The organism is Fructilactobacillus sp. X3R2C1, from assembly GCF_059901235.1.
On the sequence record NZ_JBWXVA010000002.1, the window covers coordinates 230,446 to 345,788 of the forward strand.

Consider the following 115,343-nt stretch of genomic DNA (forward strand, 5'->3'; position numbering starts at 1 on the left):
TTTGAATCCCAAAAAGTTCCTAGCATGAACATCGTAGCAACTGGTGGCATCACTAATCCCATGGAAATCGTCAAATCATTGTATTTGGGTGCCGATGCTGTTGGCATTGCGAGTCAGATTTTGGTGAAACTAATTGATGACGGTGAAGACGAGACCGTGAAAATGATTAACGATTGGATTATTGGCATTAAGTCCATTTTCACCGCACTAGGCGCACACAACATTAGTGAACTGCGTCAATGTGAATCAGTAACCAGTCCAGAATTACAAAGCTACTTAAATCAACGCAAATAAAAAGACCTTCGTTTAAAAAACGAAGGTCTTTTTATTTTTTCATGCTTTAAACCTTAATCCCTTAGGGAAAAAGTTTTTTAACGTCCCATTCACGACTTTACCAAATCCAACACTCATTCCGCGACATTGAATTAAGTACCACCCTTTCTTTAAGTTGGGATCCACGGCAACGGTGTCACCGTGGACATAACTCTGCCACTGATGATCAGTAATTTTAACGATGTTTTTTACGTCATTAGGATTAATTGCCAATGCCAATGCATACGAAGGATCAATCCGATTCTTTTTAATCGTTCCAAGTGGCGTTCCGGGTCGCATTACTTTTAAACCATCTAAATCGGGAATTGCCGGATTAAATGAATAAAGGGTACTCCCAAATTCTAGAAGATCCTCTGTTAAAAAATCGCGCTTAAAGTTAACGTTACAGAACTCTTTCCACTCTTTTTTTATACTACTTGAGACATTACTTCTTTGATGTTTAGTCTTTTTGGATTTTCCAACATCTGTACTCTGCAACTTGGCAATAAAATGACCATCACCCTTAAATAAGTTAGGAAACAGACGAGCCGTTTTAGTTAACTCTTCGTTTCCATCCGCCCATTCCGGTTTTCCGTCGATCATCCCATCATACTTCTTAATCGGGAGAGCCTTAAAATCATAATTAGCTAAGATCCAAGCAATTATCTGTTCGTCTTCTTCTGGTGAAAAAGTACAAGTTGAATAAATCAATTGTCCACCTGGTTTTAACATCTTAACGGCTTCTCTTACAATGTCTTTTTGCCGCACAGCACACTCTTTCGGATAATCAATTGACCAGTATTTTGTTGCGTTATGATTTTTTCTAAACATTCCCTCACCCGAACATGGTGCGTCAATCAAGATCTTATCAAAATACCTTGGAAAATGCTTTGACAGGTTATGTGGATCTTCATTCAAGATTAAAGGATCCCACACCCCAAACCGTTCAATATTTTCAACTAGAACCTTAGCTCGACTCCGGTCAATTTCATTTGACACAAGCAAGCCTTTGTTTTTCATCATGCCAGCCAAATGGGTCGACTTTCCTCCTGGGGCAGCACACAAATCTAATACCTGATCTCCCACACTAGGATCAACCACCTCTGCTACGTACATGGCAGATGGTTCCTGACTGTAAACGTAACCACTCTGATGCTCGACGGTTTTCCCGCTCACTTTCCCATAATAACCATTTTGGGTATAGGAAATCGGGCTTGTCATATCCAAACGAACATCAGCTTTAGTTTTGAGCGGATTAGTTCGAAAGGCATTGTAAGAATCTTCATCAAAAGAATCAATAAAACTTTGATAATCATCTTTTAACAGATCATGATATTTACTTTTAAAATCTTCAGGTAATTTCATACTGATAAGTCCTTATTATTCAAATTGCTTGGCAGCTCTCACGGCCATCTTCCATCCCTTGTATAGTTTTTTTCTTTTATCGCCACTCATATGTGATTCAAAAAAAGTACCAACACGCTTACTTCTTTTAATTTCATCAATATCCTTCCAAAATCCAACCGCCAAACCAGCCAGATAAGCTGCTCCCTGTGCCGTGGTCTCTGAAATTAATGACCGTTCAATTTGATCATTTAAAATATCGGCTTGAAACTGCATTAAGTAATCATTTTTAGCAGCTCCACCATCTACTACTAGTGATTTAACCGGAATCTTAGTCTCTTCTACCATCGTATCAAGAACATCCTTTGTTTGAAATCCTAACGATTCAATGGTCGCACGAACTAATTGATTACGCGTCGTTGATGATGTCAAGCCAAAAATCGATCCACGAATTTCCTGATCCCAATATGGTGCCCCTAGTCCAGTAAACGCTGGCACTACGTAAACTCCGTCACTCGTTTTGGCATCATAAGCCATTTGCTCAGAGGCCTTAGCCGATGAAATTAAACCCATCTCATCCTTTAACCATTGAATTGCCGATCCAGCCACAAAAATGCTACCTTCTAAAGCATATTTAACTTCTCCATTCAATCCGTAGGCAATTGTGGTTAACAATCCATTACTAGAAAACCTTGGCGTCTTTCCTGTATTCATCATAATAAAGGCACCCGTTCCATAAGTATTCTTCGTCATTCCGGGTTGTAATGCTAATTGTCCAAATAATGATGCTTGTTGGTCACCGGCAATGCCGGCAATTGGAATCTGTACCCCTAAAAATGAATATCCCTTCGTATATCCAAAGAAGTGTGACGATGGTTTCACTTTAGGTAACATTTTCTTAGGAATATCGAAGAGCTCTAACAGATCATCATCCCATTTCAAATCGTTGATGTTATATAACATTGTCCTACTAGCATTAGTATAATCAGTGGCATGAACGGTTCCGCCGGTCAGATTCCATAGCAACCATGAATCAATGGTTCCAAATAATAAATCTCCATTCTCCGCCCGTCTCTGGGATCCCTTTACATGATCTAAAATCCATCTAATTTTCGTACCAGCAAAATAAGAATCAACAATCAGTCCCGTCTTTTGGTGAATTAAATCAGCGTAACCATCAGTTATTAACCGATCAGCAATTTCACTGGTCTGTTTTGATTGCCACACCACAGCATTATAGATGGGCTTTCCACTTCGTCTATCCCAAATTACAGTCGTTTCACGTTGATTAGTAATGCCGATACTTCGCACTTTATAGGGAGGAACTTCAGAGTTAATCAATACCTCAGAAATCACAGATTCAACGGCATTCCAAATTTCAACTGGATTTTGTTCCACCCACCCTGGATGAGGAAAAGATTGTTTAAACTCACGTTGTACTTTTCCCACAATCTGGCCATCATGATCAAATAACATTGCTCGAGCAGAGGTCGTTCCTTCATCAATTGCCATTATGTATTGCTTGCTACTCATATTTTCCCTCGTTTTTTCAAATAAATGTTATGTGTTAATTATACCCTAAGTAATTTAGCATACCAAACGTGAAGTTATACCATAACAAAGGCAATATGGTAGAATACTTACATGTGATTTAATAGGAGGCAATCTAAATGACAAGTTTTAATGAATATTCCGCATGTACCAGCATTTTAGTTGGAAAAGATGCCACGGTTGATGGCAGCACTTTAATTGGTCGCAATGAAGATGCTAAAGCATCATGGCCAAAACGATTTGTTGTCCATGAACATAAGGAGTATCAGGATGATCAGGAATTCAAATCAACTGATAACGGCTTCAAAATGCCGCTACCAAAAACACGGGGAAAATACACTGCTACTCCCGAATGGACCGACCAAGATGGTTTATTTGAAGAGGATGGTATTAACGAATATGGGGTTGCTATGAGTGCAACTGAAAGTACGTACGCTAACGCACGTGTTCTAGGTTATGATCCCCTTGTAAAAGATGGAATCGGCGAAGAAGCCATGGTAACCGTAGTCTTGCCTTATGTCCATTCCGCAAAGGAAGCCGTCAAACGTCTTGGTAACATTGTTGAAAAATATGGAGCCAGTGAAAACAACGGAGTCCTTATGTCTGATAAAAAAGAAGTTTGGTACTTAGAGATTGGTTCCGGACACCAATGGATCGCTGAAAGAATCCCAGACGATGAGTACGCCGTCGTTGCTAATCAAATGGCCATTGAAGAAGTTAACTTTAAAGATAATGATCACTTCATGTGGTCACCAGGGATTAGGGACTTTGTATCAAAAAACAATTTAAATCCGGATCGTTCTGGTTTTAACTTTAGACACATTTTTGGAACCCATGACTTATCAGACACCTACTACAACACCCCTCGAGTTTGGTACGGACAAAAAATGTTTAACCCAGAAATCAAGCAGGATCCTACTTCCCAAAACATCCCCTTTACAAGGAAAAGTGAAGAATTAATATCGGCGCTCGATGCCCAAAAGTTGCTCAGTTCACACTATCAGGGAACTCAGTTCGATCCAATTGGTGCAGGCGAAGAAGCTGATCGAACTCGATTTCGTCCCATTAGTTTAGCCAAAACCCAAGAATCACACGTGCTCCAAATCAAACCTAATCTACCAATTGAAATTGGTGGAATTCACTGGCTTGCTATGGGTGTAGCGGCTCAGAGTACTTACGTCCCATTTCTTGAGGGAATTTCTGATACTCCCAAAGCATATAAGTACCACGTCAAGATGGATTTTGATCCTAAATCGGCTTACTGGATCTTCAAGCTAGTTGGGATCTTAGTTGACCCCCACTACCTTGAATTTGGTGACAAACTTAAAAACGTGCAACAAAGTTTAATCGAACAATACGAACAAATTTTACAGCAGGTAGAACAAGAGTCCCACGGCTTGGATTCAACGGAACTAACTCAGCTTGCTAATGAAGCCAGTTCTAAGGCAGGTAAACTCGCTTTGCGTAGCTTTAAGAACCTTGGTCAATACTTGATTACAAACTCAACGGACTTCTCTCCTCTCAACTATCACCAAGATTTAAATCTATAAAAAAAGAGAGTATACTTTATTAGTATTTCCATTAAATTTAATCAAGGAGAGTGACTTTATGTCTAAAGGGAAAAAGCAAAGTAAATTAGGCTTAATGTCTTTAGTTTTAATGATACTCACTGCGATATTTGGCTTTGGTAATACGACCGTCGCCTATGATCAAATGGGCTACGCCAGTATTATCTGGTACATATTTGGAGCACTAGTATTTTTCTTGCCGGTTTCATTAATGTTTGCCGAATATGGTTCCACTTTCAGTAGTGCTAAAGGTGGAATTTATTCCTGGCTTAAAGAGTCAATTGGTGAACGCTTAGCCTTCATCGGAACCTTTATCTGGTTATCATCATGGATCATTTGGATGATCTCGACTTCTTCTAAGGTTTGGATTCCATTTTCTAACATTATTTTTGGAACGGATAAAACCCAAACATGGCATTTGTTCGGAATTTTTACCCCAATGCAAACAATTGGAATCCTCGGGATTGCCTGGATTTTAATTATTACTTTGTGTGCGACTCATGGTTTTGATTCAATTGCTAAGATTGCTAACATCGGGGGAGTATTATCAATTGCTCTACCACTGATCTTTGCTATCTTATCAGTAATTGTCTGGGTCTTAAATAAGGGCCAACTTGCTGAACCAGTCAATGGCGCTAAAAGTTTCATTCAATCCCCTAATCCATTATTCGTCACTCCAATCGCCATCATGTCATTTGTTGTTTATGCGATTTTTGCGTATGGAGGAATGGAGTCAATTGGTGGAGTCGTTGATAAGGTCAAAAATCCTACGAAGACTTTTCCCCGTGGGGTCATCATTGCGGCAATCATCATGGCAGTCATCTATTCTGGATCCATTTTTTTGGTTGGTATTACAGCTAACTGGCATGAAGTTGTCGGAAAGGGTTCGGTCAACCTGGGTAACATCACTTACGTTTTAATGAATAACCTTGGTTATGTTTTCGCTAAAACCCTTGGCTTTTCAGCTGGATCAGCAATGGAATTTGGTCGCTTCATGGCCCGAGTAGCCGGTTTAGGGATGTTTATTCCATACTTAGGTTCTTTCTTTGTTCTGATATATTCCCCAATCAAATCATTTATTGAGGGATCCAATCCAGATTTATGGCCTAAAAAAGTGGTTAAATTAAATAAACATGGTATGCCAGGGTTTGCAATGTGGATTCAAGCATTCGTCGTTGTTGCCGTTATCTTTGTCATTTCTTTCAGTGGCAATAATGCTCAACAATTTTACTTAATTTTAACTGATATGGCTAATATTTCGACCACTTTCCCCTACTTATTCTTAGTTGGAGCTTTTCCATTCTTCAAGAAACTAAAGAATGTTCCTCGTCCCTTTGTCTTTTACAAGAACCGAATTGTCACTAACATCATGGTAACCATTATCTTGGTTGTACTAGTGTTAGGAATTGGTTTTACTGCTATTCAACCAATCTTGACTCATGATTACACCACCGCCTTCTGGACCATTGTGGGACCACTAGCTTTTGCATTGGTTGGTTGGTTAATGTATGAATACAACAGTCGAAGAGGTACTAAAACTGCTAAAGAAGTTGATGACCAATAAAAAAAGAGTTCGCAATGCGAACTCTTTTTTTTACATAAAATTAATGCTTACGACTTGCTTCTTTAATACGAGCAGCCTTACCAGAACGATCACGTAAGTAATACAACTTAGCACGACGAACTGAACCACGTCTAACAACATCAATCTTAGCAATTCGTGGTGAATGTAATGGGAAGATTCTCTCAACCCCAACCCCACTGGCAATTCTTCTTACTGTGTAAGTAGCTTGAATGCCTGAACCGTGACGTTTAATTACAACACCAGTAAACTTCTGAATACGTTCGTTACTACCTTCAACAACCTTTACGGAAACCGTAACGGTATCACCGACACGAAATTCAGGAATATCTGAACGAAGTTGATCACTATTGATCTTATCAATCAATTTATTTTGACGCATAATCATTTCTCCTAACTAGCATTCTTATCTTCTCGACAGCGGAATACCGTTTTATTTAGCCATAAAAGACCACTTAAAATTATAACATACAAACCAAAAAACTCAATACTTACCGATCTTCTTCCTCAATTTTAACGTCCGCCAATAATTCCTTTTGCCTTTTTGACAGTTTATTGTAATTAATCAGATCTGGTCGTCTTAAATATGTCTTTCTTAAAGATTCCTTCTGTCGCCAATCATCAATTTTTTGATGATCACCACTAGTTAAAATCGGTGGAACTTCTAATCCCCTAAAGTCTGCTGGTCGCGTGTATTGAGGATATTCAAGCAATCCACTTGAAAAAGAATCTCCTGGGGCTGACTCTTGATTACCAAGGACACCCTTAATGAGTCGAACGGTCGCATCAATCATTACTAGCGCAGGCAATTCACCACCCGTAAGGACAAAATCACCAATTGAATACTCGTCAGTTACTACGGATTTAATTCGTTCGTCAAAGCCCTCATAGTGACCACATAAAAAGGTCAAATGGTCCTCTTTGGCAAGATTTGCAGCATCGTTTTCATCAAATTTTTTCCCTGCCGGATCAGTTAAAATGACTCTACCAGATGAATAACCCTGTTTTTCTGAAACTTCTTGAGAATGCGCAAAAGCATCAAGCATTGGTTGAGGCTTAAGTAACATTCCAGCTCCCCCACCAAAGGGGGTATCATCCACGTTATGATGTTTATTAGTCGAAAAATCACGAAAATTAGTAATATCAATATTTATGATTTCTTTTTCAATGGCCTTACCGATAATGGATTCACTCAAAGGGCCCTTTAAAATATTAGGGAAAAGGCTCAATATATCGATCTTCATCGTTACTGCATTCCCTCCATTAACTCAACGACTACTTTATGATTAGGAATATCCACTTTTTTTACGACCGAATCAATCTTTGGAAGTAACAAATCATCTTTATTTTTACGCTCCACTACCCAGACATCATTGGCAGGCATATCCATAATATCACTTATTACACCAATTTTATTATCATCTTTATCGATAACATCCATGCCGATAATTTGTTGATAGAAATATTCGCCTGGTTGTAAGTCAGTATTTTTTCTTTGCTCCGACGTAATTTTTAGGATGGCAGGTTTAAGGTATTCAACATCATTTATGGAATTGCGACCAGAAAAATGCAACAGAATAAATCCCTTATGGCTTCTAACCCCGTCAATCTTCAATTCTTCCATTTTTCCGTCTTTGGGGAATACATAAACAAGATTACCAACTTTAAAGCGTTGATCAATAAAATCAGTAGTAGGTTTTATTCGTACTTCACCTTTAATTCCCTGAGTATTTACTAATTTCCCAATTTCTAAGTAATCCATAGTTCACCTATTTCTATAAAAAAACTCTTAAATAAAAACGAGTTTTATCTAAGAGCTAATCTTTGCCATCATCAATAACGAGTTTAATTCGCTTTCCATCATTAACGTGAACACTATAAATTATGGTTCGAATCGTCTGAGCAACTCGACCCTTTTTTCCAATAATACGTCCAACGTCATTAGGATTGGTAGACAATATATATTCGCTAAATTGATCAGTATCCTGATGATTAATACTAATATCATCAGGATATTTAACTAATGGCTTAACGATTGTTTTAATTAAATTATCAAAATTAACCATAATCAATCACTTATTTCTTAGCTGCTAATTTGGCATCATGTAATTGTTTCATAATACCTGCATCTGACAAAATATTACGAACAGTATCAGAAGGTTTAGCACCTTTTTCCAACCAGTCCATGATTGATTCTTCTTTTAAAGTTACTTGATCAGGTTCAGTTAATGGATTGTAAGTACCAACATTTTCGATAAAACGACCGTCACGAGGACTACGTGAGTCAGCAACCACGATACGGTAAAATGGACGCTTCTTTGAACCCATTCTTCTTAATCTAATTTTTAATGACATAAACACACCTCCTAATAGTTTTCTTAACAATTACTAATATTACCAATAAATATTAGTGATGTAAAGGTTTTTTTCTTTACAGTCTGAAATTAATGTCTTTTTTTATTTTTTCGTCGCTTCTTTTTATTCTTTTTGATCTTGCGACTCATCCGCTTCATGGCGAGGTTCGACAATTTACCAGTCATTCCGCCGCCCATCCCAGCAGAATCCATCATATTTGACAACCCTGACATATTTCCATTAGACACTTTGTTCATCATTTTCTTCATTTGATCAAATTGTTTAATGAGTCGGTTGACTTGTTGAATCGGTTGAGCCGATCCCCGAGCAATTCGACGCCTTCTAGAGGGATTTAAAACATCGGGGTTGGAACGTTCCTCATCAGTCATTGAATAGATAATCGCTTTAATGTGGTCTAAATCTTTGGGATTAACGTTTAAATTCTTCAATGCCGGATTATTAGCCATTCCTGGAATCATTTTAACCAAATCTTGAATTGGACCCATCTTTTGAATTTGTTCTAATTGATCAACAAAATCATCAAAATCAAAAGAATTTTCCTTGATTTTTTCGGTTAATTCCTTAGCTTGATTTTCATCATACTCTTTCTGAGTCTTTTCGATGAACGAGAGCATGTCGCCCATTCCCAAAATTCGAGAAGCCATTCGATCTGGGTGAAATACGTCCAAATCATCTAATTTTTCACCTTGACCAACAAACATAATTGGTTTGTCAGTCACAGCCCTGATTGACAAAGCAGCTCCACCACGAGTATCTCCGTCTAACTTTGTTAGAATAACCCCGGTAATATCTAAAGCATCGTTAAATCCGACCGCCGTATCAACTGCATTTTGACCTGTCATAGCATCAACAACTAAAAGAATATCATTTGGATTGGCCACCTTTTTAATATTCTTTAATTCATCCATCAAGTTTTCGTCAATTTGAAGCCGACCGGCCGTATCAATTAACACATAATCGTTATTATTCTTGCTAGCTTCCTTTAAACCATCTTGAACAATTTGTACTGGGTCAACATCCGTTCCCTCTTGAAATACTGGAACATCAACTTGTTCGCCCACCTTTTCTAACTGTTCAATTGCTGCGGGACGATAAACATCGGCAGCGATCATTAATGGACGCGCATTATCTTCAGATTTAAGCCTTTTAGCTAATTTACCTGCTGAAGTAGTTTTACCTGCTCCTTGAAGTCCTACCATCATAATGACTGTAGGAATCTTGTCTGATTTAACTAGCGGAGTGGCAGATTCACCCATCATGTTAGTCAGTTCATCGTTAACGATCTTAACAATTTGTTGGGCCGGATTTAATCCTTCAAGAACATCAGCGCCCTTAGCTTTTTCTTGAACCTTCTTTACAAACTGACGAACCACCTTAAAGTTAACGTCCGCTTCTAGTAATGCCAATCTAATTTCCCGCATTGTTTCACGCAAATCAGATTCGCTGACCTTGCCTTTTCCTCTTAAGTTTTTAAAAGCTTTTTGTAATCGATCGGTTAAACCTTCGAAAGCCATCTTTTCACCCCTAATTTTCTTCCGTAATTTCTAAGTGATTCACCAACGCATTTAAGTGTTCATCATTTGGATAGTGCTTTTTAATGTAATCTCTAATCTCATCGGTTTGCCGATTGCGTAATACAAACAATTGATATAGGTGCATTTTACTTTCATAGTCTTCAAGAATTTGCTCAGTTCTTTTAATGTTATCATAAACCGCTTGGCGACTAATATTGAAATTTTCTGAAATCTCACCTAACGAAAAATCATCTGCATAGTATTCTTGAATGTACTCTGCCTGTTTCTTAGTGAGTAATTCACCATAAAAATCATACAAAGCATTAATCCGATTATTCTTTTTAATGTCCATCTAAAGTCACCACTAATTGTCTTGAATTAATCCCTTAAATAAACCGTCAATAAAGCTCTTAGAATCAAATTTACGCAAATCATTAACCGCTTCTCCCAGTCCAACGAACTTTACCGGAATATTAAGCTTATTTTTGATTGCAATTACAATTCCACCCTTGGCAGTTCCATCAAGCTTTGTTAAAACAATTCCCGTAATGTTAGTGATTTCATTGAACATCTTGGCTTGATTCAAAGCATTTTGACCAGTAGTTGCATCAATCACTAGCAATACTTCTTGAGGTGCGTCTGGAATTTCACGCTTAATGACCTTATCAATTTTAGCAAGTTCATTCATTAAATTAACTTTATTTTGCAATCTTCCGGCTGTATCAACAAATAAAACATCATAATTTTCTTTTTTGGCTTTATCTACTGCTTCAAAAACAACCGAAGCTGGATCACTACCAGCGGACTTTTTAACAATATCAACACCATCACGTTTAGCCCATTCATCTAATTGTTCAATGGCGCCCGCTCTAAATGTATCAGCAGCCGCTAAAAGCACCTTTTTATTTTGCTTTTTAAAATTATTGGCCATCTTACCAATAGTCGTCGTTTTTCCAACTCCATTGACACCAACAAATAAAATCACAGTTGGGCCAGTTTGAGATAATTTGATTGAACTATCTTTATCACTTGGTGCATCATACAAATCGATCATCTTTTGGACGATTAGATTTTGAACTTCTTTTGGTTTCTTGGCATTTTTTAATTTAACCTCTTCTTTTAGTTCATCAGTTAGTTGGATTGCAGTTTCAAATCCAACATCGGATTCAACCAGCGTATCTTCTAAATCATCAAAGAAATCATCATCAACTGAGCGAAAATTAGCAAATAGCGCATTTAATTTTTGTCCAAACGAAGACCGTGATTTTGCCAGACCATGTTCGTATGCTTTTTCAGTTGATTCAGGCTGCTTAGTTACATCATCAGTAGACTCTTTTACATCTTCATTTTTATTAGAAGAATGATCTGTATCAACCACAGACTGGCCTTTTTCATCTGACTTGTTATCGTCAGTGCTTCGAACACCATCTTTTGATGTTTGCGTTTGTTCTTCCGGTTCTTCAGAAACATCAGCTCCATCGTTCTCACTCTCGCTTGATCCATCATTTTTCTGACTAACTTCATTTTCTTCAGTTTGTTGAAAGTGGTCACCTTGATCAGAGGTGTCGTCACCAGTAACCTTTGCTTTCTCATCTTCTCTTTTAGACTGCTTGGTTTTGCTCTCTTTGTCGTCAGATTCTTTCTTCTTACCTTTAAAAATATCAAATAAACCCATAATTATTCTCCTAGTTTTTTAGATTCATCTAAGTTGACCGAAACAACCTTAGATACACCCGAATCTTGCATTGTAACTCCATAAAGATGATCCGCATAGATCATCGTTTCCTTTCTGTGGGTGATTACAATAAATTGTGTATTATTCTTTAAACTCTGCATATACCGCGCAAAACGATCCACATTGGCAGGGTCAAGAGCAGATTCAGCTTCATCCAATATTACAAACGGAACTGGTTTTACCTCAAGAACTGAAAAAAGCAGTGCCAAAGCCGTTAGAGCTTTCTCACCACCAGAAAGTAAATTGAGATTACGGTATTTCTTTCCGGGTGGTTTTACCAAGATATCGATCCCGGTTGTAAGTAAATGATGCGGGTCATCCATTTTTAGTTTGGCTTCCCCACCACCAAAAATATTGCGAAAAATATGACTAAACGCAGTTGCAATTTTATCATAAGTTTCGCTAAATTTAACTTTTACCGTTTGATCCATTTCATTCATTATCCCAATCAGTTGACTCTTAGATTCAATTAAATCATCAAGTTGATGATTCATAAATTCGTAACGATCCTTTACTTCTGCATAGGCATCAATCGAATTAACATTAATCGGACCCAACTCGTCAATTTCAGATTGGAGTGATTTAATCAATGAATCGATTTCGGGTAATTCAAGTTCCACCTTCTTCATTGAGCTAGTTCCTTTAATCATGTTATCGCGTTGATAACGCTCAGAATCAAGGTTATCTATAGCTGTTTTTAAATTTGATTCTAGCTTTTGAACTATTCCTGTTTGAGAAATTAAACGATCCTGAAGATCGGAAACTTGCTGATCATATTTTTGATCATCTTGGTTAAATTTATCAATTTTTGAATTAAGATCGTTAACATCCCGCTTAGTACTTTGGATTTGTTGTTCTAGTTCGGGAATATTAGTTTTTACTGCCACCACTTCTTGATTAATTGATTGCTTAAGTCCGTTTATACTATTGGCTAAGCTTTTTAATTGAGTTTCAAAATTCAACCTTTGTTTTAAAAGACTTTCCCTACTGGACTTGAGTTGGCTATTTTGTTCCTTTAAGCGAATCAACTTTTCTTTGATTTCAGATGATTTGATATTATTTTCGTTAACATTCCGAGTAATCTTTTCAATCTGACTTTTGATTGAGGTATTCTTAGACTGATTTTGCTTAATTTGCATTTTTAAATCATTAATCTTATGAGAAAGATCAATCTCATTTACACCATCATCACTAGTTGTGTTTTTTAATTGTAATCGAATTGCATCAGCATTTCTTTGAGACTCCTTTAAACTACTTTGATTCATACTAATGCTTTTTTGTTTAGCTTGAATCTCTCCTTTTAATTCATTTAATTTTTGACGAAGTTCATCGTGCTTATTCTGCTTTATTGTGTGCTGATCTTGGAATTTTTTGATAGTCTCCTCACCAGCATTCATCTTCTGGCTCATTTCTTCAACTTGCTGATTTAAGTGGACCAATTTTTCTTTTTGACTTAGTAAGCCAGAGGACTGGTTGCGATTCGATCCACCGGTGATTGCACCTCCAGCATTAACGACATCCCCATCTAAAGTTACCACTTTAGCCTTATGACCAATTGTCTTACTGATCTTTGTAGCACTTTTTAAATCAACCGCAATCATCGTACCACCCAGCAGGTGATTCTTAATCCGTGTCATATTCGATGGCATTTTGACCAGGTCCGAAGCAATTCCAACAAAGCCAGAAATCGACTTTACTGCATTTAACACATTAGAGGATAAATAACGTTCATTAACAGCATTCATAGGCAAGAACGTAACTCTTCCCAGTTTCTTCTCGCTTAAATAGTGAATTGCATCTCTAGCATCTTTAACATTCCCGGTGATAACCTGCTGAATCTGACTTCCCAGTGCTGTTTCAATGGCTAGAACATAACGATCAGGAACTTCAATAAAATCACTTACTGTTCCCTTAATACCAGTTAAATTTGCTTTGCGTTTTAATAAGTTTCGCGTCCCGCGATAAAGCGAATTATGATTTCCCAAGATTGACTTAATACTATCTCGTTCCGTTTTAGTCTCCTGAAAAACACGCAATGCAGCATACCAGCTTGCCTTTAATTCTTTTTCTTTGTCCCTTGAATCTGACAACTTCTTATCAACTTGCTTTAATTCATTCACCATTTGTTTCTGGTTGTTTTGAAGTTTCGATAATTCGATCTCTTCTGAAGTGATTTCTTGCTTTAAAAGGTTGCTTTGATCTTCAATCGCATTAATCCGCTGATATTTTTCTTTTACCTCACTATCACTACGCTTGGATAATTTTTGCATTAATTTTAAATTATTCTTGGCACTGGCTAATGACTGCATCAAATCTATGTAATCATTTCTTATATTTTCAAGTTCTGTTTGCTTTTCCAATAAATTTTGTTGAATAGGAGCCGTTTCAAGCTGCTTCATCTTATGAGAATAGTTGGAAATGAGAGCCTGCTTTTTACTAATTTGGCTTTGATTATCAGTAATATTGTTTTTAACGTTTCCCAGTTGCTCTTTTAAATCACTTACTTTACTTTCTAAGTCGTTAATCTTTTGTTGATTAAATTCACGTCGTTGCTCAGACAACTGCTGATCACTATGAGCTGATTCGAGTGATTTAGTGTCGCTTAAAAGTTGATTTTGAAGCTGTTCACGCTTCTGGGTTAAACTTTTAATCTTGCTCGTTAACCCTTGTTTGCGTTCTTTAACTTCCTTAACTTGTATTTTTAAATTAGTAAAAGTAGTATTTTGCTTTTTGAGCTCCTTTTCCAGATTCATTTTCACGTTTTCATGATTTTTAATCTTAATCACTAATTTAGAATACTTCAATTGATCAAGATACTTTTTCTTATTTAAATAGAGCGAAGCAGCATCACTTTGATCCTTTAGAGGCCCAATTTGTTTGTCCAACTCGTTAATAATATCTGAGATTCGATCCAAATTTCCTTGAGTATCAGCTAACTTTTGTTCAGTTTCCACCTTTTGTTTTTTATATCGATAAACTCCAGCAGCTGTCTCAATAATTGATCGCCTTTTTTCAGCATCATCATTGAGAATTTCATCAACATTCCCCTGAGAAATAATGGAAAGGGAACCTTCACCTAATCCAGTATCCATAAAAAGATTACTAATATCCTTCAAACGACAATCTTTATCATTGATTGAATAAGAACTATCACCATTTCGATAAACTTTACGTGTGATTTTAATTTCGGTATAATCAGAATCCAAAAAATGATCAGAATTATCAAAATAAATGCTAACTTCTGCACGACTAAGAGCTCTGCGCCCCTTGGACCCAGAGAAAATGACGTCTAACATTTTTTTACCACGTAAAGTTTTGGCCGACTGCTCACCTAAAACCCAACGAATTGCCTCGATGACATTACTTTTTCCGCTACCATTTGGACCAACAATTCCAGTAAGCCCATCCTGAAAGTCAATTGTGGTTTTATCTGCAAAAGATTTAAATCCTGCAATCTCAATTGATTTTAACTTCACCTTAATGCCTCATTTACTTAATACTTGTGCTTACTCCCAGTTCATTGAGTGCTTTCTTTGCCGCTTTCTGTTCTGCATCTTTCTTGGAATGTCCTAACCCGACTCCCATTTCTTTGCCGTTAATTTTTACCGCAACTTTAAATTTACGGTCATTATCAGGACCATCTTCACTAACTAGTTCATAGTCTAAATCAACTGGGCCATTTTCTTGAACAACTTCCTGTAATTCAGTTTTATGATCAAAGAATTCGTCAAACCAACCCTCATCAAGCTTAGGGAAAATCACAATCTGACAAAAATTCCTCACCGTTTCTATTCCTTGATCGAGATACACCGCTCCAATAAATGATTCAAAAATATCACATAAAAGTGAGTCACGTTGTCTGGCATTCGCCTTTTCTTCACCTTTGCCGAGTCGAATATACTTGTCAAAATGACATTCACGGGCAAAACGACTAAAACTATGCTCATTAACCATAGCAGCTCTTAATCTAGTCAGTCGACCTTGTGGTAATTCAGGAAAACGTCTAAAGATGTAGTCTGAAACCACTAATTGATAGACAGCATCCCCTAAAAACTCCAGACGTTCATAAAATTTTAATCCTTGACCGGGATGCTCGTTCACGTATGATGCTTGGGTCATTGCTTCATCTAAAAGTGCTTCATCGTTAAACTTAATATTAAACTTGTCTTTTAACAAGTCATCAAACTGCTTTTGCAATTCTATTTCCTCCAAAGGTAACATTTTTTCTTTTAATTATATCATTAATGCCTAAATTACGATAATTGCATAATAAAAAATGACCCGTCATAACAACGAATCATCTATTTCTTTGCAATGTGTTTTTTCGTTTTTGGATCAATATCTCGCATAATTACATTCACTAGATCGCCGACATCACTGATATTCTCAGTATTTTCACTGGTGAAAACATCGCCAAATTCATCCTCTAATTCAACGATAAATCCCGCCATATCAATAAAATCAGCGCCTAAATCATTAGTAAAGTTTAAGTCATTCGTTACCTTATCAACCGGAACCTTAAAACGACTTGAGGTGATTTCTGCTACTTTTTTAAATACTGTTTCTCTATCCATCAGTGATCCCTCCTACTGTTCACCATTTTTAATACTATCCATTTCATCAGTATGATTAGAAAAATATTCTTTCACTGAATCAACAAAATTAGAATTAATAATTTGCTGAATTTGAAGTATCGTATTTCTAATTGTCTTAGCCTTACTGCTACCGTGGCTCTTCACCACTGGGGCCTTCAATCCAAGTAGGACGGCACCCCCGTACTTAGTGTAATCCATCTTGTGGGCAATCTTTCTTAAAGTATCCTTGAGTAATAAAGCACCCACTTTGGACTTCACTCCACCATTTATAATGCCGTCTTTTAACATATTAATCATTGACAATGCAGTTCCTTCAATACTCTTTAAAACCGCATTACCGGTAAAGCCATCGGTTACCGCTACATCGGTAACTCCATCCAGCAACCCTCGTGATTCGATATTACCAATAAAATTAATGTCATCATTTTTTCTTAAAGCATGATACATTTTTTGATGGATCTTATTTCCTTTGTCAGACTCGGTGCCATTATTAATCAACCCAACCCGTGGATTTTTAATCTTTAAGACTCTTTCAGCATAATACTTACCTAGTAGTGCATACTGATAAACGTTAACAACCTTAGCATCAGCATTTGCTCCACAATCAATTAACGTGAAACCAGTATTGTTATCAATTACTGGTAAAGTAGTAACCAGTCCCGGACGATCAATTCCTTTGATTCTACCGATTATCAATAAACCAGCAACTAGAATGGCACCAGTATTTCCACAGGAATAAAATGCATCAGCTGTCCCATCTTTAACAGCTCGAGCAGCCATGACCAGACTTGATCCCTTTTTTTCTTTTACTGCTTTAACGGGTTCATCTTCCATTTTAATAACTTCATCTGATTGAATCACTTTGATATTTTCTTTGTTATTTAACAACGAATTGATTTTATCAGAATCACCAAAGAGTTGAAACTCCACGTGATCCATTTCATCACGAGCAAGCTCAATCCCTCTGACAATTTCATCAGGTGCATTATCGCCACCCATTGCATCAACAGCAATTTTTATCATTATAGGCAAAGCTCCTTAATCAAACTTAACATCTTGATTTAAAGATTTAAGTCTTTTTACTAACTTTCGATTTTGCGGTTCCTGTTCCCAGTTAACATCATCAACAATTTCTTTTGCAATGGTCTGCGCTGTGCTCAAAATATTAATGTCAGCAACTGGATCTCCAACTTTAAAGGTTGGCATTCCAGACTGATTTTTACCGAGAATGTCCCCAGGACCTCTTAATTCTAAATCTTTTTGTGAAATAAAGAAACCATCAGTTGATGAACACATCACATCCATTCGTTTTCTACCAGTTTCATTTTTAGGATCAGCAATTAAAATACAATAAGCTTGCTGGTCCCCTCGCCCCACACGACCCCGAAGTTGATGTAGTTGAGCCAACCCAAAATGGTCAGCATCATAAATCACAATGGTACTTGCGTTGGAAACGTCAACTCCGACTTCAATTACTGTAGTAGAAACTAGAACTTGTACCTTATTAGTCTTAAAAGCATCCATTACTTTATTTTTGTCTTCATCACTCATTTGACCATGGAGTAAGCCAACCGTGTATTTATCACCAAGTTCTTGCTGAAAGTTTTGGTATGTATCAGTCACGTTTCTCATATCCACTGCTTCAGATTCACCGATAAGGGGGACTACCACGTAAACTTGTTCTCCATGATTTAAGCGCTTTTTGACAAAATTAAGCATTGCATCAATCTGTTGATTCTTAATCCAAGCCGTTTTAATTGGTTTTCTACCACCTGGCAACTCATCAATTACCGAGACATCCATTTCACCATACGCTGTGATCGATAGAGTTCGTGGAATAGGCGTAGCGGTCATCGATAACACGTTCGTTGATTTACCCTTTTCTCGCATGGCCTTTCTTTGGTTAACTCCAAACCGATGCTGCTCATCAATGACAGCTAATCCTAAATTATGGTATTTAACCTCTTTTTGAAACAATGCATGAGTACCCACCACCAAGTTAATCTCGCCACTTTCAATACGGGGTAAAAGTTCATTTCGAGCCGCTCTAGAAGTATCACCAGTCAGTAGTCCAATGTTAACACTAGTATCCTTAAAAAGCTCAGCAAGTCCGTCAGCATGTTGTTCGGCTAAAATTTCAGTGGGAGCCATTATTACGGCTTGTTTCCCAGAAAGAACCGCAGCATAAATTGCGATAGCCGCTACAACCGTTTTTCCGCTCCCAACATCTCCCTGTAAAAGCCGATTCATCTGATATGGACGCTTTAGATCAGATAAAATTTCTGAAATAACCTTTTTTTGTGCCAGGGTCAATTCGTACGGAAGAGAACTCACAAACGTCTGTAATTTAGCACGATTAATGGTTATCGCAGAATTAGGGGCCTGATTTTTCTGATGTTTTAAAGTTTGCATTCGCATTTGAAACAAGAAAAATTCATCAAACTTTGCGGTTCTACGTGCGAGTGCTGCTTCTCTTTGATTTTTTGGAAAGTGCATGTTAGAAATGACATTTTTTAAATTTTCTAATTTATACTTTTTTAAAACCCAATTGGGGATGAAGTCTTCAATTTGACCTTGGTACTGATCATAGGCTTCGGTTACCAATTGGCGAATGGTATTCTGGGTAATCTTATGGTTAGCGGGATAAATTGAACCAAATTTTTCGCCATCACCAGCTTTCAAAATTTTAATTCCGGCCATCGATTTTTTATTTGCATCAAACTTTCCGTAAATCAAAATTTCATCCCCGGCTTCAACCTGTTTCTTTAGCCACGGCTGATTAAAAAAGGACACCGGAATCACATCATTACCAACTAGTAACTTAATAGTTAAACGACTTCTACGTCTTCCAAAAAAATTAACCGTTGGATTGATAGCAACCTTACCCTTCAGAGTGACCACCTGCTGATCAGAAATTTCAGAAAGATCTTTAGTTCGAAAATCTTCATAACGAAATGGAAAGTATGTCAGTAAATCATAAATGGTCACAATCCCCAAATCATTTAGAGCTTCAACTTTTTTGGGACCGACTCCTCTAAGCGTTTCCACATGGTCATCTAACCCACTCATCAAATTCACCTCCTAAAAAGACTGTTAATCCACAAGGACTAGCAGTCTTATTAAATATCTATCTATATAATATTACCTATTCAACGGAAATAATCAACGGATAAACTGGTTGATCCCCCTCATGAGTCTCAACTTCTAATTCATCGTCCACTGATAAGGCAGCATTCGAAACTTTATCAGCATCATCCTGATCAGCGTCTTTTCCAAAAATAATCGTAACGTTTTCGCTATCATCATCTAACATTTTTTTCAGCATCTTAATAGCTGCATCATCTAAAGAAGAACCAAGGACCTGAATGTCTCCATCAATAATTCCCATGTAACTACCCTTTTTAATGTCCATTCCATTAATCTTTGTATCACGAACAGCAGTCGTCACTTGGCCACTTTTAACGGTATCTAAAGAGTCGTCCATCTGGGTCTGGTTTTCTTTAAAAGTATTATCAGGATCAAATGAGAACATCGCGGTTAATCCTTGTGGGATTGTCTTGGTGTGGACAACTTCCATCGGAATGTCTGTGATTCCCTGGGCTTGCTCTGCCGATAGGAAAATATTCTTATTGTTAGGGAGAACGATCGCTTTTTTAGCATTACTGTTATTGACAGCGTCAACAATATCTTGCGTACTAGGGTTCATCGTTTGTCCGCCACTAATGATGTTAGTTACTCCTAAGCTCTTAAAGAGCTTCTCTAAACCTGCTCCCGCAACCACCGCAATAATTGCTAAGTCACGCGGCTTTTTATGCTCTTTTTCTTCCTTTAAATCATCGGTCTTTTGAGCTTTTTCATCGCTTTCCATGATTGATTCTTGTTGCAGTCGCATGTTATCAACTTTAACGGTTGCTAAGTCACCAAATTGTTGTCCCCACGATAAGACCTTGCCAGGATGCTCCGTGTGAACGTGAACGCGAACCACTTCATCATCATTAATAACCAAAAGCGAGTCCCCTAATTTCGCCAGATAGTTATAAAAAGTATCGTAGTCGAATTTCTGGGTAACCTGCTTTCCCTTCCCAATTCGCACCATAATTTGGGTACAATACCCATAAACAATGTCTGCTGGGTTTAATTTACCTTGAGCACTCTTATGATGCTCAACATCAATCATTTCGTTCATTTCTTCAGAATTAGGTTGATGTTCGCCTTTATCTTCAATCTTTCGACCATTTAAAACATCATCAAAAGCTTGAAAAACAAATACCAATCCCTGTCCACCAGAATCCACCACTCCCACTTGCTTTAATACTGGGAGAAGATCTGGAGTTTTTTTAAGAGCTTTCTCAGAAGCATCAAGAATTGAGTCCATTACCTTTATAACATCATCAGTATCTGAAGCAGTATTTTCACCAGCTTTAGCAGCTAGTCTAACTACCGTCAAGATGGTCCCTTCAGTGGGCTTCATGACCGAACTATAAGCAGTCTTAGCTCCAGCGATAATAGCATCTGCAAATTCTTGAGCATCAAGATCCTTTTTACCTTCAACGTTTTTTGCAAAACCACGGAAAATCTGAGACATAATGACACCAGAGTTACCTCGAGCTCCCATTAATAGCCCCTTAGCAAGTGCAGAAGCTTTACCGCCAATCGTATCATCATTTGATTTATCGACGTAACTTTCCCCACTTGATAATGACAAACTCATGTTCGTTCCAGTGTCTCCATCTGGAACTGGGAAAACATTTAACGAATTAATAAAATCCGTATTATTATTAAGAACGACCGCGGCGGCTTGAACCATTTGGTCGAACTCTTTAGTAGTAATCTTAGTTAATGACACTATTATCAAATCCTCCTTATACTCAAACCACTAGTCGTTAATAACCTTAACACCCTGAACAATTACGTTTACTGAATCCGCATTAATCCCTAACATCGATTCCAAATTATATTTAACTTTTGACTGAACATTACGAGAAACTTCAGAGATCTTGGTTCCATAACTCACAATGACGTTGACGTCAACTTGAACTTTCTTGTTAACTTCTCTGACAACTACTCCTTTTGAGTAACTATCCTTTCGAAGAATTTCATTCATATTATCTTTAAATTGGTTTTTGCTAGCCATGCCAACAACTCCATAATTATCAGTTGCGGCACCGCCGACTACTGTAGCAATTACATCATTATCAATATCAATTGATCCATATTGAGTGTTTAACTTTACAGCCATCGTTTGCATCCCCCTTGTCCTTTCGAGCTCATAACGATATCTAATGTTACCACACCCCATTATAAAACAAAAATATGAATCATGGTGTCAAGGACATTTACTTGAAAGAAACTTTGCATTTATGACGGTATTATGGTAAGTTATTTAGGTGAACTATTGAATATAAAAGAATTCCAAAGTAAGGAGGGATATTATGGCTAAGGATCAAATTAATGGTAAGAGAACTCATTTCGGCAATCGTCGTTCTCACGCTTTAAACTCATCAAGAAGAAGTTGGAAGCCAAACCTACAAAAGGTACGCATCTTAGTTGATGGTAAGCCCAAACGTGTTTGGGTTAGTGCCAGAACTTTAAAATCTGGTAAGATTACCAGAGTATAATCATTATTATTTTAATTAATTAAAAAGCAGTACAACCATTCAATGGTTGTACTGTTTTTTAGTCTCGGCTTTGAATCACCATCAATACTCCTTCATCAAAAACAAACGAAGCACTATCTCCAATAAATTCATTACTTGAATAAGAAGTTGGATACCCCACCCAATGATGATTTAATTGATATCTTTCATCATTGAGCGTTAAATGCATTGGTAACAGCGGACAAAAGTCTAAATATTTCATTCCAGTGATTTTCTTAATATGATACGACCCACTTAGAAAGTATCGGATTACATTTTGACTATCAATGAGTCTCAGCCTTGAAAGATAGGGTTTAATATTTGGCTTTAAGACCATCAAAAAATTGGTCAGCAAGTGATCAAGACGCCCGCCTGAAAAGCCATAAATATCGATCTCATTCTTAGGAAAATACTTGCCAGCGGTCCTGATACCCAATTCAGTATCAGTCTCATCCTTTACCGGATCAACCCGAATAACGTGCTTGGCTTTTTGTAATATTATTTTAAATTCCGAATCTGAAACCGAATCGAAGTCACCAACAGCGTATTCAGGAATAATGCCCAATTTGATTAGTCGTAAACTTCCTCGATCAACCCCAATGAAGGGACCCTTTATTTTTTTAGTCTTTAAGTTAGATGGCCATAACTCAATTGGTCCCCCAACAACGACATTTACCTTATTCATAACTAAAAATTAGTAGCGTTCTTAAGAGCCTGAATACGAGCAGCAGGATCTTTTGCATCAAAAACATATGAACCAGCTACAGCGACGTTTGCGCCAGCTTTATAGGCGTCAACCACCGTCTTATTGTTAACACCACCATCAATTTCAATGTCATAGGAATATGAATCATTTTCTTCACGTAATTTATTTAATTCTCTAACCTTACTAATCGTTTCAGGAATAAACTTTTGACCACCAAATCCGGGATTAACAGTCATCACAAGAACTTGATCAACCATGTACAAGACTGGCTTAATCATCTCCACTGGGGTTCCCGGATTAATTACCACTTCAGCTTTAACGTTTTTATCTTTAATCATTTGAAGAGCACGATGAATATGGGGAGTTGATTCAACATGAACCCCAATAATATCTGCGTTAGCATCAGCAAAAGTATCAATATATCTTTCAGGATTCTCAATCATTAAATGACAGTCAAGTGTTAATCCAGTAATGGGGCGAATCTCTTTGACCCAGCCTGGACCATAGGCAATCGCTGGAACAAACATCCCATCCATAACATCGATATGTAGTAATTCCGCACCACCCTTATCGACCTTTTCAATGTCTTTTTGTAGGTTTACGTAATCCGCACTTAAAATTGAAGGAGCAACTTTAATCATGTTTAATTTCCTCTTTTCTTATTATAAATTGGCTTTTGTGCTTTTAATAAATGATATTCTTGCAGATAATCATCATACCTGCTCGATAGAATTGTACCACTTTCAACCCCAGCTTTCACGGCACAATCAGGTTCATTAACATGCAGACATTCACGAAACTTACAGTTGAGTGAAGCACGTACAAATTCCGGAAAATAATTTTTTAATTCATTTGACTTAATTTCCAAAGTATCAAAAGAAGAGAAGCCTGGTGTGTCAGCAATCAAGCCGCCATTTACCGTTAGTAAAGACACCTTCCTAGTGGTATGCTTCCCTCGACTTAAAGACTTAGATACGACTCCAGTTTTAAGCTTTAACTTAGGGTCAATTTCGTTAAGCAGCGTTGATTTTCCTGACCCAGTCTGACCCATTACGATTGATTGTTTGTGAGGAAGTAACTTCGAAACATCGCTCACTGCATTTACATCATCTTTTTTATCAGGCAACACAACTTCATAACCAATTTTCCTATAATCAGCCGCAACCGTTTTAAAAAAATCAACCTGCGCTTTTGACGTTAACAAGTCAGTCTTACTAAGATAAATAATTGGGATAATCTTCTGCTTTTCGAGGGCCACAAGTTGCTTATCTAATAGTGAGAAAGAAAAGGCAGGTTCAATGGCTGAATTAACTACAATTGCTTGATCAGTATTAGCAACTGGTGGTCTAACTAATTGATTAAACCGTGGTAAAACCCTTAAAATGTATCCCTCGTTCACATTAGTTTCATCAAACTCAACCAGGTCGCCAACGATGGGTTTAATATTTCTTTTTCTAAAGTTCCCTCGTGCCCTCGTCCGGTACATTTTTTCATCGGACTCAACGTCATAGAACCCACTCAAAGATTGATAAATCTTGCCTTTTCTCACATTAATCTCCTATTGAATCCTCTGAAAGCCCGCGATAAAGAAGCCATCAGAATCATAGTCGTCTGGATAAATTTTTAAAGCATCTGTATCACGATTTGGCTTTAGGTCTTTTCTTGTCTTGACCCAAACCGGTTTAAAGTTTTGGTGCTGATCTAAAAACCTGCTGACATTCTCACTATTTTCTTGATTCATGATGGTACATGTACTAAATACCAACTGTCCGCCCACTTTGAGTGTTGGTGCCACAGCATTCAAAATTTCAGTTTGAATCTTTACAAGATGTAAAACGTCATCAAGTGTCTTATCGTATCTAATCTCTGGTTTACGCCTCATCAATCCAAGTCCCGAACAGGGAGCATCAACCAGGATTTTATCAAAAGTACTTTCACCAAATAATTCAGAAACATTAAGAGCGTCAATGGCATGAACTTCAATATTATCTTTCACACCCATTCGGGCTGCATTTTGCTCAATTTTGGTTAATTTTTTGAGGTGCAGATCTAAAGCTTCAACCTTACCAGTAGTCAAATATTCAGCAATTTGCGTGGTTTTACCACCAGGAGCCGCACAAGCATCTAGTACATAGTCATCATTTCTAATGTCCATGGATTGAACTGGCAACATGGCACTTTCGTCCTGAATCGTAAACAAACCCTCTTTAAACAGAGGACTACCACTAGCACTTTTACCAGATAAGATAAGCGCATGATCAGCTACTTCACTACTCTTAACCTCATATCCCTCTTGGAAAAATTTCTTCTTTAAATCATCATCAGAAATCTTACGATGGTTCACCCGGACTGATTGCTTAGCTGGCTGATTAATACTTTTAAGTATATCAACCGTCTTATCCATACCAAGTTGCTCATTAAGTTGCTTTACAATCCACAGCGGAACACTATAAAAGATTGAGTCGTAAGTGGCAGTGTCTTTAATTTTATCAATTGGAGGCAATCCATTTCGTTGGATGTAGTGAAGGACTCCGGTAACAAGTCGTCTAATACCATCATGCCCACGCTTTTTGGCAATCTTAATTGATTCATCAAAAATCGCACGATCTGGTATTTTGTCTAAATACTGCATTTGATAAATTGCCGTATACAGTAATTCTTTGACCCAACCATCAAGTTTGTCAGATCTTTTTACTAAATGGTCAACATAATAAGCTAACGTTAACAGGTGCTGAATCACACCATAAACGATATTAGTATACAGGGAAATATCTTTGGGACTCATCGTGCTAGAATCGATCACATTGTTGATTTGAAGATTAGAATATGCACCGCCATGAACACGCTCTAGTGTTCTTACGGCTAAGTATCGTGGATTACTTGAGTTATTTTCTGTCAATAAATTGATCTCCAATTTCTAATTTCTGGTTGCCGTTCAAATATTCGGTAATTGATTTTTTTGGCTTCCCAGACGGTTGAATTTCTTCAATTCCCAAAACCGTTCCGTTCCCAGCAGCAATTTTTAAATGGTGTTTATCTTTACTAACCACCTTACCAGGATCTAAATCAGTCTGCTCATCAATAACCGTTGTTTCCCAAATCTTATTTGGTTTCCCATTCACCATTGCAAATGCGGTCGGATCGGGTCTTAACGCTCTGACTTTTGCATCAACCAAACTAGCAGGTTGAGAAAAATCTAGCTCTTCTTGTTCTCGCTTAATGTTTGGCGAAAACACAACTTGTTCTTCATCCTGTTTTTGGGGATGTGCAGTTCCATTAATAACTTCTTTTAAAGTCTTTAAGAGAAGGTCACGTCCCACTAAACTCAACTTTTTAAACATACTATCAGTATCGTCGATGTTTTCAATCTTAACAGGTTGTTGAGCTAAAACGTCACCAGCATCCATCTTTTTGACCATGTACATAATCGAAATTCCGGTTTCTTTATCTCCGTTCATAATGGCATATTGAACCGGAGCCCCACCACGATATTTCGGCAGTAAAGATCCATGAACATTGATATCCGCAATTTGCGCTGCTTCAAGCAATTTAGTCGGCAAAAATTGGCCAAATGCAGCAGTAATAATAAAATCTGGCTTCATTTGAATGATTTCTTCCATTTCGGGACTTCCACCTAATTTTTGCGGTTGTAGTACCGGTAACCCCAAATCTTGACTAGCTTTCTTAACCGGTGATTCTTCAATTTGATGTTTTCGCCCCACCGGTCGATCTGGCTGGGTTACCACTGCCAACACTTTGTAGTTCTGATCTAAAGCTTTTAGGATTGGAACACTAAATTCAGGCGTTCCCATAAATACAATTGATTTCATAATAATTCACCTACATAAAACTGACTGGTTCTGGATCAATCCCGATCCGTAAACCCTTTCTAACTTCTTTTTGTGATATTTGTAAAATATGCTTTAAGCTTTCATTGAGTTTTAAGTCACGTTTGTACTTAATAATGATTTGGAAATAATAACGTTTTTTCATTCGAGCAATCGGCCTAGGGGTTGGCCCCAAAATAATGGTAGTTTGATCAAGCGACTTTTTAAGATAATTAGCAACCTCATAAGATTCATTAGCCGCCTGCCTCTCATTTAGTGAACTAATTGAAACTTTAATGGTAAAGAAGTATGGAGAATAATCAGCTAAATGTCTTAATTGCATTTCTTTTTGATAAAATGCTTCATAATCCTGGTCTTTAGCCAATTGAATCACATAATTATCTGGATTATAGGTCTGAATAATGACTTCTCCATCCTTATCAGCTCGTCCAGCTCGTCCGGAAACTTGAGTTAATAAATCAAACGTTCGTTCACTAGAACGAAAATCAGGTAAATCCAATCCGGTATCAGCATTTAATACCCCCACCAAAGTTACATTCGGAAAATCCAGTCCCTTAGCAATCATCTGCGTTCCTAGTAAAACATCAGCATGATGTTCACCAAATTCACGAAGTAACTTCTCATGAGAACCCTTTTTCCGGGTTGTATCGACATCCATTCTGATTACTCGCGCTTTTGAAACGAGTTCATGTAATTGTCGCTCTACCTTTTCAGTTCCAGTACCAAAGTAACGAATATTTTTACTGTGACAATTGGGACAATACTTAGGAATTGGTTCCTCAAATCCGCAGTAGTGACACTTCATCGTATGAGAATCCATGTGAAGCGTCAAAGAAATATCACAGTTGGGACACTTTAAAACATAGCCACAATCTCGACACATCAGAAAAGACGAGAATCCCCGACGATTAAGCATTAACACTACTTGTTCGTGCTTTTCAATTCTTTGCTTAATCGCACTAAGTAATTGGTGCGAAAAGATTCCATCATGAGTCTCTTCCTCTCTGGTCATGTCAACAACTGAAACTTCTGGTAAACGCCTTTGATTAATACGATCGGGAAGGCGTAAAAATTTATAAACTCCCTTTCCCGCACGAGCCCTTGACTCAAGCGAAGGTGTTGCACTCCCAAGTACGACTGGGCAATGATGATAATTGCCACGCCAAATGGCAACATCCCGCGTGTGATAACGCGGATTATCATCCTGCTTGTAACTTGTATCGTGTTCCTCATCAAGAATAATAATCCCAATATCAGAAAGAGGAGCAAAAACTGCTGATCTTGCCCCTACTACTACCTTTGCCTTTCCATTATTAATTCTACGCCACTCATCATACTTTTCCCCAGTTGACAAACCACTATGAATTACAGCAACTTGATTACCAAACCGATTTTTAACTCGATTAACCATCTGGGGGGTTAAAGAAATCTCTGGAACTAACATCAACGCCGTCTCACCTAAATCCAGAGCCTTTTGGATGGATTGAAGATAAACCTCAGTCTTACCTGATCCAGTTACTCCTTCAAGTAGATAGGTTTCATTTCGATGGGCTTCAATGGAACGATCAATTTCACGAACGGCATGTGCTTGATCAACGGTTAACTTTTTTGGTTGATCAATTGTAATATCATGTTTGTACGGATCACGATACTTCTCAACCTGAACTTTTTTTATCCAATTCTTCTTTTCAAAACTGCTAATCGCTGAATTGGATATTTTAAGATCATTAACGAGGTGGGTCTGAATAATTGGTTGATCAGTATGGTGCTCTAAAACAGAAAGTAAGTTTAATTGAGAAGTGGCATTCTTACGAAGCTGTTTTTTTGCCTGACCAAAATCACTTAATTGATTTAAAATGGCCGTTTCCGTTTTCTTTTTGGCTTCATTTTGAACTTTGTAAATCACTTGGATTTTATTGTTCTTACGCAACTTAGCAAGTTTTCCCATCTCAGTACTATTAAAATGCTCCGTGTCAAACGGAACCATACTCTGGTCTTTAAACTTATCATTAAGCTCTTGATCGGCAAGATTTCCAGTTGCTTTTACATAGGTTGTATATCTTGCCTTCATCGCATTAGGAAGCATGGTCAAAAGACAACTAATTCGAAAAGAATAAGTTGTATCAGCCAACCACTTAGAAAGTTCAATCATTTCGTCGTTCAACACTGGGCTCAAATCCATGGTACTATCAATCTTTTTGAGTTGATTAAGCTGGTCCGGTTTCTCATCTGTAATATCAACGACAAAACCTTCAACTTTTCTGTTTCCATTCCCAAATGGAACAATGACCCTCATGCCTCGTTTCAGTTGATCTTCTAATCCAGTAGGAATTAAGTATGAATAGGGTACATTTGTTTGCATGGTCGGAACATCAACAATCACTTTTGCAATTTTCAAATTACCCCTTCTTTCCATTCTTGCATATTACAGATTAGCTATAAAAGGTCAACAACGACATTTAACACTTCACTAGCAACTTTTAATTTAGACTCAACTTCTGTCTTTTTGACCAAACCATCCTTTGAGATGATTGAAACCTGATTATCATCACTATTAAAACCAATTAATGAATTGGAAACATCATTTAATACCACTAGATCTAATTTCTTTTTCATCAACTTTTGCTTAGCATTTTTAAGAGGATCATTGGTCTCGGCTGCAAAACCGACCACCACCTGTTTAGGGTTCTTCTGTTGTGCCACTTTTGCAACAATATCATCGTTCTTAATTAGATGGAGATCTAAAGAATCATGGTCTTGATCCTTCTTGATTTTTTGTTTTTCCGCATGAGCAGGTTTAAAATCACTAACTGCAGCAGCCATAATCAAAACCTGATTATCTGAAAATAAGCGTTGTACCTGGTGCTCCAGTTGATCAGCAGAACTAACTTTGATAACTTTCACACCATCTGGAATCTGGCACTGACTGTTGGCACTTACAAGTGTCACTTTAGCCCCCATTTCTTTAGCAACCTCAGCAATTGCATATCCCATCTTTCCTGATGAATTATTTGATAAGTACCTAACCGGATCAATTGGTTCTCTAGTACCACCAGCAGTTACTAGTATATTAACCCCAGAAAGAGGTTGATCATCATGATCACTTAATTGACTAACCACAAACTGATAAATTTCTTCTGGTTCAGCAAGTCGACCTAGAGCTGAATATCCCTCGGCTAGTGGACCAACTTGTGGCTCAATAAATTCGATACCATCATCTTTTAATCTTTGAAGATTTCTTTGGGTAGCTGGATTTTTTAGCATGACATCATTCATTGCTGGCGCAAAATACTTGGGGCACTCCATGGCTAACATAGTCGTACTTGCAAAATCATCCGCAATCCCATTTGCTGTTTTAGAAATAAAATCAGCGGTAGCTGGGGCAACAATTGCCAAATCGGCCCATTTAGCTAGCCCAATATGATTAATCGTTGTTGAGTCATCAAAATAACTTTGATCATCATAGACATCATTCTTCGATAAAACTTGAAAAGTTAATTTCGAGACAAATCGTTTGGCAAACGGTGTCATTACAACTTTGACACTAGCACCATTCTTTTTTAAAAGTCTCAATAAATAAACTGCCTTATAAGCAGCAACGCTACCAGATACAAATAAGACAATTTGCTTCCCGTTTAACAAAATTATACCCTCCAAAGTATTTCTTATTAATTATACTACACATCCCTTATTATTCATTTAATAAAAAAAGACCCTGTGATGAGATTCATCACAAAAGTCCTTTCTTACTTACTTTTTGGAGCGATGGTTAACACGCCGGCAGCAATTTCTTCCAACGCCATTCCAACTGATTTTACTGACTTATAATGGGAAAGCAATGGTTTCGCACCCTGATCAAGTTCTTCAGCTCTTTTGCTGGCTAACATAACGAGCGAATATCTTGAATCAACGTGTTGCAATAAATCTTCAAGTGGTGGATAAATAAACATTAAACTTCATCTCCTAATTTATTAAGATAATTTGGCATAACACGGTTTACCTTTAAACGTTCACTTTTAACAATTGTTTTAATCCGGTCTACCGCATTTGAAACCTTATCATTCACAACTGCATAATCATAGTTTTGCATCATTCGGATTTCCTTAGAAGCTTTTTCAATTCGTTTGTTGATAACTTCAATATCATCAGTCCCACGGCCAACCAAACGATCCCTAAGTGAATCAATGTCAGGTGGAGTTAGGAAAATAAAAACTCCATCGGGGCAGTTGGCACGCACCTGCATGGCACCATTAACTTCAATTTCCAGAAAAACATCTCTTCCTGAATCTAATGTCTCGTTTACGTATTGTAACGGGGTGCCATAATAATTGTCAACATACTTAGCATACTCCAGCATCTTACCATTTTTAATATTCTGTTCAAATTGATCCTTTGAAACAAAGTAATAATCAACCCCGTTAACTTCTCCCTCACGGGGTTTTCTGGTAGTCATCGAGATTGAATACTTGAAATCGACATCAGGCTCATTAAAAAGGGCTTTTCTAACCGTTCCCTTCCCCACTCCACTTGGACCAGAAAGAACAATTAACATTCCTCTTTCACTCACTTAAACCGCTCCTTTTTCGTAACTTCTTTATATATATTATGCAATTTATAAATCAATTAATCAATAAGAGATAAAATGAATGCTATTTAATTTTTTGTCTTTTTTGTTGATTGGCCAAGTTTAAAAGTTCAGAAGCGTGTTCCATGGTTAACTTAGTAACTGTGGTTCCTGCTAACATTCTAGCAAGTTCCTTAACTCGTTGCTCACCTGATAAGGGTTGAACCGAAGTTTCCGTTCGATTATTAGAATCAACATGCTTCGAGATGAAATCATGATTATCAGCCATGGCGGCAACCTGTGGCAGATGGGTGATACACAAAACCTGGGATTTCTTACCAATTGCACTAATTTTATCAGCAATTGCTTGAGCCACTCTTCCCGAAACCCCCGTATCTACCTCGTCAAACACGATTGAAGTTACTCCTTGGACGCGGGAAAAAATCGTTTTAAGAGCTAACATAATTCGAGAAAGTTCACCACCTGAGGCAATTTTGGATAACGGTGCCATGTCCTCACCCGGATTCGTTCGGATGTAAAACTCAGCTTCTTCAATTCCATTTCGATTAAAAGTATCTTTAGGTAAATTGGAAAAACGAACTTCGAACTGCGTTTTATCCATGTACAAATCAGCTAATTGTTGATGAATTTCATCCGTTAACTTTTCGGCTTGCTGATGTCTAATATCACTTAACTTTTTCCCAAGTTTATTTAATTCTTTGACGGAAGCATTGAAGCGTTCTTCTAAATTATTGCCACTCTTTTCATCCGTCTCCATATCAGTTAATTCACCAGAGATTTTATCGTAATACTTTAAAATCTGTTTAATCGAATCACCGTATTTTCGTTTTAACTCAAAAATAGTATTTAAGCGTTGCTCAACTTCGTTCAATCTGTCAGGGTCAAACTCCAAATTATCCATCTGATTATTAATCTCTCCAGAAGCATCTTGCAGCGTATAATAAGCATTTTTAACATTCTCAGAAATCGACTTAAACTCATCATCTAACCGTTCTAAATCTTCAAGAGCATTCATGGCATCCCCGATCATATCAATCGGACTAATACTTTCATCACCATTAATATCATTAAAACTTCTTCCTAGACTATCGCTAATGGCTTGAAAATTATTTAAACGATCCCTTTCGGCTATCAGATCTTCTTCTTCGCCATCCGTTAAATCAGCCGTTTCAATTTCATTTACCTGGTACTTAAGCATATCAATGCGTTGAGCCCATTCTTTTTCATTTTTATTTTTATTATTTAATTCTTTCTTTAATTTAAGGTATTTTTCATATTGTTCCTGATAAAGCTTAAGCGTAGGTTTGAGGCTGTCGCCAGCAAATTCATCAAGTAACCCAATGTGCTTATCAGGTTGCATCAGCGCTTGATGTTCATTTTGTCCATAAATATCAACCAAAGTTTCGCCAACTTTTTTTAGCGTATTTGTATTCACCAATATACCATTGATGCGACATACGTTGCGGCCATTACGATATAATTCACGCTGTAAAATTACCGTATCATCATCATGTTCGATCCCAAATTTATCCAACACATGAGCAGTAAGACCATCTTTAGGAATAGCAAACATTCCCTGTAAAATTGATTTGTTCGCACCCTTTCTAATAAAGTGAGACGATCCCCTACCACCAGCAAGTAGACCAACGGCATCAATAATAATCGACTTTCCTGCACCAGTTTCTCCTGACAGAACTGTCATCCCTGAGTAAAAATTAACTTCCAATTGATCAATAATCGCAAAGTCTTTGATTGAAATTTCCTGTAACAACTTCTCACCTTCTTAATTATTTAAACTTTTATAAGCCCGATCCATGACACCATCAACTGCAACATCGTTTCCTACTTCAGGGTCATCAGATGACTTTAGATAAATCAAGAATTCGATATTCCCTTCACCACCCTTGATAGGAGAAAAATCAAGTCCTAAAACAGAAAAACCAGCCTCAGTCGCAAACTGAATGACGTTATTAATCACCTGTTTATGCACGTTTTTGTCCCTTACAATGCCATGCTTACCAACGTTTCCACGACCAGCCTCAAACTGGGGTTTTATTAATGCCACTACTTCCCCATTTTTAGCTAAAATTGATTTTAAGGGCTTTAAAATTAATTTAAGAGAAATAAAAGAAACGTCAATTGAGGCGAAACTAGGTTCTCCACAAGTAAAATCTTCTGGTTTACTGTACCGAAAATTAGTATTCTCCATTACAACAACACGAGGGTCGTTTCTAAGCTTCCAAACTAATTGGTTTGTCCCAACATCTAAGGCGTAACTCAATTTAGCTCCATTTTGTAACATTACATCCGTAAACCCCCCGGTGGAGGATCCGATGTCCAAAACGATTCTATCACGAACACTAATATTAAAACTTTTGAGTGCTTTTGCTAATTTTAATCCACCCCGACTGACAAAGGGAAGTGCATTGCCCTTTAAATGCAGCTTGGTTTCAACTGGAATCTTCACCCCAGGCTTATCCATGCGTTGTTCATTTTTTCCAAGTACTTCACCAGCCATGACGGCTCTTTTTGCCCTTTCGCGTGTGTCAAACAATCCTTGCTTGACAAGTAAGACATCAACCCGCTCTTTATCCTTTGCCATTATAACCTCACTTTTTCACCACAAAATAAGATAAAAATGAATCTAACAAATCGGGTGAAAATTCATCCGGCAACTTACTTAATGCCTCTTGACTTTTACTAACAGTCTCATCTAATTTTTGAATTGCTCCATTAATTCCCAACAAATTTACATACGTATTTTTATCAACATCATCCTGATTTTCAAGGTTAGGAGCATCTTTAATATCATCAAATATTTGAAATGCTAGCCCAAAATTCCAAGCAAACGCAGATAAACATTTCCGACTTGCTTTATCAGCATCAGCAATGATCGCCCCTGCTATAACACAATAATGAAACAGCTCACCGGTTTTGTTTCTATGTAAATGCATTAATTCATCCAGATTCAAATGTTGGTTATCTGAACTAACATCTACAGTTTGACCAGCTACCATTCCGTCTGGACCAGCAGCATGGGACAATAACTGAATCAATTGAACTCTTTTTACATCTGACAAATCAGCTCTTGAAAGCCAGTTAAACGCTAACGTCAGCAATCCATCTCCAGCTAAAGTTGCAATATCAGCGCCAAATTTTTTGTGATTGGAAAGTTGACCACGACGATAATCATCATTGTCCATGGCTGGTAGATCATCATGAATTAAAGAATAGGTATGAACTAACTCAACCGCAGAACTGGTTTTAATGGTGGACTCGTCAACTTCGTAATTCAAAGTTTTTAGGGTGGCCAACGTCAATAATGGTCGTAACCGTTTTCCACCAGCCATCAAAGAATATTTCATGGCATCTACAATTAATTTTATCGAGCTCGACTTATCAATGTTTGTTTCTAAAGTTTGATCGATTTTCGGAATATATTCAGCTTTAAATTCTGAAAGAGTTTGTTTATTGGGTGTCATCACTGTCTCCACCTTGTTGATCACGATCAAATGAGATTTCATTATCACTGTCATCCATCATTTTAGTAAGCGTTTTTTGTGCATTTGAAAGTGTCTTTTGCATTTCGTTACTTAACTCAACTCCCTCTTTAAATTCTGAAAGGGCTTTTTCTAAAGGTACGTCTCCTTGTTCAAGTTGATTAACAATTTCTTCTAATTTATCCATATTTTCTTCAAAAGTTGGTTTTTTATCTGCCATTATTTACTGTCTCCTTTAAGTCCAACATGATCAACGGTTGCACTAGCACTTCCATCACTGAACTGAATACGAATGTGTTCATCCTTTTTTAAATCCTTAGCCGACTTAACTAATTTCTCATGATCGTTTGTAACCATCCCATATCCAGAACTCATTAAACGTAGTGGACTTAGATGGTCGAGTGCACTGACGTTTGAATTTAACTGATTCCGTTTTGTTTTCAAAATCACTTGAACGGACTTTTTCATCGATTCAAGATAATAATTAACCTGTTTTTGGTTTGCATTGATGCTATGAACCGGTGAGTTTAATTTTAGTTGTTCTAAATAAGCTTGAAGTTGATTATGGTAATGATTTAGTAAATCTTTCATGTTAGTACCCAGTTTAGTATTTAAAGTATCTAATTGCTGGACATAGGATTCATAAAGACGTTCGGGCTGGTTAAAAACGTAAGAATTCATTACTTTATCGTATTGTGACCTCGAACGGGCCAAAATGTTATCCATGGCGTTATAAATCCTAGTCTGTTTAGTCTTTAAATCAAGAATTACATCACTAAGCACAGGAACTGCCAACTCAGCAGCTGCGGTCGGGGTTGCTGCCCGTTTGTCAGAAACTAAATCAGCAATCGTTGTATCAGTTTCATGTCCAACTGATGAAATCACTGGAATTTTACTATTATAAATAGCTCTTGCTACAATTTCTTCATTAAATGGCCATAAATCTTCAATAGAACCACCACCACGACCAATAATAAGAGTATCGAAGCCGCCAATTTCGTTGACTCGGTTAATTTGATGAGCGATCTCACTCGCTGCATTCTCACCCTGAACAGCTGCTGGAAACAGGACAATTTGAGCAATCGGAAATCTCCGTCTAACGGTAGTGATGATGTCCTTAATAACTGCACCACTTTGAGACGTGACTACAGCAATTCTCTTAGGATACATTGGAAGAGGTTTTTTATGAATTTCCTCAAACAAGCCCTCTTTGGCAAGTTTATTTTTTAACTGTTCGTAGGCTTCATAAAGTTGACCTACTCCATCCGGTTCCATGTGATCAATATAAAACTGATACATTCCGGTTTTTTCATACACGGAAACATGTCCAGTAACAAGGACTTTCATTCCCTCCTCTGGCATGAATTTAACCTTAGAGAAGGCCGATTTAAACATGGTAACGTTAATTTTTGAGTTGTCATCCTTTAAACTAAAATATTGATGAGTTGGTCGCAAGCGAAAGTTGGAGATTTCACCGGTAAGGTAAACTCGTCCTAGGTATGGGTCAACGTCAAATTTCTTTTTGATATACTGCGTCAAAGCTGATACAGTTAAATATTTACTTGCCACTCTTTTTGCTCCATTCACACATATCAACCGTTTGTTGCATCAAGGTTGCGATTGTCATTGGTCCCACGCCACCCGGCACCGGAGTGATATATTCGATATTGTCACTTTTTGATTTGTATTCGACGTCGCCAGCCAATTTACCATTCTCATCCATATTTTGACCAACATCAATAACAACGGCACCTGGTTTAAAATCATCATCATTTAATATGGCATACTTGCCGACCGCTGAAATAACTACATCAGCTTGCTTCGTGTACTTTGAAACATCATCAGTGTGACTATGAACGTCAATCACAGTTGCATCGGCGTTAAGCATCAAAGCTAACATTGGCTTTCCAACAATTGAACTACGGCCAACAATCACAACGTTTTTACCATCTAAGTCAATATGGTACTCCGATAGTAAAGTCATAATGCCCTTCGGAGTACATGCAACCGGGTAATTCTCCTTAAGATTAAGAAATAACTTTCCGACATTAACGGGATGAAAACCATCCACATCTTTTGTAGGATCAATTGCCTCAATCACTTTGTCTTCGTTAATATGATCAGGAAGTGGCGATTGAACTAAGATTCCATTGATTTCAGGGTTCTCATTCAAACTTCTCACAATTTGGATCAATTCATCTTGCGTGGTTGATTCAGGTAAAGCTTTCTTAACGGAATAGATGCCTAACTCTGTTGCCTTTTTTTCTTTGCTTCGAACATATCTTTGACTTGCCTGGTCATTTCCAACGATTACTACCGCTAATCCTGGAGTAATTCCAGCTTGTTTTAGTTTAAAAACTCGCTTTTTTGTTTTTAAGTTCAGGTCTTTTGCAACCTTTCTGCCATCAATTATGCTAACCACGAAAACATCTCCCGATACATTATTATTAGTACAATTCTAGCATATTATTTTTGTTCTAGCTAAATGTAAAAAAATAAGAACCCATAACGGGTTCCTATTTTTCAATCACACTATCTAAAACGCCATTAATAAAGTTTCGTGACTTATCATCACAAAACTTTTTAGCTAATTCTAAAGCTTCATTAATGGCAACCTTATTTGGCGTTGCTTCTTCATACTTAATTTCATACAGCGCAATTCTTAAGATAATCAGGTCAGCTTTACTAATTCGATCAATCGACCATTTATTCGCTAAGTGATCCGTAATGATCTTATCAAGTTCACTTTTATGCTCTCTTACCCCATTAACAATTTCCAAGTAATATTCTGGTGCCTTTACATCTTCATTTGTAAGATAATCAAAAAATTCACTTGGTTCAACAGCATCATTACTTTCCATCGCAAATAGGGTTTGAAAAGCTAACTCTCTAATTTGATGTCGACTTATTTTCACTTTTTATCCTCATTATCGAATAATTTATCAGTATCAACTTTACCAGTACTCTTTGGAGGAATCATTCCTTCAACGTGAACATTTACGGAACCGATACGAAGGTCAGTCATAAACAACAACTGTTGTTTTACTTGATTTTGAATCTCTAAAGCAACTTTAGGAACCGAAACCCCGTAATTTAGGTATACAAAAATATCAACATTCAATTTGCCATTCTCAATTGCTAATCTGATGCCCTTACCGCGCTCTTTTCTTCCAAATAATTCGTTAACACTGGAAGAAAAACTACCACGCATCCGGTTAACTCCTTCAACTTGCACGGCCGCAATTCCAGCAATGACCTCAATCACACGAGGTGCAATTTTAATCGACCCTAGGTCTGACTTCTTATTGTCGAGTGTAATGAAACTTTCGTCTGCTGCCATAATATAACCCCCAATTGGCTAAATAATCAGATCATTCTGACCATTATGCCCGAGAAATGTAAGTACCGTCATCAGTATTGATCACTAACTTATCACCCTTATTTACAAAGAATGGAACTTGAAGCGTTAAACCAGTGGTCATAGTAGCGGGTTTAGAACCACCGGAAGCAGTATCACCTTTAATCCCAGGCTCAGTATCCGCTACTTCAAGTGTGACCGTCTTAGGCACTTCAACTCCCAAAGTTTCACCGCCGTACTGAATAACTTGAACTTCCATATTTTCTTGTAAGTAGTTCATTTCTTCTTTAACTTGCTCTCTTGGAATCGTTAGTTGTTCATAATTATCCATGTCCATGAAGACAAGTCCACTACCATCATCATAGAGGTATTGCATCTTTTTGGTTTCAATGTTAGCTTTTTCAACTTTAGCACTAGCTCTGAAAGTTTTTTCCTGAACGGCTCCCGTCCTTAAATTCTTTAACTTAGTACGAACAAATGCTCCACCCTTACCGGGCTTTACGTGTTGAAAACTAACAATCTTCCAGATGTTATTGTCAGCTTGAATGGTCATACCATTTTTTACTTTTACAATTGAAATTGACATTTTCATGCCTCCCACATATTTATGTTCCTATCATATCAATATCGATCACGTAAAAGCAAGTTACGATATTGATAAAAAAAGAGACCCCTGCATTAACGCTAGGCCTCTTTGGATTTACTTAGTTGCTACTTCTGCTTCAGGGTAAACAGAAACTTGACGTTTGTCACGACCTAAACGTTCGAAACGAACAATCCCATCAACTAAAGCAAATAATGTGTCATCTCCACCACGTTTAACGTTCTTACCTGGATAGATATGAGTTCCACGTTGACGGTATAAGATTGTACCAGTTGTTACTGATGAGCCATCAGCAGCTTTAGTCCCTAAACGACGTCCAGCTGAGTCACGACCATTAGATGATGAACCACCGGTTTTATGGTGAGAGAAAAATTGTAGATTCATTTTTAACATGCGTTTACACCTCCAAATTAAAAGTGTTATTTTACTTCAACGTAATTCGAATACTGTTTTGAAATATCCATAAGTCCATTCATAAAGCTTTTAAGTAACGTTTGGACCTTAACATCATTCAAATGTTCAACCGGAATCTTAACTTGGAGATATCCTCCATTTTTTTCATCCTGTTCTACATATGGATCAATGTCACAAACGGTAATTAACCCGTTCACAGAAGAAATTGCTAACGCTGATACTGCTGCACAGACGATATCATGCCCATACTCACCAGAATCAGCGTGGCCAGTCACTTTAAATCCAGTTATTAAATTATGATTTAAATCAAATGTAGCTTTAATCATATGGCTTAAGCGTTAATCTTGTTGATAGTAACCTTAGTATAAGGTTGTCTATGACCCTTCTTTGATTGAGCACCCTTTTTAGGTTTATATCTAAAGATACGGATCTTCTTACCCTTACCTTGCTTATCAACTTTTCCTTCGACTGAAGCACCATCAACTAATGGTGAACCAACCTTAGGAGTCTTGCCACTAACAAAGACAACATCATCAAAAGTAACCTTGTCACCTTCGTTAGCATCAAGTTTTTCAACAAAGATGGCTTCACCTTCAGAAACCTTGTATTGCTTGCCACCTGTTTCAATAATTGCGTACATGTAGTGCACCTCCTTATAATTTGCTTAGACTCGCCAGTATTAAGTGCCCAATGGGCCTTAAAACTCAAACTGAGCGGTTGTAGCTGTGGAAGTCCACAATTACAACATCATAAGTATATAAAAATTAATGTTATAAGTCAAATGAAAAAGGGACACACCAGATATCAAGCATGTGCCCCTTTTTCGAGATGTCGCAGGAGCGATTCGAACGCTCGACCTACGGTTTAGAAGACCGTTGCTCTATCCAGCTGAGCTACTGCGACATAAACTCAAACAACAAGAATAATTATATTGAATATCGAACTATAAGTCAATGGTTTTTAGTACATTGCTTGATTTAATGATCATTTAAAACCAGCTTTAAATCATCTTGCAGTAGACTGTTAAATCTATCGGTGATTGTATCTGAACTAAAGCCTAAATCAACAAGGCCGAACTTTAAGAATAAAGTCCAAGCGTGCTTATATCCGATCTTGCTTTTCTCATAATAACTTTTTAGTAACATATTCAGCATTGATAAATATAAAGAATTAAGGTCATCAGTCTTTTTCATTCCTAATAACTTATTTAACATCTCGTCATCTACAGTAATCACATCCACCCAACTTTGTAGGTTAGCAATTAGCAAAAAATCCCTGAGAGTCCTAATGTAACTTTCGAGCTGGTTGTCACGATTGTTCTCGGAACTAGTGATGTCTGTTTGAAGCATCCCAGAATTTTTAGCCAATTCAGAAAAGTGAATGTCTAACGAAACGTAAGAACTTGAAACATGAGTTCCGGGTTTCCAGATTGTTTGATTTTTAGCATCTAATTGCCGATATAAGTTGACTGTATCAGAAACCATTTTGTTAATATCCATCATTATTTTGCCACTCCTTAATTTGCTGTTCAATTTGAGTAATTTCTTCAGGATGTTGAACTAAATCATACCAAGTAACGTCCATCTTGTTTCTAAACCACGTTAGTTGTCTCTTAGCGTAGTGTCTTGAGTCTTGCTTAACATCTTCTACTACTTGATCCAAACTTTCGTTACCCTTGAAATATGAGATGAATTCGCGGTACCCAATTCCCTTACTAGCAGGAATTTTACTCCCCCCATTTTCAAAAAGCCATTTATTTTCTTTAATTAACCCGTTTTCCATCATCTGGTCTACTCGTTGATTAATCCGCTGGTATAGGACATCACGACGCGTATTAAGTCCCACAATCAACTCATCATACTGCTGTCCCTGATTATTCTGCTTGGAAATTGGCTTTCCACTAACAAGGTATACTTCGAGAGCCCGTAAAATGCGTCGTGTGTTTTGCATAGGTGTCTTTGATGCCGTTACGGGATCAACCAGATTTAATTTATCCCACATTTTCATTGGACCAAATTCGTTAAGCTCATTAATCAATGTTGCTCTAATTTCAGGATCATTCTTACTTCCTAAATTTAATCCCCTTAAGAGTGAATTAAGATAAAATCCAGTGCCACCAACAATAATTGGAAGATGCCCTCGATTCGTAATTTCCTTAATTAATTTTTCAGCAGCTTCAACAAAATCAACCACCGAATATTGTTCGTCAACATCAATGATGTTTATTAAATAATGAGGAATTTCCTGTTGCTCCGTTCGAGAAATCTTGGCAGTACCAATATCTAGATGACGGTAAACCTGCATTGAGTCGCCAGAAATAATTTCTCCATTAAACTGTTTTGCAATTTTAATTGATAAGTCCGTTTTTCCAACAGCCGTTGGACCAACAATCGCTAATAATTTGTTCATAAATTCACCTAATTAATGATGTTCTATACTGGATATATTAGCGCAAATAACGCATAATAGACAAGTAGATAATAAAAAAGGAGGCAATGACTATGAGTAAATTTACACAAGGATTTACTACAGGAGTTGCAGCATGTATTGGAATCGCTGCAGGAGTTTGGCTTTCATTCAAGAAAACGGTGGTTCAACCAATGGAGGAACAAGAGTCCAAAATTAATGAAAACCGTAAAAGAGCAAACAGAAAAAGTCATTCAGCTCATTTAAGTTAATTATTAATAATAAAAAGAGAACTCGATCGAGTTCTCTTTTTAGTTAACCCTTTTTAATTTTGCCATCCCATCGCTGGTAACCCTCGTTAAGAATTGAAATATTTTTAAAACCCTTTTTGTGAAGGAATTTGGCAGCTTTCATACTCAAAGTCTTATTCTGATCGTACAAATAAACTGGTAGATCTGGTCTCAGTTCTTGATAAAAACTTCGAAAAGTTGAATATGGCATGTTTCTTGAACCAAGAATATGACCATCATTAAAAGCTTTACTTTCACGTAAGTCAATAACTTGCGATTTGCGAATCCCACTTTGAAATTCATCTTCATTTAAAAACTTACAATAGCGTTTGGCCATTAAAATAGTAAATTCATGGTATAACCACCAAATTAACAGAACCACTCCTAGAGTGATCAGGAAATAAAGAACTGAAACTATCACACTACTCAATTAAAATCTCTCCAATACTTTTATCTAAATTGTAATGCTAACGAAGCTGCACCAATTACCCCAGCATCATTACCCAACTGAGCTAATTTAACTTTAGTTGAATCTCTAATTGATGGAAAGGCATTTTCCTGGAAATATCTAGTAGTTGGTTGAAGCAAAGTGTTTCCAGCATTCGAAACTCCACCACCGATAATGATACTTGCTGGGTTCAAAGTATTCCCAATATCAGATAAGGCTAATCCAAGGTAAAAACAAATCTTATCCACAACCTGATTAGCAAAAATGTCGCCATTATCTGCTAGGTAAAAAACCATTTTTGAAGTGATTTTTTCATCAGTATTTTCGAGATCCTTTAACCGTGAATGTCCCTTAAAATCTTTAGACATATCCTTAGCTACGTGAACAATTCCAGTTGCTGAAGCGTACTGTTCTAAGCAACCCCTTTTGCCACAGGTACAAAGATAACCATTTGGTTGAACAGCAATGTGTCCAACTTCACCTGCTCCACCATTAACACCATGAAGGAGTTTACCGTTAGCAATGACTCCACCACCAACTCCAGTTCCTAACGTAACAAAGACTACGTCGTCTTCAGTACTGCCTGCACCCTTCCAGTATTCACCTAAGGAAGCCACATTGGCATCATTGTCTAATTGAAATGGTAATCCAACCCCATTCTGAATCAATTCTCGAACTGGTTGTTCATCTTTCCAGTTAAGGTTAAAAGCTTCGGAAACTGTCCCCTTTTCACGGTTTACAGTTCCTGGTGTTCCCATTCCAATTCCAACAAAATCATTAATGGTTTTGTCAGAATCCTCGATATGTTTGTTGATTGACTTAACAATATTCTCAACGATGTGAGCGCCCTTATCACTAGTATCAGTGAGTACTCTCCATTTATCAAGAACCTCACCATTTTCGTCCAAAAAAGCCATTTTAGTAGTGGTACCACCTAAGTCAATTCCAATCAAATTCTTTGCCATTCTATAGACCTCCCGTCTCATTTTTAGATTTTAAGTTTTTTTCTTCAATCCTGTGTTCACGTGTTAATACTAGTTTTGCGGATGTAAACTCTCGATCACTAACTACATGAGCATCATGAAGATGGTCGAGTTCTAAGGCCATTACTTCAATATCCCAAAGTCGTTTACCGACATATACATATATTCCAAATTTTTTTAACAGTTGTTGAACATCATATAGAGTTGTCATTTTAATCATCATCCTAAATTAACTATGTACAACGTGTCAACGAACAGAACCTAAATAGTACATTATTATTATACCAATAATTAAAGCGGTTGCATAAAATAATCTCATAATTTTATCTAAATTGATATTGTGCTTTAATCCTACAACAAAACTAATCAGGTAACCACCAATGAATCCGCCAATATGACCAAAAATATCAATACCAGGCGTAAAGATATCAAATACAAGGTTAATTACCACAAAAAGAATAAACGTCTTTGCAGTACTTCTGACAAATGAATCACCACGATACTGAAAAGCAATCATCAAAAAGGCACCGAATAATCCAAAAATAGCGGTACTGGATCCGGCTGAAATTCCATTTCCAAACGCGAAGCTCATTAAATTTCCACAAAATCCTGCAACCATAAAAATGACAAAATATCTTAAATGACCAACGATTGGTTCAATTAATTTTCCCAAATAATATAAGGTGATTCCATTAATTAAAATATGTTGAAAACCAATATGAACAAAAATGGGAGTAATTAGACGCCACCACTGACCATCTTTTACTAAGGGGTTATATTGTGCACCAAACTTTAGTAGATTAACGGTGTTCTCTGAGCCACCACTTAAAGTCATCATTAAATATACAACTACCATGATGAACAGTAATAAGTACGTTACCCAGGGATAATTATTGACTCTTTTAAGTTTTTGTTTGATCATCTTAAATCCTCTAAAAAATAATCCGATCCAATCTAACGTCAAATGGATCTGGCTTCCAATTTAACTCAGAAACGATTTGTGCTTTTTGGGCCAGTGAAACCTTATAGCCGTCAAATCGAGATAAATAACGATCATAAAATCCCGCACCATAACCAATTCTCTGATTACTATCAGGATTAAAAGCAACTCCTGGAACCACCATCAAATCAATCAAATTACTGATGATCGTCTTTCCATTAACGGGCTCCCAGATCCCAAACTTAGTCTTTTGAAACTTTAAAGTATGGCTAAGCTCAACAAACTCCATCTGATGTTTAGGAAGTGTATGAGGAACCACCACCTTTTTCCCATCATTTAAAGCCGCAAAAATGATGGGAGCTGTGGGAATCTCAATGGCGGTATTCATGGTTGTGGCAACCACCTTGGCGTTCTGCCATTCTTGAAGGTCAAAGAGCGCTTCATACAACCCATAAAAGAATTGATCCGATGGCTTAGCATTTTTCATTCTTTTTAAAACCAATTCTCTAACTTTATTTTTATTCATTTACATCACCCATTAATTTTATAATAAAAAAGATTTTGGGTAAAAACCCAAAATCTTATTTTGTTTCGCGATGTAAAGTAACTTTTCTATCACGTGGGCAATACTTTTCTAATTCTAAGCGATCGGGATTATTTCTACGACTCTTAGTTGATAAGTAATTGCGTTCGTGGCATTCAGTACATTCCAAAGTGATATGAACACGCATGTCAAATACCTCCAAACATATTCGTTTTTTATAACTAATTCAACAATCATAATATTAACATCTTTAGCACTATATATCCAGTCTCATTTAAAGAACGTTAAGTAATTTTACTTAACAGTATTTTATGGCTTATTCTGAACATCATCCCAGTATGCTTGATAAATTTGTTTAGCAAGATTCAAGTTATTACTTTCAGCGTCAACCGGAAGATTAGGAATGGCTAATGCGACCACTACCTGTGGATCCTTTGATGGTGCATAGGAGGCCAAACTCAGAGTAACAGTTGGTTTACCATTGTAAAATGTTTGGGCAGTACCCGTCTTAGCAGATACTTCGGGAGATAGACTTGACAAATCTCCACCGGTTTTATATTTATTGGTACCATGAACTACTTGATACAATCCCTGTGTAACAACGTTTCGTTCTTGTTGTGTCATTGGAATTTCATTTAACACCGTTGGCATCGTCGTATTTTGAACAGCTCCAAGTTGTCCGTTCTTGGTATTGGTTGATCTTACATTTTGAACCACATGTGGCTTCAAACGATATCCGCCATTAGCAATGGTGGACATGTATTGGGCTAATTGAATCGTAGTGTACGAATCATAGTTACCAAATGATTCATCCAAAGATTTCCCAATATTAGCAAACGTTGATGGTCCTTGAATGCCGGCAGTTTCACCCGGTAGATCAATCCCAGTCTTAACACCTAAACCAAATTGATTGAAGTAGTTTCGTTCGATGTTAAAAATGTTGGGACTCATGTTAAGTGATCCTCCTGCTTTATACCTGAAGCCCCCTTCTTTCATAGCAAGTTGCATCATGTAAGAGTTAGAGGAAACCTCTAGAGCACCCTGGGCGTTAACCGGCATGTTGGCCTCACCATTTTTGTTAAACCAAGAACTCTTCTTAGCTCCACCAATATCAATTGGCATATCTTCCATTGTACTGTTATTCGGTGTAATAACCTTATCCATTAGGGCACCTGAAACCATTGCACCCTTAACAACCGATCCCATTACAATGGCACTGTTGATGGTTCCTAATTCGTTTGGTGTAACTTTACCAGTCTTAGGATCACGGTTAACACCAGCCATTCCAATTACCGCACCGGTCTTTGGGTTCATAACAACGGCATAAGCCCCCGTTGAATCACCAACGCCCCCAGACTCTGCACCTTTAACTAAATCTTGGAGTTTATTTTGAAACTTAGAGTTAATGGACAACTGAAGATTCTGGCCCCGTTGGCCTGGATACTTCTTAACTTCTTTAACAATCTTGTTATCCCCTCCAACTTTAACCTCGGTCTGAGACTTAGAGCCACGTAAAATTGGTTCATATTGTTGTTCCAAATTACTTTGTCCAACTGAATCATTTCTTGAATACCCTTCAGCTAAAAGTTCATTAACCCGATCAGAAGGTAACCCAGTTTTACTAGATGAAACATTTCCAACAATACTTTGAATCTCGTTTCCAGATGGATAATCACGAGACCAACTTGTTCCAACCTGAACTCCAGGCATTTCAGAAGCATGTTCACCAACTTCAGCAATTTCTTTGTTACTTACACCATCCGTTTTAATGTTGGTAGTTGATAATTGATAAGCCCCACTCATTTCCGTAAAAATAGCAGCTGCGTTCTTCATTCGAGGAGTAACCTTTACAATTTTCCCATTCTGGATCATATCTAAAGCTTTATTGTAGGCTGCTTGTGGCGCTAACTTTGTTCCATTAGGAACTTCCTTAGTAGCGTTTGTAAGGTTAGTCTTATCGGCCAAGTAATATTCACCAATTTGCTTTTTAGTAAGCCCTTTAGTTGGGAGGGTGATGTAACTCCCAAGTTTATTGGCATCATTATAAATCTCCTGAGGCATTACGCTTAATCCTTTAGTATAGGTGATGGCCCGATGAGTTTTGTTACCAACTAAAACTTTCCCGGTTGAGTCATAGATCATCCCCCGCGGAACATTACCATACTTAACTGAATTATCGCTCTGATTAACATCAGATTTATAAACTGATCCTTGAAAAATCTGCATGTATGCTAGTCGAAATACTAAAACTGCAAACAATATTCCAACAATTGCGAAGATAAAATTCAGTCGAAATGGAATTTTGGAATTACCGTTTCGCCGGCTCGAATCCCGACTCCTTCTTCTAAATAACCGATCAAAAAAGTTTCTCACGATGCTAACGCTCCTTAACTAATTAATAACTCGAATTCATCACTTATGGCGCTTTTCTTAATTTATATATGATACTCTATTTATTAGAAAAACGACAAACCTAATCTTATTATAATTCATTACTTTATAAATTAATGAGGTAATTAAATGCTTAACCAAAAAATAAAAAAGAGCCTATCTAAAAACTTCGCATTAATCCTAAGCTTTTTAATACCACTAGTTATTATGGCATTATACGCAGCATATCGCAATATGGCACCCTTCGGAAATAATACGATTCTAACGGTTGATTTAGGACAACAGTACATTGATTTTTTTGCATATTTTAGAAGAGCCATCTTGCACCATCCTTCATCAATTCTTTATTCGTTTTCTAACGGACTAGGGAATGAAATGATCGGGACTTGGGCTTACTATCTAATGAGTCCATTAAACCTTATCTTACTCTTTTTTAATAATGCATCCCTCCCATCAGGGATTCTCATCCTATTACTTTTAAAGATTGGCTTATCTGGTTTGACCTTTACCATTCTAGTTCGCAAACTTCATCTTACTAATTCTTCACTCATACTGTCATCATTTGCAACTGCATATGCATTAAATGGTTGGATGATTGCAAATAACCTAAATATCATTTGGCTCGATGCCATGATTTTACTTCCTTTAATTGTGCTTGGTTTAGTTAAACTCTTAAAAAACAACCAAAAACTACTTTTCATTACATCATATACCGCTATGTTGATCATTAACTATTATATGGCATACATGATTACGATTTTTATCGTAGCACTAACTATCTACTATTTAGCCGTCCATGTTTCAAATATCAAAGATATGTTTGTTGGATTTTTGCGACTAGTCGCAAATGGATTAATTTCGGTGGGATTAGCTGCTTTCATTCTTCTGCCAACCATTTATTCACTGATTAACTCCAAGGGCCAGGGATTTTCTGATAAATTGAACTTTAAATTTGAATATCCAATGCTTGACTTAGTAACTAAATTTGCTCCTGGTGCTTTTAATTTTGACCAAATGCCCAAGGGCTTACCAAACCTTTTTATTTCAGAAACGATTTTGGTACTATTTTTGTTCTTTTTTGTTAATAAAACCTTTTCCAAAAGAACTCGAGTTTTAACTTTGGTAATGACCATCTTTTTACTGTTTTCAACGTGTTTTCAGCCACTCGACTTATTTTGGCATGCATTTCAGTTTCCAATCTGGTACCCCTACCGTTTTTCGTTTGTAATATGTTTTTGGTTCATCATGGTCGCGCTAGTTAGCTTATCTCACATTCAGGCAATTAGTTTTAAGCAAATTGGAACGTGGCTCATAATTTTATTGCTTGCACTAATGGTCGCTTATACCACCATTAGAATGCCTCAATATAACTACCTTAAATGGTTCACAATTGTGATTGAGGGACTTATGATTTTAGCCGCCATCATCGTTTTATTAACCCACTTCCGGAATGAAAAATGGTTTAATTTGGGTGTTTTTTCACTAATTGTCTTTGGGATTACCATTAATCTTATTCTCTCTTTAAATAACATCTCATACTTAAGTAACTCAGAATACCGTGGTTACGTAAATAAATTAGATCATGTCACAACTTACCTGAAACATCATTCTTTAGATGGCCCATATCGAATCAGCAAAGACTTTTCCCGAACTAAAAACGACCCCTTTAACTTTAATTTTTATGGTGCTTCATTATTTTCATCCATCATGAATCCTAAAATGTCTGATCTAGTTGGAAAAATTGGTCAGCCAAATGGCGATGGCGTAATCGAATATTCCAGTGGGACTATGGTTTCAGATGCACTGCTCTCAATGAAATACCATCTGGCTCGTCCCTACACAGCTTCAGTTGACGTTCCAGGTATTAGAGAATTCCCAGAACGATATGACCAAAACTCATACAAAAACATGGGATCATCTGAGGGATTCTCAATATACGAAGACCCGTATGCGTTACCAATGATGTTTAGAGCCAGTAACCAATCAATCCACAAAAATGCTGCCAGTCCAGATCCCATTCAATACCAAGCACAATTATGGTCAAATCTAACGGGGGACAACCAAGTCCAAAGTCACCTCTTTTCGAGCAGTAACTTCAATCACGTCAGATATAACAACGTAACCAAACACAATCAACTTACTGGCACCATCTTCAACAAAGTCAACGTCTTACAGCCGGCCTCGCTTGATCTCACGTTTAAGCCAAAAACTAATGACTCTTACTACTTAACGATGGGAACAGCGTTAAATAACGGTAACTGTGATTTATCAGTTGATGGTAACCAACTATCACTTAGTCCTGAATCTAATTCGACTAAGATCATTAACATTGCCAATAACGCAAAAAACAAAAAGATTAAAGTAAAAATCAGCTTGAAAAAGTCATCACTTTGGTTAGAAAACTTTACTTTATACCAGCTAAATAATTCTTTATTTAAGCAAACCGATCGAAAACTTCGATCGGGAACCAAAAAAATATCCAGCCCAAACGCACGAACGGTAAAGGCTGATATAAAGACAAACGGTTCTAATTCAGTAATTGCTTCAAGTATTCCGTATTCGAAGGGCTGGAGTGCCCAAATAAACGGAAAGAAACATTCAATCACGAAATGGGATCATTACTTCATTGCACTTAAAACTGGAAAGGGAATGAAGCACATTCAGCTTTCATATTGGCCACCATTCTTAAATATAGGAATAATCATTAGTGCTTTGACACTTCTCACCTTAATTTTAAGAAGTTGGTTTAAAAAAAGATATAATAAATAGGGCAATCGTCACTTGAGACGATTGCCCTATTTTAAATTAAAATTATTATTTAACTGATAATATCTTGACATGCATTACGCCAGCAGGAATATCAATATCAACGTTTTCCCCTACTTTATGGCCAAGCAAAGCCTGTGCAATTGGAGAATCATTCGAGATTTTTCCACTCATCGGGTCAGCTTCAGCAGCTCCGACAATTGTAAATGTCTCTGGCTCTTCATCAGGTAATTCCTTAAACTGAATTTCTTTTCCAACGGTCACTTCATCTTCGTCGGTTTCTTCTTTATCAACCACTTGAGCGTATTGTAACATGTGTTCTACCGTGGCAATTCTGCTTTCTAACATACTTTGTTCGTTTTTGGCAGACTCGTATTCAGAGTTTTCAGATAAATCGCCGTAACTTCTAGCGACTTTGATTCGATCAACAATCTTTGGTCTTTGATTGACCTTTAAATCTTTTAATTCAGTTTCGAGCTTTTCTTTCCCCTCTTCAGTCATCGGGTACATTTCATCTTCAGCCATTCTTACACCTCACTATTTTATTCAAAATTAAAATACCATTTAAATTAAAGTTTGGCAACTTAATTATATTGTCGTATCAATTGCATTACTAATCGGATCGTCACCAACATCATTTAAAATTGACTGAATTTTAGTAACTAGTAAGTCAATTGCTACTTGATTTTTGCCACCCTCAGGAATAATTATATCAGCATATCGTTTCGTGGGTTCAACAAATTGGAGATGCATGGGGCGAACGGTTGCTAAATATTGTTGAATTACCGAATCAAGCGTTCGACCACGTTCTTTGGTATCCCGCTCAATCCGCCTAATGACGCGAATATCAGCATCAGTATCTACATAAACTTTAATATCCATTAGGTCCCGGAGCCTTTTATCATCAAGGATTAAAATCCCCTCAACAATAATTACATCACGTGGTTCTTGAGTGACAGTTTCACCACTCCGGGTGAATTTGGAATAATCATAAACCGGTTTCTCAATTGATTCATAGTTTAACAGCTGCTTCAACTGCTTAACCATTAAATCAGTGTCAAAAGCAAGCGGATGATCGTAGTTAACCTGTCTTCTTTCGTCCATCGTCATATTGGATTGATCCTTATAGTAAGAATCTTGCTGCAAGATTGCAATTGAATGTCCCAGCAAACGATTCAAGATTGACCTACTTACCGTTGTTTTACCACTACTAGAACCTCCAGTAACTCCAATAATTACAGGTCTTTTTTTGCTTTTCACTATTTTAATCCTCCACTATCGATCCATATGAGTTTTAATGTTATTTTGCTGTTCTTTTAAGGTTTTAGCGTAATAAATCTTTTTAGTTTTCGGATCGGCCAAGAAATATAAATATCCTTTAGACATATCAGTTGGATATAGCACAGCTTGAACTGAGCTTATCGAGGGATTATCAAATGGTCCAGGACCAAACCCTTTATTAACATAAAGATTATATTTGGAATTAACCATTAAATCACGTTTTGAAAGTGTCTTTGAGTTTTTATGAAGTGCATACAAAACGGCCACATCCGATTGAAGTGGCATCTTTTTATCAATACGATTTCTTAACACACCAGCCATCTTATTACGATCATTTTGACTTACACCTTCACGTTCAATCAAAGATGCTAACGTTAAAGTTTGCTGAACCGTCAGCTTTTGCTCTTTCATTCTTTGATAATATGGACCATACATTTGATTACTTTTAGCGAGCATTAAACTGACCATCATCTTTAACGACGAATGTTTAGGGACGGGATATGTCGCTGGATAAAGGTATCCTTCAAAAAGATAACGGGTCCCCTTGGCATCTTTAGCGGACCCCAGTAATTCTGGATAATCCTTGGTCATTTCATCAAAGAAATTACGATTCTTCATCAGGGAAATAAATTCTGCCCTAGAAAAATCGGTATTTTTAGCCACAATATCCGCAATTTGGTCGATGTTAGCTCCTTCTGGAACGGTAACTTTACTATCAGTGCTTTGAATGGGTTCGAAACTTCCACCCTTTTGTAAACTCTTGGCAATCGTATCTAGGGACATTGACGGCTTTAATTGATAATATCCTGACTTAAAACTAGTGATGTTGTGTGATTTTACATAGTAATTAAATACCATCCCACTTTTAACTACCTCTGACTTCTGTAAGATTGCCCCAATCTTTTTGGTGGAAGCGCCTCTTGGAATGTTAACTTGAGTCACTTCATTATCATGAGGATCCAGTGGTTGAAGTGAAGTTTTAAAATAGTGATGTCCAAATAACGCAATTGCAATTACTAAAATTACAATAATTGCAATCACAGAATAAATAATTTTCTTCCCAAATGAACTAGTTTTAATTTTGGAAATAAAACCACCCAAATGCCTTTTTCTCTCACTCATTATGAATCCACCCTTATCTAATCTCAGCGCTTAATTCAGTGGTCAAACGTTTTTGAATTTTATCGACCGCTTTATCAACAGTCTCGTCTTTCAAAGTGGCGTTAGGATCTTCAAAAATCAATGAATAGGCAATTGATTTTTTGCCTTCAGGCACATTTTGCCCCTGATATACGTCAAACACAGTAGCATTTTGTAAGTAGGCCCCACCTCTTCTAATAATTACATTATATATGTCCTCATTAGTAATGGTACGATCCACTAACATAGCAATATCACGATGAATAGCAGGGTACTGACCAACCTTTTGGTATTGTTGTCCAGACTTAGGAGCCGCATTTAAATAATCAAGGTCAAGTTCAAAAACATAGGTTTCTTTAATCTTAAATTGTTTAGCGACTTCTGGATGAACTTCTCCCAAAAAACCGATGATGTGATCATCTAGTTTAACAAGCGCTGTCCTACCTGGATGCATTTCGAGAATTTTATCAGTCGCAACATAAGTAACGTCACCCTTTAAGGAAAGACTTTCTAAGTATTTTTCGAGAATTCCCTTAATTTGATAAAAATCAACTGACTTAGCTTTCTGGTCCCAGCTTGGAGCAACTAACGATCCAGAAATGGCACCAGCAATATGTTCCACTTCGTCTGGTCTTATCTGATCAGGAGTTTGCTTATAAAAAACACGACCTTGCTCATAAAGTGGCACATTAAGCACGTTTCGAGCCTGGTTATATGCCACATCATCCAATAATCCTGAAATTAAATTCATACGTAAAACGGCATGATCCTCTGTCATTGGCCACTGCAAATTAGTTTCATGACTACCATTTATCATAAACATCTTTGCCTTGGCTTTTGTAGTTAACGAATATGACATAGCATGCGTTAATCCAAGTCCCTCAAGTGTTTCTCTAGATTTTCGAATCATTAATTGCTTTGGTGTTAGTCCACCTTCAGTCGTTTGAGTGATTGGTAATGTTGACGGAATATTGTCATATCCATAGATTCTGGCAACATCTTCAATTAAGTCAGCATCAATTTGAATGTCCCAGCATCTAGTAGGAACCGTGACCGTCAGATCGTCTCCAGATGCCTCAACTGAGAAACCTAGACGTTTAAAGATTGAAATGATTTCCTCGTTACTAAGATTAGTCCCAAGAACGTGATTAATGTGAGAAGTTGAAATTGAAATCACTCGTGGCTTAACCTCAACATCACTCCCACTAACAACCCCTTGTTGAGATTGACCAAGAGCTAAATCTTGGGTCATTCCCGAAGCATACTCAAGTGCTTGTTCAACGTTTCCATGGTCAATTCCCCGTTCAAAGCGTTGTGAGGCATCCGTGTGTAAGAGCTGTTTTTGTGCCATCTTCCTGGTTTTAACCGGATCAAAAACTCCTGCCTCCAATAAAATATTTTTAGTGTCAGAAGTAACTTCCGAATTTTTTCCACCCATTAGTCCTGCTAAAGCAATTGGCTGATCAGCCGCAACAACAACATCCGTGTCGGTTAATTTACGGTCATTGCCATCTAGAGTCGTAATTGACTCACCATCTTTAGCATTTCTAACCTCAACTTTATTAGTTTTTAGTTTGTCAAGATCATAGGCATGCATTGGCTGTCCAACCTTAGTCATAACAAAATTAGTAATATCAACGACATTATTAATTGGTTTAATGCCCGAATTCCATAATTTAATTTGAAGCCAAAGTGGACTAGGCTTCACGTTTACGCCCTTAACAACTTTAAGCTTATAAATTGGCGCTAAATTAGTATCAGCCTTTGCTGAAACAAATTCCTCGCTGTCGTGTGTTCCAGTTGGAGCACTAGCATGTTCGATGAAGTCAACCGACTCATTAAATACCGCCCCCAAATCATAAGCAGTTCCACGAACACTTAACATGTCTCCACGATTAGGAGTGACGTCCAAATCAATTAACGATTCATTCATTCCCAAATAGTTATAAACCTCGTCACCAATTCGGGCATTATCTGGTAAGAAATAGATTCCGTCTTTCCATTCATCAGGTACCAATGACTTATCAAACCCGATCTCATCTAAGGCACAGAGCATACCGTTTGATTCAACTCCACGCATCTTGGACTTCTTAATTTTAACGTTATTGGCAATTCGCGCTCCAGATAAAGCAACAATAACCTTTTTGCCTACCTGAACGTTTGGCGCACCACAAACAATCTGAATCGGTTCTTGTTCGCCGACATCGATCTGCGTAATGTGAAGGTGATCTGCATCGGGGTGATCCTTAATGGACAAGATTTTTCCAACCACGATTTTCTTTAATCCATCACTCCGCTTAAAAACGGAGTCAACTTCAACTGACGTTTTTTCAATTTTGTTAGCTAGTTCTTTTGGAGAAAGCTTAATTTGAACGTAGTCTTTCAACCATTCATAAGATATCAGCAAATTTATTTCCTCCCTTAATCAAATTGTGACAAGAAACGTAGATCATTAAGATAAAAGTCTCGAATATCGTCTACTCCGTATTTCAGCATGGCAAATCGGTCGGGACCCACCCCAAAGGCAAATCCACCATATACACTACTGTCTACTCCAGACATTTTTAAAACGTTAGGATGAACCATTCCTGCCCCAAGGACCTCAATCCAACCAGTATTTTTACATACATCGCAACCCTTTCCATTACAATTAAAACAGGTAATGTCTGCTTCAACTGATGGCTCGGTAAACGGAAAGTAACTTGGTCTGAGACGGACTTTAAATTTATCCCCAAACAATTTGTGTGTCATTACCTCAAGAGTTCCCTTTAAATCGGCCATCGTAATGTGCTTATCAATCACAATTCCCTCTACCTGATGAAATTGGTGAGAATGAGTTGGATCATCAGTATCACGTCTATAAACTACGCCCGGGGAAACCATCTTTAAGGGGCCTTTAGAAAAATCATGTTTTTGAAGTGCTCGTGCCTGCATCGGTGAGGTATGAGTTCTCATTAAAATATCCTTGGTAATATAAAAAGTATCCTGCATGTCTCTTGCGGGATGGTTCTTCGGCAGATTCATCATTTCAAAATTATAAACTTCCTCTTCTACTTCAGGACCCGAAAGAACCTGGTAGCCCATTCCAATAAAAATATCATCAATTTCATCAATAATTTGTTGGATAACATGAGGATGCCCCTTTGGAACCGCGTCACCTGGCAGGGTGACATCAATCTTTTCATCCTTTAACTTTTGGTTTAGAGCGGCTTGATCTAATTCCAATCTTTTGGAATCAATCTTTTTTGAAAGTTCGTCTCTAACTTTATTCGCCAAGCTACCAATCTTTGGTCTTTCTTCGACTGGAAGTGATGATATTCCATGAAGGGCTTTTGTAATTGAGCCCTTTTTTCCTAAAAGTTTCACCTTTAAATCATTTAAAGCTTTACTATCACTAGTAGCCTCAATATCCTGCAACCCACTGGATTTAATTTGTTCTAAATCTTCTTTTAAAGCCATACTAACCTCCAATTCCATAAAAAAAGCTCCATCCCAAAAAAGGGACGAAGCATCGCGTTACCACCCAAATTCACACCAAAGTGCGCACTTATAATGATGAATAACGACATCGACCGAACATTTTAATATTCAATGCTAACATCAAAAAGCGAATTCAACCGTAACGTCCAATTTCAGCTAACATGAACTCTCTGTGTTCGTCGGTCTACTACTTCTTTTATCATTGTATTTAAATAAATATTATAGCAATTTTTATCACTGGTCAAGCATGATCAGGATCACACCACTTGTCAGACCATCCATGAACCGCCTTCATAATCGGACGAAGCTCTTCACCCTTAGAAGTTAACTGATAATAAACCACTCCAGAGTTCTTATCAGCTTGTCTTTTTACGATTCCCACTTTAGCCAACTCTTTTAAGCGTTCGGTTAATACACGATCACTACATTCCTCAACTTTATTGGCTAATTCGCGAAATCGAAGTGGTCCGGCTAATAAAAATGATTCAATGATTAAACCGTTCCATTTTTTCCCTAGAATTTGAAACGCCACTTGAAATTTAGGACACAAATGAATGATTTCTTTATCAGTTAAATCCATTCTCATATCCTCCTAACTTATCTTTTTAATAATCCTTTAACTTTTTTCTTCATCGGTGAGAAAAATTCATCAACTGCCGAATAATCATCAACAAGTGAAACAATCACACTTTCCATGTACTTGGGTCTTGCAAGGGTTAACCCCCACATATGTTTTAGAATAATATCTTGTTCCTTCGGAGTGATATCAGTGATCTTTTTGGCGTTTCTTAGGGCAACACGTGGATGAATATATGCATGTGAACCTAAATCAAACTTAGTGGTTCGCCAATCATAATAGAATAGATCATGCAATAATCCGCCACGGGCAGCCGCTCGATAATCTAAATTCATCTTTTTAGCAATTTTATAACTCTCATAAGACACTGCAATTGAATGCTTCAATCTAGTCGAATGGTGATGTTGGGTGTAATCACCTAATTTTTGAATTTGCGGACTTTCTAACAAATCAGAAATGATTGAAACATATTCAGGGTCATCTTTCCACGATTCTGTTTCCATACTACATTACTCCAATCCGTCTCTAGGTTAATTCTACCCAATTAGATAAGTTCCATTCAATCATAAGGACTCACTTTAAGAAACAATTTAATTTTTGATTCGAAACATGATAACAGCAGCCGCAATTGCCACATTTAAAGATTCAGCCTTCCCCTCAATGGGAATATATAAATTATCATCAGTTAATTTTAGTAAGCCAGGGCTCATTCCATTCCCCTCATTACCCATAATTAAAGCGAAATCATTTTTAGAAGGGACATCTCGATAGTTAATGGCACTGGAATTAAGCTCTGTCCCATATACCTTAATTTTTAGCTTCTTAAACATCTCAACGGCATGTTCTAGATTCATTTTAACAATCGGAAGATGAAACTGACTTCCCTGCATGGCACGTAAAACCTTCCCGTTATATTCACTAGAAGTTCCGTCACCAAAGATCACTCCAGAAAAACCTGCGGCATCCGCTGTCCTTACCATCGTTCCGATATTACCGGGATCTTGAACGTTATCAAGCAGAAGCCAAGCTCCGCTAACTTTAGCAACATCAATCTTTGGTTCTTCAATCTTACACACGGCAAAAATTCCTTGAGTTGTCGAAGTATCACTTAATTCAGTAGCAACTTCATCTGATATAACAATGATATTTTCACCAGAAAGGTCATCTCCATGAGCCAAATATTGATCTTCGGTTGCTAAGATGGTTACCAACTGATCTGCTTTAAGATAATTCATTGCCTCGGATACCAGATGCCAACTTTCAATTAAATATTCCCCACTCTTTTTTCTTCCTTTACTGGTATGTAACTTTTTAATATCTTTAATGGTTTGGTTTTGTTTAGAATTAATTCTTTCCATTTATATTCCCCTTAAAATGAATTAGAATTGATATTGTTGTTCTTATAATATCACAGTTACGGTAAACGCTTTTAAGGAGAATCATTTTGTCAAACAATCAGTCAGTCAAAATAATCGTTTCAGGACTTGTCCAAGGCGTTGGATTTCGATATAGTACTAAAAAAATCGCAGATCAATATTCGATTACTGGAAGTGTCCAAAACATGCCCAACGGAACCGTTTTAATCATCGCAAATGGGACTAAATCGGAGTTAGACGATTTTATTCATTCAATTAAAACTGCACCCAATAGTTTTGCTAAGATCCAAAACATTAAAACACAGTCAATTAAACTTCCAAAAGTTCCAAATTCATTTTCAATTAAAATCTAACTTGAAATTGCTGAAATATTCTTATTAGGTTAGTATGTAACATGTTACTTAAAAGTTAGGAGTTAACTAAATGAAAAAAATTAAGAAACTAGGTTTATTCGGTTTTATTGCCATGGTTGGCATTTTTTTAACTGGATGTGTAAGAACCGATTCAAAGGGACGTCCCTTTGGATTCGTTTATCATTATTTAGCCGTTCCCGGGCAACACGTTATGGATTGGCTAGCACAATACGTTGGTGGCTATGGATGGGCCCTGATCGCAATTACCGTAATTGTTAGAACTTTGCTTTTACCAATGATGATTAGTCAGATGAAAAAATCTACTATTCAACAGGAAAAAATGAATTTGGTTAAACCACAAATGACCAAGATTCAACAACTCCTAAAAAAAGCAACGACCAAAGAACAGCAGGTTGCCTTAAATCAGCAGATGATGCAACTCTATAAAGACAACGGAATCAGTATGACAGGTGGAATTGGATGCTTGCCATTATTGATCCAGTTGCCAGTGTTTGCTGCTCTGTATGCAGCTATTCGTTACTCACCTGAAGTTTCTCATACCGTCTTTATGGGCATTAAACTAGGCCAATCCAGCATCTTATTAGCCGTCTTGTCGTTTCTGGCTTATGCACTTCAGGGATACCTTTCAACCGTTGGGATCCCTAAAGAACAGAAAAAGCAAATGGCGATTATGATGTTAATTAGTCCGATCATGATTCTATTTGTTACTCTTTCATCCCCAGCTGGATTAGGAATTTACTTCTTTATTGGCGGATTATTTGCCTGCGTTCAGACCTTTATCATCAATTTGTCCCGTCCACGAATTAGAAAACAAATTAATGAAAAAGCCCAAAAGAATCCTCCCAAAGTTGTCATTCCAAAGGAATTAGAAGAAGAGATTGAGACAGGGGCCGAACCAAGTTCAACAACCAGCTCCAAAAATACAGTTTCTAAATCTGGAGAATCCAAAACTGAGATTGAACACGAAAACAACCGAAAACGTAATGCGGGAAAACAACAGCATCATAATCATAACGAGTAAATAAAACCGACAATTAAATTGTCGGTTTTTTATTACAAAAAAAGAACTTCAAAAACCCATGGTGTTTTTGAAGTTCTTTTTTTTAAATTAACCCTTTTTGGCAACTACTTCTTTACCGTCATAGTAACCACAGTTAGGACATACAAAATGTGACTTACGTAGTTCGCCACAGTTAGGACATGGGCTCATGCCAGGAACTGATAAACTGTCATGCGAACGACGCATGTTTCTTCTTGCTTTAGAAGTTTTTCTCTTTGGTACAGCCATTATTCACAACCTCCTCTTAATTTGATTTCCACTAGTGAATTTTTAAGTCTTGTCATCGTCTGAAGGTTTGAAATCCTTTAATTTTGCAAGACGTGGATCAACATTTTTATCTTCTTCCACCTGTCGATTAAAATCATCTTCAGAAATAACTTCCCAGTCATTTCCTTCAGGCATTGCTTTGCCTTTTTGCTCTTCTGGTGAAAGAACTTGCATCGGAATGTTGACAATTATGTTATCAGCAACTGCTTTATCAAAATCAATCATCAAGTCATCACCAACAACTAACACTACTTCTTCATTATCATATCGATTTAGCGCAGTTTCAGTTAACACATAAATCTCACTAATGTTAAAATCCATAGGTAACTTAACTGGGGTTAACGATCGTGAAGAAGGAACTGTTACACTACCCTTGACGTGAGCATCTATAATCACATCTCCCTTGTCAGGAGTAGCAGACACATCAACGTCAAAGGAAGTGGCATCAAGAATACTTTTCGGATATCGATTCATTAAATCGTCTTTTAAATCCACTGTCTCATGGGTTGTAAACGGCTCTTTCTTATATCCTAGTAGTTTTTCAAATGACCACTTCATAATTTAACCTCCAATGCAACACGACTAATTATACATACCATAAAATTCATTGTCAAGGTCCTATCCTTGATAGCACGGTCTTCTATATAACAATGGGATAAGTAAATTTATCTTGCATTCGACCATTGATCATTCCATAAAGAATTCCAGAACGGCATTCTAGTTCCAACGTATTATTAAATTCTTCTTTTCCAATTCGATCAACGATCGGATATGGGATTGCTTTTTTAACTTGATTCAGATAACTTTTCCCGGTATCGTTCATTCCCAAAACTCGGACAACTGGATTATAACTAATCATTTGTGTTTTCTTTATTTTAAATAACGTATAGACCAGCAGTCTTTGAATCCTAGTGTAGGTATACCGTTTTGTCTTAACATCTTTAATAAAAGCCTGATAGGTTGTGTCTTTGACCGCCATTTGCTTTAGACGATTCTCTAATCCCTCAGTCATCTGATAAATTTGATTTAAATCAGCTATCGAACTCTGAGTCAATTCATAACGTAAAAAGGGCCAAAAATCTGACCAGAAAACTGGTTTTTCGTTGTCTAGGACGACAGAAGAATTGGGAATAAACTTTTGGTAACGATGATCATGTGATTTAATTGAAGCGCGAATAGCTTTGCCACTCGCAATTTTTCCACTCAACTCTCCACTATTATGCTCACTACTGTACCGTTTAACCGGAACTAGCTTTAAAGGGGAACCCAACTTCTGATTGGCCTTTGCATACCAATACGCAAGTGTATCATTTGGCTTAATTAAATCAATTCCACTCTGTTCTTTAATTGTTCGTTGAAATAATTTTGGATAGGAAAAATTATAATTATGAAAATTATCAGACGGATGAACGTCAATAGATGCCAACTTCGTAAAATTCCAGTCACTGTGCTCACTACCAAACGATAAGTATGAACAGCCCAAAGCTTCTACAAGTTTCATCGACCGCTCTGCAAAAATACTGGCAGGTTGAACCGCATCCGATATTGGAAGTTCAATTACTAAATCAACTCCGTTATCTAAAGCCATCTGAGTGCGGATCCATTTATCATAGATAGCTGGCTCGCCTCTCTGAGTCCAATTACCACTCATAAATATTACCGTTACATCCGCTTCAGTTCGTCTTTTAGCTTCCTGTAATTGATAAAGATGACCATTATGGAAAGGATCATATTCGGTTATTATTCCAACAGCTTTCATTTGGATTATTCCTCACTACATACAAAGAACCAACGGGTAGTATCATCTTTAACCTTATCTTTTCCAAAGTTACTCGTCACCTTAACGTTATTAAATCCGACTTCATTCAGTGCCTGAGTGTATTTTACCAAGGGATAGGTTCGTTCTTTATGGGTTTCATTATATTCATCAAAACCGTTAATATTCCGATTGTAATCAAAAAAAGATAGATCATGTTCCACTGAATGAGGAAAATCACCAACAAAGGTATTCCACATAAAAGCATGGTCACCATCGTTGGTGTTAAACATATAGCCTGGATAAACAACATCGGTCTGATAAGGGGTGATCACATCAAATAAGAATTTACCATTCTTAACAAGATGTCCTTTAACCTGAGCAAACATTGTTTTAACTTGCTCAATATTTTCTAAATAACAAATCGAATCGTCAAAACACGTAATGGCACCATAATTGGGTACACCATCCAGGTCTAGCATATTGGCATTAATTAACGCCACGTCAAACACATGGCTTTCATTTAAATGATCATTTGCGATGGCCAGCATATCATCCGATAAATCAGCTCCAGATACGACATAACCTGCTTTTTTTAAAGTAACCAAAAGACGACCAGTCCCACAGGCTAAATCTAAAATATGCTTTTCTTTAGGGACGTTATCAGCTACAAACTCATACCACTTTCGATATAGATGATTGTCAAATAATTTATCATAAAATGACGCAAACTCAGAATAAATCATATCAGTCTTCACTGACCCAATCAGTTATATCAAGATCAGGAGCGTCAGACCAAAGCTTCTCTAAGTTGTAAAAGGACCGTTGTTCACTCTTAAAGACGTGAATAATAATATCACCGAGGTCAATTAATACCCAAGATCCTGTATTTAGCCCTTCGACCCGTAAAACTTCAACGTGCTCCTCACTCAATCGATCAATAATATCATTTGCAATTGCCTTCACCTGACGAACACTAGGAGCATCCATAATGACAAAATAACGACCGACCAACGACAATTCTTCAATGTCTAAAACCACAATATCGTGGGCGCGTTTACTATCAGCAGTTTCAACAATATTTTGTAAAATTTTATTATTATCCATATAATCCCCTACTTTTTACCAGCAACAATTACATTAAAAGCTGTAATCGCACCGGGATAAATTGCCTTTCCATTGCTTGCCAAATATGAAATGGTACTTTTAGTTTGATATTTAACACCATCCCATAAATTTTGATTGGTAATCTTACGAGCCTTTTCAACCCCATCAAAATCACGGGCCGGCTCAATGTAGTCAGCCATATAAGTAATCTGTGCAACCTTGTCCATGTCAGGCGATGCGATCGTATGATATTTAATCGCGTTTAGAATTCGATTATCATAAATCCCAAGTTCTGATTCCACAATCAGATAACCTACGTAGCCATGCCAAATAGCATTTCCATAATTAAGTAGTTCTGGATTCAAATGATGGGACTTAATAATGTCAATAAATTCCGAATCCGGCCGTTGTTTGGCATAATCATGAACCAGACCACTAAGTCCAGCTAAAGTTTCGTCCACATTAAACTCTCGTGCTAAGGTAATGGCGGTCTCTTCAACTCGCAAGCAATGTTGAAACCTTTTCTCTTTTAACGTCGCTTTTAGTTTGGCAACAATTTGATCACGATCATACTTAGAATATTTTTGATAATTAATTTTCTCTTTATCCATATAAATCATGCTCCTTAATGTACCGTAACACCGCATCTGGCAACAAATATCTGACACTTTCACCCTTTTCAAGATGTGATCTAATTAAAGACGATGAAATAGCTATCTCAGGTGAGTCAACAAAACTTACTGGGTACTTAGAAGACTCAGAATTACCCGGACGATTAACGCCAACAAATTTAACCATTTTAATAAGATCATCAATTCGATACCATTTTGGCAGATATTCGACCATATCGCCACCAATGATAAAGTAATAATCAACATCGGGATGAATTTTAGTTAATTCCTTAATCGTATCATAGCTATAACTTTTCCCCTTGCGATTTACTTCAATCATTTCAATTTTAAAATTAGCGTTATCCCTAATGGCTAAATTAATCATGTTAACCCGATCAGAAGCATCAATTGCGGACTTATGATCAACATGTGGTGGCAAATAATCGGGCATAAATAGAACTAAATCGAGGTTTAATTGGGTTAAAGCTTGTTCAGCCATAATTAAATGACCATAGTGAATGGGGTTAAAAGTTCCACCTAAAATTCCAACCTTTTTGCGCATCAATCAATCTCCTACAAATTTGCCACTTCAATCGATAATTTACGATAATTGTCCTTACTCGATTCCTTAAACAATAAAAGTGTCTTACCAATCGTTTGGACAACTTGGATGTCCGAGTTATTCTCAATAAATTGTTTAACGTCACTCACATCCACATCGGCAGACTGTTGAAGATTAATTTTAATTAATTCACGGTGATCAACAGCATTTTTAACTTCATTCATCCAAGTCTCATCTAACCCATTCTTTCCAACTGAGAAAATGGGCCGCATATGATTCGCTTTTGCTCTTAAAAATCGTTTTTGTTTTCCCTTTAAATTCATTATTAAATACTCCTAAAACATTGCTTTTCTAACTAACACTGACACACCCTTAGGAGCATATCCAGCAACCGTGGAGCCTTTCGGGACGGTAATCCATCCCAGTCCTTCAATCACTAAATCACTTCTGTCAGTAATTTTAAATTCATGTCGTTTTAACCCAACGACGTTGTCCTTACCAGTTGGTGGGGTCAATAATTCACCGGCATGCTTCTCAAAAAATTCATCAGCATTTGTTAATTTGGTTCGATGAATCATCAGATTATTGTCAGCATAAACGGTAAAGCCATGACGTTCCCCCGAGATAAAATCAAACCGGCCAATCGCACCTAAGAATAACGTCTGCCCTGGATCCAACTGATAAGTCCTGGGTTTAATCCGTTTTTGCGGTGAAACATACTTCAAGTCTTTAGAACTTAAATAGTGAGCCATCTGATCTTCATGAACGACACCAGGTGTATCGATCAATTCTTTTCCATCTTCCAACGGTATTTTGATCAAATCGAGGGTAGTACCAGGAAACTTAGAGGTCGTAATAACCTGCTTCTCACCAGTGCTTTGTTGGATAATTTGATTAATTAAGGTAGATTTGCCAACGTTAGTTACTCCAACCACATAGACATCTCGGCCCTTCTGATTTTTTGAAATGGCTTTTAACAGATCGTCGACTGATTGATTCGTCTTGGCAGATACTAATTCAATATCAATGGGTCTAATTCCATTCTTATTTGCCATTTGACGTAACCAATCTTTAACTTTGTTCTGGTTGAACGACGATGGCAACAAGTCTAATTTGTTACCAACTAAAATAATCGGATTGTTACCAACAAAGCGCTGAATCCCAGGAATCATACTTCCATCTACATCAAATACATCCACGACGTATACTACTAACGAATCAGTGTCGCTAATTTCACTCAATAACTTTACAAACTCGTCATTTGAGATGCTAATTGGTTCAATTTGATTATAATGACGAAGCTTAAAACAACGCTGACAGTATAATTTTCCAGAATCAATTCCCTTCTTGATTGCTGATTTAGGCGTGTAACCAGCCTGTTTCGGATCGGTATCTTGAATTTGTGCCCCACACCCAATGCAATATAAGGGCTCATTATTTTCATCATTATCCATTAATCAATATCATCCTTCCACTTTAAATCACTGTACTTTCGCATCAATTGTGCATATACAAACGTTTCAAAGAAACGATTAATCCGTGTGTTCCACGCATCTGAAGTAACCAATGGCTTTACCAAAATACTTCTAATTCGAGTATTGTTAGCGGCCCATATATCCGTTAAAATTTGATCTCCCACCATTACCACTTGGCTTCGTTTTAAACGATACGTTTTAAGAGCCCTTAAAATCCCAAAAGTAAGTGGTTTTAAAGCCCGGGCAATAAATGGTAACTCAAGACTAGTAAGAGCTTTCTCTAGTCTTTCCCGATTATTATTTGAAACCACAATCACCCTGATTCCATGATCTCGAACTCTTTTGAGCCAATCGCGCAGTTCTACGGTTCCCTCAGGATTATTCCACGGAATTAGGGTATTATCTAAATCGGTCAGAATTACATTAATCCCGTAACTTTCAAGTTTTTCTGGGGAAATTTGATAAATATTGTTAACCATCCAAGTCGGTTTGAATAATGATAGCATATAGACCTCTCTGTAAATAAGAATTGATGTTTCTATTTTAAATCATTTATGTATAGATTGGGAGCATCCCAATCCGATAAAAAAACTTCCACCAAACAAGAGCGGTGAAAGTTTTTTAGGCTTATTTTAATGCTGCTTTGGCTTTTTCCGCTAATGCAGAAAAGGCATCAGCATCGTTAACTGCTAAGTCAGCTAACATTTTTCTGTTCATATCGATGTTAGCAAGTTTCAAACCATGCATGAATTTACTGTAACTCAATCCATTATTTCTAGTGGCTGCGTTAATTCTTGCAATCCAAATCTTTCTGAAATTACCTTTATTGGCACGACGGTCACGAAAGGCATATTCCTGTGACTTCATTACTTGATCTTTAGCAGTTTTAAATAAACGATGCTTAGCACCGCGGTATCCCTTAGCTAATTTAAGAACACGCTTACGACGATTACGTGTGGTAGTTCCACCTTTTACTCGTGGCATATTAAAATCCCCCTATACAAACTATATTATTCGCTTATTTTTGTAGTAATTCTTTGTAAGTCTTCAAGTTTGACTTAGCCATCATACGTGTTCCACGTAAATGTCTACGTTGTTTCTTAGTTTTACCGTGAAAACGGTGACTAGTGTAGGCATGACCACTCTTTAAACCACCATTAGCAGTTTTTCTAAAACGCTTTGCGGCAGCACGATTTGATTTCAATTTTGGCATATTATATTCCTCCTCATCGATTCATAACCCAATTAAATGAGTTATTTCTTTTCATTCTTACTTGGTGCAAGCATTAAGAACATACTTCGGCCATCCATCTTTGCTCGTTGAGTTACATCGGCAACGTCAGAAGTAGCTTCCGCCATTTTATTTAAGACATCTCTTCCAATACTTTTATGGGTAATGGCACGTCCCTTAAATCTAATAGAAACTCGAACACGTTCACCCTTTGTCAAAAACTTTTTGGCATTTTTAAGTTTGGTGTTGAAGTCATTACTATCAATCGTAGGACTTAACCTAATTTCTTTAACACTAACAGTTTTTTGACGCTTTCGAGCTTCACGCTCTTTCTTTTGGCGATCAAACCGATATTTCCCGTAATCAATAATCTTGGCTACAGGTGGTTTTGCTTTGGGAGCAACAACAACTAAATCCAAATTAGCTTCTTCAGCAATTGACAAAGCTTCTTTAGTAGATTTGATTCCTAATTGATCTCCATTAGCACCGATTAATCTCAACTCGCGAGCATGGATACCCTCGTTAACCATCTTATCTCTTGCTATGGTAATTCACCTCCAGGTAATTTTAAGCAGAAAAATAGCGGATGCTACAGAGCACCCGCTACACCTAAAAACATTAGGACTTTCATTCGTAGATTGCCCAGCGATCAAAATCACTCAGGCGAGAAGCGGGAAGCTTCTGCTTTTGACTACATAATAGTACCAATTTTATTTAATTTTGTCAACTGACTTAGACTCTTCATCATCATTACGTGAGTAAGTAGCAATATCATGAAGAACTTCTGAAATAAAGTCATCAATTGACATATCTTTACTATCGTCTTCACCATACTTACGAACAGAAACCGTATTATTCTTAATCTCATCATCACCAACAACTAGTGTATATGGAATCTTCTTGGTTTGTGCGTCACGAATCAAGTATCCCATCTTTTCACCACGTTCGTCGACATTGGAACGCAAGTTTAACGCACGAAACTTTTCGTTTAATTTACGTGCGTAATCTCCGTGTTTTTCATCACTAACCGGGATGATTTGAATTTGATCGGGTGCAAGCCATGTCGGAAAAGCACCTTTATACATTTCAATTAAGTAAGCGGTAAATCGTTCCATGGTAGAAACAATTCCTCTATGAATCATAACCGGACGGTGTTCCTTACCATCTTCACCAACATAATGAAGATCAAATCGTTCCGGTAACATAAAGTCAAGTTGAATGGTAGATAACGTCTCTTCATTTCCTAGAGCCGTCTTAGTTTGAACATCAAGCTTAGGACCGTAAAATGCAGCTTCACCCTCGGCTTCAACGTAATCAAGGCCCAAGTCATCCATAGCGCCCTTTAACATCGTTTGCGCTTTGTTCCACATTTCATCATCGTCAAAGTACTTTTCGGTATTCTTGGGATCACGATAACTTAATCTGAACGTATAGTTATTAATGTCAAAATCATGATAAACTTCCATCATCAAATTCAAGATTTTTTTGAATTCTTCTTGAATTTGATCGGGTGCAACAAACGTATGACCATCATTTAAAGTCATTTCACGAACTCGTTGAAGACCACTAAGTGCACCAGACTTTTCGTATCGATGCATCATTCCTAGTTCAGCAATTCGTAGAGGAAGCTCTTTGTAAGAACGAATATGGTGATTGTAGATCTGAATATGAGATGGACAGTTCATTGGACGTAATTCCAACATTTCGTCATCATCCATCTTCATTGGTGGAAACATGTCGTCTCGATAGTGATCCCAGTGACCAGATTGCTTATACAAATCCAAATTAGCTAATACTGGGGTATAAACATGTTGGTAACCATGAGCAATCTCTTTATCAGTGATATAACGCTCAATTGTACGACGAATCGTTGCACCTTTTGGCATCCAGTAAGGAAGACCAGCCCCAACCTTTGGATCGACAAAGAATAAGTCGAGGTTATTCCCAATAACACGATGGTCACGCTCTTTAGCCTCTTTACGCTTCTTCAAATCTTCATCTAGGTCATCAGCTTTAAAGAAAGCCGTGCCATAAATTCTTTGAAGCATTGGATTGGATGACTTACCTTCCCAATAAGCACCAGCAACAGACAAGAGCTTAAAGTGTTTTAGATCTTTCAAACTTGGAGCTACTACCCCTTGAGCTAGCGTTTTAACACCATCGATACTGTAAAAAAGAATATTATCAGAATCAATGTTGGCAATTAGTTGTGCTTGATAAGGATCACCATCAACTTCTTTTAAAGCGTCATCCTTACTTAGATAAACCCTTTCGACGATAGCGTTATTTTTGATGATCTTTTTCATTTTATCAGCTAATTCATCTAGTTCATCTGAACTAACTTGACGATCTTCCTTGTCAGTATCAACAAAGAAACCATCTTCATCAGCGGCAATTTCACCAATGCGAATATCATGATACTTTTCTTTGACCGCCGTTTCCAGTAACTGAGCAGCACCCTGTCGTAGGATTTTAAGACTCTCATCAGAACCGGAAGTAATGATGTCAATCTTGCCACCATCTTTTAGTGGTTGCATCAAATCAACAACTTTTCTATCAATCTTAGCCGCAACTGCCTTTTTGGCTAGACTAACTGAAATTGACTTGGCAATATCTGCTGCAGTAACCCCTGAATCAAATTCTTTCTTGTTACCATCTGGAAACTCAAATGATAATTTAGCCATTTTACTCATTCCTTTCATAAAAAAAGTCCCTAGTAAATCAATACTAGGGACGCCATTAGCGCGGTTCCACCCAAATTCGTCCATTTATTTGGACATCTCGTTTAAAACCTATTTATTAATGTCATTTAATAAAGGTGGTAAGTAAGTTACTCCAAACAGATAGTTTCCAGAAAACCTATCCTCTCTGTGAAATTCGTAATCACTCATGTCCTTAACAATTAACAGTCTAAACAACGACCTGTTACATGTCAAGAATAATCATTATTTATTCCTGCGATTCCTACCATCAAGTTCAATGGGCTTTGCTAAAAATTTAATTCGTTCCATCAATCGCTTAGCTTTAAGTGGTTCCACATCTCCTTGAGCATTAATCTTTAAATGCTCTTGTTCCAATTGATCCATGGAAAAGTTAGAACTAAAAAAGGTGGGAAGCTCATTTTGCATTCGATACTCTAAAATAACCCCAAGAATGTCGTCTCTGATCCAAGATGACATTGAGTCTGCTCCAATATCGTCAATCATCAAAATTGGAGCAGTTTTAATTTCATCCAGCTTACCGCCAACTTGATTGTTTCCAATTGCATTTTTAATTTCAACGGCAAAACTTGGAAAATGAATCAAAACCGAACTATAACCGTCAGAGGCCAAACGATTGGCAATTGCTCCAAGTAAATAAGTTTTACCTACGCCAAAGGGACCGTATAAGTATAACCCCTTCTGAAAATGCTGAGGATTATTTTCATATGAACCAATAAAATCAAGTGCTCCTTCCAAAGCTTGAGCTCGTTCAGCTGTCTGTTCATAGTCACTTAAATTTGCCAATTTAATTTCTTTGGGCATTGAAATGGACTTAATGCGTGACGCAAATTGTTCTCGCTTCTGCTTGTTTAATAACGCTTGTGTAGGTTCGTACGAAACGTCAATCAAATGGTCACTTAAAACCAGGGTTGGTTGGTATCCCTTAGCAAAGTTAGCGTTTCCCTCTTCCAACTTTTTCTTTTCATTGACAAATTCATACAGTTTTGATGCCGACCGTTTCACAACATCATCACTTAACTCACTCTCATTGTCACTTAAAAATTGTTTAACGTCTGGATCAGAATAAACCGAATTCATTAACTGTTGGTAATTATGATTCAAATTTTTCTTTTTCATCAATTGGCTCATCTCATCACTAACATTCTTCATGATTACTCATCCCCAGACTTTTTATTTAATGAATTTAATTTCTCAGCAATTCGTTTTCGCTGAGTAGTCGAAATTTTTTCATTACCTCGACTTTTATTTTCCTTAGCCCAGTCAGGCAATGTTTCTTTGACATTTGTACGTCTTCGGTATCTTCTTTGTCGATTGTTTTTACTTTCAGTAACCTGTTCCTGACGGTGCTTAATATCGTCAATCGCTTTCGATGCACTATTAATTTTTCTTTGCGCCCAATCATTTGCAATGGTGTCAATTAAATTTTTATTAATGGTAGGTTTCCCCTCGTCAATCAAGATGTGATAAACAAGGATATTGATTACTCCATTACTCAAAGTGTTGCGATTAATAAGTTCAGATAGAATCCTTTCTTCAGCGGAAGTAGTAAAACCACCTTTTTCACTCTTTAAAGAATCAAGAAATTCTACTGGAGCGGAAGAATCAGCAATTTGGGCCAATTGCTGTTCCTTGGCCGTTAGCTTACTTTGTAACTTGTCTGCCTCATGGACATGGCTTTGATTGGATTGATTTTCTGCTGGAGCCTTTATTTGATTTCGTCTAGAAATTAATATCTTAAACTTTTTAGGGTCAAACCGATTGTTAACCAAGTTACTGGCCTTCTCAATGTATTGTGCCATCTCAAGTTCACCAATTCCATATAATCGGTTGGTGTTACTAAAGAGTGTCTCATACTTTTTAATACTTTCATTTTCGACAAAGGACTTATCCAAAATATTCATCAATAGCTTAAAGTCAAACTGATCATTTGAAAGCTTATCATCAAAGGAATCTTTTTTTACATTAGTCTTGTGTCGAACTGCCTTGATTACACTTGGTTGGTCATTTACTTTCTCATTATTAACTGAAAATACTTGCAGGAAATTACGAGTTTGATCATCTAACCCACTAAAATCAAAATGTTCTGGTAAGAGTTCATCTGAAAGTTGTAAATAGCGATCTTCACCAACCATTTCAAGTAATAACAGACTCAAAAGACTATCACTAAAGAATTGGTCAGGATTAAGTGGCAGTAAAAGTTGATACTCATACAAGTCGATTTCAAAAGAATGATCAACATACGTCTTAAGCAAACCCGATCCTTCAAGTTTCATAAGTGAATCATCTAATTCTTTGGCATCAATATCAAGATCAGACATTAATTCAAAATTAACGTGCTTTTCATCATCAATTAACCATAAACAATTGTATAAGGCATATGCATTTTTACCAATGACTGGCATGTACAACAAATCGACATAATGACGTTCAACATCACTAATGGGCTGTGATCGATAAACTTTAAAATCAGTTTTAGGATTAATTCCGTTGATCATTCTTTATTCTTATCCTCATTATTTTCGTCTTCATCATCCATTAATTCTTTGAGTTTATTATAAAAGACTGACATATCCTTAAATTGGCGGTAAACACTTGCAAACCGAATGTAAGCAATTTCGTCAACTTCTTTTAGTCCTTTCATAACACCCTCACCAATAGTTTGGCTAGCCACTTCATGGCTGCCATCATCAGCGTCATAAGCTATTTTTTCAACCTTATCAACAATATGGTTCATCTGTTCCATCGAAACTGGACGCTTTTCAGATGATCTGACAATTCCACGCAAAATCTTAGAACGATTAAATTCTTCTCGATCACCGTTCTTTTTTACAACTAACAAGGGGCTTGATTCAATCACCTCAAACGTCGTAAACCGAAATCCACACTCTTCACATTCCCGTCTTCGACGAATACTTTCACCATCTTTGACCCGACGACTTTCTAAAACCTTTGAACCGATATGATGACACCGTGGACATTGCATTTTTTCACCTTCACTAATTACATAACACTTACTAAATCATACCAATCTTTAACCGACGACTTCAATTGATCGAAAGTGCCAGAGTTATCAATACACCAATCAGACAGTCGTGCTTTTACTGGTTGTGCCCATTGAGCACCAATCATTTTACTAGCACGACTCATTGAAATATCATTTCTTCTAACTAACCGTTGCAGTTGAACAACTGGATCACACGTAATCATCAAATTAGCATCGGTTAAAATCTGAAATCCATTTTCAAAAAGGGTGGGAGCATTTAAAATCACTAAACGTTGATCGTGTAACTTGTTTAGCCGAGTATTAACTTCACGAAAAAGGTATGGGTTAACAATTTGGACTAACTTTTTCATACCATCACGATTTGAAAAAACAATCTTACCCAAAACACCTCGATCAATTTGCCCGTTACTTTTAATCACTAAACTGCCAAACTGCTCACTAATTTGATGAATTAACTCTTGATTATCCTGTTCTAACTCGTGTGTTATGGCATCTAAGTCTAATGTAGAAACCCCTAAAGTAACTAAATAATCACTTGCAGCTGATTTGCCGGTTGCAATTCCACCGGTTAATCCAATAACTTTACTCACTTAGATCACCATGAACTTTTTGACAATGAGGACAGAAACTAGTACCTCTTTGTGCAACCTTGATTTTTTCAATAGTAGTTCCACAACGCTCACACGGTTGTCCCTTTTTACCATAAACATGAAGATGATTTTGAAAGCTGCCCTCTTCACCAAAGGCATTTTTATAAGTAAACACCGTTGTTCCATGACCCTTGATAGCTAACTGAATTTCTTTAATGATGTTTTCCCTTAAAGTCTCAATTTCCTGATCACTTAAATAGTTAGTAGCCTGTTCCGGATGAATTTTAGACAACCACAAACTTTCATCAGCATAAATATTCCCAATCCCAGCAATGTTAGATTGATCTAATAAAAATGCCTTAATTTTTCGGTGAGACTTATGCAATTGCTTCTTTAAATAATCAAACGTTAAATCTTTCTCAGTTGGCTCCGGTCCAATTTTGTTCAATCCTGACAAATCATAAACCTGAGAATCCTTAACTAAATTCATCTTTCCAAATTTTCTTGTGTCATTGTAACGAAGCTTTCGACCATCGCTTAAATGAAAAACAACGTAAGTATGTTTTTGATTCTCAGTACCCTCAGGTACCACATCATATTTACCTTCCATTCGTAAGTGAGAAACTAAAGTATAATCGTCACTTAGCCGGATTAAGAGGTATTTACCCCTCCGATCAATTTGTAAAATATCCTTACCAGCTAACAAATCTTCAAATTCTTTTACTGGTAAATTCAACATTTTTGGATACAAAGCATCCACGGAAACAATCTTTTTACCCTGTACAAGATTGGTTAACCCTCTTCTTATCGTTTCAACTTCAGGTAACTCAGGCATTCCTACACCCCATTATTTTTTTATATCATACCAATTTGGTCCGTAATGACTTTCAACTTTTAGCGGTACATCTAGATCAACCGCAGAATCCATAACACTTGGAACTAATTTTTCTAAAATTGGAATCTCTTCTTTTGGTGCTTCAAAGATTAGTTCATCATGAATTTGCAGTAACATTGTGGCCTTTAAACCGTGTTTCTTAAGTTCTTTTTGCATTCTGATCATTGCAACTTTAACAATATCGGCAGCACTTCCCTGAATGGGTGAGTTCATTGCCGTTCTTTCGGCAAACGAACGTTTCTGAAATTGCTTAGAATTAATATCCGGCAGGTAGCGTCGACGTTTCATGATGGTTTCAGCATACCCATGATCTTCGGCGAACTTAACGCTATCTTGGGTGTATTTTTTGACCCCTGGATATTCCTTAAAATATTTATCAATAAATGCTTGAGCCCGTTTTCGTGATATGCCAGTATTTTTAGCAAGTCCATAAGCACTAATTCCATAGACAATCCCAAAATTGACAGCTTTTGCTTGTCTTCTCAACTCGGGAGTAACATCCTCGTTGCTTGGAAGTTCAAATATCCGTCGTGCGGTCGCTGCATGAATATCTTCCCCATTTTTAAAAGCTTCCTGCATGTTCTTATCTCCAGAAATGGCAGCTAAGACACGTAATTCAACTTGAGAATAATCCGATGAAAATAATTGCCATCCCTTATGACGAGGAACAAACGCTTCACGAATTTTGCGACCTTCTTCAGTTCGAACTGGAATATTTTGAAGGTTTGGGTCAACCGAGGACAATCTTCCAGTTTGAGTTAAGGTCTGCAGATAACGGGTATGAACTTTATGATCACGAGAATAAATGTCTTTTTTGATTCCATCAATATAAGTTGAAATCAATTTTGACAGTTGCCTGTACGCCAGGACATTATCGACAATCGGATTCAGACCCGCAATTTTTTCTAACACATCAACCGACGTAGAGTACCCTGTTTTGGTTTTTTTCACAACTGGTAATTTCAACTTATCAAACAGGATTTCACCTAACTGCTTTGGTGACCCGATGTTGAATTCTTCTCCAGCCTCCTGATAAATCGACTGCTCAATTTCTGATAAATGCTCAGTAAATTTACTCTTCAATGCTTCGAGGGTATCTACGTCCACCGTAATTCCTTCAATCTCCATTGCACTTAGCACATAAGACAATGGAACTTCTATGTTACGGTACAAATCTAATTGATTGTGTTTCTTTAAATCATCAATCATTTTATCTTTTAAATCATTAATTGCCAATGCTTTCCTGACAATGTGATCAAAAAAAGTCTCATCATTTTCTGGCAGCTGTTTTTTCTTTCCAGTTCCATAAACCTCACTATCCGGTTTAACCCCATAATATCCGTGCCGATTAGCCACTTTAGCCAAATCATTACTATTATCAAGGGTATTCAGTAAATATGAAGCTAATAACATGTCAAAATCAACGTTATTTAACTGAATATGTTCGCGATTGGCAGCCACAATTTGCGCCTTAGCATCGAAAACATTTTTTTTAATATCGTGATTTTCTAAAATGCCTTTTATTTTCGGATCATCTAAAAGATCAATATCCTTACTTACAAACCAATGATCCTTATCCCCAATAACAAAACCAACAAATGGAGCAGTATGGTAATTTTCATCCAACATTTCAATGTTAAAGACAACATCTTCTGACAAGTGATCTAACTCGGCTAAATTGTCTTTATTTAAAATCGTATATTTAACATCTGGAAGTTTCTCAGCCGACTGACTCTCTGATCCTTCCATTTCCTTTAAAAAGGATTTCATGTTCATTTTCTTATAAAAATCAACTAACTTATCATTATCGGGACCATCATACTTTAAATCTGATAATGAAATTGTGAGGGGAGCATTGCAGTCAATGGTGGCTAATTTTTTAGACAAAAATGCCTGGTCTTTATCCTTAATCAAATGCTCTTTCAATTTTTTACCAGAAACTTCATCGATATGATTATAAAGATTATCAATACTATCAAATTTTTGAATTAACTTGATAGCGGTCTTTGGACCAACTTTTTCAACACCCGGATAGTTATCCGAGTTGTCTCCCTGAAGACCCTTTACGTCAATAATCTGTCTAGGAGTAATCCCCATCGTCTCTTTTACAAAGTCTGGCGTGTATTTCTCAATTTCACTCACACCCTTCTTTGAAATCGCAACGGTAACTTTATCCGAACAAAGTTGGGTAAGATCACGGTCTCCCGTTATGATAGTAACTTGATAGCCGTCATCAGCCGCTTTCTTTGAAAGCGTCCCAATAATATCGTCAGCTTCATAGTTTTTTAATTCATAGGTTTTAATTCCCCGATCATGGAGCAAATCCATTACAAACGGGAATTGTTCACGTAATTCGTTGGGCATTTTTGCCCGTCCGGCTTTATAATCTTCGTACATTTTGGTTCTAAAGGTTGTTTTACCTGCATCAAAAGCGGCAAGAGCTGACGTTGGCTGAACATCCTTTAAAATGTCATCTAGCATTCTATTAAAACCATAGATCGCACTGGTGTGCAATCCGTCTTCATTGGTAAAACGTTCCAAGGAAGTAAATAACGCAAAGAATGCTTTATACGTTAAAGAATTTCCGTCAATTAATAATAATTTCTTGTCTGCCATAAAATTCTCCTTTAGAATTAATTACTATTATTTTAACACTTATAATCGGTTCAATTGCGAAAAAAAAACATGGTCAATCGACCATGTTTTTTTATTAATCTCGATTATTTCCAAAAATACCAAAGACCTCAAGAAGAAATGTAAATAGGTTTAGAAAATCAAGATACAATTGAAGTGCACCAGAAATTGCAAGTCCGTTTACATTAATGTTACCAGAGTACTGCATGTACATTTTCTTTAAGTTTTGTGTATCAGTAGCACTCAACGCAGTAAAAATAATGATCCCAACGGCTGAAATAAATAACTCAATCCATGGATTTCTCAAGAATAAGTTAATTACCATCGCAATAATTAAAGCAATTAATGCTGCAAACAATTGCGTGCTTAACTTGGTTAAATCTCTGTGAGTAGTGAAACCAATCGCACTCATTACCAAGAAAATACTAGCACTGGATACTAACGCTGCTCCAATGGTACCAAGATTAAAGGCAATGAAAATGTAACTAAGTGAAAGCCCTGTTAAAACCGAGAAAACCAATAATCCGATAAAGCTTAACGTCGGATTACTTTGTGCAAATCCCGAAATCACAAAGGAAATTATGAACCAAACGATTAAAATTACTAATCCTGAGGCTCCACTACTGATGTTTGGCATAAAAACACTACTTAAATACGCAGAAATAGCAGAAATTAAAACCGCAATTCCCATAATCCCATATACTTTGGTAAAAAACGCGTTGAGTCCAGCATTATCGCCAACTACCCGACGACCACTTTCTCCATCAAAATTATTCATTTTTATTCTCCTTTAATTAACCTTCTTACTTAAATGACTTAACAATTCCTCATAGGCTCTTTCGTACTTTTGAATATCTCCAGCACCCATAAATATTACCACGGCATCGTGATATTGCAACAGTGGAGACATGTTTTCTTCCTCAATTAAGCCACCATCTTTGGTAATTTTATTAACCAAATCCTCGCTCTTAACGTGTCCCGACTTTTCTCTTGGAGAACTATAAATTTTAGTAACGTATACCTTATCTGCTTTGCTTAACGTTTTAGCAAAGTCATCAAGATAGGCAATCGTTCGACTAAAAGTATGGGGTTGAAAAACAGCAATGATCTCCTTATTGGGATATTCTTGTCTAGCGGCATCTAAAGTGGCCTTAATCTCAGAGGGATGATGTGCGTAATCATCAATAATTGTCATATCGCCAACTTTAACTTGAGAAAAACGACGCTTAACCCCCTTGAAAGTTTGAAGTTCACGTCTGATTTCGTCCAAATTAACGTCTTCAAAATATGCAACGGCAATTACCGCCAAAGAATTTAAGACATTGTGTTCTCCATACAAAGGAATACTGAATTCCCCTAGGTCCTTTCCGTCATATTTAACGTGAAAAGTCGATCCAGCAGTTGTTCGCTTAATGTCCACCGCCTGAAAATCGTCATCATCACTAGTTCCATAGTAATAAATTGGAACTGAAGCTTTTAACTTCCGTAAATTCTGATCATCGCCCCAAGCAAAAATAGCCTTTTTAACCTGGTTTGCAAAGGTTTGAAAAGCGTCAAAAACGTCCTCAATTCCGGTATAGTAATCCGGATGATCAAAATCAATGTTAGTCATAATGGCATAATCTGGATAAGTTGCCAGAAAATGGCGGCGATACTCGTCGGCCTCATAGACAAAGAAACGCGCATCAGTGGTGCCTTTCCCAGATCCATCACCAATCAGATAATCAGTTGGTGCGATCCCGCCTAATACGTGAGAAAGTAGTCCAGTGGTACTGGTTTTTCCGTGAGCACCACATACTCCGATGCTCGTGTACCCCTCAATTAATTCTTCCAAGAAATCAGGATAACTATAAATTTTTAGTCCTAACTCTTCGGCTCTTTCAATCTCCGGATGCGTATCAGGGAAAGAATTTCCTTTAATAATCGTCATTCCCTTTTTAATATTATCAGGATTGAATGGTTCAATCTTAATTCCAGCATTTTCTAATCCTTGCTGAGTAAAGGTATATTTTTCAATGTCAGAACCCATGACCTTACAACCGCGATCATGGAGAATGAGTGCCATCGCACTCATCCCAGTACCCTTAATTCCTACAAAAAAATAAGTAGTGTCTTTATTTATGTTAGTCATTTAGTTGGAATTCCCCTTTTTATTGTCTGGTTTAATAATACCAATTAAAGTAATGAAAATCTAAAAATTTAAATATTCAATTTAGCAAGTTCATTTTTCGTCAAATAAACATCTCGCGGTTTAGATCCATGCTCACCTGAAATAAAATTATTTTGCTCCAAATCATCAATAATACTTGCAGCACGATTGTATCCAATGGAAAACACTCGTTGCAATTTTGAAGTTGAAATTCCATCCTCGTCTGCAATATAACTCAAAACTGATTTCCACAAGTCATCATGTTGTTGAGCTTGTTCTGCACTTCTAAGCAATGATTTGGGCTGAAACTCGTACTTTGGTGTTTCCTGACTTCGAACTTGATCACAAACTCGCTCAACTTCTTGGTTAGTAACAAAAGCACTCTGAAGTCGCACTGGTTGACTGGCACCACTACCCAGATAAAGCATATCTCCCTTACCAAGTAGTCGTTCAGCTCCGCTTTGATCAATGATTGTTCTTGAATCAATCTGGCTTGACACCATAAAGGCAATTCGTGTTGGAATATTATTCTTAATGGTCCCAGTTACAATATCAACGCTCGGTCTTTGAGTAGCAACAATCAAGTGAATCCCAGCTGCCCGAGCTTTTTGTGTAATCCTAACAATATAATCTTGGACTTCTGTTGATGCAACCATCATCAGATCAGCAAGTTCATCAATCACAACTAGGATTTGAGGCAACTTATCCGCATCACGGCCATTTTTATGTGCCGCTTGATTATACTGAGTTAAGTTTCTTACCTCAGCAGCAGCTAATCGCTCATAACGGTTGTCCATTTCCTCAGTAACCCATTTTAAAGCAGCGGAAGCCTCTTTCGGATCTGAAACAACCGGAGTTAACAAATGTGGAATCCCATTATATGGCGCTAATTCAACCGCCTTAGGATCAATTAAAATCATCCTTAAATCACGAGGCGAATTGCGATACAACAATGAAACAAGCAAACTGTTTATGAACACACTCTTTCCAGATCCCGTTGCACCAGCAATCAAAGCATGTGGCATTTTTTGAATATCGGCAGTCTTAGAAGCGCCACCAATACTCATCCCTAATGCTACTTCTAACGGTGAATGACTAGATTCAAATTCATTTGAATCTAGAATCTCTGAAAGCATCACTGGTCTAGGCTTTGGATTAGGAATCTCGATTCCAACCGTCGACTTACCAGGAATTGGAGCCTCGATTCTAATATCTTTGGCTGCTAGGGCCATCTTTAAATCATCAGTTAGGTTAGTGATTTTGCTTACTTTAACACCAAGTTCCAACTTAACTTGAAATTGAGTAACGGTCGGTCCATCGGTCCAATCGACTACGTGACCATGAACCCCAAACGCCCTTAATGTATCATCAAGTGTTTTAACTTGCTTTTCAATCCATTCACTCAAACCATCATCAGAAGTCGAAATTGGTGGATTAAGCAGGTCACGACGAGGAAATTGATAATTAGTCTGACCCTCCTGATTGCTTGAAGTGTCGGCCAAATGCCTATGATTCGTTGTGGTTTCACTTTTTGAATCAGTAAGTTCGTTAGCAGGTTGAAGAAGTGCTTTTTCCTCATCTTGACGCTTATCAGTACTATCAATTGGAGAAGACGTCTTCTCGTTATCGCTTCTTTCATCAGGTTCTTTTAACTTATCTTGTGGATCCGATTCACTTAAAGTGGGATTACTTGATACCGTACCTGATGCGTTTTGATCATCATTATCTTTTCTATCATCACTAAACAAAGCTAGATTAGCCGCTAAGCCACTCTCCTCTTTAAAGATATCTGCGAGCGAATGGCCTAATTCACGTTTACTGGCTGAAGATTCTTTATCATCTTCAGAGTTATCCACAGGCTTAGAGTTATCCACAATGTTTTCATTCTTATTTACATTTTCTTTAACAATTGGTTGAACGTCATTTTCCCATAAATCTAGATCATCAGCTGGAACGGCAGTTGGATCTTTAGGATTTAGATAAAGAACAAAATCATCATCATTCTTCTCCAATTCAACGGCTGCATCTTGATATGGTTTTCCGACTGACTGATGAACGGAATAGAAATTACTATTTTGGTTACGGGAACGCGGAGTAAATTCTTTTGTTCTTTCCACTAAGGAATTTCGGGACTCAACATAGTGCTTTTTATCATCTTTAAATTGCAACTGAAATCCGCTCTGATACTTTGGTTGATAACGAGACTGATAGGCTGATTGTTTAACATTAGAATCGTCACTACGGATAATTTCTTGATTTGATTTTTTTGTTGTTCTATGAAAATCATTGATTTTTTTATTGCTACTCTTAAAGGGAACTTTCCCATTAAAGTATTTACGATAAAATGCCGGTCCATCATAATGTTCCAATTTAATCACCCTTAAAGAATTATGTATAAAAAAACGAATAGAAACTATTCGTCAAAAAGATTTTTTGCTTTATCAAAATCAAATGGTTGCCCAACTTCATAAGAATCGGGTAAAACTAAAGCTCCTGGTTTATCGGGTGCATTAGGAATGTCTAATTCTCTTCCAGAACAAATCATTCCATCACTTTTTACCCCACGAAGCTCTCCTGGCCAAATAATTTGTCCATTTGGCATCATGGCTCCAACTTCCGCTACAACAACTTTGATTCCCGGTCTCATATTGGGAGACCCACTAACAAGTTGCAGCATTTCTCCATTCTGGACTTTTGTTTGAGTTATGTGAAGATGATCAGACTTCGGATGATCTTCCATTTTTTCAACGTAGCCAACCACAAACTTTGGTTCGGTACTAGTAGGTAAGAAAGTTTTAAACCCAGCCTCTTTCAACGCATCATTTAAAACTTCAACATCGTTACTTGAAAGATCAACTTTTCCATTCTCTGATTTTAAGTTCCCTAAAATCTCACTGGCATTGAAAAAATTATATCCAACTACGTGTCCCTTCTTATCTTTAATCTGAACAATATCATTTGATTTTGATATTTTCTGTGGTTCCGATCCTTCTCCAAGAATGACAACCAAAACATCACCCATTTGGCTTGGATTATAACTTGCGATCATCAAATTTAGCTCACCTCCGAATTTATTGTGGAAGAGATTTAATAAAATCTTCTACTTGTTCCTTGGTTTTTCGATCTTTATTAACCAAACGACCAGTCTCAATCCCATTATCAAAGGCAACGAAGCTTGGAATTCCAAAAATGTTCATTTCCTTAGCTAAATCGAGATTTTCATCCCGATCAACTGCAATAAAGTCATAGTTTGGAAAATCTTTTACAATTTCTGGCATAACAGGCTTGATAAACGCACAATCTGGACACCATGTGGCAGAGAAAAATAGGATGTACTTTCCATGCTTAATTTTTTGCTTTAATTCGTTAAGATTCATTACTGGTAATTGTTCCATCGTATCCCTCCTAAACATTAATATTATAACCCACTCATATTAAAAATGTTATATAATAAATTCAACAAATTCAATCGAAGGGATGCTTTTTATTATCATAAAACACAAACTAGCTTTTATTACTGGATCCGTAATTGCGGGAGTTTCGCTGTATTCACTTATTAAATTCAAGCAAGAACGCGACCAAGATCGGGTTAGACGTCACTTGTCCGATACATTAAGCAAAAAGTTTGATAATAGTGAGTTGTATGGTTACTGGATCGACTTTAACCAAAACGAAGATGGCCAGTTCCTTGGCGGAATCAACATTTTAGACGATGATAACCATGACATTAAATCATATGGATTTACATTCGATTTGACCACAAATAACCTCGATAACGTTCAACTTTTAAACACAAAGTCGATTAGTTAATCAACAAATTGGGCTACAATCTTATAGATTGGGCCCTTTTCTTTAAATTTCTCTTCATATTCAGTTTCTACATTATCTTTAGCAGCATCGCTAGCATGCAAGTCAAGATTAACGGATTCAAACTTCATCCCAAAATTATTCAAACTAACCAACGAATACTCAAATAATCCACGATTATCAGTTTTAAACTCCAGTTTAGCTTGGTCAGGTAACACGTCTTGATAACTCTTAAGAAAACGCGGCGAGGTAAGTCGCCGTTTTGTATGTCGTTTCTTTGGCCAGGGATCAGAAAAGTTTAGAAAAATTTTTGAAACCTCACCCTTTTTAAAAATGGTGTTCACAAGACCGCCATCAGTATGAATCAATTGAACGTTATCTAAACGACTATTTACGACTTTTTTTAGTGCCATTGCAATTACTGACTTTTGAATTTCAATCCCAATAAAATTAATATTGGGATTTTTTTCTGCCATTTCAGTAATAAATTTTCCTTTACCACAACCAATTTCGACATAAATTGGGGCGTCTCTAGAAAAACGTGTTTCCCACTTTCCCATGTATTTTTCTGGATCATCAACAATTAATTCAGGATGATCTAAAATAAATTGATTTGCCCAGGGCTTATTTCTAACTCTCATCATTTAACCTCAGTTTCTAATTTGTTTAACTTTTTTATTTAAATAGGGAATCGTTAAGACATATCCCTCAACAATCCAAATTACCACCGTTATTAAGATTACAGGAACCGACATCCGGGCGATTAACATTGCAATCAGGAGGATAAAGCATTCAAACAAAAGTAAAATTTGAACGATCTGTCGAAAATCCGTCAGCTGGATCTTCTGACTAACCGGATAAATATGGGTAAACACATTACTTTCAAAATGCTCATAAAATGGGATTAACTGAAATCCGACTAAATAAACAAAAATAATTGTCATTAACGAAACAATAATTTGATTAGGAATAATCAATACCAAAATAACGGCAATAATTATTAAGCGAAAGTAAAGAGACCCTGGTCCACTGTCTCTTAATAATGATCGAAGATACAAATTCGAATAGACGTGACCTTGATCTTTTTTTAACAACTTAAAAATTGGATCCAAGTATTTTCTGCGGTGAATCCGACCTGAAAGTTCAGGGACTTCGGTGAATAAACTATAAAAATGATAAATCCGATTCATACGAGAATCTTCATGTTCAATTGCATAATTCCAGTTTAAGATCTTATTTTTGGTTAGAATAGCGACATACATTAACAATGCAGCCACAACTAATGCTAATAGTGCAGCTATAAAAACATTAAAGTACAATGCTAATACCAGAATAATAAGGGGGATAACCCACTCAGTTACACCGGCTAATACTACATGTCGATTTAACTGAAAATAGAGTTTGATTACTTGATATGACATCCAACCGGTTTTCAAAAGCAAAATTACGATTAACAACCCGATTAACTCTGAAATTGTCCATCCAATCGAAACACTTAAAAATGGCATTAGTACAAACCACGTTACTAAATCAATCAGCAATGCCATAAACAAACTATAGAGAAATGCTCCCTTAAAGTAACCAGCAAATTGGTATTCCCTAGGGGCCATAAAAACCTTATCAGCGGACTTGATTAAAGTTGCCAGTCCACCAAGTTGAAGCACCACTAGTAAAATCAAAATCGCAATCGGGCGCTCCCACCATAAATTGCCTGATAATTGCTTTAAAAATCCAGAGTAAGCGTAGCCCAGACCACCCACAAAGAACATAATCGCAATCACAAAAAAATCGTTAAAAACATATTTAAGGTATTTAGTCATTTCGATTAAATGATTGCTTAACCTTTTTTGGAAAATCCTATTCATTTTTATCATCCCTTGCTAAAGACAGATAAATATCTGAAAGTGACTTCCCATCATTGGGATACTCTTTTCTAATCTGTTCCATCGTTCCTTCCGTTTGAATCTCACCTTTGTTAATTAACACAAAACGATCACAATACTTTTCTGCGGTATCAAGAACATGAGTCGACATTAAAATACTGGCACCCTTACTCTTCTTTTCTTCAATCAACTGCAAAAGATCATCGACCGCGAGCGGATCGAGACCTAAAAATGGTTCATCAATTACATAAAGCGACGCATTAGTAATGAACGCACAAACAATCATCACTTTCTGACGCATTCCTTTTGAAAAGTTGGCAGGAAACCAATCAAGTCGTTTATCCAACCGAAAAGTCTTAAGTAACTGATTAGCTTTCTCCCACGCTACTTGTTTATCCAAATTATAAGCCATGATAGTAGTATCAATGTGTTCTTTTAAAGTTAATTCTTTGTATAATACTGGCATTTCCGGAATATATGCAATTTGTTGTTTGTATTTTTCAATGTTTTGACCAATCTGCAAACCATTGACTTTAACGGTTCCAGTAAATGGCTTCATGAGTCCAATAATATGATTAATGGTAGTTGACTTCCCAGCACCATTTAAACCAATTAAAGAAACTAATTCGCCATCATTAACATCAAAAGTCTCATTTTTTAAGACTGGCACACTAGAGTAGCCACCAGTCAAGTCTTCTACTTGCAAACTCATATTTACCCTTCATTTCTTTTCATTATTATAATCAGTATACCATAATTGCTTGCTATCACTTATTATGCAGGTAATGTTAGTGTATAATTGGATTAACTTGAAGGGAGAGATTTATATGACTGATTACGATCCAAATTGCATTTTTTGTAAAATTGTCCAGGGTGAAATCCCTAGTTATAAAGTTTATGAAGATGACGAAATTCTTGCATTTTTAGATATTTCCCAAACAACTCCTGGCCACACTCTGGTGATTCCTAAAAAACATATTCAAGATATTTTTCATTTTGACTCCGCTACAGCGGGTAAAGTATTTGCGAAAGTGCCAGAAATTGCACGTGCGGTCAAAAATTCTAACCCAAACATCAAAGGAATGAATATCGTTAATGATAACGGGAAAATTGCCTATCAATCTGTTCTGCATGCTCACTTTCACTTAATTCCCCGTTACGGTAAAGATGATACTTTTTCAATTAACTTTTCTGATAATTCTAAAGAATATGACGAAACTAAATACCAAGAAGTTGCTGATTCAATTACCAAACAATTGGAGGATTAACTCATGAAAAAAAAGACCGCTTGCTTAATTGGTGCCGGAATAATAGTTGGTGTGTCACTTACTGGTTTATTGCTTTTAAAAAAGAAGTCTAATCCCACAGATAACGTAACCACTGCCGACCTTAAAAACATTTTTCATTCAGCTAGTTCAGTTAAACAAAATTTAAACCAATTCACAAAAGCTTTAAATGATGCAAAACCAATAATAGATGGTCTTAATCGTGACGTACATGAAGCCCAATTTCAGCTAAAGCCTAGAATTGATCTTTTATCTAACGAAATAAATAACATTTAATTTCAATTAAATTATTCGACCAAATATTAATTTGCATCAAATATATGTTATATTAAAAATAAATGGAGTACTGAATGTTTTGAGTACTTTAATATTTTGAAGAAATGGATGTGCTAATATATGAAGAAAAAATGGCTCGTTGGAGTTGCAGGATTACTTTTAAGTGTTTCACTGGTTGCCTGTGGTAGTAAAACAGTTGCTACTACTAGTGGTGGTAAAATTACAGAAAGTCAATATTACAATAGTATGAAAAAGACCCCACAGGGTAAAACAGTTCTCCAAACTATGATTTTGAACAAAGTTCTTAACAAAGAATATGGTAATAAAGTTAAATCATCTCAAGTTGATGACCAATTTAACCAATACAAGTCACAATATGGTTCTCAATTTAAAACCCTTCTCAGTCAACAAGGTTTAACTGAGAAAAGTTTAAAAGAACAAATCAAAGATAATCTTCTGTTAAAGCAAGCTGTGATTGCTAACACAAGTTTCTCTGACAAAGATTTGCAAAACCAATTCAAGAAATATCAACCTAAAGTAACCGTTAATGAGATTACCACCAAAAATCAAGGTGACGCTGAAAAAGTAATTTCTGGCTTAGAAAACGGTCAAAAATTCTTTGACTTAGCCAAGAAGTACTCAACTGATGCTAACAAGAAAGACGGCGGCAAGATGGCTCCATTCGATAATATGGATCCAAGTCTTGACAATAACTTCAAAAATGCTGCCTTTAAACTCAAAAATGGTGAATACACCAAAGAACCTGTCAAAACTAAAGCTGGATACCAAGTAATCCAAATGGTCAACCACCCTTCCAAGGGTAAATATCAGGATCACAAAGCTGAATTAAAAGACCAGTTGGCAACTGAACGCATGAGCGATAGTAATGTCTTACACGCTGTCGTTTCAAAAGTTCTTAAAGATGGAGATGTAAAGATCCAAGACAAAGACTTACAAAACATCTTAGCTGATTACACATCAACTCCAAAACCAATGAAATAATCAATCATAAAAAGAAAATGGTCAGTAACTTTTAAGTTACTGACCATTTTCTTTTTTATCAGGTTTATAAAACTTATTTCGATCCATTCCAAAAATTCGTTTACTAAATGATCCTGCTTCCGTATCATTTAAAGCCCCAGTAATCATGTTAATTGAAGCATCAAGTTCATCTAAATCATGGAGAATCTGTGCTTCCAGCAATTCAGGCGTAACCGGGGATCCATACTCCTTAATTCCATGATGTGAGAGCACCATATGTCTTAGAAGTAATAAATCTTCAGAATGCTGATCGATTTTTAGTTGGTCAGCAGCTTCAACAATTTCCCCATCAATAATACTGATATGTCCTAACAGATCACCTTCACTAGTATAAGATGTCGAAACAGGTCCTGACAGCTCAGTAGTCTTGCCTAAATCATGAAGGATGGCACCTGCATACAGAAGTGAAGAATTAACTTGTGGATAGAGCTTAGCGACTTCCTTGGCCAGCTTCAAAATCGAAATGGTGTGAAATGCTAATCCGCCTGCATAAGCATGATGATTCGATTTAGCTGCCGGAAAAGTAAAGAATTCATCCTGGTGCTTTTTAAGAAGTACCCGAACAATTCGATTCCACGTTGGATTAATAATTTCGAAAATTGTCTGACCAATATATTCTTCCATCTCGGAACGAGTCATTTGAGCATGTTGCATAAACTTAGATGGATCACTGGGTTCACCAGATTCTGTTTGTCGAAGATGATTAATCTTAATTTGTGGACTTCCCTGGTAAGCTTCCCGTTTGCCATTAATGTGAACGACCTGCCCAGCTTTAAAAGTCTTTACATCCTCATTACTGGCACCCCAAAGTTTTCCACCGATCTCTCCGGAATTATCTTCAAAAACAAACGAAATGAATTGTTTTCCGTTCTTAGCAATTCTAGTATCGGCCGACTTAACCAATACAAACGCATCGATTTCTTCGTCCATTTGATATTCTTTCAATTTTTTGCTCATTTGACTCCACCTCCACTACTTTAATTCAATTAAATGATCGCCACTTACATCGTGTCTAATTCGATCATCAGCCGTAAAATAAATCACCTGCGTGCTTTTAGCCAAAGCTTTCATTAATTCAATTGCCTTATCAGTTCTAAAGTGATCAAAGTCAGCAAAACCATCATCAATCATAATTGGCATTGGATATTCATCACTAAAAGCCAACGTTAACGCAAAAACCAACGATAAGTATAACTGCTGCATGGTTCCTTTTGAAAGTTCCTCAACCTTGAACTTAACTCCATCAGAGTTAACAACCGTAATACTTCTCTTATTATAATCAATTTTACTATAATGACCGTCCGTTAGTGTTTCAAAGAATTTAGCTGCATCCTTTCTAACTTTAGGAATTCTTCCACTACTAGCGGCATCGAGTACTTTTTCAATCCACTGATTAGTTAACTGGTAAACCAACCATTTTTGAACCAATTCGTTAACTTTAGTATCCATACTGGCCAATTCCTGGGTCAATGAATCAAGCGTCCCATCTTTTTCCATGTTATTAATTTGCACGTTAAGTTGCGCCAACCGATCAGATTGATCGGAAAAATCTGCGTCCAACTGTCCAATTTGTTTCTGAAGATCATTAATCACGTTTTTTAACTGATTAACATTATCGTATTTTTGTAATCTTTCAACAATTGTCTGATCAAGTGAGTTTTCTAACTCCACTTTACGTTTGTTTTTATCCGTAGCGATCCGCTGCTCATCGTATAATTTTTTAAAATCACTACTACTTGCAACGTTTCGTTCCTTTAGGAAATGGTCAAGACGATCACTTACTTCTTTCAACTGCTCACGATGGCGATCAACCATTGAAGTTAAACTACTCAATTCATGGCTCACCTGTTCTGCATTTCGCTTTTGATCATTTACATTTGAGATGAACTGTCTAATTTTACTTAACGCTACCATTTCATTATCGGAATCACTTAAACCAATTTTACTGGAAGCAAAATTCCAACGATCGAGGTAACTCTCAACCTTCTCATTCATTGTCTTTTGGTTTCCAATGAAATTCTGTAAACTATCACGATCTAAGTCACGTCGTTTAATGGAGTTTTGTAAAGCACTTGTCCATTGGTTAAATGGAATACTCTGGATGTGATGCTCGTTTCCCATTTGACCCAACTCTTGCTCAATCTGAGTCAATTTTCGCTTTAAATGGTCAGTATCATTCTCCTCTTTAACTGGTTGGTTCGATTTTTGCACATAACGATAAATGCCAAAACCAATACACAATAACCCAATGACCACCAAAATAGGAAGAGTTACTCCACCCATAAAAATTCCAATTCCAATAATTATTAGACCAACCGCATCAGCAATTAATGATAACGAATTATCTCCGCTCTCATTTGTGGGCATCGCATGAACCTGATAGTTTATTTGTGCTTTTACATTTTGATACTCATCTATTAAGGTCGATATTTTGTCAATCTCATCATCATTAAACGGAATACTTTCACTTCCACCAGCATCAAATTCATCATTAGCCAAACGAGTCTGATATGTTTTGATATCATGATCAAGCTGTTCAATCCGTCTGACCTGTTGGATTTGGCCGTCCAGTTCTAAATATAAATTACGAATTAAATCAGCATTATCATTGTAAAATTTCAAATCAGAATTGGATTCCTGATGCGTATTCTTAAAATCAATAATGTTTTGTTCATCATTCTTAACATCTAATTGAATATTACTAATCTTATTTTGGATGTCTTGAAATGTTTCAAAGTCATGCTCAGAAAAGCCGTGTTTAACCGCTAATTTATCGTCTTGTAATTGTCTTAATTGAGCATATTTATCCCAGTTCGCTAAATCTTGATTAACCTGATTTAATCGCTCAGAAAATTTATTTCTTTTATTGCGATTCTGAGTCTTTTTTTCTTGTTCTTTTTTAGCTTGAATGGTCAATTCATGGTACTTGGGATATTCATTACTGGCTTCATGTACTTTCGCGTTCAATCTTTCTCGATCAACTAAAAGTCGGTTTAACTCAGGCTTTTTACCAGTCGGCTTATAGATCTTACCACCATTTTCCTGATTTTCGTCCTCTAGTTCAATCCAGTTATCAATCCCTACGACCCCAACACGCTGGATTCGTTTTGACAATTCTTCACGATTTAATCTCGAAATATCATTTAAATCAACGTTGCCAAAATAAAACAGGTTATCATATGATTCCCGATTGATTGGACCTAAAATTTTATCCAAAATTCCAGCAGGTAATTCATTTTTATTTTGATCAAAAACGGTTAATAACCCACCATTTTTACCTTCATTTCTTTGAACAAGATAAGTAGTTCCATTTTGTTCAACCGTTAAACGACCACCCATTTTATAGTCATCTTTGGGAGTGAAGTCTCGCTTACTCCGACTGTCCCGAAAGCCAAATAAAACATCTTTAATGAAATTTAAGAGGGTTGTTTTTCCAGCCTCGTTTCTTCCATAAATAACCTGGAACCCACTAAAGTTCAGTGTTAAATTATGAAGTTTTCCAAAGCCGAATACTTCAACTTTTTTAATCCTCATCCTTCACGTTCCCTTTCGTTTTACTAGTAATTAAATTCATACTTTCATCAAGTAATTTAGAGATGGCTTCATCACTTAAAAAGTTGTCACGAATGTAAGAGTGCTTAAAAAGCTTCTTCGCCAAATTTTTAAGGTTTTCTTCATTATAAACTTCATGCTTAGTGTCATCCCAGAATTTCTGATCTAGATCATTAAATTTCATCCCAGAATTATCAACAACGTCAATTTCATAAACCCAAGCATTAAATCGTTCAAAATCATATTGTAACTTTTCCTTAACCCGGTCGAGCAATTCTTCTGACGAAAAATTGGCTTCTTCGCTCATATTTAATTTCACACTCAATAAATTAAGTTTGGAAAAATCACTCGACTCAATTTTCTCCATAATTTGATTAACGACCGCTTCTTCTGAGTCAGTTCCCCGTAAATTCATTGAAAGATTTGACCAAATGAGCGGACAGGTGGGTTCAAACTGAACGTTTAAACCTCCATTAGTCTCATCACTGACTAATAAGTACCCCTTTTCACCCATTTCATTTTTATGACGGCCCTGGATATTTCCCGGATATTCAATTAAAGGATGATGACCTAACTGCTGACGCTTATGAATATGCCCTAATGCCCAATAATCATATCCCAAATTTTCCATTTCGTTAATGGTAAACGGTGCATACTGTGAGTCTTTGCCACCCTTAATAGCACCGTGAACCATCCCAATTTGGTAGTCAGCGTTTGAACGTTCTGGAAATCCAGAGATAATATCATCTGAAATATTCCTAGTAGCGTAACTAAAACCTGTAATAGCAACTGTTCTTCCGTCTTTAAGAGTCAATGTGTGCGTCGTCACTTCTTTGGGAAATACGTAAACATTAGCCGGAAAATTGAAATTTTTGGCACCTTCACTTTGATAATCATGATTACCAAACGAAAGAAGTACAGGAATATCATGTTCATCCAATCGTTCTAACTGTTTAATCAAAAAACTAATGGCTTTGACACTTTGGTGACTACTGTCAAACAAATCTCCCACTAGCAAAACAAAATCAACATCATCTAAAATGGCATCATCAATAATCTTCTTTAATGAATCGAATGGAGCCTCGTGCAAAATGTCCCACAGCTTACTCGGAGTGGTAGCATCCTCTCTGATTCCTAAAAACGGACTATCCAAATGTAAATCTGCCGCATGAATAAACTTCATTATAATTTCTCCCATACAAAAAAATCGGAGCACCAATGGGCGCTCCGATTAACGATCAATTAAGCTTCATACATATCACGTAAAGGCTTAGTAATTAACATATTAGCATCATCAATGACTTTGCCCATTGCTTTTTCTTTACCCATCAATTTTTTGATGATATCAAGACTGTTCATTTTATTGGCAAGATCTTGAGCTTTTTTCATATCATCTTGCGAAATTTGTTGACCAGCCATTTGCTTTTGTCTTAATTCATTTTGATTAGTTTGAAAGTCCTTAAATGTCTTAAAAGCATCTTTGTCCTTCTTTAACTCATCGTATGTGGCTTGGAGTTCTTTAAATTCATCAGTCTTTACTAGTGCATCCTGTAAAGTTTGTGCGTCTTTCATTACATCATTTTCTGCCATAATTATTTCCCTCCTTAAATATTGTTACAGTGTATATTTTAACATACGTGAAGCTATCGGCCTAGTAAAGCTTTCGCACCGCTAATAACTTCTGAGGCACCCTTTTTAATTCCACTGGCACCTTCTTTAACGATTCCCTTAACGACTTTACCAGTATCATTAGTAATACCCTTAAATAGTTTAGAATTCTGCGTATCATTATCTTCATCACCATCACGTGCCACCGTTTGTGCGTCTTGGACACCAAATTGGGTTCCCTTGGTGTACGGAAGAATTTGTTGCATTTGTGTCTTGTACAACGGACCAACGTCGGTCCCAGTCAAATTCTCTAAATGATGCGTAGAGTTGGTACTATCAAAGCCTTCCCAAGTTGCTACCACAACGTTAGGAGTGTATCCGATGATCCATTTATCTTTGGTAGCATCGGAATCTGGAGTATTATCAGCCTCAGTACTTCCAGTTTTTCCGGCAACTTGATACCCGCTCGGTTTAGCATCAACACCAGTTCCATTATCAAAGACACCAAGCATCATACTTGTCATCTGTCGTGCCGTTGAAGGAGACATGATTTGTTTTGAACTTGGATGTTCATTATCAACGACCGTCTTCCCTGTCGAATCAACGATCTTAGTAATATAGAACGGCTGTGAAATTTTCCCTTTATTAGCAAAAGCAGTATAGGCACCAGCCATTTGTTGTGGGGAAACTCCGTTGGACAAGCCCCCAAGGGCCAATGCTAGATTCTTATCCTTATCCGTGACCGGTAAGTTGAACTTTTTAACCGAATCGTATCCCTTGTTTACTCCGATCTTATTTAATAACCAAACTGCGGGCGCGTTCATACTCTGTGCCAGAGCTTGGTACATCGGAACTTTTCCTGTATAAACATCATTGTAATTATGCGGAGTATAGTGGTTTGATCCATACGATTTCTTCTGGTTTTCAAGTTCAGAATCATAATAATACCCGTTTTCAAGAGCTGGCGTATAGACCGCAAGTGGTTTCATAGTCGAACCAGGCTGACGTTTAATATCGGTCGCACGATTATAACCACGGAAAACCGTCTTACCACGTCCACCAACAACCGCTTGAACCCCACCATTTTTTGGATTCAAAGCAACTGATGCAGCTTGGACCTTGGTCCCATCCGAAGCATCATTAGGAAACAAATTAGGATTTTTAAAATCAGTCTGAAAGCTTTGCTGCTGTTGCTGATTTAGATTCGTATAAATTTTATACCCGTGATTCATGATGTCAGATTCAGTTAATCCATATTTTGAGATAGCCTCATTAATAACAGCATCAAAATAATAGGGATATTTATACCCATTAGTAGAACGATAGGAATTTTTAGTGTTCAACGGCATGGCTTGGTATTTTTTTGCCTCTGAATTAGTGATCTTATGGTTCTTTGCCATTAAATCAAGAACCACATTTCTCCTCTGACGTGCCGCCTCCGGATGATCAATCGGATTATTACTAGGATTCGATAGCATCCCTGCTAACACAGCTGCATCCTGGACCGGTAAATCTTCCGCAGACTGCCCAAAGTATCGCTTCGAGGCATCTTCGACCCCATACACGCCGTTACCAAAGTAAGCGTTGTTCATATACATCGTCAAAATTTGGTTCTTTGAATAAACGTTCTCAATCTCAATTGAAATGAATAATTCTTTAAGTTTTCTGGTTAAAGTTTGTTGCTGGGAAAGAAAAGTGTTCTTGGCTAACTGCTGCGAAATTGTACTTCCTCCACCACTAATGTAGTCACGACCAAGTACCCTATTCTTAATTGCAAGTAAAATGGCTCTCCCGTAACCACTAACCGAATAGCCATGTTCCTTATAGAAATTACGATCTTCCGTCAAAAGAATCGCATTAGGAATATTTTTTGAAATCTTATTCATCTGAACGTAAGTACCCTTTTGTGCGTACAATTTGCCAGCTTCTTGGTGATGTGAATCATAAATCACAGTCGATTTTGATAAATTAGACTGAAGATCACGAACGTGCGAAGTCTTTGCCACAATCGTCAAATAACTACTTAAAACCAAGATAACGAATAAAACAACTACAATAATCCATCTCGTAATTTGAAATCTACGCCAGAATTTTCTGAAGTAACCCCAAATTCTTTTAAATATTGACTTACTTTTGCTGTTGTTATCCATAAAAGTCCAAATCTCCTTTTATCATTAAATGCTATTGTAACACATGGACATTAATGGATTTTAAAAGATAAAGTGGATGTCAATTGACATCCACTTTATTCTACATTTGATCGGGTGCTTTAATTCCCAACAATCTTAACGACTCTTTTAATACAATCGCAACACTTTTGACAAGGTCGAGACGGGCGTCTTGCTCATCATCGTCCGCTAAAATCTTAGAATGAGCATAATATTTGTTGAATGACTTAGCTAGTCTTAGCGAATACTTAGCAATATCGGAAGGCTCAAATTCATTTCGAGCTTGTTTTACAACTTCTGGAAAGGCCTGAAGTAACTTAATGACTTCAAAAGCACCTGCATCAGTCAATTCATTTGCTGATTCATCAAATTCTTTTTTACCAGACTTCCGCAAAATACTCTCAGCACGAGCATGGGCATACTGAACGTATGGGCCAGTCTCACCTTCAAATTTTAATTGGTCTTTAAGTACGAAATCAATGCTATTGATTCGCTCACTCTTAAGATCACCAAAGATAATTGCACCAACCCCAACTTGTGTAGCCACTTCATCTTTATTTGGTAAATCAGGATTCTTCACAGCAATTTGTTGTTTTGCCATGGTAATTGAATCATCTAAAACCTTGTTTAATAAGATAATATTCCCACGTCTAGTTGAAAGCTTTTTTCCATTAACCGTAATTAAGCCAAACGGGATATGATGAACACCGTCCGCATTCTTTATGCCCATCTTTTTTAAGACAGCTTTTAGTTGATGGAAATAATTAGTTTGTTCGGATCCTACCACGTAGAGATTCATGACCGGATGATACGTCCGTTCACGGTATAACGCCGTTGCAATGTCTCTAGTAATGTAAAGAGAAGCCCCATCGCTCTTTAAGATAAGTGCTGGATTTAGGTTAGCGTTACTTAAATCGACCACTTGAGCTCCTTGAGATTCCTGAAGCAATCCATCTTTTTTTAGGATGTCAACCACTTCATCCATTTTGTCATTGTAAAATGACTCACCATTATAGGTATCAAATTTAACGCCCAGTTTTTTATAGGTATTATTAAAAGCCTCTAACGAGACATCTCTAAACCACTTCCATAGTTTGGTAGCTTCGGGATCACCATCTTCGAGTTTTTTAAACCATTCGCGTGCTTCTTCGTCTAGTTCAGGATTTTTCTGATCTTCCTTATGAAATTTAACGTAATACTGAACTAAGTAATGAATTGGATGACGCTTTACGTCCTCTTCATTTCCCCACTTTAAGTAAGCCGTAATTAACTTACCAAATTGGGTTCCCCAATCACCTAAATGATTATCTTTAATTGTTTTATATCCATTTTTTCTTAAAATTTCGGAAATTGAATTTCCAATCACAGTGGAACGAAGGTGTCCCATTGACATTGGCTTAGCAATATTTGGAGAAGACATATCAATGGTCACGGTCTGATCCTTGCCATCGTAATTATCACCATAGTGCTCTTTATCCGTCAAAACCTCTGACATGACTTGCTTACTAACTTTTCCTTTATCCAAGAAGAAGTTAACGTAAGGACCAACGGCAACGACTTTATCAAACTGACTTCCATCAACATTATTGACGATATCCTTTGCGATCTGTTGAGGAGCTTTATGTAACTCCTTAGCTAGAATAAAAGTTGGAAATGCTAAGTCCCCGTTATCTGAAGTTTTCGGTTTCTCAATTTTTCCGTAAATATCACTCGTTGAAATTTGGTTGTTAGTTGCATCAGCAACTACGTCTGCAACTTGTTGTCTGTAATCCATAATATCCTCCTCATAAATAAAAAGCCTCTTACATTAATTAAATCAATGCAAGAGACGAGATTACCCGCGGTACCACTCTATTTGGAAATACCCACTCATTATTAAATTTGTATACCTAGAAAGGACGCCTTCCCAATCACAATTTATCTAACTCACATCAACTTAGATTTGCTTTGAAATTATAATTAGTACTACACTCTCATCGTTGGTAGCTTCCCAAAGCGGGTGACGGGAATCGAACCCGCGACGTAAGCTTGGGAAGCTTAAATTTTACCACTAAACTACACCCGCAATACGTGTATAATTATATCATGAATTATACCCCTTGTCATCAAGACTTCTACAGAGCCGTATGATAAAATTCAAGTGGAGGCTAAACATCATGTTAATCTACATAATTACTTTACTATGGATTCTTTTATTAATCTCACTAACAATCGGAATCACGCGGAAACAAGACAAAAAGATTATTAAGGGTGTCGTCTATACGCGCGCGTTTTACATTCTTTTGTTGATTAGTGAAGTGGTTTTTACCCTGAATCACTTTAACGAGCATCGTTATTTGGTCTCTTTAAGTTTTATAATGACAATCGTCGCGATTTCTTTCATTGATATTTGTTACCAGAGAAAAATCCAAGGTAATTTAAAACCCTACGTAATTTTATTGACACTGATTTCGATTTTAATCTCAATTGGGCTTTTGTTTTTCATTCAATAACTACTACTAAAAAATCATCCAATCACTTGGATGATTTATTTTTTTGCATTTTTTCAGCTAACCGAATTGATTCATCAACTAGCTCCGCTTGCGCATCAATCACAGGGTAGTCATGATTACCAGCTCGCTCTTCTGCTACCGAAATCTCAGTACAACCTAAAATCACTACATCGCTATCCAATTCATTAACCATTTGATTTAAAATATGATGGTATAATTTTGGATCGACATAATCGTGCTCCTTAACACCTTTATAAATTAAATCCATCGTCTCGTCCGCAATTTCAGCGGTCGGGTGCACAACTTTATATCCAGCTTTAGTAATTTCTTTATCATATACCTTGTCCTTTAGAGTTCCCTTAGTGGCAATTAGCCCCACTCTTTTAGCGTGTGGAAACTTCTTAGCAATTGCAGCTACCGCTAGCCTAGGCATATGCAAAATTGGAACATCCGTCATACTCTGTAACTGATCATAAAAATAATGGGCAGTATTACATGGTAACGCAAAAAATTCTGGTCCCAGTTTGCTCTGTTGTTTAATATCTTCTTCAAGTGGAACTAGTGGGCTCGGATTATTTTCTGGGTCAGTAATATAATCCGTCCTGTCCGGAACCGTCGCATGATTAACTAATATATAATTTAAATAATCTTGATCACAGTGAGCTGGGGTCCGTTGATTTAGTAAATGAACATAACTCTCAGTCGCTTGGGTCCCCATCCCACCAATAATTGTGAAAAACTTTTTCATTATCTTATTCCTTATTCATATGAAAATATTTTTTGAAGTTTTTTGCGTAATTATGGTCCATCCATTTCATAAGTAGCCAACGCATGAAGTTTTCATCTTTTTTATACCAAAAAGTCGTTCCCCACTGACCTTTTTTGATCAGCTCTTCTGCCTTCTTTTTATCTTCATTATCTTTGGCATACTTACGAAAAACACGATTGGGCACCCCTAACCATAAATAATATTTCTTAGGATCTTGATTGGCATACACTGTCTTTTGGTCCGCTAGGTCATCTTGAACGTAATCACGAACCACCCATTGAGCAAGGTTATATCCATTTAGGGTGACAAAGAAACTGCTGCGTCCCTGTCTCAAATTGATTTCAAACAACTTGTACGTATCGTCTCTAACATCATACTTCATGTCAAAATTAGCATACCCAGTAAATTCAATCGACTCTAAAAACTGTTGAATCTGATCATAAATCCGTTGATCAAAGTCAGGAATAATCGTGACGTAGTTACCAATTGCAGACGGTGCCGGATCTTCCAAAAGTGGATGGCCTAAACACATCATCTTCACGTGATGATTCTTGTCAACATAAGCATTTAAGACGCGCATGTTGCTGTCATCACCTGGGATGAAATCTTGGACGATCAAGTCGGAAGTATAACCATTATTATAAATTTTTGAAACAATGTCACGATACTCGGCATCGCTTTTAATAGTAAAAGCTTTCTTTCTTCCCTTAAAACGGATATCCAACCATTCCACACTATTGGTGGGTTTAAGTGCAATTGGATAATCAAATGGTTGATCGAAGTCGTTATCTTCAAAATTGCTTTTGGAAATAATCTTGGTGCCGGGATATGGCATTCCATACTTATCACACATTTTATAAAAATTTTCTTTACTATTAAGTTGTTTTATTAACGAATAATCAACGTATGGACAGACAAAGACATCTTCTAAATCTTTCTTATGTTTAGAAATTAACTCAGCATAACCATCCCCACATCCAATTAAAATGACCGGTTCTTTGTGGTTGGCATACTTCTTTTTTAACTTTTTCATCTCTTCAAACCATACGGGATCCTCACTAAAGCCGGGAATAAACGTCAGATCCACAATTTTGGTAAATCTTGTGGGGGCTAATCGTTCCTGGGCATAAGCCTTGACACGCTTACCATACAACTCGTAGAAAGAACGCGCCATCCCGTACACATTAAAGTCACTTCCAAGTAAGATCGGAGTGAAATCTGGAACTTTCTCATTTATCATTACCATTTAAACCCTCCAAGTAATCTTCCACGATAACCGAATCGGTTGGATAAGGTGTATCAACACCATTAATCTTTTGATAAGGATCGCGTCCTTTACCCGCTACTACAATAATATCTCCACGTTTACCAAAATTAATGGCCTTTTTAATGGCTTTTTCACGATCCATTTCGAAATGAACGTCAACCTTATCATGATCGATATGACTATCAATTTCCTTTGCAATCTTCATGGGATCTTCATAAGCGGGGTCGTCAGTAGTTAAAAACGCTACATCGGCATTTTGAGTCAACGCCTTGCCAAATCCCTCTCGACGGTCAATTCCCTTATTGCCCGGGCTTCCAACCACTACAATAACTTTTCCACTAGGGTCTTGTCGTTTTAAAAATCCTAGTAATGCATTCATACTAGCATAATTATGAGCATAATCCACATGAACGTTCCCATGGTTTTTAGACTTAAAGATTTCCATTCTTCCAGGAATTTTTGCTCCTGCCAAACCATCTAACATATCACCACGTTTAAAGCCAGCAAGTCCAGCCGATATGATCGAAGCGGTTGCATTGGATTCATTGTAATCACCTGGAATACCAATGCGATAATTTCCGTCTAAGCCTAACTTTTTAGCTTTACCAGAAATGGAACTTAATTGAATATCGTTATCAGTCAAGCTATCTGAAACTGGCTCGTACGTGAAATCAAGGTCGATTTCAAGTTGTGGAGTCGTCCCCTTTTTACCAAACAAATAAATATTTTGGGGATCAGTTGTGGTTTTGGCAGCATAATAAATATCAATCAGGTGGTCTGAATCGGCATTCAAAATGCACTTATTTGAATTAACCAAGAGTTGTTCTTTACAGTGCAAATAGTTTGCAAAAGTCGGATGCTCGTTTTCCCCAATGTGATCGGGAGAAATATTTAAAAAATTACCTACGTTATACTTTAATCCAAAAACCCGATTTTTTAAGTATGCCTGAGACGAAACTTCCATAATGAGATATTTCATCCCATTATCGACAGCGGATCTCATATTCTTAAAAATATCTAGTGATTCTGGAGTAGTTAGATGTGACTTAAATGTTTGATTTGGTTCATTACCAACCACGGTATTGATAGTTGAAAATAAGGCGGTTTTATTCCCACTCGCCTTCCTAATTGCATCCCGAGTGAAATATGAAGAGGTCGTTTTCCCCTTAGTACCCGTAAAGGCAATGATGAACAAATCGTCTTGTGGATAATTGAAAAATGCAGCAGAGATCAAAGACATTGCTTTTTGAATGTTAGTAACCAAAATCTCATTCATTCCGTTACTTTCAGATAAATGATCTTCACACACGATTCCAGTTGCTCCAGCCTTTTTTGCTAACGTAACAAATTCAGGCTTAAAGTTTCCCTTTCCAAAGAATAAGGTTTTCGGTTTTATGTCTCGTGAATCATAACTAACATAGTTAAAATCATTATCATTAGTCTGATTAACTGATTTTAATAAGTCATGTTCACGAAGAATATTTTTAATTTCTTGAATGCTTAGTGACAAAAAATTCAGCTCCATTCCGCTAATTTTTGTAATGGAAATCCAAATAAATCATTCGGACTTTAATTTTGTTTTTAATTTACTCCTAGACAATTCTACCAAAAGAAAGAGATAATGACTAACTCAAAACCAATAATGAAAACATAAATTAATATAATAAAAAACATTCTGCGTAAACTAAATTAATTCCAGTTCACACAGAATGTCTTTTTACTACTTAACATCTTTTAATTTTTGCTCACTAACATTATCCAATCGGTCACCAACTGCATTCACCATCTTCAAACATTTTTCAATATCATCCTGGCTCATATCCAAAACAGAAAAACATTGATTAACGTGTTCATATACTTTATCACGACGTTCCTTAGCGTATTCTGTAGTGTCAACGATGACAACTCGTTCATCTTTATGACTACGTGTTCTTGTCACCCATCCCTGCTTTTCAAGCCGTTTCAACAACGGAGTTAAAGTCCCACTATCTAAGTCTAAGTAAGATCCAAGCTCACGAACGGTCATTGGGGCATGTTCCCATAACACCAACATGGTAATGTATTGTGGATAAGTTAAATTAAATGGAGATAAAACGATTTGGTAGTACCGACTAAACTTTTTACTTGTATTATAGATTCCAAAACACAACTGGCTTTCAATCTTACGTGGTTCAACCATTATAATCTCTTCTTTCTAAACACTCTTGTACTATCTTATATTTTACACAATTAAATAATAAATACAAGGATACCACAAAATTGAGTGTTTATTTTACGACATTTTTATTGTATGATTGAAAGGTAGTAATTGCCCGAGTGGCGGAATTGGCAGACGCGCAGCGTTCAGGTCGCTGTTCAGTTTACTGAGTATGAGTTCGAATCTCATCTCGGGCATTCGTTACTAACAAGACGTTATCAAGCTTATTGATATCGTCTTTTTTCATTAATAGTAATTAAATTATGTAAACAAAAAGAGTGGACAATTGTCCACTCTCTCACTACTTTTTATCTAATATAATCGCCTAGATCGTAAATTAATTGGTTCTTAGCTTGGTAATAATAATTGCGTAATGGATGAAGATGGTTATTTTTAACGATCCATGGCTTATCAAAATTAGTGTAATGAATAATCACAGGGTGCTTAAGTGCATTTGCCTCAGCTGCTCGACGCTCTGGGATAGGATTTAATCCACTCTCACCCTTAACTAGATGACTTTGCAAATTATACTTAGGGTCAAGTTTTTTCCAGTGTCCATTAAAAATGGCGTTTAGAGCATCTTGGTCTTGATACTTCAGCATATCAGGTTTATCAATTGCTAACTTTCTAACCTTTTCAGAAGTATCATTATCATTCCAAGCTTTCGTATCAATCAGCAATAGACCAGCGTTAAAATATTGACCCGGCTCATCACTAATATGCATCCTTTTTAACCGATCAACGTAGCCAGAATCCTCAACGGCACCGACAATATTGCCATCAAGATCGGTATTAAAAAGATTCGAAATATCACCCACACATACCATGTCAGCATCCAAATAAAGGATTTTAGGTTCATGAACTTCTTCAGGAATCTCAATTCGATAGTAAGTGTTTTCCTTAATTGCACTATCCGGAGATTTTACATTAGCATCCTTATATGCAGCGGTGTTGGGTTGCAAAAAGTTAATTGCCTTACAGTTGTCGTAGACTTTTTCCAGGGCCTTTAACAAATCAGCACTGTTGGAACTTAAATGATCATTAACAACGTAAAACGTGAAAATTGAATTCTTATTATGGTTCAATATTGACGAATAGTTGACTGCCAGCGGTATCGCCATATTGTTATCAGTAGTAGATGCAATTGTAATCATACACATTATCCCCTTCAAAAATATTTGAAACTATTTGGCCACTTGTAAAAATAAGTATCACTAATTTTCGTAGCGATATTTATAAAAGTGGACCACTTTATGACCTATCTATTTCGAACAACAACAACGTTTACCGTCGCATTTTTACTTCCAATGGTAATGGTAGCGTTATTATTCTCAAATCGATATCCAGTTGGAGCAATTAAAGTTTGCTTTTCACCTGGGATACCAGTAACTGAAGTTGCATTCACGTACTGCTCCTTTTTATTTACAAAATTAACTTGTTCAGTTATGGAAATCGAAGGGACATTGTAGTTGGTTGCCCAAATCCAATTACCGGGATGTGATTGTCCATCTGCAAGACTTAAATTATTCTGCAATTGATTGTTATTATCAATGTTCATCCAATTGGGTGATTTAACAGTGTAATCTTTTCCGTCAAATACAAACTGGGTACCCACTACCGGTTCTGGAATAATTGGACCTGCACCAGGTGCATCAGGAGCCTTTAAGATTGTCTTATCACCTAACTTAATTTGGTGAAGATTATTATCACCCTTCATGAAAGCGGACAATCCATTATATTTACCCTTAGAAGCTGCCTGAGTATCGAAGCTAGTTAAATCTAGGCTTTGTAACTGATGGTCATCCTGAAACATATTACTCAAACTACGATTATTAGGATTAATTTTAAAACTCGTTAAACCGGCAATGTTTTTAACAGCATAGTCATAAACAAACATTGAACTCATATCAATAACTTTAGAAGTGTCAAAATGACTGACGTCGATGTCTTTAAGAAGAATATCGGCACCAAACATCAGTCTCATACGATTAACATTTGAGGTGTCAAAGTGAGTGACATCAACACTTTTTAGTGCTGTATCACCATTAAACATATAATCCATACCAGATACTTTTGATGTATCCAATTTATCGAGACCATTAATAGTTTGCAGGTTTTTTAAACCTTGATTGCCCTGGTGGAGTGGGTCATCATCTGCCGATTGAGAAAAAAGATAATCAGAATTTGATGGGGCATACATCTTATCTTGGATATTAATAACTTGCGCATCATTTAAAGCCTGACGTAAATCTCCAAGTTGTGAATATGCATAGGTTCCCAAGGTTTTATCTTTACCGCTCAACGTTAAAGTCCGATTGATCTCATTATAGTTCCAGTTGACCTGTCCCCACGTACCACTATCATATCTTAATTTAGAAATCCTAGGTCTAGCTTGTGAGGTCATTTCCTTAGTATCCGTTGCTGCTGCATATGTAGTTTCAGTGTGATTTGCTGAACTATTCATCTGCAAGCCAAAGAATAAACCAACGGTCACACCTGCGATTAATGCTCCCTTAGTTACCTTTTTCATTAGATCATCTCACTCTCTTATATTTCCTTACACTTCTAAAGTAGGCCATAAATGCCGTCATGTCAACATTTATGCTTTATCATGTGAAAAAAATACCATAATAATTACATTAATTATGTAAAAAGAGAATAATAATGTGCGTTATTATTCCCTCTTTTAGTTTCTATAAATCTATATCATTGGATTTATATAGTTATAATCTATCCATAAAAACATTGATTAAACTATCACCATGCCAATAAAAATCATTGGAGTCTATGTAAGAACCAGAAGTATTAGCTTCTGGTTCTACAATAACTAGTCGTTTAGACGAATAGTAGCGTGATAAGAACTACCATCTGTGGCCTTGCCAAAATAATCGTCTGTAATCGAGCGAAAAACCATTTTCCCGTTCGGTAAGTTCAAATATTCGGCATCATATGGAAAAACAACGGAGTAATTGTTTTTATTTCCAATACTGTAATAGTAAATAGTTCTACCACTAAGCCGAACGCTTCGATCTGTACTTGGAACTACTAGTTTAAACTCCTTCATTATGACTCACCTCCTTTCCCATCAAAAAAGGTCATACTACGAAGTAGCATGACCTAAATGGTATTTCAGAGTATTCATCATATTGAAATACGAATAAATTCGCATAGTTGTTTTAATTTCAAATCTTATAACAAGACATAGGCTATCATTAAATGATTTTTCACGTACTCAATAACACTTATCTTCCACCAACTTATCATTTATGACAGTATTAATTACGGTGTTAAAAGCTTCTCACACTTTCTAACACCACGTGAACACTATTTCCTACATTAGCGTTCACAAAATTATCTAGTTATTTTTAATCTCAACATTCAATATTTCATTATGAATCTCTTACTGCTTACTTCACAATTTAGATTATAAACTTTATTAAAAACAACGACAATAGAGTCTTAAATTTCACAAAACATAATTATAATACCTTGACATCAGTATTTACCCTAATTATTAATTCACTTTTGTCTCATAATATAATAATTATTATTATATAATATAACCAATCAGTCGCTTTATTGACAAAAATTTACTGCATAATTTTAGCGATTAAAACATAATTTGATATAATTAACCAATGGAGGAAATAATATGAAAACAAAAGCTTATGAAACTTATAATTTAGTTGAATACGATAAAAATCTTCCTTATGAAGTTGGCGATTTAGTCGAAGTTACATTTGTTAACCCAACTGGCTTAGGTGATAACCAAGACGATTGGTTAAAAGTCGTGAGACATGACGTTGGTGAATCAACCAGTATTCATGATGAATTCAGGTTTAATTCAAAATGCATCAAAGCAGTAAAGAAGTCAAACTAAAAAAAGGTCCTCACAAAAGTGAGGACCTTTTTTTAAGCATTATCATGTGCAATTTTAGCGGCAGTAGCGCCAGCAATAGCTCCAACAATATCATCAATAAAAGTATTGACAATTTGACCGTTTGTATCGAGTTCTTTTACAATTCCATTTTTATTAGTGTCAATTTCACCATAATTAGTAACCCCAATCGTCCCATAGATTGAAGCAATTCCAAGTGCCAACGTTTCATCAACGCCAAACACCCCCAAATCATGGGAGACAATGCTTTCAAGTGGCTCTTCTAACTCGCCAGCTTGTGCTAAACGATCTAGTTCAAGCCCTACCATCGCATTGTTCAATACTTCTCTTTTATGCAAAATATCATTAACAATTCCACAAACATAGTCTAAATCAGGAACATTTGAATATTTTTTCTGTAAGTCAATTGCAATCTGTGCAATATCTTTAATCGTTACTCCATGTTCATTCAGTCGCTTAAGCACAAAATTATACGCCTGAGTGTCAGGATATTTATAGTCTCCTCGATCTACCATTAGTTAATCTTCCTCCATATCTTTCATCAGGGTCATATCATATTCGTTTGGATAATTATCTTGAGTAATCATCATTGTTATCACGCTTTTATCCTTAAGATGACCCTTTATAATAGCATCAACATACATCTCTTTATGAAAATCTCTTTGGAATTCGGCAAAACTTGATAAAAATCTAAAGTTTAAAACCACGTCACTACTATTTCTAGAACTTGAAACGCCAATAACATCTATTATTTTACTCTTCTTCATCTCGTTAACTATCGGAATAACGACATTCTTATAAAATATTTCAACTTCACGTAATTTTTGAGTTAAATTATGAATTCGTTGATTAATTACGTTACACTTCTGAAAGTCAGTATTATTCAACTCTTTCATCCCATTCAACAAATAATCCTTATCATTATTGAGTAGGGCATTTTTTAAATCCGCTGACTTTTGATCGTCATCCCCATCGTTTAAAACACTAGCTAATTCATCAATTGTGTTCACGTCATAATCATTTTTGAGTTGATCAAGATTCATGATCCAGTGTAAATACTGCTTTTTAAGCTGCTCCAACTCTTCATCAGCCGCCATTAATTGATTCTTTAATTGATTAAAATAATTAAATTCAACTACGTCCATTTTTCACTCCACCACTATAAGACTGCCATTAGCATAAATCCGGTTGCAATTAGGTTATTTAAAAAGTGGACCCCAATCGAAACTTCAATTTTCCCCGTTTTCTTGTATACATACGCTAAAATCATTCCCAAAATAGCATAAATCATAAAACTAATCACGTTAGAACTCATATGACCACAAGAAAAAAGTAACCCACTAAAAACAATTGGCAGCCAAAACGCATTTTGATTAAAAAAGGCATTAATAAAAAATCCTCTAAACACCAATTCCTCTAACACTGGGGATAAAAAAATCGCCGAAAAGCTCATCAAGACCAACACCGTCATGTTACTTTGAAAAAGACTTAAAATGGCATTATTATTCTTTGTTCCCAGTTGGTTAAAAATCAATTTATTTAAAACTTGAAGCACAATCTCAATAACAAAAAAGCTAAAGATTGACAATAAAATAATCTTTAAATCGTGACCAGTAAGCCGATGACTTCGTTGCCTGTACACACTTCGATAAGCCCATAGCGCTAAACTAATTACGACAAGAAAAATAACAATGTAAGAGGATCCATAAAGAAAAGCCTTGAATCCATGATAATCGTGAATTCCAATCATTTGAACTGGTACTTGAACCGCAAAAATCAAAAAAATTAGTCCAATAAATACAACGGCTCTTTTCAAAAATTTAATTAAACTCATTTCCCACTTCATTAATCCAATTCATCTCCAAATTTTTCCACTAACATAGAATACCATAATAATAAGGTCTGAAACAAAGAAGGAAAATTAGTGTTCAAATCTATCGTTAACCTAACTGATTCGAAATGATATACTAAAAGACGTTATTAAACTAAAAGAGGAGCTAAGCATGGTGATTATTACAGCTGGAATGATTGGTGTCGGTAAGACAACCTTAACGGGAAAAATTGCCGCACATTATGGAACAGAGCCCTTCTACGAGCCAGTGGGAGACAATCCTGTTTTGCCACTTTATTATAAAGATCCAAAACAGTATGGCTTCTTACTCCAAATATACTTTTTAAATAAACGCTTTTCGATGATTAAAAAGGCGTTAAAACAAGACAACAACGTGTTGGATCGATCTATTTACGAAGACGCGCTTTTCACCAAAGAAAATAATGCTGAGGGAAATATTTCTGACGTTGAATTAGAAGTTTATTTAAAACTACTTGAAAATATGATGGATGAACTTAAAGAGCTTCCAAAAACAAGTCCCGACCTTTTAGTCTATGCCTACAGCGATTTCGACACCATCTTATACCGAATCCAAAAGCGTGGTCGTGATTATGAACAATGGGACAACGATCCAGGACTGGAAGAATATTATTACAAAATGTGGAAAGCTTACCAAAAATGGTATGACGAATACAACGTCAGTCCTAAGATGAAAATTAATCTTCAAAAGTACGATCTAGAAGATCCCCAAAACGTTTCTAAGGTATTGGCAAAAATTGATAAAAAATTAAAAACGATCCGATAAAAAAACTTTGAACACGATGTTCAAAGTTTTTTTATCTCTACTTAGACAATTCATAAATTGACTGACCGTAAATCGACATTGCCAAAATCAAATCATTAACAGGTGTGTATTCGTTAGCTTGGTGCATCGTGTCCTCTGTTCCTGGGAAAAGTGCTCCAAAGGCAACCCCACGTTTCATCATTCGCGCATACGTACCACCACCAACAACTTCTGGTTGAGCGTCATCCTGATCAGTTTGATCGCGATAAACACCCATTAAGGTTTTTACAATGGGATCGTCTGCATCAACAAAGTGGGGCACCATTTGCGAAATTTGTTTGGTTGACCCGTTAAACCGATCAGCGGCATCTTGAACTTTAGCTAAAATTTTATCAGTCGTAATCCCCTTGGGATACCTAAAGTTAGTGTTGACCATCCCACCATTTTCATGATCAAAATTCATTAGACCGACGTTCATGGTTAGTTCTCCCATCACATCATCAGTAAAATTAAGCCCCAATTTATGAGCACGAGAATCATCATGCAGTTTTTCGTCGATGAAGTTCAGGATATTAGCACCACTAGTATCAAAACTATAATCAACCAAAAAGTCAGCTAAATAGGTTCCAGCATTGATACCGTTCTTAGGTTCCATTCCATGGGCTGCTTTCCCGACTACACTGATTTTAATATTGTTCCCTTCGATTTCATAGCTTCCAGTTACGGGAACCCTATCTAAATATTTTTCAAATTCATCGGCCATTTTGGAGACATCCGCAGCAACAACGTCAGCTTCTGCATCACGTGGTACCATATTTTCACGCAATCCGGCATTAAAATGCATCAGGGTGTTCTCACCATCACTTTTATTGGAAGCAAAATGCGTTTCAAGCGTCACATTACCCTTTTCCCCATTGATCAAGGGAAATTCGGCGTCTGGCGAAAATCCAAATGAAGGATCTGGTTCAACCTCAAAATAGCGTTTCATTCCAGTCCAGTCACACTCTTCGTCCGTTCCAATTATCAAGCGAATTTTGACCTTCGGCTGAATCCCTGCATCTTTAAGCATTCTTAATCCATAATAGGCCGCAAGTCCTGGTCCTTTGTCATCAGAAACTCCCCGACCAATTGCATTGTCACCCTCAAGCTTTAGTTCGAATGGATTAGAATCCCACCCTGCGCCACCAGGCATCTCATCAGCGTGTGACAAAATTGCCATGGTTTCATCGCCTGAACCATACTCAATGTATCCCACTACGTTATCAATGTTTTTCGTGGTGAACCCATCACGATCACCAAAAGAGAGAAACTGTTGTAATGCATGAGCTGGACCTGGGCCCAATGGGTATTCGTCCGTTGCGTGCTCCAAGTCCCTCGAACTATCAATTGAAATCAATTTTTTTAAGTCATTTAAGTAATCATCTTTGTAATTTTGTGCTTTATCTTTCCAGTCAATTGCCATGTTATACCCTCCTACTTAGTTATTCCTTATTCTAACATAATCAAGAAAGTAACAACTCATTTGGACAACATTCAACCAACGCATGATATAATGCATTCGAGGTGAACAAAATGAAGAAAATTGATAAATCAATTCTAACTAAAACCATCCGCATTCGACCCAAAAATAGTTTTAAAGGAACTTATGGTAAAATCGCTTTAGTTGGTGGAAACGAAAACTTTGGTGGTGCAATCATAATGAGTTCGCTTGGAGCAGTTTACTCTGGCGTTGGACTCACAACTACTATCACGGATCCAACGAATCAAAGTGCGCTCCACTCTTGGCTACCCGAAGCAATGTTTGCAGACTATAACGACACTGATCAAATGGTTCAACTCATTAAAGCTATGAAAGTTATTACCATTGGCTCTGGGCTTGGGACCGATGATCATAGTTGTGAAATTATGGAAACCGTATTTGATAATGTCACTCCTGATCAAATCCTCTTAATTGATGGTTCAGCCATCACGATGATCGCTGAACGTGGGTTAAAATTACCACAAGCCAAATTAATTTTTACTCCACATCAAATGGAGTGGCAACGTTTATCCGGAATTAAAATGGCCGATCAAACTGAGGCACGTAACAGAGAAGCCCGCGACAAAATTGGTGGGATTGTCGTTCTTAAATCTGATCGTACTCAGGTGTATACCCCAGATGAAGTATACCAAAACACGACTGGGACGCCTGCTCAAGCAACTGGAGGGATGGGTGATACTCTTGCTGGAATTATCGGTGGATTCGTTGCCCAATTTGACGACGAGGTTGATGCTGTTTTAGCAGCCGTTTATTCCCACAGTGCAATTGCCGATGAACTAGCAGCCACTCAATATGTAGTTCTCCCTCATCAAATCTCACAACGGCTTCCATGCTTCATGCATGAACACGAAGCATGAATTTAACTGATAAAAAAGAAGATCCTGACTGGATCTTCTTTTTTTATCGAATGTGTAAAAACTTCCTTACACTTTGCATCTTATTTCCTAAGACCTTATCAGCTACCCGACTTTTAAGTACCAAGAATAGGTACACAAATCCACCAGCTAACGTAGCCAAAATCGAAACAAACAAACTGATTAGTGAACTATTATAATTAACTACCATCCCAAACAAGAAGTTAGCTCCATAAACTACAATTAAGGCCACAAAGTATGTGATCAAAGCAAACACTAAAATTTTAACAGAATTAGATTTAATACTACTCATTTCCAATCCAAACTCATGTCTTAAGGAATGCACAATCAGATAGTTAGCAACTGTAAATCCAACTGCGGTTGCCATTAAGGCTCCAAAAGCTCCAAAGAAGTAAACTAAAGGAACTTGCGCAACTAACTTAATTACAATTCCAACCACAAAGTATTTAACTGCTCGTCTATTTTCAGAGATTCCTTGCATTAATGCGGTAACCACCGTAAACAAGCCTAGACTAATTGAAATGATAGCAGAAAACGTTAAAATGTCCGCTCCTAAATCCATATTGGCAGTTCCATAAAAGGTTCGGTTGATCGGACCAGCAATAGCTGCCATCCCTAAAGCTGCAGGAAGCATGACGAATTCAAATAATATTAACGCATTACTAAGTTGCTTACTAATTGAATGAATATCACCTTTGGTTCGGGCTTCAGAAAGCAACGGAACTACGGTAATTGCCAAGGCGGAAGCTAACGAAACCACAATCATAATCAATTTATTCGCATTAGCCGCAAAAATAGCATAAATATACTGTAAATTAGTATTAGTATAATTAGTTGCCCAACGCATAATACTAAAAAAGGAATATTGGTCAATTAATTGAAAAATGGTAATGCCAGAACCAAGAATAATAAACGGAACCGCTTGACTAATAATTTCTTTATAAAGATCGTTAGTCTTAACGTTAATAGCGTTATCACTTGAAGCAATAAGCCCCTGAAAATGATCACGTCGTCGCCAGTAATACCATCCTAGTGCTAAAAAACCAAAAATAGCACCGATGAAGGCGGCAAAAGTTGACTGGGTAACGGCGGTTACCCAACTTCCGTGGATCACGATCATAATGAAGAAGGCTGAAGCCAACATGTAAATGACACGCGCGAGTTGCTCAACAAATTGTGACATTGCTGACGGAGCCATCTGTTGGAAGCCTTGAAAATATCCACGAGTTAAACTCATCGCAGGAATAATTAGGACGGCCCATGCTAACGAACGAATCACCGGAACCGCATTTTTACCCCCACTACCAGCTAAGATTGGAGCAAAAAAATAGATTAAAAGTGCACAAACGACTCCGGTAATAACCGAAAGGGTAATTCCCTTCTTATAAAGTCGCGCACTTACCCCATACTCATTTAACGCATTATAATGGGCCACTTCTTTTGCAACCGCCGACGGAATCCCCGCAATGGCAATTGTCAAAAACTCACTATAAATGTTGTAACCCATGGTATACAACGTGTTGGCAAGCGGAAACAATGACGCTCCAAAAATCAATCGCCAAGGAATGATGTAAATGGCACCAAGAATTCGTGAGAGGATGCTTCCAATGGTCATCCAGGCTGATCCTTTAACCATCTTACCTTGTGATCTTTCACTATCTTCAATTTCTTCTTTTTCTAATTCATCTTGTTCGAAATCGTTGTTCACAAATTTCCCCTACTTTCACGTTACAAATATAAATTCTAACCATTTCGAAAATAATTTCAAATTTATTCAAGCTTAATTTGCAACAATATTAACAATTTTCTTTGGAACGACGATTACCTTTCTAACAGTCTTTCCATCAAGGAATGATTTAACATTTTCATCATTTAAAGCAACTTTTTCAGACTCGTCCTTCCCAGCATCCACGCCAACTTTAATGTGACCTCTCACTTTTCCATTAACCTGAACCACCAGCTCAACTTGGTCTTCTTTTAATTTACTTTCGTCAGCTTCTGGCCATTTGGCAAGTTCAATGGAATGATCATGACCCAACTTTTGCCATAATTCTTCGGCAACATGTGGCGTAATTGGTGAAAGAAGTTTAATGAAGCCTTCCGCGTACTTTTTAGGTAACCTTTGTGCTTTATATGCATCATTGATGAAAACCATCATTTGAGAAATGGCAACGTTAAAACGCATATTTTCAAAGTCATCAGTCACCTTTTTAACGGTTTGGTTATAAATCTTATCAAGCTTTCCGTCATTATCATCAACGATCACATCACTTACCGTGTCATCATCATTCATGTACAAGCGCCAAACTCGTTTAATCCAGCGGTTGGCACCAACAATTCCATCGGTATTCCACGGTTTAGATTCAGAAAGTGGTCCCATAAACATCTCATACAGTCGCAACGTATCAGCACCGTACTGTTTAACAATGTCATCGGGATTAACTACATTTCCCTTGGACTTTGACATTTTTTCATGATTAGTACCAAGAATCATACCTTGGTTAACTAATTTTTGGAACGGTTCTTTTGTTGGAACCACCCCTAAATCATAGAGCACCTTATGCCAAAACCGCGCATACAACAAATGAAGAACAGCGTGTTCAGCACCACCGACGTACAAATCAATTGGAAGCCAGTACTTCAATTTTTCTGGATCAGCAATCATTTTATCATTATGAGGATCAACGTATCTCAAGTAGTACCATGAACTGCCGGCCCACTGTGGCATCGTATTAGTCTCACGCTTACCATGACGACCGTTCTTATCTGTCACGTTCACCCAGTCAGTAAGATTGGCTAACGGACTCTCTCCGGTTCCAGACGGTTGAATGTCAGCCGCTTTAGGAAGCCGTAATGGTAACTGGTCTTCTGGAACTAAGGAAGTTGTGCCATCATCCCAGTGAATTACTGGAATGGGCTCACCCCAGTAACGTTGGCGACTAAAAATCCAATCACGTAATCGATAATTAACCTTTTTATTACCAGCATGATGATCCTTTAACCATTCGATAATTTTATCGATAGCTTGTTTTTTATTCAATCCATCAAGAAAACCGGAATTAATGTGAACCCCATCGCCCGTGTAAGGTGCATCATCAACATCACCACCCTCAATCACTGGAATGATGGGCAAATCGAACTTCTTAGCAAAATCAAAATCCCGTTGGTCATGAGCAGGGACGGCCATGACTGCACCGGTTCCGTAACTTGGCAGAACGTAATCACCAATCCAAATTGGAATTCTCTTTTGGTTCACAGGATTAATTGCGTAAGCTCCAGTAAATACTCCCGATTTATCTTTGTTTAAATCAGTTCTTTCAAGATCTGATTTAGAGGCAATTTTAGCCCGGTAGTTTTCTACATCGGCCTTTTGTTCTGGTGTCATAATTTTATCTACAATCGGACTTTCTGGTGAAAGCACCAGGTAAGACACCCCATAAATAGTATCAGGACGAGTAGTAAAGACTTCGATCTTTTCATCTTCTTCATTTACATCAAATGAGATACTAGCCCCAACGGAACGGCCAATCCAATTTCGTTGCATTTGTTTAATGCTTTCAGGCCAGTCTAAATCGTCAAGATCATCTAACAAACGGTCAGCGTAGGCAGTGATTTTCAAAACCCACTGTTTCATAGGTTTTCTGTAAACGTCATAACCACCACGTTCAGTTTTTCCATTAACAACCTCTTCGTTTGAAACAACGGTTCCACCCATGAAATCAGGGGCCCAATTAACCTCAATCTCATCTTCATAGGCTAATCCCATTTTGTACAGCTGTTCAAAAATCCATTGAGTCCATTTATAGTAATTAGGATCCGAAGTATTGACTTCACGATCCCAATCATAGGAAAATCCAAGCGATTTAATCTGACGTCTAAAATTGTCAATGTTTTTCTTCGTAAAATCACGTGGGTTGTGACCGGTCTTTAACGCATATTGTTCTGCCGGCAGCCCAAAGGCATCCCATCCAATTGGATGAAGGACATTTTTACCCTGCATTCGCTTAAAGCGCGCCATGATATCAGTGGCAGTGTAACCTTCTGGATGACCGACATGAAGCCCCTGACCTGATGGATAAGGAAACATGTCTAGCACGTAATATTTATCTTTCTCTTGTTTATCACTGGTTTTAAAAGTTTGGTGATCATCCCAATACTTTTGCCATTTCTTTTCAATTTTTGAATGATCGTAAGCCATCAAATTCACTCCTTATTAGTTCATTAAAAATCACCATAAAAAAAGCCTATAGAAAAACAATTCTATAGGACGAGGTTCCGCGGTACCACCTAAATTTCTCATAAGAGACCCTTGATTCCATAACGCGGAAAAACGTTTAGCTTTTAATTCGGCTAAAACTTCGATGATAAGTTCAATCATTCTATTTCCAAGTTTGCATCACCCACTTGGTTTCTGAAAAATAAAACAATCTAATACTTCACCTACATGATATATTATATGATTAAATAAACTCTACCAAATTTTATCCAAAAAAACAAGTTAATCACAAACAACTGATATAATAATTAGTGAGGTGTTTCAAATGAAACTACAATCAGCATTAAATTTTAGCCATACTCTACTAAAACAAATTGTTAAACCAGGTGAAACCGTAATCGATGGAACGGCCGGACTAGGCCACGATACCCTTTATTTAGCTCAACTCGTTGGTAAAAACGGCCATGTTTTTAGCTTTGATATTCAACCGAATGCCGTTTTAGCCACCAAACAACGCTTAACGAAATACGGTGAGCAAAAACAATGTCAAGTTATTCTTGATGGACATGAAAACGTTAAGAAATACGTTCAGAACAGTCCAATTGCGGCCGCAATTTTCAACTTAGGATACCTTCCCACTGGTGACAAAAAAATCATAACAAAACCCAAAACCACCATTAAAGCCGTCAGTGATATTCTTAAATGTTTAACTCCTAACGGAATCATCATTTTAGTACTGTACTATGGTCACGCTGGCGGCAAAGAAGAAAAGGAGCAGGTTTTAAAATTTGCTAGTAGCCTCGATCAACACAGTTACCACGTTTTAAAATACCAATTTATCAATCAAATCAATGATCCGCCAATCCTAGTAGCAATTCAAAAACGAACTAAGTAATGTTAGTTCGTTTTCTTTTGCATATTCTTATGGTCGAACCAGTTCACCACATACGATAAAATTACTAATAATAAAGCCAAAATAAAGATATGATGAATGGCACTGTAAAGAATCTCATGCAGCACGGGCAAAACCTGCTTGGATAAATTAACCGCCGTCTGGGGATTAATCAGTGTATTCATCATTTTTAAGTTAGTCCCTGGATGTTCACTAACCCCTTTTGCCATCGAAGTGTTCATCACAATTCCAAAGATGGAAATCATAATTGTTTGACCAAGGGTCCGACTCAGGGTATTAAACGAAGAAGCCACCCCAACGTGTTCTGGTGAAACCTCGTTTTGAACCGTAACGGTGGAAGTAGTAATGGTAATTCCAAAGCCAGTTCCTAAAACGGCTGAAAGAACAAAGAAAACCCAAAATGGCGTAGTAATCGGAAGCAGGACCATACAAATTGCTCCTAGCAAAACAAATGCCAAACTAAAGTTCATAATCTGTTGTGGCCGATACTTCAGAATCATTTTTCCCGAAATAAAAGAGCCAACCAGCCATAGAACGGAACTGGGTGTGATCGCAAAGCCCGCCATTGTGGCTTTTAATCCCAAAATTCCCTGAGTCCAATCGGGTAAATAAACCTCATATCCAAAAATAAAACCACTAATCAGAGCCGCAA

120 protein-coding genes, 3 tRNA genes and 3 other annotated features (2 of these 126 only partly in view) are annotated in these 115,343 nt (G+C 37.0%); of the genes, 18 read left to right on the plus strand and 105 right to left on the minus strand.

What is annotated here, in order from left to right; all coding sequences use genetic code 11:
* Positions 1–294, plus strand: partial view of a type 2 isopentenyl-diphosphate Delta-isomerase gene (gene fni, locus AC6UDB_RS03190; protein ID WP_500709140.1) — the 3' portion only. It extends 732 nt beyond the left edge of the window; 294 of the gene's 1,026 nt are visible here — the last part of the coding sequence; its start codon lies off the left edge, out of view; it ends in the stop codon at positions 292–294.
* A gap of 39 nt (positions 295–333) precedes the next feature.
* Here the strand turns inward: fni and AC6UDB_RS03195 are convergent, their stop codons facing one another.
* On the minus strand, positions 334–1,677 hold the full coding sequence (locus AC6UDB_RS03195; RefSeq protein WP_500709141.1) for an RsmF rRNA methyltransferase first C-terminal domain-containing protein: 1,344 nt from the start codon (positions 1,675–1,677) through the stop codon (positions 334–336).
* Positions 1,678–1,692: 15 nt separating this feature from the next.
* Positions 1,693–3,189, minus strand: a complete 1,497-nt coding sequence (gene glpK, locus AC6UDB_RS03200; protein ID WP_500709142.1) for a glycerol kinase GlpK — start codon at positions 3,187–3,189, stop codon at positions 1,693–1,695.
* Positions 3,190–3,326: 137 nt separating this feature from the next.
* On the opposite strand from glpK, the gene AC6UDB_RS03205 reads away from it, so the two are divergent.
* Both AC6UDB_RS03205 and yjeM read left to right on the plus strand, forming a co-directional pair.
* On the plus strand, positions 3,327–4,757 hold the full coding sequence (locus AC6UDB_RS03205) for a C69 family dipeptidase (protein ID WP_500709143.1): 1,431 nt from the start codon (positions 3,327–3,329) through the stop codon (positions 4,755–4,757).
* A gap of 58 nt (positions 4,758–4,815) precedes the next feature.
* The gene (gene yjeM / locus AC6UDB_RS03210; protein ID WP_500695671.1) at positions 4,816–6,339 is read left to right on the plus strand and encodes a glutamate/gamma-aminobutyrate family transporter YjeM; all 1,524 of its coding nucleotides are present in this window, start codon (positions 4,816–4,818) and stop codon (positions 6,337–6,339) included.
* A gap of 40 nt (positions 6,340–6,379) precedes the next feature.
* Here the strand turns inward: yjeM and rplS are convergent, their stop codons facing one another.
* The 15 genes from rplS to AC6UDB_RS03285 form a co-directional block, all read right to left on the minus strand.
* The gene (rplS, locus tag AC6UDB_RS03215; RefSeq protein WP_500695672.1) at positions 6,380–6,739 is read right to left on the minus strand and encodes a 50S ribosomal protein L19; all 360 of its coding nucleotides are present in this window, start codon (positions 6,737–6,739) and stop codon (positions 6,380–6,382) included.
* A gap of 109 nt (positions 6,740–6,848) precedes the next feature.
* Positions 6,849–7,601, minus strand: a complete 753-nt coding sequence (gene trmD, locus AC6UDB_RS03220; RefSeq protein ID WP_500693724.1) for a tRNA (guanosine(37)-N1)-methyltransferase TrmD — start codon at positions 7,599–7,601, stop codon at positions 6,849–6,851.
* Between the two features lie 2 nt (positions 7,602–7,603).
* The gene (gene rimM / locus AC6UDB_RS03225; RefSeq protein WP_500693723.1) at positions 7,604–8,119 is read right to left on the minus strand and encodes a ribosome maturation factor RimM; all 516 of its coding nucleotides are present in this window, start codon (positions 8,117–8,119) and stop codon (positions 7,604–7,606) included.
* A gap of 55 nt (positions 8,120–8,174) precedes the next feature.
* Positions 8,175–8,423: a KH domain-containing protein gene (locus AC6UDB_RS03230; protein WP_500696715.1), complete on the minus strand. Its 249-nt coding sequence runs from the start codon at positions 8,421–8,423 to the stop codon at positions 8,175–8,177.
* A gap of 10 nt (positions 8,424–8,433) precedes the next feature.
* Positions 8,434–8,712 carry a 30S ribosomal protein S16 gene (gene rpsP, locus AC6UDB_RS03235; protein WP_500693721.1) on the minus strand — a complete coding sequence of 93 codons (279 nt, stop codon included), beginning with the start codon at positions 8,710–8,712 and terminating at the stop codon, positions 8,434–8,436.
* Positions 8,713–8,801: 89 nt separating this feature from the next.
* Positions 8,802–10,247, minus strand: a complete 1,446-nt coding sequence (gene ffh, locus AC6UDB_RS03240; RefSeq protein WP_500701058.1) for a signal recognition particle protein — start codon at positions 10,245–10,247, stop codon at positions 8,802–8,804.
* A 10-nt stretch (positions 10,248–10,257) separates the two neighbouring features.
* The gene (locus tag AC6UDB_RS03245; RefSeq protein WP_500699492.1) at positions 10,258–10,599 is read right to left on the minus strand and encodes a putative DNA-binding protein; all 342 of its coding nucleotides are present in this window, start codon (positions 10,597–10,599) and stop codon (positions 10,258–10,260) included.
* A 12-nt stretch (positions 10,600–10,611) separates the two neighbouring features.
* The gene (ftsY, locus tag AC6UDB_RS03250; protein WP_500709144.1) at positions 10,612–11,922 is read right to left on the minus strand and encodes a signal recognition particle-docking protein FtsY; all 1,311 of its coding nucleotides are present in this window, start codon (positions 11,920–11,922) and stop codon (positions 10,612–10,614) included.
* Between the two features lie 2 nt (positions 11,923–11,924).
* Positions 11,925–15,458, minus strand: coding sequence for a chromosome segregation protein SMC (smc, locus tag AC6UDB_RS03255; protein ID WP_500709145.1), 3,534 nt, complete (start codon positions 15,456–15,458; stop codon positions 11,925–11,927).
* Positions 15,459–15,471: 13 nt separating this feature from the next.
* Complete coding sequence (gene rnc / locus AC6UDB_RS03260) at positions 15,472–16,203, minus strand: ribonuclease III (protein WP_500693716.1); 732 nt, start codon at positions 16,201–16,203, stop codon at positions 15,472–15,474.
* An 80-nt stretch (positions 16,204–16,283) separates the two neighbouring features.
* Positions 16,284–16,556 (minus strand): acyl carrier protein, encoded by a 273-nt coding sequence (locus AC6UDB_RS03265; protein ID WP_500693715.1) that lies wholly within the window; start codon positions 16,554–16,556, stop codon positions 16,284–16,286.
* A gap of 12 nt (positions 16,557–16,568) precedes the next feature.
* Positions 16,569–17,600 (minus strand): phosphate acyltransferase PlsX, encoded by a 1,032-nt coding sequence (gene plsX, locus AC6UDB_RS03270; protein WP_500709147.1) that lies wholly within the window; start codon positions 17,598–17,600, stop codon positions 16,569–16,571.
* A 15-nt stretch (positions 17,601–17,615) separates the two neighbouring features.
* The gene (gene recG, locus AC6UDB_RS03275; protein WP_500709148.1) at positions 17,616–19,646 is read right to left on the minus strand and encodes an ATP-dependent DNA helicase RecG; all 2,031 of its coding nucleotides are present in this window, start codon (positions 19,644–19,646) and stop codon (positions 17,616–17,618) included.
* A 76-nt stretch (positions 19,647–19,722) separates the two neighbouring features.
* Entirely contained in the window at positions 19,723–21,423 is a 1,701-nt protein-coding gene (locus tag AC6UDB_RS03280; protein WP_500693712.1) for a DAK2 domain-containing protein, read from the minus strand.
* 30 nt (positions 21,424–21,453) lie between these two features.
* Positions 21,454–21,816, minus strand: coding sequence for an Asp23/Gls24 family envelope stress response protein (locus AC6UDB_RS03285; RefSeq protein ID WP_010021513.1), 363 nt, complete (start codon positions 21,814–21,816; stop codon positions 21,454–21,456).
* A gap of 193 nt (positions 21,817–22,009) precedes the next feature.
* Between AC6UDB_RS03285 and rpmB the strand changes: the two genes are divergently transcribed.
* Positions 22,010–22,195, plus strand: coding sequence for a 50S ribosomal protein L28 (gene rpmB / locus AC6UDB_RS03290; protein WP_500693710.1), 186 nt, complete (start codon positions 22,010–22,012; stop codon positions 22,193–22,195).
* 58 nt (positions 22,196–22,253) lie between these two features.
* Here the strand turns inward: rpmB and AC6UDB_RS03295 are convergent, their stop codons facing one another.
* The 24 genes from AC6UDB_RS03295 to miaA form a co-directional block, all read right to left on the minus strand.
* Positions 22,254–22,898 carry a thiamine diphosphokinase gene (locus AC6UDB_RS03295; RefSeq protein ID WP_500693709.1) on the minus strand — a complete coding sequence of 215 codons (645 nt, stop codon included), beginning with the start codon at positions 22,896–22,898 and terminating at the stop codon, positions 22,254–22,256.
* A gap of 2 nt (positions 22,899–22,900) precedes the next feature.
* Positions 22,901–23,560: a ribulose-phosphate 3-epimerase gene (gene rpe, locus AC6UDB_RS03300; protein ID WP_500695683.1), complete on the minus strand. Its 660-nt coding sequence runs from the start codon at positions 23,558–23,560 to the stop codon at positions 22,901–22,903.
* 2 nt (positions 23,561–23,562) lie between these two features.
* Positions 23,563–24,468, minus strand: a complete 906-nt coding sequence (rsgA, locus tag AC6UDB_RS03305) for a ribosome small subunit-dependent GTPase A (RefSeq protein ID WP_500709149.1) — start codon at positions 24,466–24,468, stop codon at positions 23,563–23,565.
* A 9-nt stretch (positions 24,469–24,477) separates the two neighbouring features.
* Complete coding sequence (gene rsmB, locus AC6UDB_RS03310; protein ID WP_500709150.1) at positions 24,478–25,818, minus strand: 16S rRNA (cytosine(967)-C(5))-methyltransferase RsmB; 1,341 nt, start codon at positions 25,816–25,818, stop codon at positions 24,478–24,480.
* Positions 25,805–26,749: a methionyl-tRNA formyltransferase gene (fmt, locus tag AC6UDB_RS03315; protein WP_500707123.1), complete on the minus strand. Its 945-nt coding sequence runs from the start codon at positions 26,747–26,749 to the stop codon at positions 25,805–25,807. Before fmt ends, rsmB begins: the two co-directional genes overlap by 14 nt.
* A gap of 10 nt (positions 26,750–26,759) precedes the next feature.
* On the minus strand, positions 26,760–29,183 hold the full coding sequence (gene priA / locus AC6UDB_RS03320) for a primosomal protein N' (protein WP_500709151.1): 2,424 nt from the start codon (positions 29,181–29,183) through the stop codon (positions 26,760–26,762).
* A 20-nt stretch (positions 29,184–29,203) separates the two neighbouring features.
* Positions 29,204–30,409, minus strand: a complete 1,206-nt coding sequence (gene coaBC / locus AC6UDB_RS03325; RefSeq protein ID WP_500709152.1) for a bifunctional phosphopantothenoylcysteine decarboxylase/phosphopantothenate--cysteine ligase CoaBC — start codon at positions 30,407–30,409, stop codon at positions 29,204–29,206.
* A 104-nt stretch (positions 30,410–30,513) separates the two neighbouring features.
* On the minus strand, positions 30,514–30,717 hold the full coding sequence (gene rpoZ, locus AC6UDB_RS03330; RefSeq protein ID WP_500693702.1) for a DNA-directed RNA polymerase subunit omega: 204 nt from the start codon (positions 30,715–30,717) through the stop codon (positions 30,514–30,516).
* Complete coding sequence (gene gmk / locus AC6UDB_RS03335) at positions 30,717–31,334, minus strand: guanylate kinase (protein WP_500693701.1); 618 nt, start codon at positions 31,332–31,334, stop codon at positions 30,717–30,719. The genes rpoZ and gmk overlap by 1 nt, the downstream gene beginning before the upstream one ends.
* A gap of 82 nt (positions 31,335–31,416) precedes the next feature.
* The gene (recN, locus tag AC6UDB_RS03340; RefSeq protein WP_500709153.1) at positions 31,417–33,123 is read right to left on the minus strand and encodes a DNA repair protein RecN; all 1,707 of its coding nucleotides are present in this window, start codon (positions 33,121–33,123) and stop codon (positions 31,417–31,419) included.
* 12 nt (positions 33,124–33,135) lie between these two features.
* Entirely contained in the window at positions 33,136–33,954 is an 819-nt protein-coding gene (locus tag AC6UDB_RS03345; RefSeq protein ID WP_500693699.1) for a TlyA family RNA methyltransferase, read from the minus strand.
* 7 nt (positions 33,955–33,961) lie between these two features.
* Complete coding sequence (locus AC6UDB_RS03350) at positions 33,962–34,834, minus strand: polyprenyl synthetase family protein (RefSeq protein WP_500709154.1); 873 nt, start codon at positions 34,832–34,834, stop codon at positions 33,962–33,964.
* A complete protein-coding gene (locus AC6UDB_RS03355; RefSeq protein ID WP_500709155.1) occupies positions 34,821–35,072 on the minus strand; it encodes an exodeoxyribonuclease VII small subunit in 252 nt (83 codons plus the stop codon). Before AC6UDB_RS03355 ends, AC6UDB_RS03350 begins: the two co-directional genes overlap by 14 nt.
* A complete protein-coding gene (xseA, locus tag AC6UDB_RS03360) occupies positions 35,072–36,421 on the minus strand; it encodes an exodeoxyribonuclease VII large subunit (RefSeq protein ID WP_500706561.1) in 1,350 nt (449 codons plus the stop codon). Before xseA ends, AC6UDB_RS03355 begins: the two co-directional genes overlap by 1 nt.
* Positions 36,411–37,274, minus strand: coding sequence for a bifunctional 5,10-methylenetetrahydrofolate dehydrogenase/5,10-methenyltetrahydrofolate cyclohydrolase (locus AC6UDB_RS03365; protein WP_500709156.1), 864 nt, complete (start codon positions 37,272–37,274; stop codon positions 36,411–36,413). Before AC6UDB_RS03365 ends, xseA begins: the two co-directional genes overlap by 11 nt.
* Positions 37,275–37,368: 94 nt before the next feature.
* Positions 37,369–37,767: a transcription antitermination factor NusB gene (gene nusB / locus AC6UDB_RS03370; protein ID WP_500709157.1), complete on the minus strand. Its 399-nt coding sequence runs from the start codon at positions 37,765–37,767 to the stop codon at positions 37,369–37,371.
* A complete protein-coding gene (locus tag AC6UDB_RS03375) occupies positions 37,764–38,192 on the minus strand; it encodes an Asp23/Gls24 family envelope stress response protein (RefSeq protein ID WP_500693693.1) in 429 nt (142 codons plus the stop codon). The genes nusB and AC6UDB_RS03375 overlap by 4 nt, the downstream gene beginning before the upstream one ends.
* Positions 38,193–38,235: 43 nt before the next feature.
* Positions 38,236–38,796 carry an elongation factor P gene (gene efp / locus AC6UDB_RS03380; protein WP_039143941.1) on the minus strand — a complete coding sequence of 187 codons (561 nt, stop codon included), beginning with the start codon at positions 38,794–38,796 and terminating at the stop codon, positions 38,236–38,238.
* 114 nt (positions 38,797–38,910) lie between these two features.
* Positions 38,911–39,207: a 50S ribosomal protein L27 gene (gene rpmA / locus AC6UDB_RS03385; RefSeq protein ID WP_010021538.1), complete on the minus strand. Its 297-nt coding sequence runs from the start codon at positions 39,205–39,207 to the stop codon at positions 38,911–38,913.
* Positions 39,208–39,233: 26 nt separating this feature from the next.
* On the minus strand, positions 39,234–39,554 hold the full coding sequence (locus tag AC6UDB_RS03390) for a ribosomal-processing cysteine protease Prp (protein ID WP_500693692.1): 321 nt from the start codon (positions 39,552–39,554) through the stop codon (positions 39,234–39,236).
* Positions 39,555–39,559: 5 nt separating this feature from the next.
* On the minus strand, positions 39,560–39,868 hold the full coding sequence (gene rplU, locus AC6UDB_RS03395; protein WP_500693691.1) for a 50S ribosomal protein L21: 309 nt from the start codon (positions 39,866–39,868) through the stop codon (positions 39,560–39,562).
* Positions 39,869–39,884: 16 nt separating this feature from the next.
* Positions 39,885–39,957, minus strand: a sequence feature (ribosomal protein L21 leader region).
* A gap of 100 nt (positions 39,958–40,057) precedes the next feature.
* A tRNA-Arg gene (locus AC6UDB_RS03400) sits at positions 40,058–40,131 on the minus strand.
* 74 nt (positions 40,132–40,205) lie between these two features.
* On the minus strand, positions 40,206–40,730 hold the full coding sequence (locus AC6UDB_RS03405) for a hypothetical protein (RefSeq protein WP_500707128.1): 525 nt from the start codon (positions 40,728–40,730) through the stop codon (positions 40,206–40,208).
* Complete coding sequence (gene miaA / locus AC6UDB_RS03410; RefSeq protein WP_500709158.1) at positions 40,717–41,637, minus strand: tRNA (adenosine(37)-N6)-dimethylallyltransferase MiaA; 921 nt, start codon at positions 41,635–41,637, stop codon at positions 40,717–40,719. Before miaA ends, AC6UDB_RS03405 begins: the two co-directional genes overlap by 14 nt.
* Positions 41,638–41,729: 92 nt before the next feature.
* Between miaA and AC6UDB_RS03415 the strand changes: the two genes are divergently transcribed.
* Positions 41,730–41,906 carry a DUF3042 family protein gene (locus AC6UDB_RS03415; RefSeq protein WP_500693688.1) on the plus strand — a complete coding sequence of 59 codons (177 nt, stop codon included), beginning with the start codon at positions 41,730–41,732 and terminating at the stop codon, positions 41,904–41,906.
* Positions 41,907–41,949: 43 nt separating this feature from the next.
* On the opposite strand, the gene AC6UDB_RS03420 is transcribed toward AC6UDB_RS03415, so the two are convergent.
* The 7 genes from AC6UDB_RS03420 to AC6UDB_RS03450 all read right to left on the minus strand — a co-directional run bounded on the left by AC6UDB_RS03420 (position 41,950) and on the right by AC6UDB_RS03450 (position 47,212).
* Positions 41,950–42,354 carry a rhodanese-like domain-containing protein gene (locus AC6UDB_RS03420; RefSeq protein ID WP_500696736.1) on the minus strand — a complete coding sequence of 135 codons (405 nt, stop codon included), beginning with the start codon at positions 42,352–42,354 and terminating at the stop codon, positions 41,950–41,952.
* A gap of 20 nt (positions 42,355–42,374) precedes the next feature.
* On the minus strand, positions 42,375–43,337 hold the full coding sequence (locus AC6UDB_RS03425) for an ROK family glucokinase (RefSeq protein WP_500693686.1): 963 nt from the start codon (positions 43,335–43,337) through the stop codon (positions 42,375–42,377).
* 1 nt (position 43,338) lies between these two features.
* The gene (locus AC6UDB_RS03430) at positions 43,339–43,566 is read right to left on the minus strand and encodes a YqgQ family protein (protein ID WP_010021549.1); all 228 of its coding nucleotides are present in this window, start codon (positions 43,564–43,566) and stop codon (positions 43,339–43,341) included.
* 36 nt (positions 43,567–43,602) lie between these two features.
* Complete coding sequence (locus AC6UDB_RS03435) at positions 43,603–44,277, minus strand: rhomboid family intramembrane serine protease (protein WP_500709159.1); 675 nt, start codon at positions 44,275–44,277, stop codon at positions 43,603–43,605.
* Positions 44,278–44,287: 10 nt separating this feature from the next.
* On the minus strand, positions 44,288–44,821 hold the full coding sequence (locus AC6UDB_RS03440) for a 5-formyltetrahydrofolate cyclo-ligase (protein ID WP_500699515.1): 534 nt from the start codon (positions 44,819–44,821) through the stop codon (positions 44,288–44,290).
* 55 nt (positions 44,822–44,876) lie between these two features.
* On the minus strand, positions 44,877–45,026 hold the full coding sequence (gene rpmG / locus AC6UDB_RS03445; RefSeq protein ID WP_500693683.1) for a 50S ribosomal protein L33: 150 nt from the start codon (positions 45,024–45,026) through the stop codon (positions 44,877–44,879).
* A 122-nt stretch (positions 45,027–45,148) separates the two neighbouring features.
* Positions 45,149–47,212, minus strand: a complete 2,064-nt coding sequence (locus AC6UDB_RS03450; protein ID WP_500693682.1) for a peptidoglycan D,D-transpeptidase FtsI family protein — start codon at positions 47,210–47,212, stop codon at positions 45,149–45,151.
* A gap of 147 nt (positions 47,213–47,359) precedes the next feature.
* On the opposite strand from AC6UDB_RS03450, the gene AC6UDB_RS03455 reads away from it, so the two are divergent.
* Positions 47,360–49,999 (plus strand): YfhO family protein, encoded by a 2,640-nt coding sequence (locus AC6UDB_RS03455; protein ID WP_500709160.1) that lies wholly within the window; start codon positions 47,360–47,362, stop codon positions 49,997–49,999.
* A 45-nt stretch (positions 50,000–50,044) separates the two neighbouring features.
* Here the strand turns inward: AC6UDB_RS03455 and greA are convergent, their stop codons facing one another.
* The 8 genes from greA to AC6UDB_RS03495 all read right to left on the minus strand — a co-directional run bounded on the left by greA (position 50,045) and on the right by AC6UDB_RS03495 (position 57,832).
* Positions 50,045–50,521: a transcription elongation factor GreA gene (gene greA, locus AC6UDB_RS03460; RefSeq protein ID WP_500693680.1), complete on the minus strand. Its 477-nt coding sequence runs from the start codon at positions 50,519–50,521 to the stop codon at positions 50,045–50,047.
* Positions 50,522–50,584: 63 nt separating this feature from the next.
* On the minus strand, positions 50,585–51,259 hold the full coding sequence (gene udk / locus AC6UDB_RS03465; protein ID WP_500693960.1) for a uridine kinase: 675 nt from the start codon (positions 51,257–51,259) through the stop codon (positions 50,585–50,587).
* Positions 51,260–51,271: 12 nt separating this feature from the next.
* Entirely contained in the window at positions 51,272–52,399 is a 1,128-nt protein-coding gene (mltG, locus tag AC6UDB_RS03470) for an endolytic transglycosylase MltG (RefSeq protein WP_500709161.1), read from the minus strand.
* A 13-nt stretch (positions 52,400–52,412) separates the two neighbouring features.
* Entirely contained in the window at positions 52,413–54,824 is a 2,412-nt protein-coding gene (gene pheT / locus AC6UDB_RS03475; RefSeq protein WP_500709162.1) for a phenylalanine--tRNA ligase subunit beta, read from the minus strand.
* A 14-nt stretch (positions 54,825–54,838) separates the two neighbouring features.
* Complete coding sequence (gene pheS / locus AC6UDB_RS03480) at positions 54,839–55,876, minus strand: phenylalanine--tRNA ligase subunit alpha (RefSeq protein WP_500709163.1); 1,038 nt, start codon at positions 55,874–55,876, stop codon at positions 54,839–54,841.
* 262 nt (positions 55,877–56,138) lie between these two features.
* On the minus strand, positions 56,139–56,477 hold the full coding sequence (locus AC6UDB_RS03485; protein ID WP_500693676.1) for a winged helix-turn-helix transcriptional regulator: 339 nt from the start codon (positions 56,475–56,477) through the stop codon (positions 56,139–56,141).
* Positions 56,478–56,494: 17 nt separating this feature from the next.
* Positions 56,495–56,977, minus strand: a complete 483-nt coding sequence (locus AC6UDB_RS03490; RefSeq protein WP_500693675.1) for an HDIG domain-containing metalloprotein — start codon at positions 56,975–56,977, stop codon at positions 56,495–56,497.
* Positions 56,978–57,064: 87 nt separating this feature from the next.
* On the minus strand, positions 57,065–57,832 hold the full coding sequence (locus AC6UDB_RS03495) for a TrmH family RNA methyltransferase (protein ID WP_500707887.1): 768 nt from the start codon (positions 57,830–57,832) through the stop codon (positions 57,065–57,067).
* An 86-nt stretch (positions 57,833–57,918) separates the two neighbouring features.
* On the opposite strand from AC6UDB_RS03495, the gene AC6UDB_RS03500 reads away from it, so the two are divergent.
* Both AC6UDB_RS03500 and yidC read left to right on the plus strand, forming a co-directional pair.
* Positions 57,919–58,203 (plus strand): acylphosphatase, encoded by a 285-nt coding sequence (locus tag AC6UDB_RS03500; protein ID WP_500693673.1) that lies wholly within the window; start codon positions 57,919–57,921, stop codon positions 58,201–58,203.
* A 70-nt stretch (positions 58,204–58,273) separates the two neighbouring features.
* Entirely contained in the window at positions 58,274–59,245 is a 972-nt protein-coding gene (gene yidC / locus AC6UDB_RS03505) for a membrane protein insertase YidC (RefSeq protein ID WP_500709164.1), read from the plus strand.
* Between the two features lie 87 nt (positions 59,246–59,332).
* Here the strand turns inward: yidC and rpmF are convergent, their stop codons facing one another.
* The 25 genes from rpmF to AC6UDB_RS03630 all read right to left on the minus strand — a co-directional run bounded on the left by rpmF (position 59,333) and on the right by AC6UDB_RS03630 (position 81,683).
* Entirely contained in the window at positions 59,333–59,512 is a 180-nt protein-coding gene (rpmF, locus tag AC6UDB_RS03510) for a 50S ribosomal protein L32 (RefSeq protein WP_010021570.1), read from the minus strand.
* Positions 59,513–59,554: 42 nt separating this feature from the next.
* Positions 59,555–60,109: a YceD family protein gene (locus tag AC6UDB_RS03515; protein WP_500696743.1), complete on the minus strand. Its 555-nt coding sequence runs from the start codon at positions 60,107–60,109 to the stop codon at positions 59,555–59,557.
* Between the two features lie 82 nt (positions 60,110–60,191).
* Entirely contained in the window at positions 60,192–61,310 is a 1,119-nt protein-coding gene (locus AC6UDB_RS03520; RefSeq protein WP_500696744.1) for a nucleotidyltransferase, read from the minus strand.
* A gap of 5 nt (positions 61,311–61,315) precedes the next feature.
* A complete protein-coding gene (locus AC6UDB_RS03525) occupies positions 61,316–62,053 on the minus strand; it encodes a class I SAM-dependent DNA methyltransferase (protein WP_500693959.1) in 738 nt (245 codons plus the stop codon).
* Between the two features lies 1 nt (position 62,054).
* Positions 62,055–62,414, minus strand: a complete 360-nt coding sequence (gene rsfS, locus AC6UDB_RS03530; RefSeq protein WP_500693669.1) for a ribosome silencing factor — start codon at positions 62,412–62,414, stop codon at positions 62,055–62,057.
* An 8-nt stretch (positions 62,415–62,422) separates the two neighbouring features.
* Positions 62,423–63,025: a bis(5'-nucleosyl)-tetraphosphatase (symmetrical) YqeK gene (gene yqeK / locus AC6UDB_RS03535; RefSeq protein ID WP_500709165.1), complete on the minus strand. Its 603-nt coding sequence runs from the start codon at positions 63,023–63,025 to the stop codon at positions 62,423–62,425.
* Positions 63,018–63,587, minus strand: a complete 570-nt coding sequence (locus tag AC6UDB_RS03540; protein WP_500695712.1) for a nicotinate-nucleotide adenylyltransferase — start codon at positions 63,585–63,587, stop codon at positions 63,018–63,020. The genes yqeK and AC6UDB_RS03540 overlap by 8 nt, the downstream gene beginning before the upstream one ends.
* 11 nt (positions 63,588–63,598) lie before the next feature.
* Positions 63,599–63,910 carry a ribosome assembly RNA-binding protein YhbY gene (gene yhbY, locus AC6UDB_RS03545; protein WP_500695713.1) on the minus strand — a complete coding sequence of 104 codons (312 nt, stop codon included), beginning with the start codon at positions 63,908–63,910 and terminating at the stop codon, positions 63,599–63,601.
* Positions 63,911–63,922: 12 nt separating this feature from the next.
* Positions 63,923–65,041 carry a ribosome biogenesis GTPase YqeH gene (gene yqeH / locus AC6UDB_RS03550; protein WP_500695714.1) on the minus strand — a complete coding sequence of 373 codons (1,119 nt, stop codon included), beginning with the start codon at positions 65,039–65,041 and terminating at the stop codon, positions 63,923–63,925.
* Positions 65,041–65,586 (minus strand): YqeG family HAD IIIA-type phosphatase, encoded by a 546-nt coding sequence (locus AC6UDB_RS03555; protein ID WP_500695754.1) that lies wholly within the window; start codon positions 65,584–65,586, stop codon positions 65,041–65,043. Before AC6UDB_RS03555 ends, yqeH begins: the two co-directional genes overlap by 1 nt.
* Positions 65,587–65,689: 103 nt before the next feature.
* A complete protein-coding gene (rplT, locus tag AC6UDB_RS03560; RefSeq protein ID WP_010021582.1) occupies positions 65,690–66,046 on the minus strand; it encodes a 50S ribosomal protein L20 in 357 nt (118 codons plus the stop codon).
* 34 nt (positions 66,047–66,080) lie between these two features.
* Positions 66,081–66,275 carry a 50S ribosomal protein L35 gene (gene rpmI, locus AC6UDB_RS03565; RefSeq protein ID WP_010021583.1) on the minus strand — a complete coding sequence of 65 codons (195 nt, stop codon included), beginning with the start codon at positions 66,273–66,275 and terminating at the stop codon, positions 66,081–66,083.
* Positions 66,276–66,316: 41 nt separating this feature from the next.
* Complete coding sequence (gene infC / locus AC6UDB_RS03570; RefSeq protein ID WP_500693664.1) at positions 66,317–66,823, minus strand: translation initiation factor IF-3; 507 nt, start codon at positions 66,821–66,823, stop codon at positions 66,317–66,319.
* Between the two features lie 38 nt (positions 66,824–66,861).
* Positions 66,862–66,986: a sequence feature (ribosomal protein L20 leader region), on the minus strand.
* Positions 66,987–67,003: 17 nt separating this feature from the next.
* A complete protein-coding gene (gene thrS / locus AC6UDB_RS03575; protein ID WP_500709192.1) occupies positions 67,004–68,977 on the minus strand; it encodes a threonine--tRNA ligase in 1,974 nt (657 codons plus the stop codon).
* 261 nt (positions 68,978–69,238) lie between these two features.
* Positions 69,239–70,165, minus strand: coding sequence for a primosomal protein DnaI (gene dnaI, locus AC6UDB_RS03580; protein ID WP_500709166.1), 927 nt, complete (start codon positions 70,163–70,165; stop codon positions 69,239–69,241).
* 2 nt (positions 70,166–70,167) lie between these two features.
* Positions 70,168–71,511 (minus strand): DnaD domain protein, encoded by a 1,344-nt coding sequence (locus tag AC6UDB_RS03585; RefSeq protein ID WP_500709167.1) that lies wholly within the window; start codon positions 71,509–71,511, stop codon positions 70,168–70,170.
* Positions 71,508–71,999 (minus strand): transcriptional regulator NrdR, encoded by a 492-nt coding sequence (nrdR, locus tag AC6UDB_RS03590; protein ID WP_500693661.1) that lies wholly within the window; start codon positions 71,997–71,999, stop codon positions 71,508–71,510. Before nrdR ends, AC6UDB_RS03585 begins: the two co-directional genes overlap by 4 nt.
* A 17-nt stretch (positions 72,000–72,016) precedes the next feature.
* Positions 72,017–72,610, minus strand: a complete 594-nt coding sequence (gene coaE / locus AC6UDB_RS03595) for a dephospho-CoA kinase (protein ID WP_500701028.1) — start codon at positions 72,608–72,610, stop codon at positions 72,017–72,019.
* A complete protein-coding gene (mutM, locus tag AC6UDB_RS03600; protein ID WP_500695718.1) occupies positions 72,603–73,445 on the minus strand; it encodes a DNA-formamidopyrimidine glycosylase in 843 nt (280 codons plus the stop codon). Before mutM ends, coaE begins: the two co-directional genes overlap by 8 nt.
* Before the next feature lie 12 nt (positions 73,446–73,457).
* Positions 73,458–76,121, minus strand: coding sequence for a DNA polymerase I (polA, locus tag AC6UDB_RS03605; protein ID WP_500709168.1), 2,664 nt, complete (start codon positions 76,119–76,121; stop codon positions 73,458–73,460).
* A 94-nt stretch (positions 76,122–76,215) separates the two neighbouring features.
* The gene (locus tag AC6UDB_RS03610) at positions 76,216–76,917 is read right to left on the minus strand and encodes a Bax inhibitor-1/YccA family protein (protein WP_500693657.1); all 702 of its coding nucleotides are present in this window, start codon (positions 76,915–76,917) and stop codon (positions 76,216–76,218) included.
* A 12-nt stretch (positions 76,918–76,929) separates the two neighbouring features.
* Positions 76,930–78,261 (minus strand): UDP-N-acetylmuramate--L-alanine ligase, encoded by a 1,332-nt coding sequence (gene murC, locus AC6UDB_RS03615; protein WP_500693956.1) that lies wholly within the window; start codon positions 78,259–78,261, stop codon positions 76,930–76,932.
* A gap of 77 nt (positions 78,262–78,338) precedes the next feature.
* Entirely contained in the window at positions 78,339–80,657 is a 2,319-nt protein-coding gene (locus AC6UDB_RS03620) for a DNA translocase FtsK (protein ID WP_500709169.1), read from the minus strand.
* 44 nt (positions 80,658–80,701) lie between these two features.
* A complete protein-coding gene (ytpR, locus tag AC6UDB_RS03625; protein WP_500693655.1) occupies positions 80,702–81,340 on the minus strand; it encodes a YtpR family tRNA-binding protein in 639 nt (212 codons plus the stop codon).
* Positions 81,341–81,359: 19 nt separating this feature from the next.
* Positions 81,360–81,683 carry a thioredoxin family protein gene (locus AC6UDB_RS03630; protein WP_500693654.1) on the minus strand — a complete coding sequence of 108 codons (324 nt, stop codon included), beginning with the start codon at positions 81,681–81,683 and terminating at the stop codon, positions 81,360–81,362.
* A gap of 82 nt (positions 81,684–81,765) precedes the next feature.
* Here AC6UDB_RS03630 and AC6UDB_RS03635 point away from each other — a divergent pair, with 82 nt between their 5' ends.
* Positions 81,766–82,098, plus strand: a complete 333-nt coding sequence (locus tag AC6UDB_RS03635; protein WP_500693653.1) for a hypothetical protein — start codon at positions 81,766–81,768, stop codon at positions 82,096–82,098.
* On the opposite strand, the gene trmB is transcribed toward AC6UDB_RS03635, so the two are convergent.
* Genes trmB through AC6UDB_RS03650 form a run of 3 tightly spaced genes read right to left on the minus strand, consistent with a single transcriptional unit; the run spans position 82,095 to position 84,690 of the window.
* Positions 82,095–82,736: a tRNA (guanosine(46)-N7)-methyltransferase TrmB gene (trmB, locus tag AC6UDB_RS03640; protein ID WP_500699530.1), complete on the minus strand. Its 642-nt coding sequence runs from the start codon at positions 82,734–82,736 to the stop codon at positions 82,095–82,097. The genes AC6UDB_RS03635 and trmB overlap by 4 nt on opposite strands.
* Positions 82,737–82,745: 9 nt before the next feature.
* On the minus strand, positions 82,746–83,960 hold the full coding sequence (locus AC6UDB_RS03645; protein WP_500699531.1) for an ABC transporter permease: 1,215 nt from the start codon (positions 83,958–83,960) through the stop codon (positions 82,746–82,748).
* The gene (locus AC6UDB_RS03650; RefSeq protein WP_500695725.1) at positions 83,953–84,690 is read right to left on the minus strand and encodes an ABC transporter ATP-binding protein; all 738 of its coding nucleotides are present in this window, start codon (positions 84,688–84,690) and stop codon (positions 83,953–83,955) included. The genes AC6UDB_RS03645 and AC6UDB_RS03650 overlap by 8 nt, the downstream gene beginning before the upstream one ends.
* A 115-nt stretch (positions 84,691–84,805) precedes the next feature.
* Between AC6UDB_RS03650 and AC6UDB_RS03655 the strand changes: the two genes are divergently transcribed.
* The 3 genes from AC6UDB_RS03655 to AC6UDB_RS03665 all read left to right on the plus strand — a co-directional run bounded on the left by AC6UDB_RS03655 (position 84,806) and on the right by AC6UDB_RS03665 (position 86,542).
* Positions 84,806–85,246, plus strand: coding sequence for an HIT family protein (locus AC6UDB_RS03655; RefSeq protein ID WP_500709170.1), 441 nt, complete (start codon positions 84,806–84,808; stop codon positions 85,244–85,246).
* Positions 85,247–85,249: 3 nt separating this feature from the next.
* Positions 85,250–85,540 carry a hypothetical protein gene (locus AC6UDB_RS03660; RefSeq protein ID WP_500709171.1) on the plus strand — a complete coding sequence of 97 codons (291 nt, stop codon included), beginning with the start codon at positions 85,250–85,252 and terminating at the stop codon, positions 85,538–85,540.
* A gap of 120 nt (positions 85,541–85,660) precedes the next feature.
* Positions 85,661–86,542 (plus strand): peptidylprolyl isomerase, encoded by an 882-nt coding sequence (locus AC6UDB_RS03665; protein WP_500709172.1) that lies wholly within the window; start codon positions 85,661–85,663, stop codon positions 86,540–86,542.
* Positions 86,543–86,578: 36 nt separating this feature from the next.
* On the opposite strand, the gene AC6UDB_RS03670 is transcribed toward AC6UDB_RS03665, so the two are convergent.
* The 7 genes from AC6UDB_RS03670 to AC6UDB_RS03700 form a co-directional block, all read right to left on the minus strand.
* The gene (locus tag AC6UDB_RS03670; RefSeq protein ID WP_500695728.1) at positions 86,579–87,538 is read right to left on the minus strand and encodes a 3'-5' exoribonuclease YhaM family protein; all 960 of its coding nucleotides are present in this window, start codon (positions 87,536–87,538) and stop codon (positions 86,579–86,581) included.
* A gap of 15 nt (positions 87,539–87,553) precedes the next feature.
* Positions 87,554–90,115: an AAA family ATPase gene (locus AC6UDB_RS03675; RefSeq protein WP_500706610.1), complete on the minus strand. Its 2,562-nt coding sequence runs from the start codon at positions 90,113–90,115 to the stop codon at positions 87,554–87,556.
* Positions 90,105–91,316: a metallophosphoesterase family protein gene (locus AC6UDB_RS03680; RefSeq protein WP_500699536.1), complete on the minus strand. Its 1,212-nt coding sequence runs from the start codon at positions 91,314–91,316 to the stop codon at positions 90,105–90,107. Before AC6UDB_RS03680 ends, AC6UDB_RS03675 begins: the two co-directional genes overlap by 11 nt.
* A 59-nt stretch (positions 91,317–91,375) precedes the next feature.
* Entirely contained in the window at positions 91,376–91,723 is a 348-nt protein-coding gene (locus AC6UDB_RS03685; RefSeq protein WP_500693643.1) for a YlbF family regulator, read from the minus strand.
* Between the two features lie 53 nt (positions 91,724–91,776).
* Positions 91,777–93,891, minus strand: a complete 2,115-nt coding sequence (locus tag AC6UDB_RS03690; RefSeq protein WP_500709173.1) for a transglycosylase domain-containing protein — start codon at positions 93,889–93,891, stop codon at positions 91,777–91,779.
* Between the two features lie 100 nt (positions 93,892–93,991).
* A complete protein-coding gene (gene argS, locus AC6UDB_RS03695) occupies positions 93,992–95,683 on the minus strand; it encodes an arginine--tRNA ligase (RefSeq protein WP_500709174.1) in 1,692 nt (563 codons plus the stop codon).
* Positions 95,684–95,903: 220 nt separating this feature from the next.
* Positions 95,904–95,974: transfer RNA gene (locus AC6UDB_RS03700), tRNA-Gly, on the minus strand.
* A 91-nt stretch (positions 95,975–96,065) separates the two neighbouring features.
* Between AC6UDB_RS03700 and AC6UDB_RS03705 the strand changes: the two genes are divergently transcribed.
* A complete protein-coding gene (locus AC6UDB_RS03705; RefSeq protein WP_500693640.1) occupies positions 96,066–96,401 on the plus strand; it encodes a DUF1516 family protein in 336 nt (111 codons plus the stop codon).
* Positions 96,402–96,423: 22 nt separating this feature from the next.
* Here the strand turns inward: AC6UDB_RS03705 and AC6UDB_RS03710 are convergent, their stop codons facing one another.
* The 4 genes from AC6UDB_RS03710 to AC6UDB_RS03725 form a co-directional block, all read right to left on the minus strand.
* On the minus strand, positions 96,424–97,149 hold the full coding sequence (locus AC6UDB_RS03710; RefSeq protein ID WP_500709175.1) for an aspartate/glutamate racemase family protein: 726 nt from the start codon (positions 97,147–97,149) through the stop codon (positions 96,424–96,426).
* A 4-nt stretch (positions 97,150–97,153) separates the two neighbouring features.
* Complete coding sequence (locus AC6UDB_RS03715; RefSeq protein ID WP_500699538.1) at positions 97,154–98,410, minus strand: carboxylate--amine ligase; 1,257 nt, start codon at positions 98,408–98,410, stop codon at positions 97,154–97,156.
* Entirely contained in the window at positions 98,400–99,947 is a 1,548-nt protein-coding gene (locus AC6UDB_RS03720; protein WP_500699539.1) for a UDP-N-acetylmuramoyl-L-alanyl-D-glutamate--2,6-diaminopimelate ligase, read from the minus strand. Before AC6UDB_RS03720 ends, AC6UDB_RS03715 begins: the two co-directional genes overlap by 11 nt.
* A gap of 210 nt (positions 99,948–100,157) precedes the next feature.
* Positions 100,158–100,616, minus strand: a complete 459-nt coding sequence (locus AC6UDB_RS03725) for a MarR family winged helix-turn-helix transcriptional regulator (protein WP_500693637.1) — start codon at positions 100,614–100,616, stop codon at positions 100,158–100,160.
* 131 nt (positions 100,617–100,747) lie between these two features.
* Here AC6UDB_RS03725 and AC6UDB_RS03730 point away from each other — a divergent pair.
* A tRNA-Leu gene (locus tag AC6UDB_RS03730) sits at positions 100,748–100,831 on the plus strand.
* 111 nt (positions 100,832–100,942) lie between these two features.
* On the opposite strand, the gene AC6UDB_RS03735 is transcribed toward AC6UDB_RS03730, so the two are convergent.
* The 3 genes from AC6UDB_RS03735 to AC6UDB_RS03745 form a co-directional block, all read right to left on the minus strand.
* Positions 100,943–101,788: a glycosyltransferase family 8 protein gene (locus tag AC6UDB_RS03735; protein WP_500699540.1), complete on the minus strand. Its 846-nt coding sequence runs from the start codon at positions 101,786–101,788 to the stop codon at positions 100,943–100,945.
* Between the two features lie 104 nt (positions 101,789–101,892).
* Entirely contained in the window at positions 101,893–103,164 is a 1,272-nt protein-coding gene (locus tag AC6UDB_RS03740) for a BspA family leucine-rich repeat surface protein (RefSeq protein WP_500709176.1), read from the minus strand.
* Positions 103,165–103,461: 297 nt separating this feature from the next.
* Entirely contained in the window at positions 103,462–103,698 is a 237-nt protein-coding gene (locus tag AC6UDB_RS03745; RefSeq protein WP_500693634.1) for a hypothetical protein, read from the minus strand.
* Between the two features lie 588 nt (positions 103,699–104,286).
* Here AC6UDB_RS03745 and AC6UDB_RS03750 point away from each other — a divergent pair.
* Positions 104,287–104,514, plus strand: coding sequence for an SH3 domain-containing protein (locus AC6UDB_RS03750; protein WP_500693633.1), 228 nt, complete (start codon positions 104,287–104,289; stop codon positions 104,512–104,514).
* Positions 104,515–104,546: 32 nt separating this feature from the next.
* On the opposite strand, the gene AC6UDB_RS03755 is transcribed toward AC6UDB_RS03750, so the two are convergent.
* The 3 genes from AC6UDB_RS03755 to AC6UDB_RS03765 are packed head-to-tail and all read right to left on the minus strand — an operon-like array spanning position 104,547 to position 106,378.
* Positions 104,547–105,047: a phosphatidylglycerophosphatase A family protein gene (locus tag AC6UDB_RS03755; RefSeq protein WP_500709177.1), complete on the minus strand. Its 501-nt coding sequence runs from the start codon at positions 105,045–105,047 to the stop codon at positions 104,547–104,549.
* Between the two features lie 3 nt (positions 105,048–105,050).
* Positions 105,051–105,677, minus strand: a complete 627-nt coding sequence (locus AC6UDB_RS03760; protein ID WP_500709178.1) for a hypothetical protein — start codon at positions 105,675–105,677, stop codon at positions 105,051–105,053.
* Positions 105,678–105,691: 14 nt separating this feature from the next.
* A complete protein-coding gene (locus AC6UDB_RS03765; RefSeq protein WP_500709179.1) occupies positions 105,692–106,378 on the minus strand; it encodes a CPBP family glutamic-type intramembrane protease in 687 nt (228 codons plus the stop codon).
* A gap of 157 nt (positions 106,379–106,535) precedes the next feature.
* On the opposite strand from AC6UDB_RS03765, the gene AC6UDB_RS03770 reads away from it, so the two are divergent.
* Positions 106,536–107,168 carry a deoxynucleoside kinase gene (locus AC6UDB_RS03770; RefSeq protein WP_500709180.1) on the plus strand — a complete coding sequence of 211 codons (633 nt, stop codon included), beginning with the start codon at positions 106,536–106,538 and terminating at the stop codon, positions 107,166–107,168.
* A 37-nt stretch (positions 107,169–107,205) separates the two neighbouring features.
* On the opposite strand, the gene pepV is transcribed toward AC6UDB_RS03770, so the two are convergent.
* Entirely contained in the window at positions 107,206–108,609 is a 1,404-nt protein-coding gene (gene pepV / locus AC6UDB_RS03775) for a dipeptidase PepV (protein WP_500696766.1), read from the minus strand.
* Between the two features lie 110 nt (positions 108,610–108,719).
* On the opposite strand from pepV, the gene AC6UDB_RS03780 reads away from it, so the two are divergent.
* The gene (locus AC6UDB_RS03780; RefSeq protein WP_500699545.1) at positions 108,720–109,544 is read left to right on the plus strand and encodes an NAD(P)H-hydrate dehydratase; all 825 of its coding nucleotides are present in this window, start codon (positions 108,720–108,722) and stop codon (positions 109,542–109,544) included.
* A 43-nt stretch (positions 109,545–109,587) separates the two neighbouring features.
* Here AC6UDB_RS03780 and AC6UDB_RS03785 read toward each other — a convergent pair whose 3' ends face one another.
* Together AC6UDB_RS03785 and leuS are read right to left on the minus strand one after the other, a co-directional pair.
* A complete protein-coding gene (locus AC6UDB_RS03785) occupies positions 109,588–111,270 on the minus strand; it encodes a putative polysaccharide biosynthesis protein (RefSeq protein ID WP_500709181.1) in 1,683 nt (560 codons plus the stop codon).
* 72 nt (positions 111,271–111,342) lie between these two features.
* Positions 111,343–113,760 (minus strand): leucine--tRNA ligase, encoded by a 2,418-nt coding sequence (gene leuS / locus AC6UDB_RS03790; RefSeq protein WP_500709182.1) that lies wholly within the window; start codon positions 113,758–113,760, stop codon positions 111,343–111,345.
* Between the two features lie 62 nt (positions 113,761–113,822).
* Positions 113,823–114,016: a binding site (T-box leader), on the minus strand.
* Positions 114,017–114,103: 87 nt separating this feature from the next.
* Between leuS and mnmM the strand changes: the two genes are divergently transcribed.
* The gene (gene mnmM / locus AC6UDB_RS03795) at positions 114,104–114,673 is read left to right on the plus strand and encodes a tRNA 5-(aminomethyl)-2-thiouridylate-methyltransferase MnmM (protein ID WP_500699547.1); all 570 of its coding nucleotides are present in this window, start codon (positions 114,104–114,106) and stop codon (positions 114,671–114,673) included.
* Positions 114,674–114,675: 2 nt separating this feature from the next.
* Here mnmM and AC6UDB_RS03800 read toward each other — a convergent pair whose 3' ends face one another.
* Positions 114,676–115,343: the final stretch of an MDR family MFS transporter gene (locus AC6UDB_RS03800; protein WP_500709183.1), read on the minus strand. 802 nt of this gene lie beyond the right edge of the window; the window shows 668 of its 1,470 coding nt (coding positions 803–1,470); the start codon falls outside the window, past its right edge; it ends in the stop codon at positions 114,676–114,678.

Coding starts and splice junctions, on each gene's coding strand:
- AC6UDB_RS03195 (WP_500709141.1), bottom strand. CDS start 1,677: ATGAAATTACCTGAAGATTTTAAAAGTAAATATCATGATCTGTTAAAA.
- glpK (WP_500709142.1), bottom strand. CDS start 3,189: ATGAGTAGCAAGCAATACATAATGGCAATTGATGAAGGAACGACCTCT.
- AC6UDB_RS03205 (WP_500709143.1), top strand. CDS start 3,327: ATGACAAGTTTTAATGAATATTCCGCATGTACCAGCATTTTAGTTGGA.
- yjeM (WP_500695671.1), top strand. CDS start 4,816: ATGTCTAAAGGGAAAAAGCAAAGTAAATTAGGCTTAATGTCTTTAGTT.
- rplS (WP_500695672.1), bottom strand. CDS start 6,739: ATGCGTCAAAATAAATTGATTGATAAGATCAATAGTGATCAACTTCGT.
- trmD (WP_500693724.1), bottom strand. CDS start 7,601: ATGAAGATCGATATATTGAGCCTTTTCCCTAATATTTTAAAGGGCCCT.
- rimM (WP_500693723.1), bottom strand. CDS start 8,119: ATGGATTACTTAGAAATTGGGAAATTAGTAAATACTCAGGGAATTAAA.
- AC6UDB_RS03230 (WP_500696715.1), bottom strand. CDS start 8,423: ATGGTTAATTTTGATAATTTAATTAAAACAATCGTTAAGCCATTAGTT.
- rpsP (WP_500693721.1), bottom strand. CDS start 8,712: ATGTCATTAAAAATTAGATTAAGAAGAATGGGTTCAAAGAAGCGTCCA.
- ffh (WP_500701058.1), bottom strand. CDS start 10,247: ATGGCTTTCGAAGGTTTAACCGATCGATTACAAAAAGCTTTTAAAAAC.
- AC6UDB_RS03245 (WP_500699492.1), bottom strand. CDS start 10,599: ATGGACATTAAAAAGAATAATCGGATTAATGCTTTGTATGATTTTTAT.
- ftsY (WP_500709144.1), bottom strand. CDS start 11,922: ATGGGTTTATTTGATATTTTTAAAGGTAAGAAGAAAGAATCTGACGAC.
- rnc (WP_500693716.1), bottom strand. CDS start 16,203: ATGTTACCTTTGGAGGAAATAGAATTGCAAAAGCAGTTTGATGACTTG.
- AC6UDB_RS03265 (WP_500693715.1), bottom strand. CDS start 16,556: ATGGATAGAGAAACAGTATTTAAAAAAGTAGCAGAAATCACCTCAAGT.
- plsX (WP_500709147.1), bottom strand. CDS start 17,600: ATGATAAAAATTGCTGTTGATGCAATGGGTGGCGATAATGCACCTGAT.
- recG (WP_500709148.1), bottom strand. CDS start 19,646: ATGAGTGGGTTAGATGACCATGTGGAAACGCTTAGAGGAGTCGGTCCC.
- AC6UDB_RS03285 (WP_010021513.1), bottom strand. CDS start 21,816: ATGGCTGTAAAGTTAAACACTCAATATGGATCAATTGATATTGATAAT.
- rpmB (WP_500693710.1), top strand. CDS start 22,010: ATGGCTAAGGATCAAATTAATGGTAAGAGAACTCATTTCGGCAATCGT.
- AC6UDB_RS03295 (WP_500693709.1), bottom strand. CDS start 22,898: ATGAATAAGGTAAATGTCGTTGTTGGGGGACCAATTGAGTTATGGCCA.
- rpe (WP_500695683.1), bottom strand. CDS start 23,560: ATGATTAAAGTTGCTCCTTCAATTTTAAGTGCGGATTACGTAAACCTA.
- fmt (WP_500707123.1), bottom strand. CDS start 26,749: ATGAAATCAATTGTATTTATGGGAACGCCTGAATTTAGTGTTCCAATC.
- priA (WP_500709151.1), bottom strand. CDS start 29,183: ATGGAAAGAAGGGGTAATTTGAAAATTGCAAAAGTGATTGTTGATGTT.
- rpoZ (WP_500693702.1), bottom strand. CDS start 30,717: ATGTTTATTTATCCACCACTTGAAGATTTATTGCAACACGTTGATTCA.
- AC6UDB_RS03345 (WP_500693699.1), bottom strand. CDS start 33,954: ATGGCAAAGGATAAAGAGCGGGTTGATGTCTTACTTGTCAAGCAAGGA.
- AC6UDB_RS03350 (WP_500709154.1), bottom strand. CDS start 34,834: ATGACACCCAATAAACAAACTCTTTCAGAATTTAAAGCTGAATATATT.
- AC6UDB_RS03355 (WP_500709155.1), bottom strand. CDS start 35,072: ATGGCAGATAAAAAACCAACTTTTGAAGAAAATATGGATAAATTAGAA.
- AC6UDB_RS03375 (WP_500693693.1), bottom strand. CDS start 38,192: ATGGCAGCAGACGAAAGTTTCATTACACTCGACAATAAGAAGTCAGAC.
- efp (WP_039143941.1), bottom strand. CDS start 38,796: ATGTCAATTTCAATTGTAAAAGTAAAAAATGGTATGACCATTCAAGCT.
- rpmA (WP_010021538.1), bottom strand. CDS start 39,207: ATGTTAAAAATGAATCTACAATTTTTCTCTCACCATAAAACCGGTGGT.
- AC6UDB_RS03390 (WP_500693692.1), bottom strand. CDS start 39,554: ATGATTAAAGCTACATTTGATTTAAATCATAATTTAATAACTGGATTT.
- rplU (WP_500693691.1), bottom strand. CDS start 39,868: ATGTACGCAATTATTGAAACAGGTGGCAAGCAATACAAGGTTTCTGAA.
- AC6UDB_RS03405 (WP_500707128.1), bottom strand. CDS start 40,730: ATGATGGATATTAACAAAATGGTTTCTGATACAGTCAACTTATATCGG.
- miaA (WP_500709158.1), bottom strand. CDS start 41,637: ATGAACAAATTATTAGCGATTGTTGGTCCAACGGCTGTTGGAAAAACG.
- AC6UDB_RS03415 (WP_500693688.1), top strand. CDS start 41,730: ATGAGTAAATTTACACAAGGATTTACTACAGGAGTTGCAGCATGTATT.
- AC6UDB_RS03425 (WP_500693686.1), bottom strand. CDS start 43,337: ATGGCAAAGAATTTGATTGGAATTGACTTAGGTGGTACCACTACTAAA.
- AC6UDB_RS03430 (WP_010021549.1), bottom strand. CDS start 43,566: ATGACAACTCTATATGATGTTCAACAACTGTTAAAAAAATTTGGAATA.
- AC6UDB_RS03435 (WP_500709159.1), bottom strand. CDS start 44,277: ATGATCAAACAAAAACTTAAAAGAGTCAATAATTATCCCTGGGTAACG.
- AC6UDB_RS03440 (WP_500699515.1), bottom strand. CDS start 44,821: ATGAATAAAAATAAAGTTAGAGAATTGGTTTTAAAAAGAATGAAAAAT.
- rpmG (WP_500693683.1), bottom strand. CDS start 45,026: ATGCGTGTTCATATCACTTTGGAATGTACTGAATGCCACGAACGCAAT.
- AC6UDB_RS03455 (WP_500709160.1), top strand. CDS start 47,360: ATGCTTAACCAAAAAATAAAAAAGAGCCTATCTAAAAACTTCGCATTA.
- greA (WP_500693680.1), bottom strand. CDS start 50,521: ATGGCTGAAGATGAAATGTACCCGATGACTGAAGAGGGGAAAGAAAAG.
- mltG (WP_500709161.1), bottom strand. CDS start 52,399: ATGAGTGAGAGAAAAAGGCATTTGGGTGGTTTTATTTCCAAAATTAAA.
- pheS (WP_500709163.1), bottom strand. CDS start 55,876: ATGGCTTTAAAAGAAGATTTAGAACAAATTAAATCCAGTGGGTTGCAG.
- AC6UDB_RS03485 (WP_500693676.1), bottom strand. CDS start 56,477: ATGGATTTAACTGATAAAGAAATCATTCATTTGTGTCCTAAATTTCAA.
- AC6UDB_RS03490 (WP_500693675.1), bottom strand. CDS start 56,977: ATGGAAACAGAATCGTGGAAAGATGACCCTGAATATGTTTCAATCATT.
- AC6UDB_RS03495 (WP_500707887.1), bottom strand. CDS start 57,832: ATGGAAAGAATTAATTCTAAACAAAACCAAACCATTAAAGATATTAAA.
- yidC (WP_500709164.1), top strand. CDS start 58,274: ATGAAAAAAATTAAGAAACTAGGTTTATTCGGTTTTATTGCCATGGTT.
- rpmF (WP_010021570.1), bottom strand. CDS start 59,512: ATGGCTGTACCAAAGAGAAAAACTTCTAAAGCAAGAAGAAACATGCGT.
- AC6UDB_RS03515 (WP_500696743.1), bottom strand. CDS start 60,109: ATGAAGTGGTCATTTGAAAAACTACTAGGATATAAGAAAGAGCCGTTT.
- AC6UDB_RS03520 (WP_500696744.1), bottom strand. CDS start 61,310: ATGAAAGCTGTTGGAATAATAACCGAATATGATCCTTTCCATAATGGT.
- AC6UDB_RS03525 (WP_500693959.1), bottom strand. CDS start 62,053: ATGATTTATTCTGAGTTTGCGTCATTTTATGATAAATTATTTGACAAT.
- rsfS (WP_500693669.1), bottom strand. CDS start 62,414: ATGGATAATAATAAAATTTTACAAAATATTGTTGAAACTGCTGATAGT.
- yqeK (WP_500709165.1), bottom strand. CDS start 63,025: ATGGATAAAGAGAAAATTAATTATCAAAAATATTCTAAGTATGATCGT.
- AC6UDB_RS03540 (WP_500695712.1), bottom strand. CDS start 63,587: ATGCGCAAAAAGGTTGGAATTTTAGGTGGAACTTTTAACCCCATTCAC.
- yhbY (WP_500695713.1), bottom strand. CDS start 63,910: ATGAATTTAAAGGGAAAACAAAAACGATTTTTAAGAGCAAAAGCGAAT.
- yqeH (WP_500695714.1), bottom strand. CDS start 65,041: ATGGATAATGATGAAAATAATGAGCCCTTATATTGCATTGGGTGTGGG.
- rplT (WP_010021582.1), bottom strand. CDS start 66,046: ATGCCACGAGTAAAAGGTGGAACTACCACACGTAATCGTCGTAAGCGT.
- rpmI (WP_010021583.1), bottom strand. CDS start 66,275: ATGCCAAAATTGAAATCAAATCGTGCTGCCGCAAAGCGTTTTAGAAAA.
- infC (WP_500693664.1), bottom strand. CDS start 66,823: ATGGTTAACGAGGGTATCCATGCTCGCGAGTTGAGATTAATCGGTGCT.
- thrS (WP_500709192.1), bottom strand. CDS start 68,977: ATGGCTAAATTATCATTTGAGTTTCCAGATGGTAACAAGAAAGAATTT.
- dnaI (WP_500709166.1), bottom strand. CDS start 70,165: ATGAAGAATGTTAGTGATGAGATGAGCCAATTGATGAAAAAGAAAAAT.
- AC6UDB_RS03585 (WP_500709167.1), bottom strand. CDS start 71,511: ATGATCAACGGAATTAATCCTAAAACTGATTTTAAAGTTTATCGATCA.
- nrdR (WP_500693661.1), bottom strand. CDS start 71,999: ATGCAATGTCCACGGTGTCATCATATCGGTTCAAAGGTTTTAGAAAGT.
- mutM (WP_500695718.1), bottom strand. CDS start 73,445: ATGCCTGAGTTACCTGAAGTTGAAACGATAAGAAGAGGGTTAACCAAT.
- polA (WP_500709168.1), bottom strand. CDS start 76,121: ATGGCAGACAAGAAATTATTATTAATTGACGGAAATTCTTTAACGTAT.
- AC6UDB_RS03610 (WP_500693657.1), bottom strand. CDS start 76,917: ATGAATAATTTTGATGGAGAAAGTGGTCGTCGGGTAGTTGGCGATAAT.
- AC6UDB_RS03630 (WP_500693654.1), bottom strand. CDS start 81,683: ATGGAACAATTACCAGTAATGAATCTTAACGAATTAAAGCAAAAAATT.
- AC6UDB_RS03635 (WP_500693653.1), top strand. CDS start 81,766: ATGCTTTTTATTATCATAAAACACAAACTAGCTTTTATTACTGGATCC.
- trmB (WP_500699530.1), bottom strand. CDS start 82,736: ATGAGAGTTAGAAATAAGCCCTGGGCAAATCAATTTATTTTAGATCAT.
- AC6UDB_RS03645 (WP_500699531.1), bottom strand. CDS start 83,960: ATGAATAGGATTTTCCAAAAAAGGTTAAGCAATCATTTAATCGAAATG.
- AC6UDB_RS03650 (WP_500695725.1), bottom strand. CDS start 84,690: ATGAGTTTGCAAGTAGAAGACTTGACTGGTGGCTACTCTAGTGTGCCA.
- AC6UDB_RS03655 (WP_500709170.1), top strand. CDS start 84,806: ATGACTGATTACGATCCAAATTGCATTTTTTGTAAAATTGTCCAGGGT.
- AC6UDB_RS03660 (WP_500709171.1), top strand. CDS start 85,250: ATGAAAAAAAAGACCGCTTGCTTAATTGGTGCCGGAATAATAGTTGGT.
- AC6UDB_RS03665 (WP_500709172.1), top strand. CDS start 85,661: ATGAAGAAAAAATGGCTCGTTGGAGTTGCAGGATTACTTTTAAGTGTT.
- AC6UDB_RS03670 (WP_500695728.1), bottom strand. CDS start 87,538: ATGAGCAAAAAATTGAAAGAATATCAAATGGACGAAGAAATCGATGCG.
- AC6UDB_RS03675 (WP_500706610.1), bottom strand. CDS start 90,115: ATGAGGATTAAAAAAGTTGAAGTATTCGGCTTTGGAAAACTTCATAAT.
- AC6UDB_RS03680 (WP_500699536.1), bottom strand. CDS start 91,316: ATGAAGTTTATTCATGCGGCAGATTTACATTTGGATAGTCCGTTTTTA.
- AC6UDB_RS03685 (WP_500693643.1), bottom strand. CDS start 91,723: ATGGCAGAAAATGATGTAATGAAAGACGCACAAACTTTACAGGATGCA.
- AC6UDB_RS03690 (WP_500709173.1), bottom strand. CDS start 93,891: ATGGATAACAACAGCAAAAGTAAGTCAATATTTAAAAGAATTTGGGGT.
- argS (WP_500709174.1), bottom strand. CDS start 95,683: ATGGATTACAGACAACAAGTTGCAGACGTAGTTGCTGATGCAACTAAC.
- AC6UDB_RS03705 (WP_500693640.1), top strand. CDS start 96,066: ATGTTAATCTACATAATTACTTTACTATGGATTCTTTTATTAATCTCA.
- AC6UDB_RS03710 (WP_500709175.1), bottom strand. CDS start 97,149: ATGAAAAAGTTTTTCACAATTATTGGTGGGATGGGGACCCAAGCGACT.
- AC6UDB_RS03715 (WP_500699538.1), bottom strand. CDS start 98,410: ATGATAAATGAGAAAGTTCCAGATTTCACTCCGATCTTACTTGGAAGT.
- AC6UDB_RS03725 (WP_500693637.1), bottom strand. CDS start 100,616: ATGGTTGAACCACGTAAGATTGAAAGCCAGTTGTGTTTTGGAATCTAT.
- AC6UDB_RS03735 (WP_500699540.1), bottom strand. CDS start 101,788: ATGATTACAATTGCATCTACTACTGATAACAATATGGCGATACCGCTG.
- AC6UDB_RS03740 (WP_500709176.1), bottom strand. CDS start 103,164: ATGAAAAAGGTAACTAAGGGAGCATTAATCGCAGGTGTGACCGTTGGT.
- AC6UDB_RS03745 (WP_500693634.1), bottom strand. CDS start 103,698: ATGAAGGAGTTTAAACTAGTAGTTCCAAGTACAGATCGAAGCGTTCGG.
- AC6UDB_RS03750 (WP_500693633.1), top strand. CDS start 104,287: ATGAAAACAAAAGCTTATGAAACTTATAATTTAGTTGAATACGATAAA.
- AC6UDB_RS03755 (WP_500709177.1), bottom strand. CDS start 105,047: ATGGTAGATCGAGGAGACTATAAATATCCTGACACTCAGGCGTATAAT.
- AC6UDB_RS03760 (WP_500709178.1), bottom strand. CDS start 105,677: ATGGACGTAGTTGAATTTAATTATTTTAATCAATTAAAGAATCAATTA.
- AC6UDB_RS03765 (WP_500709179.1), bottom strand. CDS start 106,378: ATGAAGTGGGAAATGAGTTTAATTAAATTTTTGAAAAGAGCCGTTGTA.
- AC6UDB_RS03770 (WP_500709180.1), top strand. CDS start 106,536: ATGGTGATTATTACAGCTGGAATGATTGGTGTCGGTAAGACAACCTTA.
- pepV (WP_500696766.1), bottom strand. CDS start 108,609: ATGGCAATTGACTGGAAAGATAAAGCACAAAATTACAAAGATGATTAC.
- AC6UDB_RS03780 (WP_500699545.1), top strand. CDS start 108,720: ATGAAGAAAATTGATAAATCAATTCTAACTAAAACCATCCGCATTCGA.
- leuS (WP_500709182.1), bottom strand. CDS start 113,760: ATGGCTTACGATCATTCAAAAATTGAAAAGAAATGGCAAAAGTATTGG.
- mnmM (WP_500699547.1), top strand. CDS start 114,104: ATGAAACTACAATCAGCATTAAATTTTAGCCATACTCTACTAAAACAA.